At 65.0% G+C, this 87,123-nt stretch carries 74 protein-coding genes, 1 tRNA gene and 1 riboswitch; of the genes, 29 read left to right on the forward strand and 46 right to left on the reverse strand.

Annotated elements, in window-relative coordinates; genetic code table 11:
• Positions 1 to 190: 190 nt before the first annotated feature.
• The 3 genes from glcE to E2583_RS15485 all read left to right on the forward strand — a co-directional run bounded on the left by glcE (position 191) and on the right by E2583_RS15485 (position 3,440).
• The gene (gene glcE / locus E2583_RS15475) at positions 191 to 1,339 is read left to right on the forward strand and encodes a glycolate oxidase subunit GlcE (protein WP_291597132.1); all 1,149 of its coding nucleotides are present in this window, start codon (positions 191 to 193) and stop codon (positions 1,337 to 1,339) included.
• Between the two features lie 18 nt (positions 1,340 to 1,357).
• The gene (gene glcF, locus E2583_RS15480) at positions 1,358 to 2,611 is read left to right on the forward strand and encodes a glycolate oxidase subunit GlcF (protein WP_291597133.1); all 1,254 of its coding nucleotides are present in this window, start codon (positions 1,358 to 1,360) and stop codon (positions 2,609 to 2,611) included.
• A gap of 76 nt (positions 2,612 to 2,687) precedes the next feature.
• Positions 2,688 to 3,440 carry a ProQ/FinO family protein gene (locus tag E2583_RS15485; protein WP_291597134.1) on the forward strand — a complete coding sequence of 251 codons (753 nt, stop codon included), beginning with the start codon at positions 2,688 to 2,690 and terminating at the stop codon, positions 3,438 to 3,440.
• 54 nt (positions 3,441 to 3,494) lie between these two features.
• On the opposite strand, the gene E2583_RS15490 is transcribed toward E2583_RS15485, so the two are convergent.
• On the reverse strand, positions 3,495 to 4,925 hold the full coding sequence (locus E2583_RS15490) for an aldehyde dehydrogenase family protein (protein ID WP_291597135.1): 1,431 nt from the start codon (positions 4,923 to 4,925) through the stop codon (positions 3,495 to 3,497).
• 74 nt (positions 4,926 to 4,999) lie between these two features.
• On the reverse strand, positions 5,000 to 7,126 hold the full coding sequence (locus tag E2583_RS15495; RefSeq protein WP_291597136.1) for a PQQ-dependent dehydrogenase, methanol/ethanol family: 2,127 nt from the start codon (positions 7,124 to 7,126) through the stop codon (positions 5,000 to 5,002).
• A 161-nt stretch (positions 7,127 to 7,287) separates the two neighbouring features.
• On the opposite strand from E2583_RS15495, the gene E2583_RS15500 reads away from it, so the two are divergent.
• Both E2583_RS15500 and E2583_RS15505 read left to right on the forward strand, forming a co-directional pair.
• A complete protein-coding gene (locus tag E2583_RS15500; RefSeq protein WP_291597197.1) occupies positions 7,288 to 8,439 on the forward strand; it encodes a helix-turn-helix domain-containing protein in 1,152 nt (383 codons plus the stop codon).
• Between the two features lie 114 nt (positions 8,440 to 8,553).
• Complete coding sequence (locus tag E2583_RS15505) at positions 8,554 to 9,069, forward strand: AmiS/UreI family transporter (RefSeq protein ID WP_291597137.1); 516 nt, start codon at positions 8,554 to 8,556, stop codon at positions 9,067 to 9,069.
• Positions 9,070 to 9,127: 58 nt separating this feature from the next.
• Here E2583_RS15505 and E2583_RS15510 read toward each other — a convergent pair whose 3' ends face one another.
• Together E2583_RS15510 and lplT are read right to left on the reverse strand one after the other, a co-directional pair.
• Entirely contained in the window at positions 9,128 to 10,012 is an 885-nt protein-coding gene (locus E2583_RS15510; RefSeq protein ID WP_291597138.1) for a DMT family transporter, read from the reverse strand.
• Between the two features lie 82 nt (positions 10,013 to 10,094).
• Positions 10,095 to 11,396, reverse strand: a complete 1,302-nt coding sequence (gene lplT / locus E2583_RS15515; protein ID WP_291597139.1) for a lysophospholipid transporter LplT — start codon at positions 11,394 to 11,396, stop codon at positions 10,095 to 10,097.
• A 132-nt stretch (positions 11,397 to 11,528) separates the two neighbouring features.
• On the opposite strand from lplT, the gene alr reads away from it, so the two are divergent.
• The gene (gene alr, locus E2583_RS15520) at positions 11,529 to 12,668 is read left to right on the forward strand and encodes an alanine racemase (protein WP_291597140.1); all 1,140 of its coding nucleotides are present in this window, start codon (positions 11,529 to 11,531) and stop codon (positions 12,666 to 12,668) included.
• A gap of 5 nt (positions 12,669 to 12,673) precedes the next feature.
• Here the strand turns inward: alr and E2583_RS15525 are convergent, their stop codons facing one another.
• The 17 genes from E2583_RS15525 to E2583_RS15605 form a co-directional block, all read right to left on the reverse strand.
• Positions 12,674 to 13,651 carry a porin gene (locus E2583_RS15525; RefSeq protein ID WP_291597141.1) on the reverse strand — a complete coding sequence of 326 codons (978 nt, stop codon included), beginning with the start codon at positions 13,649 to 13,651 and terminating at the stop codon, positions 12,674 to 12,676.
• A gap of 184 nt (positions 13,652 to 13,835) precedes the next feature.
• A complete protein-coding gene (bioF, locus tag E2583_RS15530) occupies positions 13,836 to 15,032 on the reverse strand; it encodes an 8-amino-7-oxononanoate synthase (RefSeq protein WP_291597142.1) in 1,197 nt (398 codons plus the stop codon).
• Entirely contained in the window at positions 15,029 to 15,712 is a 684-nt protein-coding gene (gene bioD / locus E2583_RS15535) for a dethiobiotin synthase (RefSeq protein ID WP_291597143.1), read from the reverse strand. Before bioD ends, bioF begins: the two co-directional genes overlap by 4 nt.
• Positions 15,709 to 17,052 carry an adenosylmethionine--8-amino-7-oxononanoate transaminase gene (gene bioA, locus E2583_RS15540; RefSeq protein WP_291597144.1) on the reverse strand — a complete coding sequence of 448 codons (1,344 nt, stop codon included), beginning with the start codon at positions 17,050 to 17,052 and terminating at the stop codon, positions 15,709 to 15,711. The genes bioD and bioA overlap by 4 nt, the downstream gene beginning before the upstream one ends.
• 131 nt (positions 17,053 to 17,183) lie before the next feature.
• Entirely contained in the window at positions 17,184 to 18,176 is a 993-nt protein-coding gene (gene bioB / locus E2583_RS15545) for a biotin synthase BioB (RefSeq protein ID WP_254913495.1), read from the reverse strand.
• A 544-nt stretch (positions 18,177 to 18,720) separates the two neighbouring features.
• Positions 18,721 to 19,716, reverse strand: a complete 996-nt coding sequence (locus E2583_RS15550) for a porin (RefSeq protein ID WP_291597145.1) — start codon at positions 19,714 to 19,716, stop codon at positions 18,721 to 18,723.
• Between the two features lie 256 nt (positions 19,717 to 19,972).
• On the reverse strand, positions 19,973 to 21,112 hold the full coding sequence (locus E2583_RS15555; RefSeq protein WP_291597146.1) for a Fe-S oxidoreductase: 1,140 nt from the start codon (positions 21,110 to 21,112) through the stop codon (positions 19,973 to 19,975).
• Between the two features lie 188 nt (positions 21,113 to 21,300).
• Positions 21,301 to 22,377 (reverse strand): homocysteine S-methyltransferase family protein, encoded by a 1,077-nt coding sequence (locus tag E2583_RS15560; RefSeq protein ID WP_291597147.1) that lies wholly within the window; start codon positions 22,375 to 22,377, stop codon positions 21,301 to 21,303.
• A 66-nt stretch (positions 22,378 to 22,443) separates the two neighbouring features.
• Positions 22,444 to 23,118: a DNA oxidative demethylase AlkB gene (gene alkB / locus E2583_RS15565; RefSeq protein WP_291597148.1), complete on the reverse strand. Its 675-nt coding sequence runs from the start codon at positions 23,116 to 23,118 to the stop codon at positions 22,444 to 22,446.
• Positions 23,119 to 23,165: 47 nt separating this feature from the next.
• Positions 23,166 to 23,984: an N-formylglutamate deformylase gene (gene hutG / locus E2583_RS15570; RefSeq protein WP_291597149.1), complete on the reverse strand. Its 819-nt coding sequence runs from the start codon at positions 23,982 to 23,984 to the stop codon at positions 23,166 to 23,168.
• 41 nt (positions 23,985 to 24,025) lie between these two features.
• On the reverse strand, positions 24,026 to 25,450 hold the full coding sequence (locus E2583_RS15575) for a formimidoylglutamate deiminase (RefSeq protein ID WP_291597150.1): 1,425 nt from the start codon (positions 25,448 to 25,450) through the stop codon (positions 24,026 to 24,028).
• 42 nt (positions 25,451 to 25,492) lie between these two features.
• Positions 25,493 to 26,653: a histidinol-phosphate transaminase gene (locus E2583_RS15580; RefSeq protein WP_291597151.1), complete on the reverse strand. Its 1,161-nt coding sequence runs from the start codon at positions 26,651 to 26,653 to the stop codon at positions 25,493 to 25,495.
• Positions 26,650 to 28,038, reverse strand: a complete 1,389-nt coding sequence (locus E2583_RS15585) for an FAD-binding oxidoreductase (RefSeq protein ID WP_291597152.1) — start codon at positions 28,036 to 28,038, stop codon at positions 26,650 to 26,652. Before E2583_RS15585 ends, E2583_RS15580 begins: the two co-directional genes overlap by 4 nt.
• 25 nt (positions 28,039 to 28,063) lie before the next feature.
• Positions 28,064 to 29,326: an imidazolonepropionase gene (hutI, locus tag E2583_RS15590; RefSeq protein ID WP_291597153.1), complete on the reverse strand. Its 1,263-nt coding sequence runs from the start codon at positions 29,324 to 29,326 to the stop codon at positions 28,064 to 28,066.
• A gap of 139 nt (positions 29,327 to 29,465) precedes the next feature.
• Positions 29,466 to 30,032, reverse strand: coding sequence for a HutD family protein (locus E2583_RS15595; RefSeq protein ID WP_003059689.1), 567 nt, complete (start codon positions 30,030 to 30,032; stop codon positions 29,466 to 29,468).
• Positions 30,033 to 30,187: 155 nt separating this feature from the next.
• Positions 30,188 to 31,909 carry a urocanate hydratase gene (gene hutU / locus E2583_RS15600; RefSeq protein ID WP_291597154.1) on the reverse strand — a complete coding sequence of 574 codons (1,722 nt, stop codon included), beginning with the start codon at positions 31,907 to 31,909 and terminating at the stop codon, positions 30,188 to 30,190.
• 31 nt (positions 31,910 to 31,940) lie between these two features.
• Positions 31,941 to 33,413 carry a cytosine permease gene (locus tag E2583_RS15605; RefSeq protein ID WP_291597155.1) on the reverse strand — a complete coding sequence of 491 codons (1,473 nt, stop codon included), beginning with the start codon at positions 33,411 to 33,413 and terminating at the stop codon, positions 31,941 to 31,943.
• Between the two features lie 145 nt (positions 33,414 to 33,558).
• On the opposite strand from E2583_RS15605, the gene hutC (E2583_RS15610) reads away from it, so the two are divergent.
• Positions 33,559 to 34,275, forward strand: a complete 717-nt coding sequence (gene hutC / locus E2583_RS15610) for a histidine utilization repressor (RefSeq protein WP_291597156.1) — start codon at positions 33,559 to 33,561, stop codon at positions 34,273 to 34,275.
• 105 nt (positions 34,276 to 34,380) lie between these two features.
• On the opposite strand, the gene hutH is transcribed toward hutC (E2583_RS15610), so the two are convergent.
• The 6 genes from hutH to E2583_RS15640 all read right to left on the reverse strand — a co-directional run bounded on the left by hutH (position 34,381) and on the right by E2583_RS15640 (position 40,577).
• Positions 34,381 to 35,937, reverse strand: a complete 1,557-nt coding sequence (gene hutH / locus E2583_RS15615; RefSeq protein ID WP_291597157.1) for a histidine ammonia-lyase — start codon at positions 35,935 to 35,937, stop codon at positions 34,381 to 34,383.
• Between the two features lie 66 nt (positions 35,938 to 36,003).
• Complete coding sequence (gene hutC / locus E2583_RS15620) at positions 36,004 to 36,759, reverse strand: histidine utilization repressor (RefSeq protein ID WP_291597158.1); 756 nt, start codon at positions 36,757 to 36,759, stop codon at positions 36,004 to 36,006.
• A gap of 10 nt (positions 36,760 to 36,769) precedes the next feature.
• Entirely contained in the window at positions 36,770 to 37,549 is a 780-nt protein-coding gene (locus E2583_RS15625; RefSeq protein WP_291597159.1) for an ABC transporter ATP-binding protein, read from the reverse strand.
• A complete protein-coding gene (locus E2583_RS15630; protein WP_291597160.1) occupies positions 37,549 to 38,412 on the reverse strand; it encodes an ABC transporter permease in 864 nt (287 codons plus the stop codon). Before E2583_RS15630 ends, E2583_RS15625 begins: the two co-directional genes overlap by 1 nt.
• 17 nt (positions 38,413 to 38,429) lie before the next feature.
• The gene (locus tag E2583_RS15635) at positions 38,430 to 39,398 is read right to left on the reverse strand and encodes an ABC transporter substrate-binding protein (RefSeq protein ID WP_291597161.1); all 969 of its coding nucleotides are present in this window, start codon (positions 39,396 to 39,398) and stop codon (positions 38,430 to 38,432) included.
• 285 nt (positions 39,399 to 39,683) lie between these two features.
• Positions 39,684 to 40,577: a LysR substrate-binding domain-containing protein gene (locus tag E2583_RS15640; protein WP_291597162.1), complete on the reverse strand. Its 894-nt coding sequence runs from the start codon at positions 40,575 to 40,577 to the stop codon at positions 39,684 to 39,686.
• A 95-nt stretch (positions 40,578 to 40,672) separates the two neighbouring features.
• Here E2583_RS15640 and E2583_RS15645 point away from each other — a divergent pair, with 95 nt between their 5' ends.
• From E2583_RS15645 to E2583_RS15680, 8 genes are all read left to right on the forward strand, one after another.
• Positions 40,673 to 41,884 (forward strand): CoA transferase, encoded by a 1,212-nt coding sequence (locus E2583_RS15645; RefSeq protein WP_291597163.1) that lies wholly within the window; start codon positions 40,673 to 40,675, stop codon positions 41,882 to 41,884.
• Positions 41,885 to 41,916: 32 nt separating this feature from the next.
• Complete coding sequence (locus tag E2583_RS15650; protein WP_291597164.1) at positions 41,917 to 43,065, forward strand: acyl-CoA dehydrogenase family protein; 1,149 nt, start codon at positions 41,917 to 41,919, stop codon at positions 43,063 to 43,065.
• A gap of 45 nt (positions 43,066 to 43,110) precedes the next feature.
• Positions 43,111 to 43,845, forward strand: a complete 735-nt coding sequence (gene hutC / locus E2583_RS15655) for a histidine utilization repressor (protein ID WP_291597165.1) — start codon at positions 43,111 to 43,113, stop codon at positions 43,843 to 43,845.
• A gap of 137 nt (positions 43,846 to 43,982) precedes the next feature.
• The gene (gene recQ / locus E2583_RS15660) at positions 43,983 to 45,893 is read left to right on the forward strand and encodes a DNA helicase RecQ (RefSeq protein WP_291597198.1); all 1,911 of its coding nucleotides are present in this window, start codon (positions 43,983 to 43,985) and stop codon (positions 45,891 to 45,893) included.
• 232 nt (positions 45,894 to 46,125) lie between these two features.
• Positions 46,126 to 47,499: an aminotransferase class III-fold pyridoxal phosphate-dependent enzyme gene (locus E2583_RS15665; RefSeq protein WP_291597166.1), complete on the forward strand. Its 1,374-nt coding sequence runs from the start codon at positions 46,126 to 46,128 to the stop codon at positions 47,497 to 47,499.
• A 193-nt stretch (positions 47,500 to 47,692) separates the two neighbouring features.
• On the forward strand, positions 47,693 to 48,754 hold the full coding sequence (locus E2583_RS15670) for a GNAT family N-acetyltransferase (RefSeq protein WP_291597167.1): 1,062 nt from the start codon (positions 47,693 to 47,695) through the stop codon (positions 48,752 to 48,754).
• On the forward strand, positions 48,751 to 49,650 hold the full coding sequence (locus E2583_RS15675; RefSeq protein WP_291597168.1) for a hypothetical protein: 900 nt from the start codon (positions 48,751 to 48,753) through the stop codon (positions 49,648 to 49,650). Before E2583_RS15670 ends, E2583_RS15675 begins: the two co-directional genes overlap by 4 nt.
• Positions 49,651 to 49,696: 46 nt before the next feature.
• Positions 49,697 to 51,010, forward strand: coding sequence for a cyclopropane-fatty-acyl-phospholipid synthase family protein (locus tag E2583_RS15680; protein ID WP_291597169.1), 1,314 nt, complete (start codon positions 49,697 to 49,699; stop codon positions 51,008 to 51,010).
• A gap of 77 nt (positions 51,011 to 51,087) precedes the next feature.
• Here E2583_RS15680 and E2583_RS15685 read toward each other — a convergent pair whose 3' ends face one another.
• The 9 genes from E2583_RS15685 to E2583_RS15725 are packed head-to-tail and all read right to left on the reverse strand — an operon-like array spanning position 51,088 to position 58,903.
• Positions 51,088 to 52,305, reverse strand: coding sequence for a DegT/DnrJ/EryC1/StrS family aminotransferase (locus E2583_RS15685; RefSeq protein ID WP_291597170.1), 1,218 nt, complete (start codon positions 52,303 to 52,305; stop codon positions 51,088 to 51,090).
• 1 nt (position 52,306) lies between these two features.
• Positions 52,307 to 52,693: an EamA family transporter gene (locus E2583_RS15690; RefSeq protein WP_291597171.1), complete on the reverse strand. Its 387-nt coding sequence runs from the start codon at positions 52,691 to 52,693 to the stop codon at positions 52,307 to 52,309.
• Positions 52,694 to 52,705: 12 nt separating this feature from the next.
• The gene (locus E2583_RS15695) at positions 52,706 to 53,074 is read right to left on the reverse strand and encodes an EamA family transporter (RefSeq protein ID WP_003071857.1); all 369 of its coding nucleotides are present in this window, start codon (positions 53,072 to 53,074) and stop codon (positions 52,706 to 52,708) included.
• A complete protein-coding gene (locus E2583_RS15700; RefSeq protein WP_291597172.1) occupies positions 53,064 to 53,975 on the reverse strand; it encodes an alpha/beta fold hydrolase in 912 nt (303 codons plus the stop codon). The genes E2583_RS15695 and E2583_RS15700 overlap by 11 nt, the downstream gene beginning before the upstream one ends.
• Positions 53,972 to 54,685, reverse strand: a complete 714-nt coding sequence (locus E2583_RS15705) for an MtnX-like HAD-IB family phosphatase (RefSeq protein ID WP_291597173.1) — start codon at positions 54,683 to 54,685, stop codon at positions 53,972 to 53,974. The genes E2583_RS15700 and E2583_RS15705 overlap by 4 nt, the downstream gene beginning before the upstream one ends.
• Positions 54,678 to 55,613 (reverse strand): HlyD family efflux transporter periplasmic adaptor subunit, encoded by a 936-nt coding sequence (locus E2583_RS15710; RefSeq protein ID WP_291597174.1) that lies wholly within the window; start codon positions 55,611 to 55,613, stop codon positions 54,678 to 54,680. Before E2583_RS15710 ends, E2583_RS15705 begins: the two co-directional genes overlap by 8 nt.
• A gap of 2 nt (positions 55,614 to 55,615) precedes the next feature.
• Positions 55,616 to 56,371 (reverse strand): ABC transporter ATP-binding protein, encoded by a 756-nt coding sequence (locus tag E2583_RS15715; RefSeq protein ID WP_291597175.1) that lies wholly within the window; start codon positions 56,369 to 56,371, stop codon positions 55,616 to 55,618.
• Positions 56,372 to 56,381: 10 nt separating this feature from the next.
• The gene (locus tag E2583_RS15720; protein WP_291597176.1) at positions 56,382 to 57,530 is read right to left on the reverse strand and encodes an ABC transporter permease; all 1,149 of its coding nucleotides are present in this window, start codon (positions 57,528 to 57,530) and stop codon (positions 56,382 to 56,384) included.
• Positions 57,527 to 58,903, reverse strand: coding sequence for an efflux transporter outer membrane subunit (locus E2583_RS15725; protein ID WP_291597177.1), 1,377 nt, complete (start codon positions 58,901 to 58,903; stop codon positions 57,527 to 57,529). Before E2583_RS15725 ends, E2583_RS15720 begins: the two co-directional genes overlap by 4 nt.
• A gap of 261 nt (positions 58,904 to 59,164) precedes the next feature.
• On the opposite strand from E2583_RS15725, the gene E2583_RS15730 reads away from it, so the two are divergent.
• Together E2583_RS15730 and E2583_RS15735 are read left to right on the forward strand one after the other, a co-directional pair.
• Entirely contained in the window at positions 59,165 to 59,887 is a 723-nt protein-coding gene (locus tag E2583_RS15730; protein WP_291597178.1) for a response regulator, read from the forward strand.
• On the forward strand, positions 59,872 to 61,044 hold the full coding sequence (locus tag E2583_RS15735) for an ATP-binding protein (RefSeq protein WP_291597179.1): 1,173 nt from the start codon (positions 59,872 to 59,874) through the stop codon (positions 61,042 to 61,044). Before E2583_RS15730 ends, E2583_RS15735 begins: the two co-directional genes overlap by 16 nt.
• Here the strand turns inward: E2583_RS15735 and E2583_RS15740 are convergent.
• Both E2583_RS15740 and E2583_RS15745 read right to left on the reverse strand, forming a co-directional pair.
• Complete coding sequence (locus E2583_RS15740; protein ID WP_291597180.1) at positions 61,019 to 62,575, reverse strand: DUF3482 domain-containing protein; 1,557 nt, start codon at positions 62,573 to 62,575, stop codon at positions 61,019 to 61,021. The two genes, E2583_RS15735 and E2583_RS15740, sit on opposite strands and share 26 nt — an antisense overlap.
• Before the next feature lie 2 nt (positions 62,576 to 62,577).
• The gene (locus E2583_RS15745; protein WP_291597181.1) at positions 62,578 to 64,011 is read right to left on the reverse strand and encodes a DUF2868 domain-containing protein; all 1,434 of its coding nucleotides are present in this window, start codon (positions 64,009 to 64,011) and stop codon (positions 62,578 to 62,580) included.
• A gap of 185 nt (positions 64,012 to 64,196) precedes the next feature.
• On the opposite strand from E2583_RS15745, the gene trpB reads away from it, so the two are divergent.
• Both trpB and E2583_RS15755 read left to right on the forward strand, forming a co-directional pair.
• Positions 64,197 to 65,399, forward strand: coding sequence for a tryptophan synthase subunit beta (gene trpB, locus E2583_RS15750; RefSeq protein WP_291597182.1), 1,203 nt, complete (start codon positions 64,197 to 64,199; stop codon positions 65,397 to 65,399).
• A gap of 117 nt (positions 65,400 to 65,516) precedes the next feature.
• A complete protein-coding gene (locus tag E2583_RS15755) occupies positions 65,517 to 66,890 on the forward strand; it encodes a glycerophosphodiester phosphodiesterase family protein (protein ID WP_291597183.1) in 1,374 nt (457 codons plus the stop codon).
• Positions 66,891 to 66,994: 104 nt separating this feature from the next.
• Here E2583_RS15755 and E2583_RS15760 read toward each other — a convergent pair whose 3' ends face one another.
• On the reverse strand, positions 66,995 to 67,315 hold the full coding sequence (locus tag E2583_RS15760; RefSeq protein ID WP_291597184.1) for a hypothetical protein: 321 nt from the start codon (positions 67,313 to 67,315) through the stop codon (positions 66,995 to 66,997).
• A gap of 26 nt (positions 67,316 to 67,341) precedes the next feature.
• Positions 67,342 to 68,574, reverse strand: a complete 1,233-nt coding sequence (locus tag E2583_RS15765; protein ID WP_291597185.1) for an ammonium transporter — start codon at positions 68,572 to 68,574, stop codon at positions 67,342 to 67,344.
• Between the two features lie 208 nt (positions 68,575 to 68,782).
• Between E2583_RS15765 and cls the strand changes: the two genes are divergently transcribed.
• The 4 genes from cls to E2583_RS15785 all read left to right on the forward strand — a co-directional run bounded on the left by cls (position 68,783) and on the right by E2583_RS15785 (position 73,342).
• Positions 68,783 to 70,222, forward strand: a complete 1,440-nt coding sequence (gene cls / locus E2583_RS15770) for a cardiolipin synthase (protein ID WP_291597186.1) — start codon at positions 68,783 to 68,785, stop codon at positions 70,220 to 70,222.
• Positions 70,223 to 70,468: 246 nt separating this feature from the next.
• The gene (locus E2583_RS15775; protein WP_291597199.1) at positions 70,469 to 71,809 is read left to right on the forward strand and encodes a C4-dicarboxylate transporter DctA; all 1,341 of its coding nucleotides are present in this window, start codon (positions 70,469 to 70,471) and stop codon (positions 71,807 to 71,809) included.
• Between the two features lie 8 nt (positions 71,810 to 71,817).
• Complete coding sequence (locus E2583_RS15780; protein WP_291597187.1) at positions 71,818 to 72,504, forward strand: GntR family transcriptional regulator; 687 nt, start codon at positions 71,818 to 71,820, stop codon at positions 72,502 to 72,504.
• Between the two features lie 367 nt (positions 72,505 to 72,871).
• Positions 72,872 to 73,342 (forward strand): hypothetical protein, encoded by a 471-nt coding sequence (locus E2583_RS15785; RefSeq protein ID WP_043370447.1) that lies wholly within the window; start codon positions 72,872 to 72,874, stop codon positions 73,340 to 73,342.
• Positions 73,343 to 73,493: 151 nt separating this feature from the next.
• Here E2583_RS15785 and metH read toward each other — a convergent pair whose 3' ends face one another.
• Positions 73,494 to 76,253 carry a methionine synthase gene (gene metH, locus E2583_RS15790; protein WP_291597188.1) on the reverse strand — a complete coding sequence of 920 codons (2,760 nt, stop codon included), beginning with the start codon at positions 76,251 to 76,253 and terminating at the stop codon, positions 73,494 to 73,496.
• 36 nt (positions 76,254 to 76,289) lie between these two features.
• Positions 76,290 to 76,399: riboswitch (S-adenosyl-L-homocysteine riboswitch) on the reverse strand.
• A 418-nt stretch (positions 76,400 to 76,817) separates the two neighbouring features.
• Between metH and gltS the strand changes: the two genes are divergently transcribed.
• A complete protein-coding gene (gltS, locus tag E2583_RS15795; RefSeq protein ID WP_291597189.1) occupies positions 76,818 to 78,056 on the forward strand; it encodes a sodium/glutamate symporter in 1,239 nt (412 codons plus the stop codon).
• 108 nt (positions 78,057 to 78,164) lie between these two features.
• Here the strand turns inward: gltS and E2583_RS15800 are convergent, their stop codons facing one another.
• Complete coding sequence (locus E2583_RS15800) at positions 78,165 to 78,668, reverse strand: PACE efflux transporter (RefSeq protein ID WP_291597190.1); 504 nt, start codon at positions 78,666 to 78,668, stop codon at positions 78,165 to 78,167.
• Between the two features lie 93 nt (positions 78,669 to 78,761).
• Here E2583_RS15800 and E2583_RS15805 point away from each other — a divergent pair, with 93 nt between their 5' ends.
• Positions 78,762 to 79,685 carry a LysR family transcriptional regulator gene (locus E2583_RS15805; protein ID WP_291597191.1) on the forward strand — a complete coding sequence of 308 codons (924 nt, stop codon included), beginning with the start codon at positions 78,762 to 78,764 and terminating at the stop codon, positions 79,683 to 79,685.
• 15 nt (positions 79,686 to 79,700) lie between these two features.
• On the opposite strand, the gene cynR is transcribed toward E2583_RS15805, so the two are convergent.
• On the reverse strand, positions 79,701 to 80,597 hold the full coding sequence (cynR, locus tag E2583_RS15810) for a transcriptional regulator CynR (RefSeq protein ID WP_003059779.1): 897 nt from the start codon (positions 80,595 to 80,597) through the stop codon (positions 79,701 to 79,703).
• A gap of 150 nt (positions 80,598 to 80,747) precedes the next feature.
• Here cynR and E2583_RS15815 point away from each other — a divergent pair, with 150 nt between their 5' ends.
• From E2583_RS15815 to E2583_RS15825, 3 genes are all read left to right on the forward strand, one after another.
• Complete coding sequence (locus E2583_RS15815) at positions 80,748 to 81,962, forward strand: muconate cycloisomerase family protein (protein WP_291597192.1); 1,215 nt, start codon at positions 80,748 to 80,750, stop codon at positions 81,960 to 81,962.
• A gap of 42 nt (positions 81,963 to 82,004) precedes the next feature.
• Positions 82,005 to 83,000 (forward strand): tripartite tricarboxylate transporter substrate binding protein, encoded by a 996-nt coding sequence (locus E2583_RS15820; RefSeq protein ID WP_291597193.1) that lies wholly within the window; start codon positions 82,005 to 82,007, stop codon positions 82,998 to 83,000.
• Positions 83,001 to 83,093: 93 nt separating this feature from the next.
• Complete coding sequence (locus E2583_RS15825) at positions 83,094 to 83,957, forward strand: PPK2 family polyphosphate kinase (RefSeq protein ID WP_291597194.1); 864 nt, start codon at positions 83,094 to 83,096, stop codon at positions 83,955 to 83,957.
• Between the two features lie 159 nt (positions 83,958 to 84,116).
• Here the strand turns inward: E2583_RS15825 and E2583_RS15830 are convergent, their stop codons facing one another.
• On the reverse strand, positions 84,117 to 85,040 hold the full coding sequence (locus E2583_RS15830; protein ID WP_291597195.1) for a fumarylacetoacetate hydrolase family protein: 924 nt from the start codon (positions 85,038 to 85,040) through the stop codon (positions 84,117 to 84,119).
• Positions 85,041 to 85,249: 209 nt separating this feature from the next.
• Between E2583_RS15830 and E2583_RS15835 the strand changes: the two genes are divergently transcribed.
• Complete coding sequence (locus E2583_RS15835; protein WP_043003323.1) at positions 85,250 to 86,557, forward strand: Glu/Leu/Phe/Val dehydrogenase; 1,308 nt, start codon at positions 85,250 to 85,252, stop codon at positions 86,555 to 86,557.
• Positions 86,558 to 86,795: 238 nt separating this feature from the next.
• Here E2583_RS15835 and E2583_RS15840 read toward each other — a convergent pair.
• A tRNA-Met gene (locus E2583_RS15840) sits at positions 86,796 to 86,872 on the reverse strand.
• A 62-nt stretch (positions 86,873 to 86,934) separates the two neighbouring features.
• On the reverse strand, positions 86,935 to 87,123 hold a 189-nt coding region (locus E2583_RS15845), incomplete at its 5' end, for a hypothetical protein (protein ID WP_291597196.1).

The raw sequence follows: 87,123 nt of genomic DNA on the forward strand, positions 1-87,123 counted from the left end.
GTCCGAGCGCCAGGGCCTGGACATCACTTCCCATGGCGAGGTGGCCTACACCCGCTAAGCGGCAGGCTCTTCGCAAGTTCAGTTTCATTACGTTGCCCCGCAGTGCAAGCTGCGGGGCTTTTTTATTCACGCCTGCTTTTCAAAAAAATCACAGGCCAGGCCTTCCTGCCCGGGCGATGCCCCGGCTACCATGCAGGCCATGGATTCAGCCACCCGCCAAATCAACCAGCTCAGCGAGCGCATTCGCGCTGCTGCCAGTGACAGGACCCCGCTGCGCATCTGCGGCGCAGGCAGCAAGGACTTCTACGGCCTGCGCCTGCTGGGCGAGCCGCTGTCCACACGTGCGCTCAGCGGCATCGTCAGCTACGAGCCCAGCGAGCTGGTGGTGACCGTGCGCGCAGGCACGCCGCTGGCCGAGCTGGAAGCGGACCTGGCGGCCCAGGGCCAGTGCCTGGCCTTCGAGCCGCCGCACCTCGGTGCCGACAGCACCGTGGGCGGCATGGTCGCCGCAGGCCTGTCGGGCCCGTCGCGCGCCAGCGTGGGCGCGGTACGTGACTTCGTGCTGGGGCTGGAGATGATCAACGGCCAGGGCGAGTTGCTGCGCTATGGCGGCCAGGTCATGAAGAATGTGGCGGGCTATGACGTCTCGCGCCTGATGGCGGGCAGTTGGGGCACGCTGGGCCTGATCACCGAGGTCAGCCTCAAGGTGCTGCCCATGGCCCCGGCCGAGGCCACGCTGCGCTTCGACGACTGCAGCCAGGCGCAGGCGCTGGAGTGGCTCAATCGCTGGGGCGGCCAGCCTCTGCCGCTCAATGCCAGCAACTGGCTGCAGGAGGATGGCAAGGGCACGCTCTATCTGCGCCTGCGCGGCGCCCGCGCTGCCGTGCAGGCCGCCACGCTGCGGCTGGGCGGCAAGCGACTGGACAACGACGCTGTCGCCGCAGACTGGAGCGCCAGCCGCAATCTGAACCTGCCCTGGTTCCAGCAGCGCGCTGCCGGTCATTGTCTGTGGCGTCTGTCCGTTCCCGCAACCACGGCACCGCTGCAACTGCCCGGCGATGCCATCGGTCCCTTGATCGACTGGCATGGCGCACAGCGCTGGGTGCAGGCCCCACGGTCGGTCGCCGCAGCCTTGCAGCAGCTGGCGCAGGCAGCCGGTGGCGCCGCGTCGCTTTTCAGAGCCGAAGACGCCAGCCAGACAAGCGCCCACAGCGATCTTGATGCACATGCGCAGGCCAGCCCGGCCGGCCGCACATCGGCACAGCTGCATGCCCGCCTCAAGCAGGCCTTCGACCCCGCCGGCATTCTCAATGTAGGCCGTCTCTCGGCGCATTGGTAAGAACCAGGACAGCACCCCATGCAAACCAATCTCGCGCCCGAATACCGTGCCACGCCAGAAGGCCAGGAAGCCGAAGCCATTTTGCGCAAATGCGTGCATTGCGGCTTTTGCACCGCCACCTGCCCCACCTATCAGACCCTGGGCGATGAGCTGGATGGCCCGCGCGGCCGCATCTACCTGATCAAGCAGGTGCTCGAAGGCCAGGCGCCCACGCGGGCCACGCAGCTGCACCTGGACCGCTGCCTGACCTGCCGCAACTGCGAGTCCACCTGCCCCAGCGGCGTGCAGTACGGCCACCTGGTCGATATCGGCCGCAAGATCGTCGACGAGCAGGTCGAGCGCCCCTCGGGCGAGAAGCTGCAGCGCTGGCTGCTCAAGGAGGGCATGAACTCCCCGCTGTTCGCCCCCGCGTTGAAGCTGGGCCGCGCCGTCAAAGGCCTGCTGCCCGAGTCCCTGGCCGAAAAGATACCGGCCGCCCAGCATGCCGGGGCCTGGCCTGCGCGCGAGCATGCGCGCAAGGTGCTGCTGCTGGCAGGCTGCGTGCAACCGGCCATGATGCCCCGCATCAACTTCGCCACGGCCCGCGTGCTGGACGCCGTGGGCGTGCAGACCGTGATTGCCGACAAGGCCGGTTGCTGCGGCGCGGTGAAGTTCCACCTCAACGACCAGGACGGCGGCAAGGCCCAGATGCGCGCCAATATCGACGCCTGGTGGCCGCTGGTGGAACGCGGCGAGGTCGAGGCGATCGTGATGAACGCCTCGGGCTGTGGCGTCACCGTCAGGGAGTACGGCCATCTGCTGCGGCTGGAGCCGCAATACGCCGACAAGGCCGCGCGCATCAGCGCCTTGACCCGCGACCTCAGCGAACTGCTGCCCGACATGCTGCCCGAGCTGGTGGTCAGGCTCAAGGACCGCATCACGGTCCCCCGTGCTCCCGTGGCCTACCATCCGCCCTGCACGCTGCAGCATGGGCAGAAACTGCGCGGCAGCGTGGAAGCGGGCCTGCGCGAGCTGGGGTTTGATCTGCGCGTGGCGCGCACCGAATCCCATCTGTGCTGCGGCTCCGCAGGCACCTACTCGGTGCTGCAGCCCGAAATTTCGCACCAGCTGCGCGACCGCAAGATCGCCGCACTGGACGAGCCGTTCGCGCCCGCTAGGCCCGCGGCGATTCTGTCGGCCAACATGGGCTGCATCGTCCATCTGCAAAACGGCACCGAGATCCCGGTGATGCACTGGGTGGAGCTGCTGGACCAGGCACTGGCCGGCGGCTGACACCCCCGCATGCCACTGCAGTTTGCAATGCTGGCATGATTGGGGGTTTTGTTTTCCCAGGCCCACGGGCTTTGCCATGACTGAAATCGTGTCTGAATCACAAGAGCAGAAAGCCACGCAAGCGGCATCGCAGCACAGCGTGCAGGACTCGCAGCCCGGCTCACGCTCGCGCCGAGGCGGCCGTGGCCGCAAGAACCCGGCTCCCGCCGCCAAAACCGCCCCGCAGGCCGCTCGTCCGCAGCACCCCTTGCTGGAGCAGCTGGCACAGTGGCACCCGGCCCTGTTCGGAGAGCAGTTGCTGCCCTTCAAGCGCGGCATCTTCGAAGATCTGCTGGCCGCCCACCCGGAGCTGGACAAGGACGCGCTCAAGAGTGCGCTGCAGCAGCACACCCGTTCCGGCCGCTACCTGGCCGCGATGGCCAGCGGCCAGCAGCGCCATGACCTGAACGGTCAGCCCGTGGAAGCCACCCTGCCCGAGCATGTTCACCACGCGCTGATCGAAGTCTTCCGCCGCCGCCAGCAGCGCACGCAGGAAGACCTGACGCCCAAGCTGCGCAACCGCATCGTCGTCGCCTACGAAGCATCGGGCCTCACACGCGAGGAATATGCCGAGCGCGTGCAGGGCCGTGACGAAAAGACCAATGCCCTGGTGGCCGATGCGCTGGCCGAGGCCGACGCCCGCGCCGCCAAGGACGAGGCTTTGCTGCGCTCCTTCGAGCTCAGCGGCCAGACCTCGGAGCAGGAGTTCGCCGAGATGTACGGCATGAATCCGCGCCAGGTCGTCCAGCAGCTGGAGCGCGCGCGCCGCCGCCAGCAGAAAAATCAATAGGAATAGCCGCCGGCGCCTATCAGCAAAGCGCCTTCAGCTATTGATTTTGAATAATCAGGCCGCGCCGTAGCCCATGATGGCCTTGGTTTCCAGGAAATCGCGGAAACCGTGCTCGCCCCATTCCCGGCCCGTGCCCGACTGCTTGTAGCCGCCGAACGGCGCGCCGAAGTCCGGCCCTGCGCCGTTGAGGTGGACCATGCCGGTGCGCAGGCGCGAGGCCACGCGGCGTGCGCGCTCCAGGCTGCCCGACTGCACATAGCCCGAGAGACCGTACACCGTGTCATTGGCCATACGGATGGCGTCTTCCTCGTCGTCGTAGGGAATCATCGCCAGCACGGGACCGAAGATCTCTTCGCGCGCGATGGTCATGTCATTGCCCACATCGGCAAACACTGTGGGTTTGACAAAGTAGCCCCGGGCCAGCCCCTCGGGACGGCCCGGGCCGCCCGCTACCAGGGTCGCGCCCTCTTCAATGCCCTTGCGGATCAGTGCCTGGATCTTTCCCCATTGCGCCTCGCTGACCACGGGGCCCATGTGCATCCCCTCTGCAAGCGCATCGGCCACGGTCGCTGCTGCGGCGACGCTGCGGGCGATCTCCACGGCCTGCGCATGCAGGGCGCGCGGCACGAACATGCGCGTGGGGGCATTGCAACTCTGGCCCGAGTTCATCAGCACCGCCTGCACACCCTGGGTCACGGCCTTTTGCAGGTTGGCGTCATCCAGCACGATGTTGGCGGACTTGCCGCCCAGCTCCTGGGCCACACGCTTGACACTGTCGGCCGCGGCCTTGGCCACGGCAATGCCCGCGCGCGTGGAGCCGGTGAAGGTCATCATGTCGATGTCGGGGTGGGAGGACATGGCCTCGCCCACGCCAGGGCCGTCGCCGTTGACGAGGTTGAAGACGCCGGGCGGCACGCCCGCCTCGTGCAGCACCTCGGCCACGAGCAGGGCATTGAGCGGGGCGACCTCCGAAGGCTTGAGCACCATGGTGCATCCGGCAGCCAGGGCCGGGGCGACCTTGCACATGATCTGGTTGATGGGCCAGTTCCAGGGCGTGATCATGCCGACCACACCCACGGGTTCATGCACGACAGCCGTGCTGCCCTGCACCTGTTCGAAGGCGAAGTTCTTGAGGACCTCGATGGTGGAGCCCAGATGGGCCACCCCCATGGCGGCCTGCGCCGCCTTGGACAGCCACAGCGGTGCCCCCATCTCCCGCGAGATGGTCTGCACAAAGTCGTCGTAACGGCGCTGGTAGACCTCCAGCACCTTGCCCAGCAGGGCCAGGCGCTCTTCGCGGCTGGTGCGCGAATAGCGCCCGAAAGCGCGGCGCGCAGCCGCCACGGCCTTGTCCACGTCGGCAGCCGAGCCGATGCCGATGCGCGCGATGACTTGCTCGTTGGAGGGATTGATGACCTCCAGGCTGCGCGGCCTGACCGGACTCACCCATTGGCCGTCGATGTAGAACTGCAGATGGTCTTGCATGAAGCTCTTTCCTTGGTATCGAATCAAACGAGATGTGCGCGACCCGGGGCCACCGATGCGTCGGTCCGCTGGCGTCAGGGCTTGGGCCGGATGGCGTCTGCCGTCCCCTGGATGAAGGCCTTGATGGCCTCCACGTCATCGCCCGATAGCTTGCCCGTGAAGTCCGGCATGCCACGCGCCATCGCCGGGCCCTTGAAGACGAAGCTGGCCAGGTTCTCGATATAGCTCGCCTCCATATAGCCCAGGTTGGGAATGTTGCCGCCGCGGTCCACGCCCGGCACGCCGTGGCAGAAGACGCAGTTGGCCACATACAGCATGGTGCCGGCCTCGACCTTGGCGGAGTCGTAGGTCACGCCCTGCAGCAACTGGCCCGTGCGCTGGGCCACGAAGTCCGGCATCCTGGCCTTGCCCCCCAAGGCGAAGGTATAGACCGTGCCCGGCCCCTGGCGCTCTGTGGCGCGCGATGCCAGACCGTAGACACCGCCCCAGCCTACGGCCACCGAAACATACTGCTGGCCGTCCACCATATAGGTGCTGGGCGCGGCCACCACACCGGTGCCCGTGGGGGCTTCCCACAGTTTCTCGCCGCTGGCCGCGTGATACGCCACGAAGCGGCCATCGGCCGTGCCCTGGAACACCACGTTGCCCGCCGTGGTCAGCGTGCCGCCGTTCCAGGGCGAGACATGTTCCACGCTCCATGCGGGCTTTTGCGCAACCGGGTCCCAGGCCAGCAGACGGCCGAAGGGCTTGCTCCTGGGCGGCTCGGCATTGAAGAACTTGGCCGTGTTCCAGCCCGTGCCCGACTGGGGCTTGCCCGGCCCGGCCTGGTTGAACTCCCACTTCTTGTCGTCCATCAGGTTCACGGGCACGTTCTGCGCCGGCAGGTACACCAGGCCCGTCTGGGGGTTGAAGGACATGGGGTGCCAGTTGTGCGCGCCATATGGGCCCGGCACCGCGTCCTGGGGCTTGCTGCCGTCGCGCGCTGCGGCAATGCCGATGGGCTTGCCGTGCTTGTCGTAGCCGCTGGCCCAGTTCACGGGCACGAAGTTCTTGGCCGAGATGAACTTGCCGTTGGTGCGGTCGAGCACGAAGAAGAAGCCGTTCTTGGGCGCATGCAGGATGACCTTGCGCGGCTTGCCGTCAATCCGGAGGTCGGCGAGGATCATCGGCTGGGTGGAGGTGTAGTCCCAGTTGTCGCCCGGTGTTTCCTGATAGTGCCACTTGTATTTGCCGGTGTCGGGATCCAGGGCCACGATGGAAGCCAGGTACAGGTTGTCGCCGCCCTTGGGGCTGCGCACCTTGTGCGACCAGGGCGAGCCATTGCCCGTGCCCACATACATGGTGTTGAGCTCGGCATCGAAGGTCATGCTGTCCCACATGGTGCCGCCGCCGCCGGCCTCCCACCACTTGCCGCCGGGGTCCCAGGTCTTGGCGGCGCGCTTCATGGACTCGTCCTCGAAGGGTTTGGACGGATCGCCGGGCACGCAGAACCAGCGCCATTGCTGCGCACCGGTCTCGGCGTCGTAGGCCGTGATGTAGCCGCGCACGCCATATTCGGCGCCACCGTTGCCGATGATGACCTTGCCCTTGAAGACGCGCGGCGCGCCGGTGATGGTCAGCGAGCCCTTCTGTCCCTCGAAGGTATTCCGGTGCCAGACCTCCTTGCCGGTGGCGGCATCCAGCGCGATCAGGCGGCCATCCCAGGCGCCCACATAGACCTTGCCCTTCCACAGGGCCACACCGCGGTTGACGACGTCGCAACATCCCTTGAAGCCGGTGCTGCGATCGATCTGCGGGTCATAGGTCCAGAGCCTCTGGCCGGTACGGGTGTCGATGGCATGCACCACGCTCCACGAAGCGGTCACGTACATGATGCCATCCACGACGACGGGCGTGGCCTCCACGCCGCGCGTGGATTCAAGGTTGTACGACCAGGCCAGACCCAGGTCCTTGACGTTGGCGGCATTGATCTGATCGAGGCGGCTGTAGCGGGTCTCGGCATAGTCCACGCCGATGGTGGGCCAGTCGGGCGTTCTGGCGGCATTGCTGCGGATGAAGGCACCATCGACGCGCTGCACGGCGGCAGCCGCCTGCGCTGCGGGGTCGGCCTGGGCGAAAGCCGCTGCACTGACCAGGCATGCAGCAAGCCACCAGGCCCTGTTGCCGGGCCGTCCGAGAGAGTGGTCGATCCGCCATTCCATCGATGTCTCCTGTTGTGATTTCTGTGCTGCACAGCATGGTGTATCGCCTGCTTTTCTTCATGATCGGGATTTCCCCAGGCCGAAACTGTTCCATTGCGGAACACATTGACCGCTGCTGCAAACAGCCTGGACATGACATGAGCGTTGACGAGCCACGCGCGATGGACGCGCTACAGCAGTGCTTTTCGAGCACCTCGGCGGAGCGGGCCGTTCAGGCCCGCCGCCAGTTCTTCGAGGCGGGCATACGCCCCTCGGGGCTGGTCAGCGAGGCCGTCATCCAGTCCTGGCTGCGCAGTCATCGCCAGCACTGCCCCGGACGGCGGCTGGCCCTGGCCCCCGTCAGTCCCAGCCGGCTGCATGCCACGCTGGAGCGCTGCCGCGGCCTGCTGCTCGCGCTGCAGCACGAGCTGCCGACCCTGGAGCAGGCTCTGGCGGGCACCGGCACACGCGTGATGCTGACGGACGACAAGGGCATCGTGCTCCATGTCTCCCCGGCATCCATGCGGCCCCGTGACGAGCGGGTCGGCCTGAACATGTCCGAGCAGGCCATGGGCACGACCGCCCCGGGCATCGTCGCCGCCACGGGCCAGGCCTGCACCGTCACCAATGGCGAGCACTATTTCGACGAGCTACATGCCTTCCGCTGCGCAGCAGCACCGATACGCGACGTGCACGGCCGCCTGGCCGGGGTGCTCAATCTGATGGTGGAGGAGCAGCATTTCAGCTTCGACGCCAGTCCCGTGGTCGGCATGTACGCCACGACCATCGAAAACACCTTGCTGCAGGCGCAGTCGCACGAGCATCTGGTGCTGCGCTTTCAGGTGACGCCGGCCCTGCTGCACACGCCGCTTCAGGCGCTGATGGGCGTGGCTGCCGATGGCCGCATCGCCTGGATGAACGGAATCGCCACCCAGCTCGTCGGCCGGCCCCGGCCAGACGCGTGCAGCACCCTGGATCTGCTGGGCCTTGATCTGTCCCGCCTGCTGCCCCTGAGCGCCCAGCCCGCTCCTGCGCCACTGCGCCTGGCCGGCGGCCTGGGCGTCTGGATGCAGGTGCATCTGCAAGCCTCGCGCGGCTTGGGCTCGCACCTGGACACCAGCGCCACCGAGGACGAAACCCGCCCCGGTGTCATCGAAGCACCGGCCATCGCCGAGGCGCAGCCCCTGGCGACGCTGCGCGAGCACAGCGCACAACTGATCCGGGAGACGCTGGAGCAGCATGGCGGCAATGTCTCCCAGTCCGCGCGCGCCCTGGGCATCTCGCGCGGCACGCTGTACCGCCGCCTGCGCGGCGGTCGCGATGAGGGCTTCTGAGCCCATTCCCGACCCACGGCGCAAGACTCTTTTGCGTTCACCCCGGGGTCGCCCCAGCCCGCACGGCCCCACAATCCTCGCCGCGCTGCACCGGCCTGCAGCCAAGGAGCGTGTATGTGGTTGGGTTTGTCGCTGTTCTATGTGGGTGCTGTGCTGTTTCTCAACGGCCTGTGGATGCTGGGCAAGATTGCCGACAAGGAAATCTGGGTCATCAACATCTTCACCGGGGTGGTGTCGCTATGCATCGGGCTGGCCAGCATCTTCGGCCCGGCGGCCGACGCGGCATCGGTCAAGAGCGGTGCGCTGACCCTGCTGTTCGCCTTCACCTATCTCTGGGTGGCCTTCAATCGCTTCAGCGGTGCCGACGGCCGGGGCCTGGGCTGGTTCAGCCTGTTCGTGGCGGTCACCGCCGTTCCCGTGGCCCTGGATACGCTGACCAACGCCCGCTCGGGGCTGGACTGGTGGATGGGCGTCAACTGGGCTGCCTGGGCCGTGCTCTGGGCCTTGTTCTTCGCACTGCTGGCCCTGAGGAAGGGCATTGAGCGCCCCACGGGCTGGCTGTGCATCGCCCAAGGCGTGCTCACGGGCTGGGTGCCCGGATACCTGATCCTGGCCGGCAAGCTCCTGTAACCCGGCCAGCGCTCCGCTGCGGCGCGGCTCCCGCAGGATGCCCTGGTGTCGCTGCGGGCTACTTTCTCGGGATTTTGCCCAAGGTCGCCAGCAAGGCCGCGCCCATGATGAGGGCGCCACCGGCCAGCGTGCGTGCCGAAAGCGCCTCATGGGCGATCAGCACCGAGGAGACGCTGGCAAACACCACTTCGCTGAGCATGACCACCGAGGTCACGCCCGAAGGCAGATGGGCGGCACCGAATTGCAGGGCCCAGTTGCCCAGCATCAGCAGCACGGCCAGGCCCACAGCCACCAGGGCCCAGCTGCCGTCGAAGGCCGGAAAGCCCGGCACCACGCCCAGGCTGCTGGCGGCCAGGGCGCTCAACAGGCCCATGCCCATGCAGCCGGCAAACATGGCCAGCATGCGGGCCTGGGCCGGAATGCCTTGAAAACGGCGCAGCAGCACATTGGTCAGCGCAAACATGAAGCCGCCAAACACGGCCAGCGCATCGGCCAGGGTCAGACCGGCAAACAGCCCGGAGAGCGACGCATCGGCAGGCATCAACACCAGCACCACGCCACCAAAGGCCAGCAGCAGGCGCAGCAGCGCCACAGGCGTGGGCTTTTCGCCCAGCAACCTCCAGGCCAGCAGCACGGCCCAGGCTGGCATGAGGTAGAACAGCAGGATGACGCGGACCACGTCGCCCACCGTCACGGCCCAGTTGAAGGCCACGTTGTTCAGGCCCGAGCTGGCGGCCAGCAGCAGAAGCACCGGGTATTGCCAGGCCAGCCTGAGGCTGACGGGACGCAGCGTCAGCAGACCGACCAGCACCAGGGCATACATCAATGCCGTGGCCCACAGCGGATGCAGTCCTGCCTCATGCATGAGGCGAAACGGCCACCATGACACCCCCCAGATCAGGGCATTGAGCAACAGCGCGAATACAGGCAGTGGACTATGCATAAAAAAGGCTTCTAGCGCTTTATCTGCAAGCGCTAGAAGCTATCGATTGTGTAGTGAATGCGGCGCGATGTGCCGCAGGGCTTCAATGACAGTCGCGGCGGGCGATGTCCAGCAGTTTCTCGACCTCTTGCGGGTGTCTCCTGCAATTATTCCAGTGCCAGAGGCCGATCAGCACCATGGTCGCGGCGACCAGCAGACCGAATACCGTGATCGCGCCAAAAGCCGTCAATCCCATTTTGGTGGACAGGCTGTAGAAACCGCCCATGGCGAGGATGGCCAGCTGCTCGTTGAAGTTCTGCACCGCAATCGAGCGGCCCGCACCCATGAGGTTGTGGCCACGGTGCTGCAGCAGCGCATTCATGGGCACGACCAGGAAGCCGCCGAGACCGCCCAGAAGGATCAGAAAGGGCACGGCCACCCAGAGACTGTCGATGAAGATCATGCAGACCACGAGCAGGCCCATGAGCACGCCCAGGGGAATCACCCGGGTGGCATTGTCCAGGCGCATGCGCATGGACGCCAGCACCGCGCCGACGGCCGTGCCGATGGCCACCACACCCACCAGCGCCGATGCCTGGGTGGTGCTGTAACCCAGGGCCGCGGCCCCCCAGGCCAGCACGATGTAGCGCAGGTTGCCCGAAGCCCCCCAGAACAACGTGGTGGTGGACAGCGAGATCTGCCCCAGCTTGTCGGCCCACAGGCGTTTGCTGCAGCGCCAGAAATCGGGCAGCAGGCCCCGCAGATTGGCACACAGACTCTTGCTCGGGTCTTCACGCAGCGTCCGCATGGCCACGCCCGTCAGCGGAATATGCAGATTGAACCAGGCCGCCACGATGTAGATCAGGATCAGCACGGCAATCGCCGCCTCGGCCGGAGTATCCACCCCGGTGTTGACGTACGGGAAGTCGAAGCCCAGCAGGTGCTGGGAGATGGTCGGCCCCACCAACTGGCCACCCACCAGCACCCCCAGGATGATGGAGGTGATGGTCAGGCCCTCGATCCAGCCGTTGGCCTTGACCAGCTGGGACGCCGGCAGCAGCTCGGTCAGGATGCCGTACTTGGCCGGCGAATAGGCTGCCGCGCCCAGGCCGATGACGGCGTAGGCAATCAGGGGGTGATGGCCGAAAAGCATCATCAGGCAGCCCACCACCTTGATGGCGTTGCTGATGAACATGACCCGCCCCTTGGGCAAGGCATCCGCAAAGGCTCCGACAAAAGGCGCCAGAACCACGTAGAACAGGGCGAACATGGGCACCAGGGCGGCACGTTGCCACTCGGGGGCGCCATTGGCACGCAACAGCTCTACAGCGGTCACAAACAAGGCGTTGTCTGCCAGCGAGCTGAAAAACTGCGCTGACATGATGGTGTAGAAACCGCGCTTCATGAATTAGCTGTAACCGGCACCGGGTGGACCGATGCCAAGAAATAAGAGACCCCGTGGCAAGTGACTGGCGGTTATATCACGCAGGCTCCGGCTGACAGTGCCAGAATCCCACTGGTCTGATTGAGAAAAACCATGCCTCGTCCCATTACTGTCACCATCCATCCTGAAGCCGTTCGCCACAATCTGGAGCGGGTACGGCAAGCCGTCCCGGATGCCAAATTGTGGTCCGTGATCAAAGCCAACGCTTATGGACACGGTATCGAAAACGTGTTCGAGGGGCTGCGAGCGACGGACGGCTTTGCCATGCTCGACCTGGATGAGGCCCAGCGCGTTCGCGATCTGGGCTGGCGCGGCCCCATCCTGCTGCTTGAAGGCGTGTTCGAGCTGCGCGACCTGGAAATCTGCTCGCGCCTCGGCATCTGGCATGCCGTGCACTGCGACGAACAGATCGACTGGCTGGCCGCCCACAAGACCCAGGTCGGCCACCGCGTCTTTCTCAAGATGAACAGCGGCATGAACCGGCTGGGCTTCACGCCCGAGCGTTTTCGTGCGGCTTATGCCCGGCTGAACGCTCTGCCCCAGGTCGACGAGATCTCGTTCATGACCCACTTCAGCGATGCCGACGTGGCGCACGGCATCGACCACCAGCTCACAGTCTTTCACGAAGCCACGCTGGACCTGCCCGGCGAGCGCAGCATCAGCAACAGCGCAGCCACCCTGCTGCATGGCGATGAGGGCAATGTGCGTTGCGACTGGGTGCGCCCCGGCATCGTGCTCTACGGCAGCTCGCCCGACTTTCCCGCTCACGACGCGGCTCACTGGGGGCTGGAGCCGACCATGACGCTGTCGTCCAAAATCATAGGCATTCAGGCACTGCAGCCGGGCGATACCGTGGGCTATGGTTCGCGCTTTCGGTGCGACACCGCGCTGCGCATGGGCGTGGTGGCCTGCGGCTATGCAGACGGCTATCCGCGCGTCTGCCCCACCGGGACGCCGGTGCTCGTGGATGGCGTGCGCACCCGCACGCTCGGCCGCGTCAGCATGGACATGCTGGCCGTGGACCTGAGCCCAGTGCCCAAGGCCAGCCTGGGCAGCGAGGTCACGCTCTGGGGCCGCGCCGCAAATGGTGCCGTGCTGCCCATCGACGAAGTGGCTGCGGCCGCCGGTACGCTGGGCTATGAGCTGATGTGCGCCGTGGCCCCCCGCGTGCCCAAGGTGGTGGAGGGTGCAGGCCGGCCCGCCGGCCCTGCGCCAAGGACAGCGGGTTCTTGATGGGCTCAGAAGGCGTGCGACATGCCTGCGCCCAGGGAGGTGCTGCCGCCTTTGTGGTCCGGCCGCCGGTGACCCACGCTCAGGTACAGCGTGGTGCGCCCGGACAGCGCATGGTCTGCGCCCAGCGAACAGAACAGATGGGTATCGCCATCGAGCTTCTGCCGCCCCACGCCGGCCCTGAGCGTGGTCTGAGCGGACAACTTGTGCGTAGCACCGACCGAGAGCACGCGCGAGCGCCCCTGGCCCTGGGCCCTGCGGCTGTCGTCGGTCGAAGCCATCAGCGTCGTGACGCCCAGCCGGTACTTGACGGCCCCGAACAAGGCCCGGTCGCCGCTGCCGTTGCGGTCGGCCGCCAGCAGGCCTGACAGCGGGCCTTGGGCGTACTCCAGCGATGCCGCATAGGGCTTGCCTCCGCCCGCCCCCAGGGTGGGCTCGGGCGATCCGCTCAGGTGCAGGGTATAGCCGCCCAGCGTGGGCGAGTCATAGAAAATGCCGTTCGGAGTGCGTCCGAATTCGGGGTAGCCATTGTTGCTGACTCGATCCGTGGGCGCGTAATAGAACCACTGGTACCAGGCCGAGGAAGCCACGCGATTGACATGGCCCCAGGGATCGAACTTCCAGTCATGGGCCCAGAGCGCCGACAACGCCCGCCCCATGCGCACATGACCCCAGTCGCCACGCAGGCCGACAGTGGACTCTCCATGCCAGAACGGCTTTTGCCCGAACCCCTCGTTCAGGCCCGTGTCCAGATCCAGCCGGTGACTGAGGCGAAACGTGGCCTGGAGTCCGCCCCCCAGATCCTCGCTGCCCGAAAAAGTGAGGTGGCTGCGTTGAATCGTTCCCAGCTGCGCCGTGCCCTTGAAGTCGCGGTAAATGCCCAGATCAAGCAGACCGCTGATCTGGACCTGGGAAGACTGGCCCCATGCCGCACCCAGCGCACACAGGCCCAGCGACGCGACCAGACCTCGAGAAAAACCTATCAAAATCGCTCCTGACTGCGAGGTTGAGAATCAAGAATCCGCACGCGCCCAAGCGCGATCGCACCACGGGCCCGTGATTGGACCAGGGGTCGGAGAGTTCGGTTTGACAACGGTCAAATCGACGAAGACCGGAGCCGGGCCTGGTGCGACCCTGGCCTGACAGTGCAGATCCCGCCGCCCGACAGGGTCAGCCTGCCAGCTCCTGCAGCGCCGCCAGCAGCTGGTTCACGTCTGCCTCGGTGTGCAGCGCCGACAGGGCGATGCGCAGCCGTGCCGTGCCCACAGGCACGGTGGGGGGACGGATCGCCGGCACCCATAGGCCATGACGGCGCAACCCCTCCATAAGGCTGAGCGCCGCGTCGTTGCTGCCCACCACCAGGGCCTGCACGGCCGTGTCCGATGGCAAAAGCCGCCAGCCCTTGCCCTGCAACAGGGGCTGCAGACCTGCGCGCAACTGGGCGATGCGGGCCTGCAGCTGCTCGCGCAAAGCGCTCTCCTGCTCTATCCGCTGCAAGCTGGTCTGCAGGGCACGCGCCAGCATCGCCGGCGCAGCGGTCGCGAAGGTGTAGCTGCGCGTTTTCTGCAGCAGCCACTCGATCAGCAGTTCGTGCCCTGCCACAAAGGCGCCCGAGACGCCGGCCGCCTTGCTCAGCGTGGCCATGTACAGCACGCGTGGCGAAGCCTTGGCCCCTGTCAGCCCTGCGGCCGCCAGGCTGCCGCGGCCTTGCGGGCCGAGCACGCCAAAGCCGTGGGCATCGTCCAGCAGCAGCAGGGCGTCGTAGCGCTCGCACAGCGCCAGCAGACCCTCGATATCCGCCACATTGCCGTCCATGCTGAAGACGGCGTCGCTCACCACCAGCTTGCGCTGCACCGGGCAAGCAGCCAGCAACTGCTCCAATGCGGCCAGGTCGCCATGCCCGAAACGGTGGATCTGCGCGCGCGACAGGCGGCAGCCATCGATCAGGCTGGCGTGGTTCAGCGCATCCGAAAAAATCGCATCGTCCGCGCCCACCAGCGCCGGGATGATGCTGGCGTTGGTGGCAAACCCGGCATAGAAGTAAAGCGCGCGGGGCAATTGCACAAAGCGGGCCAGATCTTCCTCCAGCGCGGCATTGGCCGTGCTATGTCCGTTGACCATGGGAGAGCCGCCCGAGCCCACGCCAAAGTCCTGCGCGCCGGCGCAGGCCGCCTCGACGAGGGCCGGATGCTGGGCCAGCCCCAGATAGTCGTTGCTGCAGAACTGCAGCATGGGCTGCCCGTCAACCAGAATGCGCGCACCTTGCAAGGGCGCCACGGTACGACGGGTGCGGCGCAGCGCGGCGGCGTCCAGGGCAGCCAACTGCCGTGGAATATCCTGCAGCCAGAAATTGGAAGATGCGGTCATTGCCATTCCTTGGGCAAAGAGAAACTGGTCAGGCGAGGATCAGGAGTGGCCTGCCAGGGAATATCGGCCAGCAGCGGTGCCCCCAGCCGTGCCATTTGTTGGCGCAGCCAGTCCATGTTTTCCTCCGGCACCAGCATCTGTGGCTCCACACGGCTGGCCACCCAACCCGCCAGCGGCAAGCCGGCGGCGCGAATCGCCTCGGCGGTCAGCACCGCATGGTTCAGGCAACCGAGCTTGAGGCCCACCACCAGCACCACCGGCAGCTGCAGCGCCACGGCCAGATCGGCAATACACAGAGTCTCGGACAGCGGCACGCGCCAGCCACCCGCCCCCTCGACCACCACGGCATCGGCCTGGGCGGCCAATTGCCGGTAGGCGTCGAGAATCGGCGCCAGCGTCACCTCCACGCCCGCGCGCCGGGCAGCGATGTGCGGCGACATGGGGTCGGGCAGCAGCACAGGATTGTCCAGCGCTGACGGCACGGCCAGCGTGGATGCCGCGCGCAAGGCCACCGTGTCCTCGTTGACCCAGCCGCCCTGCCCGTCGGGATCGGCACCTGCGGCCACCGCCTTCATGCCCACCACGCGCGGATGATGGCCTGCCAGTGCATGCAGCAGCGCGCAGCTGGCCAGGGTCTTGCCCACACCGGTATCGGTGCCCGTGACGAAACAGCCGATCATGCTTTTCCCTTCTTCGCGGCGAGCTCCGCTTCTTGCTGCAAAGTGGTGTTCAGCGCGGCCAGCGTGGCCTGACCCAGGTGGGCGATATCGGCATCGTCCAGCACATAGGGCGGCATGCAGTACAGCGTGCGCCCAATGGGGCGCAGCAGCAGACCGAGATCCAGCGCCGCCTGGTGGTAGCGCTGTCCAAAGTCCGGCAAGGCGGTATCGATGTCCCAGGCCCAGATCATTCCCTGCTGGCGCGCGTTGCTGACGCGGGGGTGAGCATTCAGCCCGGCGAATGCAGCACTGATTTTTTCAGCCAGTTGCCGGTTGGCAGCCAGCGGGTCCAGCTGCTCGAACAGCTCCAGCGTGGCCACGGCAGCGCGGCAGGCCAGCGGGTTGCCGGTATAGGAGTGCGAGTGCAGAAAGCCGCGCGCAGCATCGTCGTCATAAAAGGCGGCATAGATCTCATCGGTCGTCAGCACGGCAGACAAGGGCAGCGTGCCGCCCGTCAAGCCTTTGGACAGGCAGATGAAGTCCGGCCTGATACCTGCCTGCTGATGGGCAAACAGGCTGCCGGTACGGCCAAAGCCCACGGCGATCTCATCCACCACCAGATGCACCGAATAGCGATCGCACAGCGCCCGGGCCAGACGCAGGTATTCGGCGTCATGCATGGCCATGCCTGCGGCGCACTGCACCAGCGGCTCCAGAATCAGGGCAGCCGTTTCCTGGTGATGCGCCTTGAGCCAGGCCTCCAGGCCCTCTGCGGCGCGGCGTGCCACATCGGCAGCGGTCTCGCCAGGCCGGGCCTGACGCGCATCGGGGCTGGGCACGGTGGCCGACAGACGCACCAGAGGGCCGTAGGCGTCGCGGAACAGCGCAATATCGGTGACCGACAACGCGCCTACGGTCTCGCCGTGGTAGCCGCCGGCCAGACCCACGAAACGGTGCTTGGCAGGCTGCCCCCGGTTGCGCCAGTAATGCGCACTCATCTTCAGCGCGATCTCGGTGGCCGAAGCGCCGTCGCTGCCGTAGAACGCATGACCGAGGCCGGTCAGGCCGGCCAGGCGCTCGGACAACTCGACCACGGGGGCGTGGGTGAAACCGGCCAGCATCACATGGTCGAGCTTCTGCAACTGCTCGGTCAGCGCCGCCCGGATATGCGGATGCGAGTGACCGAACAGATTGACCCACCAGGAACTGATGCCGTCCAAATAACGGCGGCCCTCGGTATCGACCAGCCAGGGCCCGCTGGCATGGTCGATGGCAATCGGCAGCGCGGCTTCGTGGCGCTTCATCTGGGTGCAGGGGTGCCAGACATGGCGCACGCTGCGGCGGGCAAGACTGTGGTCCATCAAAAACTCCTGAGGCGAATCACCCGCCTTGTCAAAACGCAGGCGCAGCGCGGCCTGGCCTGCACCGGAGGCAGGGCCATGCAATTTGCAATGAGAAAGCCCCGGTGCGATGGCCGGGGAAGAATCAGGGATCAGCTCGCGGCCGATGCCCCCAGGCCCTTGAGGCCCAGCTTGCGCATCAAGGTGATATCGGCCTCCACATCGGGATTGCCGGTCACCAGCAGCTTGTCGCCGTAGAAGATGGAATTGGCTCCCGCCATGAAGCACAGGGTCTGCACGGCCTCGCCCAGTTGCTGGCGGCCCGCCGACAGGCGCACGCGGGCCTTGGGCATGGTGATGCGCGCCACGGCGATCACACGAACGAAGTCCAACGGATCCACCGGCTCGCTGTCGGCCAGCGGCGTGCCGGGCACGGGCACCAGGCTGTTGATGGGTACGGACTCGGGATAGGGCTCCATGTTCGCGAGCTGGGCAATCAGGCCGGCACGGTGGACCTCGGTCTCGCCCATGCCGATGATGCCGCCGCAGCACACGCTGATGCCTGCATCGCGCACGGCCGCCAGCGTGTCCAGCCTATCCTGGTACTGGCGCGTGCTGACCACATCCTTGTAGTACTCGGGCGCGGTGTCGAGGTTGTGGTTGTAGTAGTCGAGACCCGCATCGCGCAGCGATGCCGCCTGATGCGGCTGCAACATGCCCAGCGTGGCACAGGTCTGCATGCCCAGTCCCTTCACGGCACCGATCAGCTCGTTCATCTTCTCGATGTCGCGGTCCTTGGGCGCGCGCCAGGCAGCCCCCATGCAAAAGCGGGTGGCTCCGGCATCCTGGGCCGCCTTGGCGGCGCGGGTGACTTCCTCCACGCTCATCAGCTTCTCGGCCTTAACGCCCGTATCGAACTCGGCTGACTGCGGGCAGTAGCCGCAGTTCTCGGGGCAGCCGCCGGTCTTGACGGACAGCAGGGTCGCCAGTTCGATCTCGCCCGCAGGCCAGTTCTCGCGATGCACGCTCTGGGCACGGTGCAACAAGTCAAGAAAAGGCAGGTCCAGCAAGGACTGCACTGCCTCCACAGGCCAGCGCTGGGCTTGAGCGGCCGCGACGGGCTTGGCCGGCGCATGCCAGTGCATGGTCTGGCTGCCGCAGGCGGCTTGCTGTGCGTCGGCGGCGCGCACTGGGTTGTCTTGCTCGGGCACGGAATAGGACATCGCGGTCTCTCCTCAATCGGGGGAATGCCGCGCATTTTGGGCAAAAAAATCAAGGATTTACAGAGCCCGCATGCAAATAGTTACCCACCAAAGAGTTGCCGCAAGAAGCGCTATCTTTGGACGCAACTTCAGTGCATTTGACAGATTTTCAGCGCACATTCGAAACAGCCAGCCATAACTTCCGTCAACTGCCACCCTTGTGCATTCAATTCAGCGCAACGCATCGAATTCATGCGTTGAATTTCAACGAGGAAGAGCGTAGATATCGGCAAAAAAACACAGTATTTGGCGGTTTTTGCCAGGACAAGGCCTGGATCAGGGCCAGAAACGGTGCTGGGCCGTCCGCGCAAAGGCGGACAAACACCCCAAACTGGCGGATTTAATTCCCTCAACTCTTGTTGGACATTCGCGCCGGGCGCAAAAAAGCCGCAGCAAGGCTGCGGCTGGAGGGCGGTAGGCTGGGGGTTCAGAAAGCGTGAGCCATGCCCACGCCGAACGAAGTTCCCGAGTCCGCACCGTACTCGTAGCTCTTGCGCCCCAGGCTGGCATAGAGCGTGGTGCGCTTGGACAGCGCGTAGTCGGCCCCCAGGGAATAGAAATGATTGGTCTGCTCCTGCATGCGCTGGCGGCCATAGCCGGCCTTGAGCGTGGTCTGCCCCATCTGGTAGGTGGCACCCAGCGTCAGGGCCTTGGCCGAGAGTGCCGTCTGGGCCACGCGCGAATAGTCCCAGGCGGCCATCACGGCGGCTGCGCCAAAGCGGTATTTGCCAGCCACGAAAGTGTCCTTGTCGCCACTGCCGTTGCGCTCGAAGGCCAGCATGCCGCTCAGGCTGTCCGAGTCGTAGTTGAGGGAGGCCGAATAGCCACGCCCCTCACGACGCAAGGTCAGCGGCACCTCGGTTCGCTCCGGCGAGGCGCTCAGATGCAGGGTGAAACCGCCCACCGTAGGCGAGTCGTAGAAGATGCCGTTGGCCATGCGCCCATACTCGGCCGCACCGTTGTTGCTGTAGCGGTCGGTAGGCGTGAGGTAGTGCCACTGGTACCAGGCGGGCGAGGAAATGCGGTTGAAATTGGCCCATGGGTCGAACTTCCAGTCCTGTGACCACATGGCCGACAGGGCGCGACCCAGTCGCAGATGGCCAAAGCCGCCTTGCAGGCCCACCGTGGACTCGTCGTGCCAGAACGGCTTGCTGCCCTGATCCTCCAGACGCCCGGTGTCGATATCGAAACGTGCGCTCAGACGAAACGTGGCCTTGAGACCGCCGCCCAGATCTTCCCAGCCCGCAATCGCGAGATTGCTGCGCTGGATCGTGCCGGCCTGGGCCGTGCCATCAAAGCCGCGATAGATGCCGCCGTCGATCAGACCGCCAATGCTGACGTTGGTGGACTGGGCCGCCGCAGGGAGCACGGCCGACAGAAGAGTGAAACATGTGGAACAAGCAATGCCAGTGCGCAAACGCATGCCGGTGGTTCTCCTTGAATTGTGAAGTCACTGCCTCCGGCGAGCCCTTGGCACACCAGCAGACAGAGAAGGTCGCAGACCTGTGAGATGAGGCGATGACAGGCAGTCAGGCGCTGCCTGATGCACTGAAGACAGCCGGAACATGGCTGGCAGCGGGGCTGCCAATTCCGACCCGAGAAGCCTGCTCAAAAAGCAGGCAACGGAGTCCATTATGAAAGTCCGGCCTGCGCAGAGTCCAGTCCGTCGTCAGCTTGGTTCAGCCGCTGCGCGCCACGCCGGAAGCTGCCCAGATGCGATTCATCTCGCTGCAAAAAGGCTGGGCACAGGGTGCCAGACCCTGGTACTGGCAGCCTTCGGTCGTGCACAGATGCGAGCGGTGCTCGCTGCTGCGGCGCGGCACAGGCAGGGCATTGGCAGCCTGGGCCGCCGCCATCATCAGCCACGGATCGGGCTTGTTCTGCAGCAATTGCTGCACTTCCTGTGCCAGCGCCGGCGCTGGCATGGCCAGAGGCAGACCGGCCATCTGTGCCGACATCGCCTGGGCGGGGCTTGCGGGGGCCGGCTGCAGCTCCAGCCACAGCAATGCACTGGTGGCCAGCGTGCTGGTCGCCGCCGACGACTGCGGCTGCACCACCAGAGCCAGAGGACCGCTACTCAAGACACCCGGATCCGCCATGGGCAGGCGCAGGGTCGTCCCCGTTCCTTGGGCTGTCGGGATGCTTGCCGCACCCACAGCCTGCGCCCAGGCGGCAGGCACCTGCAATGTCAGGGAAAAGCTGCGCTCGCCTTGCGGCGTGACCAGCGTTCCTTGCTGCACCAGCCAGTTCTGCAGCTGGGGCAGACGCGGTGCGGCATCGCCGCCAGCAGCGGCTGCTGTCATCCCCTGCTGCGCCTGCCCCAATGCGGCTGCCGCCGTGGGCGACAGGGCTGCTGCCGTCTGCAAAGCCGATCCAGGAGGCTGCGCGCCGGACGCTGCGGCATGTACCAGGGCCTGCATCAGCGCAACCGATCCCTGCTGGCCCGCCAGCAGTTGCAAGGGCTGGGTCTGTCCCTGCAGGCTGACCTGAACCTGCGCGAGCAGGCTCTGCACAAACTGCTGCACGGCCGCTGGCAGACCCTGACTGGGCCAGCTAGGCGCACCGGGTTGGGCCTGCACCTGCAGCGCCAGTTGCGCAATCAGATATTCAAAGGCCTGGAGCTTGAGGTTCTGCAAGGTTTGCGGCGACCACTGCACGATGCTGGTCGCCGGGGGCGTCGCCTGAGAGGCGGGCAGCTGCTGCGCTGCGGGAAGATCCTGGACAGCGGCTGCAGCCACATTGCCGGCCTGCGCAGCCGCTTGACCCGTGGGCACGGACACGGGCAGTACGGAGGCAACGGGTTGCAGGGGTGCAGTCATGCGTTCGTCGGTGGCGGGGCATCAAAGCCGGAATCAGGCCATTGTGCCCGCCCCTGCAGATAAGCATCGGAAAAAGAGCTGCCAGTGCTTGTGGCTCAAGCACCAGGGCTGCCCAGGTCGTGCCGGGGCCGCACGGTTCACGCCCGCGATCCGAAGCGCGGGTCAGGGGCGAACCATTCCGGGCGGAATCAGGCTTCGGCCGGGTAGAACAGCTTGCGCGTGGCCGTGGCCTGCACGGCCTTGGCAATGGCACCGATATGGTCGGGCGTGGTGCCGCAGCAGCCGCCCACGATATTGACCAGCCCCTCGGCCGCGAACTCGTGCACCAGACGGCTGGTGATCTCGGGCGTTTCGTCAAAACCGGTGTCGCTCATGGGGTTGGGCAGACCGGCATTGGGGTAGCAGCTGATGAAGGTGTCGGGAGCCGCCTTGGCCAGCTCCTGCACATAGGGACGCATCAGCGTGGCACCAAGGGCGCAGTTCAGGCCCACGGACAGCGGGTTGCTATGGCGCACGCTGTGCCAGAACGCGGTCACGGTCTGTCCGCTCAGAATCCGGCCCGAGGCATCGGTGACCGTGCCGCTGATCATGATGGGCAGGCGCTCGCCGGTCTGCTCGAAGGCCTCGTCCACGGCGAACAGCGCGGCCTTGGCGTTGAGGGTGTCGAAGATGGTCTCGACCAGGATCACGTCGGCACCGCCTTCCATCAGCGCCAGCGTCTGCTCCAGATAGGCCTGGCGCAGCTGCTCGAAGGTGATGTTGCGCGCAGCCGGGTCGTTCACGTCGGGGCTGATGGAGGCCGTCTTGGGCGTGGGGCCCAGGGCGCCGGCCACATAGCGCTTGTGATCGGGCGTGCTGTACTTGTCGCAGGCCGCACGCGCCAGCCGGGCACTCTTGAGGTTCATCTCATAGGCCAGTTCGGCCATGTGATAGTCCTCCTGCGCAATCGTGGTCGCACCAAAGGTGTTGGTCTCGATCAGATCGGCGCCGGCAGCCAGGTATTTCTCGTGGATGTCGCGGATCACGTCGGGTCGGGTCAGCGACAGCAGTTCGTTGTTGCCCTTGACGTCATGGGCGAAATCCTTGAAACGCTCGCCCGCACCATCGGCACCGGCATAGCCTTCGCCGCGGTACTGCGCCTCGCCCAGCTTGAAGCGCTGAATCATGGTGCCCATCGCACCGTCAAGAATGACAAGGCGCTTGGCAAGCGTTGCGGGCAGTTCCTGGGCTCGGGTGTAGGCGGGGGTGGGGTGCGACTGGCTCATAGACCACCATTGTAGGAAAGCTGGCCGGCTTTGCCGGGCAGCCGGGCATTGCCCTGGTGCCAGCGCCTATTCCGATTGCTGGCCTGCCGGGTAACGAGCCTTGGCCATGCGGAACGTCAGATTCCAGCGCTCATTGCCAAGCAGCGCGTGCTGCCCGTCCTTGAGCGGGGCGACGCCATGAAACACCAGACGCGAAGGCCCGCCCCAGACCAGCACGTCGCCATGGGTGAGCGCAAGGCTGCGGGTGGGGCTCTGGCGCGCCAGTCCGCCCCAGAGGAAACGACAGGGTAAGCCCAGCGAGACCGAGACTATGGGCGCCGCAAAGTCGTTCTCGTCCTGATCGCGGTGCAAGCCCATGCGCGCGCCCGGCCGATAGCGGTTGACCAGGCAGGCATCGGGGACAAACCCCGGATAGCCGGCCAGCGCCGCGGCCCTGGCGGCCTGCTCGCCCAGAAAGGCGGGAATGGCAGGCCAGGGCTTGCCGGTCTGCGGATCGGCAGCGCTGTAGCGATAGCCCTGCAGATCCGAAATCCAGCCCCAGCCGCCGGCGTTGGTGATCGCCACCGACATGAACTTGCCGCCGGGCACCTGCATGGTGCGAAACGCTGCCCGTGTCTGCAAGGCCCTCACCTCGGCCACCCAGCGCTGCTCCTCGGCTGTCGCAAAGCCGCGCAGCAGCACGGCACCGTCATCAATGGGTTCAGGGGGCGGGGTTTCGGTTTCGAATAGCGACAGGCTCATGGCTCCATCATCGCCCACGCAAGAGAGGCAACAGTGCGCACGCAGGTTCAGGCACGCCCCGAACCCTGTGCAAAGGCCAGCACGGCCTGCAGCAGACGCTGCATGGTGGGCTGGATGCGCGCCGCGACCTCGGGCAGGTAGTCGAACGGCATCTGCTCCTGCATATAGCTGGACTGCGTCATCTCCAGCTGCACGGCGTGAAAGCCCTGCTCCGGCTGACCATAGTTGCGCGTGATGAAACCGCCCTTGAAGCGGCCATTGAGCACGCTGGTGTGGTCCGGTGCCTGCCGTGCAATGTCCAGCAGCTGCTGGGCCAGCGCCGGCGCGCAGCTCTTGCCGTCGGCGGTGCCCAGGTTCAGGTCGGGCAGCTTGCCCTCGAAAAAGCGCGGCAGCACCGAGCGGATGCTGTGCGCATCCCACAGCATGGCCACGCCATGCTGGCTCTTGATGCGATCGAGCTCGGCGCGCAGCTGCGCATGATAGGGCTGCCAGTAGAGTTCGCGACGGCGCGCGACTTCCGCCTCGTCGGGCTCCAGGTCCTTGCTGGCATAGAGAGGCTTGCTGTCAAAGCCGTCAACCGGGCACAGCCCGGTCACACTCTGGCCCGGATAGAGGCTGGCACCATCGGGCGGACGGTTCAGATCGATGACATAGCGCGAATGCGTGGCAGCCAGAATGGATGCGCCCAGTGCCTTGGCGAAGTCGTAGAGCTGCGGCATGTGCCAGTCGGTGTCATGGACTTCGCGCCCTTCGGGCGTGAGCTTGGCCGCAATGTCGGCCGGCACATGGGTGCCGGTATGCGGCATGGAAATCAGCAGCGGTGCCGTACCCTGGTGAAAGACAAAGGGGGCGATGGCTTGGCTCATGGAGCGTCTCTCTTCTGTCAAAAATCTGAATGCAGCCGCCCTCAGGCGTTCTGCAGCAATGCCTTGCGGGTCTGCACAAAGCCTTGCTGAGCGACTTCGTGCAGCGCATGACGGCCTGCCTGCACGCGCTGCTGGCCGCGAACCCAGACTTCGGCAATGGCCGAAGTGCGATGGCTGGCAAACACATGGGCCGCATGACCGCTGTCGGCAGGCAGCCCGTTGAGGGCCACATGGCGGGCATCGAGCACCACGAAATCGGCCTGCTGGCCCACGGCCAGACCGGCAATGGCGCGGCCCGATGCCTGGGCACCGCCGGCCACCGCCTTCAAGGTCATGGAGGTCGCCACCTGGGGCTGGGCGCCGCCGCCAAGCACATTGCGCTGGCGCAGGCTCAGGCGCTGGCTGTATTCGAGCATCAGCAGCTCTTCGGCGGCATTCACCGAGGCATGGCTGTCCGAGCCAATGCCCCAGCGGCCCCCATGCCTGAGCCACAGCGGCATGTCGAAGATGCCGTCGCCGAGATTGGCCTCGGTGGTGGGACAGATGCCGGCCACGGCCGCGCTGCGTGCCGCGCCTGCATATTCCTCGGGCGTCATGTGCGTGGCATGGATCAGGCACCAGCGCGCATCGACGGGGGCATGGTCGAGCAGCCATTGCACGGGGCGCTGACCGCTCCAGGCCAGGCAGTCATCCACCTCCTGGGTCTGCTCGGCGATATGGATGTGCACCGGAGCCTTGGGCAGCATGGCGTGCAGGCCTGCGAGCGCGGCCTTGAGGCTGTCCGGCGGCACGGCACGCAGCGAGTGCGGAGCCAGGCCCAGAGCTGCCTGCTGCGCCCTGGTCACGGGCTCCAGCTGCTGCAGCAGGGAAAGCATGCTGTCCGTGCTGCGAATGAAGCGGGCCTGATCCTCGCGAGGCGGCAGCCCCCCGAAGCCGCTGGTCTGATAGAGCACGGGCAGCAAGGTCATGCCTATGCCCGTCTTCTGCGCCGCACGCAGCAGTGCCAGGGACAGGCTGGCATCGTTGGCATAGGGCTTGCCACCGGCATCATGGTGCACATAGTGGAACTCGCACACCGAGGTGTAGCCCGCCTCCAGCATCTCCAGGTACAGCCAGGTCGCAATCGCCTCCAGCGCCTCGGGCGTCATGCGATTGGCAAATCCGTACATCAGTTTGCGCCAGCTCCAGAAGCTGTCCTGCGCCTGACCGCGGAATTCGGTCAGCCCGCCGAACGCGCGCTGGAAGGCGTGCGAGTGCAGATTGGGCATGCCCGGGATCAGCGGGCCGGCCGCCTTGGCGGCGTCCTCCGCCTCCCCGGCCTCGCCGCTTTGCGGGTCCACATCGGTCAGCACTTCGGTCAGCTGGCCGCTCTCGTTCCAGCTCAGCAGGACATTGCGCGCCCAACCCGTGGGCAGCAAGGCGTCTGCGGCAAACAAGGTACGCGAAATGGATGAGGATGCAGTCATGGTGATGGTCTCTGTGAGGCGAAAAAGATCAAACCGCGCAGCTCATGCAGTCACGCGCTCAGTCTGCTCCATCGCAGCGAGCAAAGCCAGAACAAAACGCGCGTTGTCTTTCTCGGTACCTATGGATACGCGCAGAAAATTTTCGAAACCGGGCTCCTTCCAGGGCTTGACGATCACGCCCTGCCTGAGCAGGGCCTCCGTCACCGGTGCATTGGGACGGCCCAGGTCGAGAAACAGGAAGTTGGCAACCGAAGGCGCAATGCGCAGGCCTTGCAGCGGCTGGCCCGGCCCTGCCAGCGCCAGCAGCTGCCTGCGCAGATCCTCGCGCAGCGCCACCGTGGTCGCCACGCCGCTGCGCATGTGCGCAGGATCGTTCCAGGCGGCCAGCGCCGCGCGCTGCGCCGCCATGTTCACGTTGAAGGGCGAGCGCACCTTGTCCATCAGGCTCACCAGCTCGGCGCTGTCGGCCATGCCGTAGCCCACGCGCAGGCCGGCCAGGCCCCAGGCCTTGGAGAAGGTGCGCAGCACGATCCAGGGCCCGACCCGCGCATCCAGCATGGCCAGCACATCGGGGTAGTCATCGTCATGCAGCGCGTATTCGTAATAGGCCTCATCCACCACCAGCACGGTGTTGGCGGGCGTGGCCTCCAGCACCTGCGCAAACTGCGCCGCATCCATCATGCAGCCCACGGGGTTGGACGGGTTGGGCAGGAAGGCGATCTTGGGGGCCTTGGCCACGGCAGCGCACCAGGCGCTCACATCGAAGCCCAGTCCATCGTTCAGCTCGAGGAGCTCGACCTCCGCGCCCATCATCTTTGGATAGATTTCGTGCAGGCCGAACACGGGACGCTGGGTCACCACCAGATCGCCGGGGGCGAGAAAGACCTCGCAGAGAATCTTGATCAGGTCTTCCGAGCCGTCGCCGAACACCAGACGCCCGGCGGGCAGCCCGGTGCGCTCGGCAATGGCTTCGCGCAAGGCCGTGCAGTTGGCATCCGGATAGTTGCCCACATCGTTGGCCACCTCGGCAATCGCCCGGCGCACCGAGGCGCTGGCACCGAAGGGATTTTCATTGCTGGCCAGTCGCGCGATATCGGTCACGCCATAGCGCGCCCGCACCGCTTCATTGGACAGGCCGGCGTTGTACGCGGGCAGCGGGCGCACCTGGGCACGGGCCAGCGAAGCCACCAGAGAATTCGTCATAGATCAAACACCTTTCCGGGGTTCATCAGGCCCAGGGGATCGAGGGCCCGCTTGATGGCCCGCATCGCCGCCAGCTCTGCGGGCGTGCGGCTGTTGCTCAGATAAGGCTTTTTGTGCAGGCCGATGCCGTGCTCCGCGGAGACGCTGCCCTGCATCTCGCCCACGATGCGGTAGAGAAGCTCCTCCACCTGCTCGCATTCGCCGTTGACGGTCTTGCCATCCACCGAGACATGGAGATTGCCGTCGCCCACATGGCCGAAGTACAGCGCCTGGTGACCGGGCCAGCGCGCGGCAAAGGCCTGCATGCAGGCTTCGGCAAAGCGCCCGATGTCGGCCTGGGGCAGGCTTACATCGAAGTTGATTGCGGGATGCATATTGTTGTTGAGCTCGGCCGGTGCCTCGCGCAGCTTCCACAGCTGCTGCACCTGAGCGCCCGACTGGGCCACGATGGCATCGAGCACCTCGCCGGCTTCCATGGCTTCCTCTAGCACCTGCTGCACATCGCCTTGCAGCTGCGCCTCGTCCTTGCCGTCCACATTGATCAGGGCCAACAAGGGGTAGCGCTGCTCAAAAGGCGCAGCGAGCTTGAGCCAGGCCATGGAGGCCTGCACAAAGCTGTCCCACATCAGCTCATAGGCCGCGACGCTGTTGCCGAAGTGCGATTGCATGCGCTTGAGCACGGCCAGCGCGGAGTCGAAATCGGGCATGGCCACCAGCGTCGTGGCCGTGGCCTGCGGCGCCGGACGCAGACGCAGCAACACGCGCGTGATGATGCCCAGCGTGCCTTCGGCACCGATGAAGAACTGCTTGAGGTCGTAACCCGTGTTGTTCTTGATCATGGGACGCAACATGGGCAGCACCGTGCCGTCGGCCAGCACCACCTCCAGGCCCAGCACCTGCTCGCGCATCATGCCGTGCTGCAGCACGCCGTTGCCGCCCGCGTTGGTGGAGACATTGCCGCCGATCTGGCAGCTGCCGCGCGCGCCGAGATCCACGCCGAACACCATGCCGACATCGACGGCAGCCTCCTGCACGGCCTGCAGGGTGACGCCGGCCTGCACCTGCATCAGCCCGGTCTGGGCATCGATGTCCTCGATGCGGTTCATGCGATCCAGCGACAGCGCGACAGCGCCCTCCGTAGGAACCGCGGCACCGGCCAGCCCGGTCAGCCCACCCTGCGGAACCACCGCAATCCTGTGGGCGCTGCACAGACGCATGACGGCGCTGACTTCCTCCGTGGTGCGTGGGCGCACCAGCGCCAGCGGCTGCTGGGGCGGCGTGCCGCTCCAGTCGGTGCGGCTACGCTGCGGCGTGTCCGTGCCGCGCAGCGCCACATCGGCGCCCAGGGTGGAAATCAGTTCATTGAGAAATTGTTCGTGAGACATCAGCAACCTTTCGCGCTCCCCGCTTTCAGGCTTTGGCTTGCTGCGCAATCCGGCCCTGACGCACCACCGTACAGTCCGGCTTGCTGCCGAACCAATAGGCCAGCTCTGCAGCCCGCTGCACGGGCCAGAGCACGAAATTGGCGGGACGGCCCACGGCAATCAGGCCTTGCTCGTCCTGCAGGCCCAGCGCCTGCGCGGCGTGCCGGGTGATGCCGGCCAGGGCCTCGGGAACCGTCAGACGGAACAGCGTGCAGGCCATATTGGCCATGAGCAGCAAGCTCAAGCACGGGGAGGTACCCGGATTGTGATCGGTAGAAACGGCCATTGGGACCTTGGCAGCCCTTAATTCCTCAATCGGAGGCACTTGGGTGTCGCGCAGCGTGTAGAAGGCACCTGGCAGCAGCACGGCCACGGTACCGGCCTTCTTCATCTCGGTGATGCCATGTTCGGACAGGTGCTCGATATGGTCGCAGGACAGCGCGCCATAGCGGGCCGCGAGGGCAGCACCCTCCATATTCGACAGCTGCTCGGCATGCAGCTTGACGGGCAGGCCCAATGCCTTGGCCGCCTCGAAGACCTGCTCGGTCTCGGCCAGCGAGAAGGCGATGCGTTCGCAGAACACATCAACGGCATCGATCAGGCCTTCAGCGGCCAGCGCCGGCAGCATGACCTGACAGACCAGATCCGTGTATTCCTGGCTGCGGCCCGCATACTCTGGCGGCAGCGCATGAGCCCCCAGAAAGGTGGTGCGCACGGTCACGGCACACCGCTCGCCCAGGCGCCTTGCGGCACGCAGCTGCTTGCGCTCGTGCTCCAGGGCCAGTCCGTAGCCCGACTTGATCTCTATGGCCGTCACGCCTTCGGCCAGCAACTGCTCCAGACGCGGCAGCGCCAGCGCCACCAGCTCGTCCTCCGACGCTTCGCGCGTGGCCCTGACGCTAGAGACGATGCCGCCGCCGGCCCGGGCCACTTCTTCGTAGCTGGCACCGGCCAGGCGCATCGCGAACTCGTTGGCGCGCTCGCTGCCATAGACCAGATGGGTGTGGCAGTCGATCAGGCCCGGCGTGGCCAGGCGCCCTGCGCCGTCGTGCCTGGGCAGCGCCTGGTATTCGGCAGGCATGGCATGCTGCGGTCCCACCCAGACCATGCGGCCTTGCTGCACCACGATGCAGGCCAGCGTGCCTTCGGGAATATCCGCCACCTCGGAGACATACAGCTCCGGCGCCAGACGCAGGTTGTGCCAGCAGCCGTCGGCGGAGACTGCGGGATGGGGATTAGCTTGCGCCATGGCGATGCTCCTCGTGTTCGATGACGACAATCCAGGCCATGAAACTCCTGATTTCATAGCTACCAGCGCCTGCCCCTTTTAACTTTTCAGATCAATCTTCATTGAAGTGTCCGGTACATAGGCGCAAGCTGCTCCTGTTTCAGGTGTGCGCTGTCAGGCTGACCAGGATCAGTCTGGCATCCTCGCCTTGCGCCACCAGCGACTCGGCCCCGGTACTGCTCCACCACAGGCCCTGACCGGTCTCCAGCACCCGGCCGTCGGCAGCTTTCCAGCTGCCCTGCAGCACCATGCAAAGTCCTGCAGCGCTCAGCCCCACCTCGGCCTGGCCGGCGAGCAGCTCCAGCCGTGCCGACCATTGTCCACGCCGGGTCATGACATTGAAATCGCTGGACGGCCCGCCCTGCAGATCGCAATCGAGAGCCGTATCGCCCGAAAAGGCGAAGGGCTGCCAGCGATCGGTCAATGCGTGCTCGACCTGGCCCTGGACGCTGTGCAGCCGCACCCCGTCGCCATCGAGCAGCATGATCTGGCGGTCTATGCCCGGGAATGCCGAAAACGGGCCGGCCTGGGCAATCGTGGCCACGCTCACGCGCCAGCCAAAGCTGTCCATGCCCGCGCCCTGCGGCCAGCAGGCAATCTCGCGCGTGCTGCCGCCCCCGTTCTTCCACGGGCTGGGCGCAATCTGGTTCAGGTCAAAGCGTTGCATCGATCAAAAGCACAAAAACTACAACAAAACGCAGCTTAAAACTGGCGCGCCCCAGGCGAGAGACAGCGAGGAAGGGCCGCCCCGCACCGAGGCTGTCGTCCCCTCCCGCGCAGCGAGAGAGGGGTAAGGCGCTTAAGCGCCTCAGGGAGTGACAGTTACTTGACCATCGGCAAGTTGAGCCCATGGCGCTTGGACGCTTCCACGGCGATCTCGTAGCCGGCATCGGCATGGCGCATCACGCCGGTGGCGGGATCGTTCCAGAGCACGCGGTTCAGGCGGGCCGCAGCTTCGTTCGTACCATCGGCCACGATCACAACGCCGGCGTGTTGCGAGTAGCCCATGCCCACGCCACCGCCGTGGTGCAGGCTGACCCAGGTGGCGCCGCCCGCCGTGTTGAGCAGGGCGTTGAGCAGCGGCCAGTCGGAGACGGCGTCGGTGCCGTCCTTCATGGCTTCGGTCTCGCGGTTGGGGCTTGCCACCGAGCCGCAGTCCAGGTGGTCGCGGCCGATCACGATGGGCGCCTTGAGTTCGCCGTTCCTGACCATTTCATTGAAGGCCAGGGCCGCCTTGTGGCGCTCGCCCAGACCCAGCCAGCAGATGCGCGATGGCAGGCCCTGGAAGGCGATGCGCTCCCTGGCCATGTCCAGCCAGCGGTGGGTGTGCTTGTTCTCGGGGAACAGCTCCTTGATCTTGGCATCGGTCTTGTAGATGTCTTCAGGGTCGCCGGACAGCGCCACCCAGCGGAACGGACCCTTGCCCTCGCAGAACAGGGGACGGATGTAGGCGGGCACGAAACCGGGGAAGTCGAAGGCGTTCTTCACGCCTTCGTCCAGGGCCACCTGGCGGATGTTGTTGCCATAGTCCACCGTCGGGATGCCCATGGCCTGGAAGTCCAGCATGGCCTGCACATGCTGGGCGCAGCCCTGGGCGGCGGCCTTCTTGAGCGTGGGGTGCTGGCCGGGGTCGGCCGCAGCGGCGTTCCATTGCTCCACGGTCCAGCCCACGGGCAGATAGCCGTTGATCAGATCATGGGCGGAGGTCTGGTCGGTCACGATGTCGGGTCGGATGCCGCCGGCCTTGGCGCGCCTGACCAGCTCGGGCAGGATTTCGGCCGCATTGCCCAGCAGCGCGATGGAGACGGCCTCGCCCTTTTCGGTGTGATGCTTGATCAGGGCCAGCGCGTCGTCGATATCCTTGGCCTGCTTGTCCACGTAGCGGGTGCGCAGGCGGAAGTCGATGCTGCTTTGCTTGCATTCGATGGCCAGCACGCAGGCACCGGCCAGCACGCCGGCCAGCGGCTGCGCGCCACCCATGCCGCCCAGGCCGGCCGTGAGAATCCACTTGCCGGTCAGGTCGTTGTTGTAGTGCTGGCGACCGGCTTCGACAAAAGTCTCGAACGTGCCCTGAACGATGCCCTGGGCACCGATGTAGATCCAGCTGCCGGCCGTCATCTGGCCGTACATGAACAGGCCCTTCTGGTCCAGCTCGTTGAACTTCTCCCAGTTGGCCCACTTGGGCACCAGATTGGAGTTGGCCAGCAGCACGCGTGGCGCATCGGGGTGGGTCTTGAACACCCCCACCGGCTTGCCCGACTGGATCAGCAGCGATTCGTCGGCTTCGAGCTTCTTGAGCTGGGCCAGGATCTCGTCATAGCACTCCCAGTTGCGGGCCGCGCGGCCGATGCCGCCGTAGACGACGAGCGCCTTGGGGTTCTCGGCCACGTCCGGGTCCAGATTGTTCTGGATCATGCGGTAGGCCGCTTCGGCGAGCCAGTTCTTGCAGTGCAGCTCGCTGCCGCGCGGGGCGCGGATTTCTCGGCTGGCGTCGTAACGGGGGTCTTGCTTGGCTGCGCTGATGATGGCGTCGTTGGCGTTCATGGTCGTATCCTTCAAGAAGGGATGGGAGGATTCAGCCGGCTTGCACGGCGTAGGTGGAACCGGCAAAGCTCTTGCCTGCGTCTGTCGGCGCAGTTTGAACCTGGCTGGGGTAAATCATCTGGCCGGGCACGTTCATGGTTTTCCTGGCCAGCGGGTAGTAGATGAGCGAGGTGACGATCAGGCTGACGATCCACGAGATATCGGCGCCGTTCATGGCCTTGGCCAGCGGGCCCACGTACATGGCCTGGTTGATGAAGGGAATCTGCACCACGACGCCCATCACATAGCAGGACAGGGCCGTCCAGTTGTAGGCCCCATAACGACCCTGGCTGTCGTAGAGCGCCGGGATGTCCACTTTTTCCTTGGAAACCAGGTAGTAGTCCACCAGGTTGACGGCGCTCCAGGGAACGAACACGGTGAGCAGCAGCAGCACGAAATTCTTGAACGTGGCCAGGAAGTTGGAGCTGGCCAGCAGGGCCACCAGGACCGTCACCAGCACAAAGCCCAGGATATAGAGCAGACGCGATGTCGCAGTGAACTGCTTTTTCCGGTTGAAGGCGCTGACCGTGGTCAGCACGGTCATGAATCCGCCATAGGCATTGAGGCAGTTCACGGTGAGCTTGCCGGTGACGATGACCAGGTAGATCACCACCGCCAGCGGGCCGGCGAGCTGGCCCATGAAGCCGACCTGGTTCTTGATGAAGTTGGCGCCCAGCGCGGCGACCAGCACGCCGAAGCTCATGGCCAGTTGCGAGCTGATGACGCTGCCGCTGAACGTGGTCCAGAAGGTGGCGGCGGTCGAGGTCCTGGTGGGCAGATAGCGCGAATAGTCGGCCACATAGGGGGCGAACGTCATCTGCCAGCCGGCCGACAGGGCCATGGCGGTCAGAAAGCTGGCCCAGGTGAAAGGCTTCTGGCCGAACGCCGAGACCACATCGAACTGATGGCACAGCTGCCAGGCCAGATAGCCAAAGCCCAGTATGCCGACCACGGTGGAGATCCGCCCCACCACATGGATGAGCCGGTAGCCCACCACGGCGACCAGGGCCGTGAGCGCGCCGAAGATGAGGATGCCGGCCGCGGGGCTATGAAAACCGAACATCAGATTGATGGCCTGGCCCGAGAGCACGGTGCCCGTGGCGGCGAAGCCCACATACATCAGGATCACCAGGACCAATGGCAGGGCCGCGCCCTTGACGCCGAACTGCACGCGGCTGGAGATCATCTGGGGCAGACCCAGGCGCGGCCCCTGGGCCGAGTGCAGCGCCATGACGATGCCGCCGAGGATGTTGCCGATCAGCAGACCGAGGATGGCCGTCATGGCCTCGGCACCGAACACCACGGCCAGGGCGCCGTCCACCACCGCCGTGATCTGCATGTTGGCACCGAACCAGAGGGTGAACTGGCTGGAGGGCGTGCCGTGGCGCTCGCTCTCCGGAACCATGTCGATGGTTCGGGTCTCGATGGCGCCAGAGGAACCCAGCGTTGCTGTATCAATACTCATGAAATTGCTCCGTCAATCCCTCTGGAAGTCTCTTATATGTATGAACAACTCTCAGGAATTTCCATTAAGTTGTATATACGAATTTTGTGATTTACTCCCACCCACGTCAATCATCTAGACAGCTTTTCTAATCCACACAAACCCTATGTCGCGAACCGATACCACCGCTGCCGTACCTGCGTTCCAGCGCATCAAAGACCATGTGCTGCAGCAGATCCACAGTGGCGTATGGCAGGAAGGCCAGGCCATTCCCAGCGAAGCCGCCCTGGTCAAACAGTTCAATGTGGCGCGCATGACCGTCAACCGTGCGTTGCGCGAGCTCAGCGACGAAAAGACCCTGACGCGAATCCAGGGCTCGGGCACGTTCGTGGCCCAGCAGAAGTACCAGGCCACCCTGGTCGAGTTGCGCAATATCGCGGACGAAATTGCGGCACGCGGCCACCGCCATCGAGGGGAGCTGCAGCGGCTCGAGCGCTGCAAGGCCGACGCCGCGCTGCTGCGCCAGTTCGAGCTGAACACCGCCACCCATCTGTTCCACTCCGTGGTCGTGCACTTCGAAAACGATGTCCCCATTCAGGTCGAGGACCGTTATGTGAACCCGGCGGTGGCTCCCGACTACCTGAGCCAGGACTTTGCGAGCCAGACACCCAATGCCTATCTGGTGCGCGTGGCTCCGCTGCAGGGCGTGAGTTTCTCCATCGAGGCGAGCATGCCCACGCCAGAGGTGGCGGAGCTTTTGCGCATGGAGGTCACCGAACCCTGTCTGGTGCTGCGCCGCAGAACCCGCTCCCAGGGGCAGGTGGCCTCGGTGTCGGCCCTGTGGCACCCGGCATCGCGCTATCAGTTCGCCGGCAGTTTCTGACCCGCGCTTCGGGGCTGCGCCCCGGCAGGCACTGCCGGAACACCGCCCCGCCACGACGAGAGCCGCTCTGGTCTGAGGCTTGCGGCGTGACGTCATGGTGCGCATTCAGGCCGCGTGGCTGGGGAGAATGCTCTGCAACACCTCGGGCCAGGCGGTTTCCAGCGCCCAACGGCGCATGATTTCGATATCGGGCGCCAGGTAGCGGTCCTTGTCCAGATAGGGCACCTGGCTGCGGATCAGCGCGTACTGCGCCTCCATCAGCGGCGAACTCTTGAGCCGGCGGTCGAAGTCCATGCCCTGGACGGCGGCCATGGCCTCCACGCCCACGATCACCGCCGTGTTCCTGGCCATGTCGGCCAGACGGCGCGCGCCATAGGTGGCCATGGAGACATGGTCTTCCTGGTTGGCCGAAGTAGGCAGGCTGGTCACGCTGCTGGGGTGCGCCAGGCACTGGTTTTCGGCCGCCAGTGCCGCCGCCGTGACCTGCGCGATCATGAAGCCCGAGTTGACGCCGCTGTCCTCGATCAGAAAGGCCGGCAGACGCGACAGTCCGGTGTCCAGCAGCAAGGCCATGCGCCGCTCGGAGATGGCGCCGATTTCGGCGATCGCCAAGGCCAGTATGTCGGCGGCGAAAGCCACGGGTTCCGCGTGGAAGTTGCCGCCCGAGATCACGTCGCCGTTGTCGAACACCAGCGGATTGTCCGAGGCGGCATTGGCTTCGATGACCAGCACGCGTGCAGCATGGCTGAGGTTGTCCAGGCAGGCGCCCATGACCTGCGGCACGCAGCGGATGGAGTAGGGGTCCTGCACGCGCCCGCAGTTGGGGTGCGAGGGATCGATGGCGCTGCCGTCCAGCAGGGAGCGCACGGCGGCCGCCACGGCAATCTGGCCGTGCTGGCCTCTGGCCTCGTGAATGCGCGCGTCGAAGGGCTTGATGGAGCCCTGGATGGCTTCCAGCGTCAGGCAGCCGGCCACCAGGCCTGCGGCCAGCACGCTTTCGCCCTGGAACAGACCCGCCAGCGCCAGCGAGGTGGAGACCTGGGTGCCATTGAGCAGTGCCAGCCCTTCCTTGGGGCCGAGCACAAAGGGTTCCAGGCCGATATGTTTCATGGCGTCACGGCCGGAGACCAGCTTGCCGTCTATCTTGGCCTGCCCTTCACCGATGAGCACGCAGGCCAGGTGCGACAGCGGCGCCAGATCGCCCGACGCGCCCACAGAGCCCTTGGAAGGGATCACGGGCAGGACATCGGCATTGGCCAGCGCCAGCAGCGCGTCCACCAGTGCCGTGCGGGCCCCCGAATGACCACGCGCCAGGCTCACGGCCTTGGTGGCCAGCACCAGGCGCACCACATGATCCGGCAGCGGATCGCCAGTGCCCACGCTGTGGGAAAGCACCAGATTGCGCTGCAGCTCGGCCAGACGCTCCTGGGCGATCTTGGTCGAGGCCAGCTTGCCGAAGCCGGTATTGATGCCATAGACCACCTGGTCCTCGTCGACGATGTGCTGCACATGTGCCTGGGCCGCTCGCATGGCGTCATAGGCGGACTGGGCCATGCTGAGCTGCACGCCGCCGTCCTGGATGCGACGCAGCTGCGCCAGTGTGACCTCGCCCGGATGCAGTTCCAGTGGGGACGTCGAGAGCGCTTGGGTGGTGGTGTTCATGGCTATACCTGTCTATACAGTCAAGAGAAACAAAAACATGCGGAGAGATTCAGGGCCCGGCCGGGGTCAGCCGCCGTGCACCGAATCGGTTCGGAAACGGCTACCGAGTCGGTAGCGCATGCCCGGATGCACGCAGTGCACCCAGGTGATGGGGACGCCACGCAGCCAGGTCCGGCGCGTCAGCATCAGGCAAGGCTGGTCGATGGCCATCCGCAGCAGCCGGGCCTGCTCGGCCGTCGGCAGAATCGCATCGACCACATGTTCGATCTGGTCGTACTGCACATTGCGCACCAGATAGACCGAGGGTTGTACGGCGGAGAAATCCTGGTCCATGAATTCGGGGACCAGACGCGGGTTCACATAACGGTCTTCGAGCTGAACCGGAACTTCGTTCTCGAAGTGCACGCCATGCAGATGAAACACCGAGGCTCCGACCGCGAGGTCCAGCGCTGCGGCGACCTCGGGCGAGGCGGACTCGCGGCGCATATCGAGCAGCTCGAAGCGATGGTCGTGCCCGCGCTGGGTGATCTCTTCGCCGATATTGGCGATACGCAGCAGTGTGGAACGCGGCTTCTCCTCGGCCACGAAGGAGCCGACCCCCGCCACACGAACGATCACGCCCTGCTCGGCCAGCTCGCGCAGCGCACGGTTCACCGTCATGCGCGCCACGCCGAACTCGTTGACCAGCTCCTGCTCGGAAGGCACGCGTGCACCGGCCGCCAGCGAACCGTCGCCGATCTTGCGCAGCACATGGTCCTTGACCTGCTGATACAGCGCGACCGGCATCTGGGCTGCAACAGTGGTTCTGCGCCGGGCATTCATGGGGCGAACCTCAGTGCGCCGCCGCAGCCAGGGACTCGGCGCGAATCTCTTCCGTCAACCGGGCCTTGAGCTCCATGAACTCGGGCGAGGTCTTGACGGTGTAGTGGCGCGGGTGCGGAAGGTTGACCGGAATGTCGGCCTTGATGCGGCCCGGACGCGCACTGAAAACGGCTACGCGATTGGCCATGAAGATGGCTTCGTCGATATCGTGGGTCACGAACATCACCGTCTTGCGCTCGGCTTCCCAGATGCCCAGCAGCAATTCCTGCATCAGCACCCGCGTCTGGTTGTCCAGAGCACCAAAGGGTTCATCCATGAGCAGGATCTTGGGGTCGTTGGCCAGTGCACGCGCAATCGCCGTGCGTTGCTGCATGCCGCCGGACAGCTGCTTGGGATAGTGATTCTCGAACCCACGCAAACCCACCTTGGCAATGAAGTATTCGCTGCGCTCTTTCTGCACGGCTTCGCTCACGCCTTTCTCGCGCAGCCCGAAGCGGATGTTCTGCGCCACGGTCAGCCAGGGAAACAGGGTGTAGCTCTGAAACACCATGCCGCGGTCGGCACCGGGCTCCTGCACCAGCTTGCCGTCCAGCAGAACCTGTCCGGTGGTCGGGAAGTCCAGACCCGCGACGATGCGCAGCATCGTCGATTTGCCACAGCCCGAGGGCCCGAGAATGGTCACGAAATCGTTCTCGCGGACCTCGAAATCCACGGGCAGCAGGGCCTGGGTGCTGACGCCTTTGTGGCTGGTGAAGGTGCGCGAAACACCTTGAATGGACAGCTGATTCATCACAGGGCACTCCACTCGAACATGCGACGGTTGATGGTTTTGAAAATGAAGTCCGACACCAGACCGATGAGCCCGATGACGATGATGCCGAAGATGATCTGACCGGTGTTGAGCAGTGCCTGACTGTCGGTGATCATGTGGCCGATGCCCGAGGACGAGCCGATCAGCTCGGCGACGATCACATAGGTCCAGGCCCATCCCAGCACCAGACGCAGGGTTTCCGCGATACCCGGGGCAGCCCCGGGAATCAGCACGCGCTTGACGATGCCGGTATTGCTGGCGCCCAGGGTGTAGGCGGCCTCCACCAGATCCTTGCGCGCGCCCCCCACGGTCACGGCCACCATGAGCGTGATCTGGAACACCGAGCCGATGAAGATGACCAGCAGCTTCTGGGCCTCGCCCACGCCGGCCCAGAGAATCAGCAGTGGAATGAAGGCCGATGCGGGCAGGTAGCGGCAGAACGAGACAAAGGGCTCGAAGAACGCTTCCACGGGCTTCCAGGCCCCCATGGCGATGCCCAGCGGCACGGCCACGATGCTGGCCAGGATGAAGCCGCCCATGACACGCCATACGGTCATGCCGATGTCATGGTGAAAATCGAACTCCGTGAACAGCAGAATGCCTTCGCGCAGCATCGTCAGCGGGCTGGCGAGAAAGGTCGGCGAGACCAGTCCGCCGAAAGTGACGGCGGACCAGACCAGCACGAACAGCAGAAAGAAGCCCGTGCCGAGCAGCCACTTGGCCTTGGGGCTGACAGGCTCCAGAGGGGCCATGTAGCGCCGGCGTGCCGGCCGTACGGAAGGCGATGCCACCTGGACCGATGCGGGTGATGCAGACTTGATAGAAGGTGATACCGCTTCCATGTGCGACCTCTTTGCGCTTACTTGATGAAGCTGGCGTCGTACATGACGCCGTAGTTCTCGGGAATGCTGCGAATCACGCCGGCTTCCTTGAGGATGGCGGCAGACTCCTTCATGAAAGGCAGCAGGTCGCTGGCAAAGAACTTCTGATTGGCTTCCTTGTCCGACCATTTCAGAAAGGCTGCCGATTTGCCGAACTGCTCACCGCTTTGCTTCACGGCAGCGCCCATGATCTCGTAGCTCTTTTCCTTGTCGGCATTGATCATGGAGATGGCGTCGAAGTAGGACTGGGTCAGTGCCCTGGCGGCTGCCGTGTTGGCCTTGAGCCACTTGGGATCGCAGCCCACGGTATCCATCACCATCGGGTAGTCGATGGTGGTGGCCAGGATCTTTCCGGCCGCCGGGTTGGCGCGCACGGTGGACAGATAGGGCTCGTACGTCATGGCCGCATCGTTCTGCCCGGACACAAAGGCCTGGGCTGCCGGCTGGGGCTCCAGCGATACGGTCTTGATGTCCTTCATCGTCATGCCGTTCTTGTTCAGCATCCAGGCCAGACCGAAGTAAGGAGCCGTACCCGGCGCGCTGACGGCGACGGTCTTGCCCTTCAGGTCGGCAAAGCTCTTGACGTCGTTGCGCACGGCGATGCCGTCCGCGCCATAGGACTTGTCCATCTGGAAGATCTGCACGATCGGCACACCATTGGTGTTCCAGGCCACATGCGTCTCCACGGTGGTGGCCGCGCATTGCACGGCACCCGAGGCCAGGGCCAGATGCCGGTCCTTCTGGGGAATCATCTTGAGTTCGACATTGAGGCCGTTCTTCTTGAAGATTCCTGCCTTGTCCGCAAGCGTCAGCGGTGCAAAGCCCGTCCACCCCGACATGCCCAGGACGATCTTGGTCTCCTGGGCCGCTGCATGCTGTGCAGCAGACACTAGTACGGTTGCGGCCAATGCCAATTGCCAAGTTGGAACGCGGCGTGTCGATTTCATGGGACTCTCCTCGGTCTATGCCAGAGCAGCTCGGTTGTTGATGCGGACTTGCTAGCTTTGCACGATGGTGCAGGCAGCGAAGTTTGTGACTGCTGATCAGGCATGTATATACAGGCTTACCCGAGCGTCATAGGCGAGAGCTGCTGCAGCTGTATAGACATGGACCAGCCAGCGGATTAAGCAAACGGCGTGCCACTCCGCCCGCGCGCCCAGCGGACAGGGGGAAGAAGCCGCCGCCCTGGAATCGGTCTGACGGATGGCGCACCGAAAAGCACCCGGCCTGCGCTAGTCGGGTGCAATCACGCTGCGGGCCACGGTCAGAAATGGTGCAATCAGCGCCGAGGCATTGCTCCTGGGGGCCGACAGCACCACGGCCTGCTTGGCGACGCGCCCCTTGATTCTTTTGCAGACCAGTCGTTTGCCGTCGTGGGCTCTGTCGACCACCGGCCGCGTGGTCAGCACGCTGACGCCATGTCCGTTGGCGACCATGGAGCGAATCAACTCGAACGACGCCAGTTCATGGCTCACCGTGGGAACCACGCCCGCCTCCCGGAACAGCGAGAGAAAGTAATCGCGGCTCTGGGGCAGGTTGATCAGCAGCACGGGAAAGCGGGCCAGTTCCGACAGGCTCACGCTGGTCGCTGCGGCCAGAGGATGTCTGACGGGCAGCAAGGCATAGGGCGGCAGTGCGGCCACCGGATGCAGGGTCAGCAGAGGACGCGCCAGGCCCAGGTCATACTGCAGTGCTGCATGGATCTCGCCACGTTCCACTTGTCGGGTCAGGGACGCGATGTCCCCTTCGATCAGCTCGATGTCGATGGACGGATGGCGCTTTTGCATCTGGGTGAGCAGCTGCGGAATCCACAGCGCACCCAGCGTGCTCAGAAAGCCCAGCCTCAGCGTGCCGGAAACCTCCTGTCTGCGCGGCTCCTGAAGCAGTTGCGCAGCCTCCAGCAGGCTCAGGGCTTCCCGGCTTCTGGCCAGCCCCGCCGCAGTCAGGTCCAGCCCGACGGCGTGCTTTCGCACAAACAGCTTCTCGCCCCACTGGGCTTCGAGGTCGGCGATCGCCTTGGAGATGGAGGGCTGCGAGACATGGATGGCCAGCGCCGCCCTGGCCGTACTCCCGTAGCGGGCAGCGGCTACGAAGTATTCAAGCTGCCGCAGATTTATTTGAATCAATTTTTTGAATCCAATGAATGGGAAATGAATATTTTCCTTTGATTCATGTCCCGGGCAGCATGCAGACATCACATCCGATCAAACGCAGGACTGCCATGCTTGAAACCACCGATAAACCTGCCTCCCGTCCGCTGGACGGCATCCGCATCCTGGATTTCACCCGGGTTCTGGCAGGGCCCATGTCCACGGCCTTGCTGGCCGATCTGGGCGCGCAGGTCGTGAAGGTGGAGCCGCCCCAGGGCGATGACTACCGCGCCATCGGCCCCATGAAGAATGGGCAAAGTGCCTTGTTCACGGTCATGAATCGCAACAAGCAGAGCCTGGTGCTGGACCTCAAGCATGCGCACGCGGTCGCCGTGGTGCACGAGCTGGTCCGTCAGGTCGACGTGGTGGTGGAGAACTTCAGGCCGGGCGTGGCCGAGCGCCTGGGCATCGGCCCCGAAACGCTGCGCGCCCTCAATCCCCGGCTGGTGTATGTCAGCGTTTCCGGCTTCGGCCAGACCGGCCCCCTGGCCCACCGCCCGGCCTACGACATCATTGTCCAGGCGATGAGCGGCTTGATGGAGGCCACCGGCGAACCTCATGGCGCGCCCACGCTGGTCGGCGAGGCGGTCAGCGATGTGGTGGCCGGCCTGTTTGCGTCCTGGGCGACCCTGGCGGCTCTGCTGCAGGCGCAGAGGACCGGCACCGGCCAGCATGTCGATGTCGCCATGTTCGACACCACGCTGAGCTTTCTCGCGACGTCGATGTCGCGCTATCTGTTCACGGGCCAGCCCGCCCGGCGTGTGGGCAACCGGCATCCGCTGTCGGCGCCGTTTGGCGTCTACAGGGCGCGTGACGGCCATTACGCCCTGGCCGTGCTGAACAAGAAGCTGTTCGATGCCACTGCGGCCGCAATGGGCCTGCCCGAGCTGGCCGGCGATCCGCGCTTTTCCTGCGATGAGAGTCGTTCGGCCCATGAGCCCGCCCTGCGGGCAGCGCTGGAGGGCTGGAGCACGCAGCACGATGTGGCCGAGGTGGTGGCGCGACTCGAAGCCGCAGGGGTTCCGGCAGCTCCCATCTGGAACATAGCGCAGGCCTTGGACTCCGAGCAGATCCGCTCGCGTGGTCTGCTCAGCGCGGTCGACGACGAACGCCTGCCGGGGCTTCGGCTGCCGACGCAGCCCGTGCACTTCAGCGGCGCGCTGCCCAACCGCGCGCAACGCGCACCGGCCCTGGGCGAGCACACGGAGCTGTTGCTGCAAAGCTGGCTGGGCCGCAGCAGCGAGGCCATCGCCGCCTTGCGCGAAGCAGGTGCCCTGGGTTGATTTGGATTGGAACAAAACAAGGAGAGATCGACATGTCATTGATTCGACTGGGGGCGACCGAAGAAGACCAGGCCGTTGCCGATGCGGTGGCACGCTTTGCCGAGGAAACCCTGGCCCCCGTGGCCCAGGCCATGGACGAGGAGGCGTTTTCCGCCACGCGCCATGTGCCCGGCCTGTCCGCTCTGGGTGTGATGGGCATGAATCTGCCGGAGCGCTTTGGCGGGCCGGGCGTCACCCCCACCGCCATGCTGATGTCGCTGGTCGCCATCTCGCGCGCCTGTGCCGCGACCTCGTCCATGATCGGAGCCCACTATCTGGGCACGGATGCCGTTCTCATCGGCGGCGACGAGACGCAGCGCCAGCAATGGCTTCCGCGCTGTGCCAGCGGGGAATGGCTGGCCGCCTTTGCGCTGACCGAGCCGCGCGGCGGATCCCACCCGGCAGACATGCGCACCCGGGCCGTGCGTGACGGCGACGACTATCTGATCACGGGAGTCAAGCACTTCATCTCGAATGCGGCAGAGGCCCGCTTCATGGTGGTCTTCGCCAAAACCGATGCCGAGGCTGCGGCACGCGGGGTCAGCGCCTTCATCGTGCCGCGCGACCTGCCCGGCATACAGATATCGTCGCCCGAGAAGCTCATGGGAATCCGCGGCGGCCATGCCTTCGAAGTCTCGCTCGACGGCGTGCGCGTTCCTGCCGCCAACCGCCTCGGCGCCGAGGGCACCGGCTTCAGGACCGCCATGAAGGTGCTGGACAACAGCCGCCTGGACGTGGCAGCGACCTCCCTGGGAATCGCCGAGGCCGCGCTCAAGGCGGCGGCCGACTGGGCCAACCAGCGCCTGGTGGGCGGCGAGCCCATCGCCGGCAAGCAGGCCATCCAGTTCAAGCTCGCCGACATGAAACTGCGCCTGGAAGCCGCCTGGGCGCTGACCATGCAGGCCCTGGCCCTGCGCCAGCAGGGCCAGCCCTTCACCCAGCAGTCGGCCATGGCCAAGCTGTTCGCCTCGGAGATGGTGGGCTTCGTGACCGACGAAGCGCTGCAGATCCATGGCGGCTACGGCTATACCCGTGAAATGCCTCTGGAGCGCTATGTGCGCGACGCCCGCATCCTGCGCATCTACGAAGGCTCTTCCGAGATTCAGCGCACCATCATTGCGCGTGCCGTACTGAACACCTAGGAATCGCAGCGGCGCCCGCGCGGATTTGCTGGTGTAATCCACTCCATGGACAAACACTCTTCCATGTCGCTGCACGGAAAAATTCTCACCGAGATTGAACAGAACATTCTCAGTGGCCGCTGGCCGCCCGGCTATCGCATCCCGTCGGAGATGGAGCTGACCGTCCATTACCAGTGCTCGCGCATGACGGTGAGCAAGGTGCTGAACAAGCTGGCCGAGGCCGGTCTGCTGGTGCGCAAGCGCAAGGCGGGGAGCTTTGTGACGCGCCCGCAAACCAGCTCGGCAGTGCTGGAGATTCCCGATCTGCGCCAGGTGGTGCTGGGCATGGGGCAGGAATATTCGAGCAGGCCGCTCAGCCGCAAGCAGCGGCCCAGCACGAGCGAGGACATGGAGGCCATGCGCATGACCCGTCCGGCCTCCATCGTCCATGTGCGATGTCTACACATGGCCGGCTCCCGGCCTTTCTGCATCGAAGACCGCCTGATCAATCTCGAATCGGTACCGGACGCCGAGCATGAGCCGTTCACCGAACACAGCCCCAGCTCCTGGATGGTCAACCATGTGCCCTGGAGCTCGGCTGAGCACCGCATTCGTGCCGAGGCCGCCAGCGAGGAAACCGCAGGCCTGCTGGAGATTCCCCCCGGCTCTCCCTGCCTGGTGATCGACCGCCGCACCTGGACCGGGCAGTTGCCCATCACCTTTGTACGCCTGACCTATCCCGCCGATCTCTACGAGCTGGACGCGCATTTTTCGCCCTCAACCCTCGGGACGACAGCCTGATTGCGCATAACCCGGCCCGGGCAGCGCGTCGGGTCGCGGCGCACAATAGGGCCAGTTCTGATGCTTGCATTTGAGGATAAATCATCCTCATGTCCTTACACTGCAGGCGCTACCAGCTATCGATTCAAGAGTATCCGGTGTCTTCCGCGCAATCCATTCTGCAAGCCGTTTTTGGCTACGAGCAATTCCGTGGCCCCCAGCAGGCCATCGTCTCGCATGTCATCAACGGCGGCGATGCGCTGGTTCTCATGCCCACGGGCGGCGGCAAATCGCTGTGCTATCAGGTTCCGGCCATCGCGCGCCAGCAGCTCGGCCATGGCGTGACGATCGTGGTCTCGCCGCTGATTGCGCTCATGCACGACCAGGTCGGTGCGCTGCACGAGGCCGGCATCAGCGCGGCCTATCTGAACTCCACCCTCAGCTACGACGAGACGCAGGAGGTGGAGCTGCGCCTGCAAAGCGGCGACATCACCCTGCTCTACGCTGCGCCCGAGCGGCTGAACACACCACGTTTCCTGGGCCTGCTTGACGATCTTCATGCTCAGGGCAAGCTGTCGCTGTTCGCCATCGACGAGGCGCATTGCGTGAGCCAGTGGGGGCACGACTTCCGCCCCGAATATCGCGCGCTGACCGTGCTGCACCAGCGCTATGCCGAGGTGCCGCGCATTGCGCTGACCGCCACTGCCGATGCGCTGACACGCGCCGACATCATCGAGCGCCTGCAGCTGGAAGCAGCCCGGCATTTCATCAGCAGTTTCGACCGCCCGAACATCCACTACAAGATCGTCGAGAAAAAGGACGTCAGCAACCAGCTGCTGCGCTTCATAGAGCGCGAGCACGAGGGCGAGGCCGGCGTGGTCTATTGCCAGTCGCGCAAGCGTGTCGAGGAGCTGGCCCAGACCCTGGTGCAGAACGGCATCAATGCCCTGCCCTATCACGCAGGCCTGCCCCAGGACATGCGCCAGAGCCACCAGGACCGCTTCTTGCGCGAGGACGGCGTGGTCATGGTGGCGACCATCGCCTTCGGCATGGGCATCAACAAGCCCGATGTGCGCTTTGTGGCCCATGTGGACATGCCCAAGAACATCGAGGGCTACTACCAGGAAACCGGTCGTGCCGGCCGCGACGGCCTGCCCGCCGATGCCTGGATGGCCTACGGTCTCAGCGACGTGGTCAACCAGCGCCGCATGATCGACGAAAGCCCGGCCGAGGAACCGTTCAAGCAGGTGATGCGCGGCAAGCTCGATGCCTTGCTCGGTCTGGCCGAGGCCACGGACTGTCGCCGTGTGCGCCTGCTGGCCTATTTTGGCGAAGAGTACGGACTGGGTCCCTCCGGCGAAGGCCGCCCTTTGCAGGCGACAGCCAGGACCCATTGCGGCAACTGCGACAACTGCCTCGAGCCACCGGCGCTGTGGGATGGCACGGATGCGGCGCGCAAGCTGCTGTCCACCATCTTCCGCGTGCATGAGGCCAGCGGCCTGACCTATGGCGCAGGCCACATCATGGACGTTCTGCGCGGCAAGGTGACCGACAAGGTCACGCAGTACGGGCATGACAAGGTCTCCACCTTCGGCATCGGCAAGGAGTATTCGGAGCCGCAGTTGCGCGCCGTGATGCGGCAGCTGCTGGCCACGGGGGCCCTGGGCCTGCACAAGGTGGTGAGCGAGAACAGCGGCCATGTGTTCGACACCCTGTGTCTGGCTGCCGGCTCGCGGGCCGTGCTCAAGGGCGAGGTGCAGGTACAGCTGCGCGAGGCCGTGGCCGCATCGCGCAGCAGGAAGCAGGGCAAGAAATCCGCAGCCAATGCCGCGGCGGTCAATCTGGGACCCGACGCCCAGGTGCGCTTCATCAACCTCAAGGCCTGGCGCGCCGAAGTGGCCAAGTCGCACAATCTGCCGGCCTATGTGATCTTCCACGACGCCACCCTGGCATCGATTGCAGAACTCAACCCCCAGAGCCTGCAGGAGCTGCAAGGCGTCAGCGGCATGGGCACCAAGAAGCTCGATGCCTATGGCGCGGAGGTGCTGCGCGTGGTGGCCCTGGGCTGATCGGGCCGCATCCGCGGCCTCAGCTCCCCAGGAGTGCGCAGGGGAAGTCCGCAACGTGCAGCCTGCCGGGCAGGCCTGTCGCCACGGCAACGCCATTCAAGCGTCGGGAAGCCGGCCGACGATGGCCTCTCCACAATTCCCACACAAATGCTCGACAGCCCGGAAATATTGCAAACGCACACTGCTGCCGCATACCGTTGACCGAATCCATTTTTGCGGAGCACTTTCTGCTGTGATCAATACTGCCCAATTGCTGGCTGACGAAGCCAAATACTGCTCGTTTGGCGACACCGTCCACTACGTCAATCCTCCGAAGATTTTCACGGGCTGCGAAGGCAGCTACATGTACGACGACGCAGGCACTTCCTACCTCGACCTGCAGATGTGGTATTCGGCCGTCAACTTCGGCTACAAGAACAAGCGTCTTGAAGCCAAGATGATCGAGCAGCTGCAGGAGCTGCCCCAGGTGGCCAGCCAGTACCTGCACCCCACCAAGATCGAGCTGGCCAAGTTCATCGCCGAAGACGCCAAGCGCAAGTGGGGCCACGACGGCCGCGTGCACTTCAACGTGGGCGGCGCGCAAGCCATCGAGGACTCGCTGAAGGTCGTGCGCAATGCCAGCGGCGGCAAGAGCCTGATGTTCGCGTTCGAAGGCGGCTACCACGGCCGTACGCTGGGTGCCTCCTCGATCACCTCCAGCTACCGCTACCGCCGCCGCTTCGGCCACTTCAGCGACCGCGCGCAGTTCATCCCCTTCCCCTACCCTTTCCGCCGCCCCAAGGGCATGACGGCCGAGGAATACTCGGATCAGATCGTGCGCGAGTTCGCACGCAAGTTCGAAAACGAATACCACGCGGTCTGGGACCCCAAGACCAACCAGTGCGAATACGCAGCCTTCTATGTGGAACCCATCCAGGGCACCGGGGGCTACGTGGTTCCCCCTCCCAACTTCTTCAAGGGCCTCAAGAAGGTGCTGGACGATCACGGCGTGCTGATGGTGGTCGATGAAATCCAGATGGGCTTCTGGCGAACCGGCACGCTGTGGTCGGTGGAAAACTTCGGCATCAAGCCCGACGTGCTGGTGTTCGCCAAGGCGCTGACCAATGGTCTGAACGCGCTTTCCGGCCTGTGGGCCCGCGAAGAGCTGATCAACCCCACGGTGTTCCCGCCCGGCTCCACCCACTCCACGTTTGCCTCCAACCCGCTGGGCACGGCCCTGGGTCTGGAAGTGATGAAGATGACCCACGAGATGGACTTCGGCCGTCAGGTGCGTGAATCGGGTGCCTACTTCCTCGAAGGCCTCAAGGAGCTGCAGAAGCGCCACAAGGAAATCGGCGATGTGGACGGCCTGGGCCTGGCGCTGCGTGCCGAGATCTGCACCGAGGACGGCTTCACGCCCAACAAGGCGCTGCTGGACAAGATGGTGGACATCGGCCTCGAAGGCGGCCTGGAATACCAGGGCCAGAAACGCGGCCTGGTGCTCGACGTGGGCGGCTACTACAAGAATGTGATCACCTTCGCGCCTTCGCTGATGATTTCGCGCAGCGAGATCGACGAAGCCATGGTGCTGCTGGACCAGCTGCTGACCAAGGCGAAGAAGGCCTGATCCCCCGAAGCGGCTTTGCCGCTTCGCCCTCCCGGGCAGCGCGGGAGGGGGACGTCGCCCTTGCGCGGAGGCGCTCCCATCCCTGCGGCTCCACCTGGGCGGCCCCACCTGGGCGGCTCCTGCCTGGCGTCTGTCACGCGGGTCACGCCCGCTGCGTTGGCATGATGGAATTTTCAATACAACAATGTGCGCAATGGCATCGCTAAGTCTGCGTAACCAGCTTGAGCCCGATGGACTGCTGCTGCAATTCCAGCAGCACCCGCCCCAAGGGTTCACGCTGCTGAACCAAGGCCCGGTGCCTGCATTCACGGCAAGCTTCGATCTGCTGACCACGGCCGACGACGCGCTCAAGACGCGCCTTCTGTCGTTGCCGGGCGGGCGCTGGCTCAGTTCCAGACTCCGGCTGAAAACGGACTTCATCGGCAGCACCGTCAGCGAGTATGCGCCTCTGCCCAGGGGCGTGGATGCCGCCGTGCTGGCACGGCAGCTGCGTGGCGTGGCGGGCCGGACCATGCTCACCATCGTCAAGGATATTCCGCAGGCATCGCCCCTGCTGAGCGCCAGCGACAACGACTTTGCCCGGGATTTGTCCCAGGCGCTGACGGAGCAGGGCTTTGTGGCACTGGAGGGCCAGGCCCTGGCCTACGTACCTCTTGGCTTTGCCAGCACGGACGAGTATCTGGCCGGCCTGTCCAGAAACCGCCGCAGCAGCCTGCGGCGCAAGCTCAAAAGCCGCGCCGGACTGGACATCCGCCGCATTCCGACCGGTACAGCCTTTGCCGACGAGAGCCGGATCGACGCCTATTACGCCTTGTTCGAAGCGGTGTACGCACAAAGCGAGATTCATTTCGACAAGCTCTCGCGCGGCTTCCTGGCCGGCCTGCTGCGCGATGCGGGCAACGGCGGCATCGTGTTCGAGTATCGGGAGCGGGTCGGCGGTGCGCTGCTGGGCTGGAACCTGTGCTTCGAGCACGACGGCAAGCTGATCGACAAATACATCGGCCTGTCCTACCCGTCAGCGCGCGAGGCCAACCTCTATTTCGTGAGCTGGATGGTCAATCTCGAGTACGCACTGGAGCGGGGCCTGTCCCACTATGTGGCGGGCTGGACCGATCCGGAAGTCAAGGCCCAGCTCGGCGCCAGCTTCACCATGACGCAACACCTGGTCTTCATCCGCAACCCCTTGCTGCGCGCGTTGGGGCGCCGCTTCTCCGGCCTGTTCGAAAGCGACCGTCAGTGGAGTGACAAGCCATGATGCAACAAAGCCCTGTGGTCCTGGATGTCGATGGATCGGTAGGACCGCTGGCTCAGGAAACACGCCTGCCGCTGGCCCAGTGGCAGGAGCTGGTGCGCTTTGGCTGCAGCCTTCGCAGCTTCCGGCGCTTCAGCCATGCGCTAAACGCGCAGCTGCCTCCATTGCACGGCACCGTGCTCATGGGCAGCGGCGATTTTCACCATCTGAGCTGGCCGCTGATCGAGCGATGCATTGCCCGGAACGGCTTCACCCCGAAACATCCGCTGCGCGTGGTGGTGCTGGACAATCACCCGGACAATATGCGCTTTCCCTGGGGCGTGCATTGCGGCTCCTGGGTGCGGCGCGTGGCCATGCACCCGGCCGTCTCGCAGGTCCATGTGGCAGGCATCACCTCGCAGGACATCGGTCCGGGCCACGCCTGGGAAAACTACTTGCGGCCGCTGCGCGCCGGCAAGCTTACTTACTGGAGCTGCGGCGTGGACACCAGCTGGGCCAGGCGTCTGGGGGCGGGCAAGGCATTTCGCAGCTTTGCCGATATCTCGGAGCTGGTACAGGCACTGTCCAGCCATCTGCAGGACTGGCCCCAGGACACGTATCTGAGCATAGACAAGGATGTGTTCGCCGCCGAAGTCGTTCGCACCAACTGGGACCAGGGCCGGATGCGGGAAGAGCAGGCCGTGCAGCTGATCGATGCGCTGCACGGACAGATCGCGGGCAGTGACATCACGGGCGACGTGTCATCATGGCACTATGGCACCTGGTGGAAACGACTGATGAGCGCGGGCGACGGTCAGGACACGCAGATCGACGCCGCAACGCTGGCCGGCTGGCAGGCCGGGCAACATGCATTGAACCAGCGGCTGATACAGCACATAGCGCTCAGCAGCACGAGTTAGGCGATTCCACCGATCCCTTTTCAACACTTCGCTTCAAGGAGCTGACATGCTGGACCGGTTGACCGAAAAATTGCTGCAACAGGCATTTGCACCCCTGGTCACAACGGGACGGCTCGAAGTCACCACCCCCTCCGGCAGGAAGCTGATCTTCGGCGACGGCGGCCAGCCCCAGGCGTGCCTGCGCTTTACCGACAGACGCGCCGTCCTGGCGCTGCTGCGCGACCCCGACCTCAACTTTGGCGAGCTGTTCATGCAGCAGCGCCTGCGGGTCGAGCAAGGCACGGTCTACGACGTGCTGGAGCTGGTGCTGCGCGGGGCCCGGCATGTGCCCGTCAGCACCACGGTGCGCATTCTCGATGCCTGGCGCATGAAGCTGAGGCCTTTGCTGCAGAACAATCTGCGCGGCAAATCGCGTGCCAACGTGGCGCATCACTACGATCTGGACGACCGGCTCTATCAGCTGTTTCTCGACAGCGAGCGCCAGTACTCCTGTGCCTATTTCGAGCAGGGCGACGAAGACCTGGAAACGGCGCAGCTGGCCAAGAAGCGACATATCGCCGCCAAGCTGCTGATCGAGCCGGGCCAGCGCGTGCTCGACATCGGCTGCGGCTGGGGTGGCCTCTCGCGCTATCTGGCCGAAGTGGCCGGAGCCGGGCATGTCACCGGCATCACGCTGTCCACCGAGCAACTCGCCGGCGCGCAGTCCAGGGCTGCCCAGTCCATCCACGGCGAGCGGCTGGAGTACCGGCTGGAGGACTACCGCGACATCAATCGCGAAGCACATGGGCCGTTCGAGCGCATCGTCTCCGTCGGCATGTTCGAGCATGTGGGCACGCGATTTCATGACGCTTTCTTCCGCAAATGCCATGAGCTGCTCAGCGAGGATGGCGTGATGCTGCTGCACTTCATCGGCAACAGCGATGTGCCCGACTTCAACAACCCCTGGATAGAGCGCTACATCTTTCCCGGTGGCCATATTCCTTCGATGTCGGAATTCACGCCGGCCATCGAACGCTCGGGACTGGTCATCTGCGATATCGAGGTGCTGCGGCTGCACTATGCCCAGACCCTGCGCCTGTGGCGCGAGCGCTTCATGGCACGCCGTGACGAAGCCGCAGCCCTGTATGACGAACGCTTCTGCCGCATGTGGGAGTTCTATCTGTCCATGTCGGAAGCCGCATTCCGCTATCAGGACATCGCCATCTTCCAGGTGCAGCTGGCCCGCAGGCAGGATGCCGTGCCACTGACGCGCGACTATGTGCATCAGCGCGAAGGGGCACTCAAGACCCGGGAGGCGGCGCTGGGCCTGACGGCTCCGGCCATGGCGGGGGCCGCAAAAATCAAAGCACCTACGGCATGAGCTGTCTTGATTTCAGCCGAAGAAAGATCAGATACCCTTTGAAATCAAGCGCAAGCCGCTATCACTTTGTGCAGGAATCATTCCAGGCCAGCCGCCGCCCGGATCTGAGCCGAGAGCTGGGCAAAGCGTGCTTCGTCCAGCCAGGGGCTGTTGCTGATGGCCAGCAGGCGCTGCGCCCAGTTGCGTGCCTGCCCGACCGCGTCGTCGCGTGCAGCGCCCAGGACATGGTCGTAGCGCCCGTAGTCGGGCAGCACATGGACAAACGGCAGAGACAGACCGCAGCCATCGCCCCAGTGCGCGCGCAGCACGGCATCTCGGGCCTGCGGATTCGGCATGCGCAGCAGAATCACCGGCCACACCCCCTGCGCCTGGGGCACGGCATCCTGCACCACTTCCAGCCCGCTGGCCTGCAACTGCGCAATGCGCAGGGCGGCCTGCACGGACGTCTGTCGCTGAAAAGCCGCCAGCCGCCGCAATGCCCTGGCGCCCACGCGCTGGCGCCAGCGTCCCAGACGATGCTGGGGAATGAGATCGCCGAAGTCATCGCCTGCGGCCTCGACCCAGTCACCGCGAGCCAGTGAGTCCTGCAGCGGCCTGCCATAGGCCATGCGCAGGCCCGAAGGCCGATAGAGCAGGGCATAGCCCAGCAGCTCGATGCTGCGGCGCAGCTCCCACCAGGGGCTGAACCGCGTGGACGCGCCGGCCGCAGCCAGCGCGGCGCGCATGGAGGGTTCGCGCGCCACCAGCACGCCGCCTTCGAAAGTGCTCAGCCCCTTGCCGACGGCCAGACTGAAAAAGCCGATATCGCCCTTGAGTCCCACGGACGCTGCGCCGCTGCGCGCCCCCAGCGCCTGCGCGGCATCCTCGATCACATAGGCACCCACGGCACGCGCGCAAGACAGGGCCGCATCCACATCGGCTACACGCCCGCACAGGTGGGTTGGCAGCACGGCCAGCGTCCGCTCCGAGCACAGGTGCTGCAGGCAGACGGGGTCCATGTCCAGCACGTCAGCGCGCAGATCGCACAGGCGCAGTTGCAGCCCGCACTGGGAAATCGCCAATGCCACCAGCGGACAGGTATAGGCCGGTGCAATGACCTCGCTGCGTCCCGGCCGAAGGGCCTGCAGGCTGCGCAGCGCCACCATCAGGGCCGAGGTGCCCGAGCATTCGAGCTGCACCGCGTCCACGCCGAGCCATTCGGCCAGCCGCCCTGCGAGGCTGCCCGCACCCGAAGGCCAGAGATCGCCGAGCTGCAGCGGCAGGCCGGCCGTTGGCGGCACGGTGGGCTGGCGCATGTCAGGCTGCCTGCTCGGTCTCTGGCCTCTCGCTCACGGCCAGGCACATGATGCCAGCCACGATGAAAAGGCAGCCAATGATCTGCGGCCAGCCAATCGGCTCGTTGAACAGCCAGTATGAGATCGCCAGCACCGAGATGATCTCCAGATGCGAGGCGGCGAATGCCGGGCCGATGGGAGCGTGCTTGAGCAGGCTCATCCAGGTGAAAAAGGCCCCGATGTAGCCCACGAAGGCACCGTAGATCCAGGGCTGGCTGAATACGCGCAGCAGCCAGCCGGTGGAGAACTCCAGCGGCAAAGCAGAATCACCGGCCTGCTTGAAGCTGAGCTGCGCCAGCGTATCGAAGGCCATGAGAACCAGAAAGCCGATCAGGTAAAAACGCTTCATAACCGACGGCCCTCAGTGCAAGCCCACAATGGCCACGCCGATGGACACCAGCACGATGCCGGCCACGCGCATCGGTGCGAGCTTTTCGCGAAACAGCACCCGACCCAGAATCATGATGGCGACGATGTTAATGGAGCCCAGCAGCACGCCGTCCGACAGTGGCACCAGCGAGAGAAAAGCCAGCCAGACCAGAAACTCCGCGACATAGCAGGCAATGCCCACCCACAGCCAGGGCCTGGCCAGCATGAAACGCCATCGCTCCGTGCCATTGCGATGCCCGGGCTCGCTGGCCGCTGCCTTGAAGGCCAGTTGCCCTCCGCTGTCCACCAGCACATTGAGTATCCAAAGCGTCACCACCAGGGGCGAGAGATCACTGCCCATTCGCACCCCTGACAGGCGCCGCCGAGCTGGCGATGCGCGCGATGAATTCATTGAGCTTGGCAATCACGGTGCGGCGCTCGCGGTCGATGGTGATCATGTGATAGCAATTGTCCAGCAGCACCAGGTCGACATGGGCATTGACCGCGCCGCGCTGGATATCGTGGGCATTGCTGACCGAGGAAATATCGTCTTCCCGGGCATGAATGACCAGACAGGGCGAGCGCAGCTGGGCCAGTCCGGCCTGCACGTTCGCAGACAGGGCACGCAACTCGATGACACTCCACCAGGGATTGCCGGGCAGTCCTGCGGCTGAGCTGTCGCCACTGTTCATCTGCTCGACCACGCGCGCGCGCAAGGCCTCGTCCTTGATGCCGTAGGGCGGTGCCTCCATGAAGACGCTGTTGCGGCCAATGCCCAGCAGCCGGAAAAGCGGCAACAGGAACGCCAGCTTGGTATAGGCCGGAATGCTCCAGCCGTCATAGCGGAAGGTGGTGGACAGGGCGCAGACGCCGGCCACCTTGTCGGGATGGCGCTCGGCCACGGCCAGCGACAGCAGCGCCCCCATAGAGAGCCCCCCGACCACCACATGGTCCACATGCAGCGAAAAGCGCTGCAGACCCGACTCCACGCTCGCCAGCCAGTCCGTCCAGCGCGCAGCCACCAGGTCTTCCATGCTGCCGCAATGGCCTGCCAGCTGCACCCCGTACACCGTGAAGCCCTGCTTGTTCAGACCTTTTGCGAGTAGGCGCATCTCTGCCGGCGTGCCGGTCAGGCCATGGATCAGCAGAACCCCTGTGCGGGCATTGCGGCCTTCGCCGGGCATGACGAACTCATGTGGCGTCACGCACAGCTGCTGCAAGTCCGGCTGCTGCAGCAGCCCCAATCCATCCGCGGCATTCATGCGGTCTGCTCCATGCCGAGCACGACTTGCTCCAGCAACTGGGTGGCCTGCGCAAAATTCTCGAAGCGCGCATGGGCAATGCCCTGGCTCTCGCAATAGTCGATGAGCTTGTACTTGGCGAGCACGAAGTCCGCCTTGCCGGAAACGCAGAAATCCGACGTGCTGTCGCCGATATAGAGCACCCGGCCGTGCACGGCCTGCTGTTCGGCAAGACGTTCGCACTTGCAGTTGCCGCTGGCCCTAGAGCAGCGATTGCTGGCCCATGGCGAATCCAGTCGCCAGCTGCGCTCGCCGGTCTTCACCAGGTGATTGGCGATGACTTCCAGGTCTCCGAGGCCATGGCGTGCGAGCACATGGCGAATCGCATGGTCGATGCCGTCGCTGACGACCTGCACCTTGATGCCATGCAGCCTGGCCTCGGCCACGAAGCCGACAAAATGCTCGTCGATCGCTATGCCTTCCAGATGGCTGTGCAGCTCGTCCTCGCTCATGTCCAGCAAGGCCACCTGCCCCTTCATGCATTCGCGCGAGCCGATCTCGCCACGCTCCCAGGCGTCTTCCAGTGCCTGCCAGCCCGGCTTGCCAAAGCGGTTGAGCAAGGTATCGGTCACGTCCAGCAGGCTGATGGTGCCGTCGAAATCGCTTTGCACCATCCAGCCAGTCGAAGCTGCACCTGCAGGCGACGGGAAAATCTGAATGCGCTTATTCATGGAAACTGACCCTCACGTTCTGACCCACCTTGACATTGGCGGGCGGCTGGTCGAACGCCAGCACGCATTCCACAATTCTTACCGGGCCGCGCTGCGCGTCGTCCTGCAGCCGGGCCGTTCCGTAGACGGGACTGATGCGCAGCACGGTCGCCGCAGGAAACTCCTGCCGGGCAGCATTTGTGTCTGCGTCAACGGCCACCTGGGCCTTCATGCCTTCGCGAATGGCCCCCACGTAGCTTTCGTTGACTTCGGCCCGCACGATCAAGGGGCGCTTGGGCAGCAGCACGGCCACCGGACTGCCGCTTTGCAGCATGCTGCCGCCCTGGGCCAGCAGCCGCACCACGACGGCTGCCTCGGGTGCACGCAGCTCATGGCGCTGCAGCAGGGCTCGCAGCTGCTCGGCCTTGCGCTTGGCGACCGAGACTTCAGCAGCCGCAATGTCCACTTCGGACTGTGCGTCGCGCAGGGCCTGCACGGCTTCGTCCACGCTCTGCAGATCCGCCGCTCCCTGTTTGGCTGCAGCCTGCCAGCGCGTCAGCGTGGCCTTGAGCGCGGGCAGGCGATCCTGGCGCGTCTTGAGCTTGGTCTGTGCCAGCTGCAGCTCGGACTCCGCCACGGCCACATCGGCGCGCGCGGCATCGTCTGCAAGACGCAGCACGAGCTGACCTTTCTGCAGGCTCTGGCCTTCCTTGACCAGCAACTGCTGCACCACGCCCGCTGCGGCCGAGGAAAGGTCGAGCAGACCGCCTTCGACGTCGATCTTGCCCCGGGCGACAGCCACCTGACTTTGGGGCTTGACCTGGGCCGCAGCGCGGCTGACCACGGAGGCAGAGTCCTGGGACGGAGAGCACCCGCCCAGCATCAGCACGGCCGCCGCCAGCAGCGGCGCGCCCGACACAATGCTGAGACGAAATGGGCTTGGGTTCATGTTTATTCCTTGATGGGGCTGTTCTGGCGCCAGTCGCTGCGAATGGCACCGTCTTCCATGCCCAGCACACGATCGGCATGGCGCACCAGACGCGGGTCGTGGCTGACGCAGAGCACCGTGGTGCCGTGCGTGCGCGCTGCGCGGTGCAGCAAATCAATGACGCGCTGGCCGCTCTCGGCGTCCAGCGCACTGGTGGGCTCGTCGGCGAACAGCAGGCGCGGCTGCTTGGCCATGGCACGTGCGATGGCCACACGCTGCTTCTCGCCGCCCGACAGCTGGGCCGGGCGCATGTGGCTGCGGTGCGAGAGCCCCACTTCATCGAGCGCCTCCTTGGCTCGGCGCAATGTCTCGGCGCTTCTGAGACCCATATAGCCCAGCGGAAGCTGCACCTGCTCCAGTGCCGTCAAGGCCGGAAACAGGTTGAAGCCCTGAAAGACGAAGCCCGTATGACGCAGACGAAATTTCTCCAGCGCCGCCGAGCCGAGCTTGGCCAGGTCCTCGCCCAGCGCCAGCGCATGGCCGGCATCGGGCTTCTGCAGTCCCGACATCAGGGACAGCAAGGTACTTTTGCCGCAGCCCGATGGGCCAGAGATCAGACTCAGCTCCCCCGCATACAGGCTGACGGACAGCCCTTGCAGCACATGCACCTGCACAAGACCCGACACAAAGGATTTTTCGAGGCGCACGGCCTCGAGGCTGGGCACTGCATCCTTGGCTGCAGCAGAAGTTCTGACACGATCCATGGTCTCGGCTTGCATGTTTCGGGCCTTAACGCAGCAGGGTTGCAGGGTCGGCACGCAGCAGGCTGCGCATGGCCCCCAGGCCCGAGAGCAGCGACAGCACGGCCACCAGGAAGCCGCAAGCGAGCACGGCTGACAGGTTCAGGGCCACGGGGACGCGGTAGCTCGATGCAATGCTGAGCAGCACCGCACTGGCCAGAGCCGCCAGGACAAAGCCCAGACCGCCAATCCAGCAAGCCTGCTCGACCACCACACGGCCCAGTGCGGCTCGGCTCACACCCAGCGCATTGAGCACCGCATACTCGCGGGCGGACCCGGCCACCACCGCCTTGAGCGACTGGCTGGTCACGATGGCGCCCACCAGGCAGACGATGACGGCCATGAAGAGCACGCCGGCACCGGCGCCGGTATCGAGCATCCAGTAACGCTGCGAGCGGCGCGCAAAGGCATCGGCAGTCCAGACCTCATAGGGGCCGAAACTGCTGCTGGACCGGCTCAATCTCGCCTGGGCCTCGGCGGCCTTGGCACCTTGCTTCAGGCGCGCCACGAAATAGGTGCTGCCATGCTCGGCACTGGTTTCCGCAATTTCGCGGGCCGTGCTGAGCGAAGCGATCACGTTGACGCCACCCAGCCCGCGCAAGCCGTCGACGGCCGCCACGACCTTGACCGCATGGTTGTTGATCCAGGCCGTGCTGCCTTCCTGCGCCCCCAGAGTCCCCAGGTCCGCCCTGTCCACGATCACGGCGCCGGGCTCGCGCAGCAACTGACGCTGCCACGAGGTGAGCACCTTGGTGAACATCATGGAGGTGTCCGCTGTGCCGACCCCCGACAGATAGACCGAGACTCCGCCGCCGGTCGCGCCCTGGGCACCCGCGCGTGCGCGCCAGTCGCCATCGACCCAGACATAGGATTCCACGGCCGCCACATCGGGGTCCATGCGCAGACGCATCTCCACATCGCTGCCGATGTTGCGCCCGAAGTTCACGCTTTGCGTACCCGGATAGCCCACCCAGAGGTCAGCCGAAGAAGCCGTCACGTAAATCGCGGCAGAGCCGAAGATGCCCAGCACCAGGGCAGCCTGCATGGCCAGCAGAACGCCCGAAAAGCCCACGGCGAACACCGAGGGGACAAAGCGCCTCCACTCATAGATCAGCGTCTTGCGCGCCAGGGCAATCATGGCTGGACCTCGGAGACTGCGGCATCGATGGGCGCAGCGCCCACAGCCTTGTAGAGCGCCACATAGGCCAGCGCCTCGGCAGCCCTGGCAGTGGCCAGCTCGCTCTGGTTGTGCAGGCTGGCGCGGGCGTTGTCGATAGCGGCAAATTCGCTGGACAGACCCAGTTGCTGGCGCACGGCCTGGGCCTTCTCGCGCCCGGCATGGATCTGCCTCTCGGACTGCAGCTGCTGCTGCCTCTGCTGCTGGGCGGTGACCGCTGCCAGCGCCGATTCCGCCTCGGCAATACCGTTGAGCACCGCCTGGCGATAAGCCTTGATGCTGGCCTGCAGCGCCAGCTCCTTGCCGTCGGCCACGGCACGGCGACGGCCCCAGTCAAAGAGCGGAATATCGATCTGCGGACCGACCATGGGGATGGAGTCCGAAGTCGTGCGGTGATTGCGCGTCAGGTTGTAGGCGTACAGCAAGGACCCCGTGAGGGTCAGCCGCGGGTACAGCGCTGCGCGCGACACGCCGACCTCGGCCGCGGCCTGCTCCACCGCAGCCTCGGCACTTTGAATATCGGGGCGGTTGCGCAGCAGGTCGGCCGGCAGAACGGCCAGTGCCTGGACGGTGGGCAATGCGGCATCGGCACTGGGTTGCAGCCATTGCGGCTCGGCACGCTCGCGTCCCAGCAGGGCCGCCAGCGCATGGGCAGCACGCGCCTGGGCTTCGTTCAGGGTGGACAGCTGGGACTCTGCGGTGCGCAACTGCAGCTGCTGCTGCTCCAGAGACTGGGCATCGGCCAGCCTCTGCGCATGCCGAATCTGCAAGAGCTGCAGCTGCCGCTGCGCCTGCTGCAACTGCCTTTCGGCGAACGTGCGCTGCACCTGGGCCAACCGGATATCGAGATAGCGATGCACCACATCGGCCACCAGAGCCACCCGCGCCGCATGCAGCTGTGCTTGCGCGTCCAGCACGCCAGCCGCGCCGGCACGGCGTGCCGCCGCGGAATCGCCGAACAGGCCCAGGTCCCAGCTCACATCGATGCTGGCATGAAAGTAGGTGTCAACTGCCGCAATGTCCTGCAGGGTCCGCGCCCCGGTGCTGACCGCAGGGCGAAAAGCCGCATCGGCCGTCCCTGCCAGCAAGCGCTGCTGACGCAGGCGCAGCACGGATTGAGCCACATCAAGATTCTGGGACAGCGCCTCGTCCACCAGCGCATTCAGCGCGGGGTCATTCCAGGCACGCCACCAGAGGGCCAGTTCCGCAGGATCGGACTTTCGAGCCGTCTCCGGCTGCTGCCACCGGGGGGGCGTGCTCCGGTCCAGCCTGACTGCCTCGGGCGCAGCACAGCCTGCCAGCAACGACAAGGCACACAGACACAGACTGCCCATGCGAAGACGCGAGACGTGGGAGGGAAATATCACAGCGCAGTTGGCTCAAGCTATAGGTGTCACCCAGAAAACCGGCGGAAGGCGGAAACAGCTTTCCATCCTCGCGATTGGACGGCAGCAAGCTTTCGCCAGATTGCAGGGTTTATGTAGGAATTATGGAGAGCCATCGCCATTCGTGGATTACAGCGGCAACGCACATAATGTGCAAACAACAAGTTTCAGGGAGTCCCGCAGATGCATGACTTTGCTGCACAAAAAACCATGACGACCTTTGCTCAACCTGCCTCCACTCCCATGGTGCTGGTAGTCGAAGACGAACCCGCCATTGCCGGCGTGCTCAGTGCCTACCTGGAGCGCGACGGCCTGCGCATCCGCATGGCGCAGGACGGCGAGGAGGCCTTGCAGAGCTTTCGGCAGCTGCGCCCGGATCTGGTGCTGCTCGATATTCATCTGCCCAAGGTCGACGGCGTGGACGTGCTGCGCATGATTCGCAACGACAGCGATGTCCCCGTCATCATGGTAACGGCTCTCGCCGACGATGTGGACAAGCTCCTGGCCCTGCGCCTGGGGGCGGACGACTATGTGGTCAAGCCTTTCAACCCTCCCGAGGTGGTGGCCCGGGTGCGCGCCGTGCTGCGCCGCACCCAGGCCAAGCCCGCGCCGGTGGCTGCGCCCATCCGCGTCGGGCCGATAGAGATCGATGTGGAAGCCCATAGCGCCGCTGTCTATGATGATGCGGGTCAGGCCGTTCCCCTGGCCCTCACACTCACGGAATTTCGCCTGCTGGCCTGTCTGGCGGCCCAGCCGCGCCGCTGCTTTTCAAGGGCCTACCTGATTGAGCACTGCCTGCCGGAAAGCGACGCACTGGAGCGGGTGATCGACTCCCACCTCTCCAAGCTTCGCCGCAAGCTCCAGCTGGCCGGACAGGACGGACTGATCGAGACCGTGCGCGGTATTGGCTATCGTCTATGGCCCTGGGACTGAACCGCATCTGGGTCCGCTTCGGTCTCTGGATCACGGCGGCCGTGCTGCTGGCCATTGCCTCCCTGGCCCTTGGCGTGCTGGCGTTTTCCGAACTGCAATACCGCGAGTTCTATCGCCACCTGCCGAGCCCGGTCAGGACCGAGCTGGAAGTGCTGAAGTCGCAGGACCTGGAAGACAGCCCCAGGGCCTTGCAGATCTACTCCGAGTACTGGGAAGGCGACCGCCTGTTCGGCGAGAAATGGTCGCTCGTCATCGGTCTGGCCGTCAGCCTGCCTTTCGGCATGGCTGTCGGCTTCTGGATTTCACGCCGCATCACCAGTCCGCTGGCCTCCATGGTGGAAGTGGCGGCGCGCGTGGAGCGCGGCGACCTGGCCGCCAGGGCCGTCAAGGGCAATGCCCATGGCGAGATGGCCGAGATGATCGATGCCTTCAACGGCATGGTCGATTCGCTGGAAACCCTGGAAGCGGAGCGACTGGCCACGGCCGCCTCCATCTCGCACGAGCTGCGCACCCCCTTGACGGTGCTGCAGGCCCGTCTGCATGCGATCTGCGACGGCGTCATCGACTCCAGCCAGGCCGAGATGAAGACGCTGCTGGCCCAGGTCGAGCACCTGGGCCGGCTGGTCGGCGATCTTCACACTCTTTCGATGGCCGATGCCGGGCAGCTGTCGCTGCGCAAGGAGCGCATTGACCTCGCCGCACTGGTCGGCGATGTCGTCGAGGAATTGCACCCACAGCTGCAAAAGCAGGACATGGCCCTTTCGCTCGATCTGCCCATGCAGGACGGCGATGGCAGCACCGACATCAAGGCCGACGCGGATCGACTGCGCCAGATTACGACCAACCTCATCAGCAATGTGCTGCGCCATGCCAGCAGCGGGCACTGGCTGAGCATCCGGGTGCATGCAAGCACCGATCACCTGAACCAGTCATGGGTGGTCCTGGAAGTGGGCGATGCGGGCCCCGGCCTTGCCGCCGAGGTACAGGCCCATCCGTTCCAGCGCTTTGTCCAGGCTCCCGGCAAGCGTCGCAGGGAAGGATCGGGTCTGGGCCTTTCCATCGTCAAGGCGCTGGTGACCTCCCAGGGCGGCACCGTCAGCGCAGGCGTATCAGAGCGCGGCGGGGCGCTGTTCACGGTGCGCTTTCCCCGTCTCTGACACCGGAGTCCGCGTTCAGCCCCGGATAGAGAGCCGCCATGATCTGCTGCAGGCTTTGCGAGAGCAGCTCCATCATGGCGCTTTTCTGCGCAGCACCGGCTTGCGCAGCGTTCTCCACCCCGCGCAGCTGCGCCCAGAGCGCCTCCCATTGCGCGGCATGGGCCTTCACCGCCTCCTGGGCCAGCTCGCTCCACTGCCGGGGAGCGGCCGGGCTGGTGTAGCGCCCCCGGCCACGGCCAAAGTGCGAGATCAGCAGGTATTTCAGCAGTACCTGACTGACGGACGCGTTCAGATAATCGCCGGAGAGACGAAAGCTCTGCTGCTCCTGGTCGAACAACTTGTTCGCACCCCAGGCCGCACCGCCCAGGGTGAGGGCTCCCAGCAGCGCGCCCACCAGGGCTCCGGCCCCCAGCGTCAGGCCGCCAGCCATCAGATCGGCCCCCAGCCCTGTGGCCGCACCGGCGGTCAGAGCGCCCCACAAGCCGGCCGCCTGCGCGTCCACGGGCGTGGTGATCTGCAGCTGGCTGCGCAATTGCTCCTGAATCTGGCTGCCCGCCTGACCGTCGAGCCCATGAATCTCGAGCAAGCGCTGCGTGGCCTGCACGTCGGCCTGGCGCAAAGCCTGCAACAGCCGCTGCACGGCCTCCTGGGCCTGGGCTCCGAGCCGCTCGTCCCCCCCTTCCGCTCGCCCCAGCTTGGCGGCGAGCTGGCCGAGGCTCTGCCAGGCACGCGCCAGCAGGGGGCCTTGCTCGGGATCGAGTTTTTCATGCAGCCCCGCCGCCGCCAGCAACTGCTCGGCCATGACCGCCAGGCTTTGCTGCTCGCGCTGTTGCTGCTGCCAGGCGCGCTGCGCCAGCAGGCGCTGGTACGCAGGCTGCTTGGGCTGGGGCAACAAGGGTGCAATGCGCTGCATCATCCTGCGCTCGTGCCACCAGCTGCGCGTGAAGGCATCGAGCACGAGCACATCGCGCACCACACTGTGAAAGCTCTGGGTGGCCTGCTGCCAGCGCCTCAGATCCTGCTGCGTCTGCGCTGCCGTGGTGTCACTGCCAATCTGGTTGAGCAGCACGATGACCGGCTTGTCGAGCCAGGCCAGTATGTTCATCTCGGCGTTCCAGTAGCCGGCATCGGCCGGGTCTTCCGCGGCGTTGACCAGGTAGAGCATCACATCCGCGTGGTCGCGCGCAGCGAGCAAGGCACGCTGGCTCAGGTAAAAAGGTTTGTCGCGCCAGCGATCCCAGACGTTGCTGAGAAACCAGCCCAGTGGATTGCCATGCTGCCGCAGGCGCTCAAAAAGCCGCACGGAGTCGCCGAAACCCGGCGTGTCCCAGAGCCACAGCTCGTCGCCCTGCGGCGATCTCTGGAGCAGATAGCGCTGTGACCGGGTGGTCACATGGGCGGCGTCATCAATCTCGCCGACGTCGTCGGCCAGCAGCGTACGGGTCAACGTGGTCTTGCCGATATTGGTGTGCGACAGCAGGCACCACTGAATGCTGCTGTCAACCGGAACCAGCTCCTTGCTCTCGCGCATCGTCACACTCCTGCGTCGGGCACCAGGGTCGCGTTCAGGCCCGCGCTGTGCACAAACTCCCGCCACAGCTGTTCGCGCTCCTGCACACGCGCCGGGGCACCGCTGTTGCGCGTCCGAAAATCCGCCGCCCACAGCCACACATCGGTCTGTGCGCCCCAGCGGCTCAATACCTGTGCCAGCAGCACGCCATGAATTTCCGCCTCCGGCGTGGCAGCCAGATTGAGCAGCAGCAACTGCAGAGCGTCAACAGACGAAGCATCCGGCAAGGGCGCTCCATAGGCCAGCACCGGCCGCAGCTCAAGCTGCGCTCCAGCACCGTAGCTCTGCGCCACATGGCTGCGCAGGGCGGCTTCCCGCTCGGGCGTGATATCCAGGCTGTAGGGCTGCACCCGCAGCACCGTGGCGCGTCCCGCCCAGTCGCGCTGCAGCTTCCGGAAATAGGGTTGCTGCAGCGGCAAGGCCAGATGCCGGCTCAACCACCAGCTTCTGGCACCCTGCCAGAGCGCCAGCAGCAGTCGCGGCACGACCACCATCAAGCCCAGCAACCAGCTGTAGAGCTGCACCCAGCGTGGTCCCGCATCAGCGGCATCACCGGCCGACCAGCCCTGCAACGCCTGGATCTGCGCTGGACTCCACGGCGCCAGCCCCAGCAGATGCTGCACCGGCGCAAACAGCAGGTTCAGACAGGTCTGCACAGCGGAGGGCGAAAGAAAAGTGCTCTCCCAGCCCACCTGGTACGCCTTGGTCAGGCCGGTCAGCCATAGCGATGCCAGCGCGCCCAGCGCCAGCATGGCAGCCCCCAGATGCAGGCACGCAAGCCATTGCGCATGGCGCGGCCGCTGGTTGACCTGCCACCAGTTGCGCTCGAAGTTCAGCGCCATCTTGCGCAGTCCCGTGCCGCGTGAAACACGCCACTGTCTTGCCTGCAGCTTCTGCAGCCAGCCGCCAGGCGCTGCCGCGGCGCCCTGTCCCTGTTCGGGCTCCAGCGGAGCAATCACCGTCGTCTTGCGCCGCACCCGACTGCGCAGCCAGGTCAGCAGCAACAGCGCATAGACCAGCAGATTCCACAGCACGATACCGACCAGCGAAGCCGAGAGCAGGTCCACACGATGCGGGTCGGTGACCGCATGGCCCGCAAAACCCAGCGCAAACGCCGCAGCCATTACGGCCAGCACCATCCAGCGCGAAATGCCGGCGCGCTGCCGGGTCATCGCGCGTATGTCGGCAGGCAGCTGCGCTGCAGCGATCACACGTCGTGCCCGCTCCAGCAGAAAGCCTTCGAACGCTGCGCGGCCCCCCACTGCGGTCCTGCCCTGGGCGTGGAGGCACTCCTGCGTGATGGCCGTGCAGCGCTCGGCCGTTGGCAGCGCCTCGTGCGCAGCGGCGGTTTCCAGAGCGTGGGCAAAGACGATATCGCGGACTGAGCTGGCTTTCATGTCGCTATTGTGTTTCAGGGCTGGAGGGGACGCTGCAAATATCAAAACAATAGCTGTCAGCACTTTCCTCTTGCGGTTCGCAGGCATTTTTCACAACTCTTCCATCGGGACTTGCCTGCAAACGTCCCCAACCCGCCATGTGCTATGAATGCGGCTTTGCTGCCCGACACCCGAGGAGACAAGCCATGACCCAGAACCCCCAAGCCATGCCCGATGCCCAGGGCTTCTTCGGCCCTTATGGCGGCCAGCTCGTGCCACCCGAGCTCAAGCAGTGCATGGACGAGATCGCCGCAGCCTATGAAGAGATCGTCCAGCGCCAGGATTTCCAGGACGAGCTGGCCGCACTGTTTGCAGACTATGTGGGCCGACCCAGCCCCATCTTTCACGCCAGACGCCTGTCCGATCAGCTGGGCGGCGCGCAGATCCATCTCAAGCGCGAGGATCTGAATCACACGGGGGCGCACAAGATCAACCACTGCCTGGGCGAGGCACTGCTGGCCAAGTTCATGGGCAAGAAAAAAGTCATTGCCGAGACCGGCGCCGGCCAGCATGGCGTAGCCCTGACCACGGCCTGTGCGCTGGTGGGCATTCCCTGCGAGATTCACATGGGCCAGGTGGATATCGAGAAGGAACACCCCAACGTCACCAAGATGCGCATTCTGGGCTGCAATCTGGTGCCCGTCACGCGCGGCGCAGCCACGCTGAAGGAGGCCGTGGACAGCGCCTTCGAGGTCTATCTGCAGGACCCCGTCAACACCATTTACGCGATTGGCTCGGTGGTCGGCCCACACCCCTTTCCCATGATGGTGCGGGACTTCCAGTCCATCGTGGGTCGTGAGGCTCGCGAACAGTTCCAGACCCGGCACGGCAAGCTGCCCGACCATGTGGCAGCCTGCGTAGGCGGGGGCAGCAATGCCATGGGCATCTTCACGGCCTTCCTGGGTGACGCGTCCGTGCATCTGGTGGGCGTGGAGCCTGCCGGTGAAGGCGTGGACAAGCCCGGCCGCCATGCTGCCACGCTGTCGGTTGGCAAGCCCGGCGAGATTCACGGCATGAAGTGCTATGTGCTGGAGAACGCCGACGGCACGCCGGCCGCCGTGCACAGCATCGCCTCGGGCCTGGACTACCCCGGCGTGGGCCCGCAGCACAGCTATCTCAAGGACATAGGGCGCGTGGACTACCAGTCCGTGGACGACAAGGAATGCCTGAATGCCTTCATGACGCTGTCGCGTGTGGAGGGCATCATCCCGGCACTGGAAAGTGCGCACGCCGTGGCCTGGGCCATGCGCGAAGCGCCGGGGCTCGGCAAGGACCAGCATATTCTGGTCAATCTCTCGGGACGCGGCGACAAGGATGCCGATTACGTCGCCAGGAAGCTGGGGCTGTAACAGCCGCACCCCGCACAGGGCTGCTCCCGCAGCCCTGTGCTTCGGAGCGTGAAATGCTCTGAGGGCACGGTCACACAACCGTCATCAACAACCGCAAGCATGAGGCGATCTCCATCCATGCCTGAAACCATGTCCCCTACCCACCCCGTCTTTGCCCTGACCTTGCTTGCCGCCCTTGCCCTGAGCGCCTGTGGCGGTGGAGACGGCCCGACGCCGGCACCTGCACCGCAGTTTCTGACGCTGGACGGCAAGCAGCCCCAGGTCATCGCCCACCGCGGCTATTCGGGCCTGTACCCCGAGCAGACACAGATGGCGTATGAGAAAGCCATCGATGCCGGTGCCGACATGATCGAGCTGGACATGCACCTGAGCCGCGACTGCCAGCTGGTGGCACGCCACAACGCCTGGCTCAGCGACAGCACCAATATCGCCGAGGTCGCCAAGATCAATGCCTATGTGGCTGGCCGCAAGCGCACCACGCCTGGCGTGCTGGTCAACGTGAAGTACCCGCCCATTGCCGCCAACGGCCCCGCACAGTACCTGAGCGACCGCATCGATCCGAACAATCAGAAGTCGGTGCTGCAGGCTCTGGTGGTCGATGGCGAGGACCATACCGGCGACTGGTCCATCTCGGACTTCACCCTGCATGAGCTGCGCACGCTGCTTGGCGGCACCACGCTGGACAACCGCGCCGATCGTCCCAGCGAATGGAATGGCAAGCTGCCGCTGATCAGCGCACAGGATGTGATCGACATCGCACTCGCCAAGGGCAAGGCGGCAGGCCGCACGATTGCCGTCTACGCCGAGACCAAGAACCCATACTGGAACAACCAGCAAGCCATTGCCAACAGCTGCGGAACGGGTGAGCACCCCTTCGAAGACGCCGTGATGGCGCTGCTGGACAGGAACAATCTCAACCGCAAGGAAGCGCCCATCTACATCCAGAGCTTCGACCCCGACAGCCTGAAGTATCTGCGCAAGGCAGGCATGCGGGCCAAAGGAGTGCAGCTGATCGATGGCAACGACTACAACTTCAGGGACGGTTCCGTCGGCTATATCACTGCCGACGAATGGACCTTCATCAGCGGCCGCCCCTATAGCTGGACTCTGGCCGGCGATGCGCGCACCTTCGCGGTCATGCAGACGCCGGCAGGCCTGGCCGAGATCAAGACCTATGCCGACGGCATCGGTCCCTGGAAACCCCAGGTGCTGGCCCATTCCGTCGTTCCCTACAAGGACGGCGCAGGCCTCAAGGACGTCAACACGCTCAAGGACACCGGCCTGATCGCCAATGCGCACAAGGCCGGCCTGGTGGTGCACAGCTTCACCTTCCGCAGCGAGGCCAGCCGGCTCGCGGGCATCTTCAAGGGCGACCCGCTGCAGGAATATCTGGCTTACTACCGTCTGGGCATTGACGGCGTGTTCACCGACTTCACGGCCGATGGCGTGAAGGCTCGCGATGCCTATATCGCCGAGCTGAAAAAGCAATAGGCCCTGCTCGTTGCCGCCGCAGCCTGCGGCGGCGGACTGTCACGGCTCACAGGCATTGTGATCCGTGACGCCAAGCCGTCCCGGCCCCAGATCCGGCTTGTGCCTCAGCGCAGCCCGCCGATATAGCGTGCCGAGGTGCGCAATATCTCGGCGGCCTTGGTGGTGACCGAGCTATCGCTGTGCGTGGTCGCGACAGGCGCTGCATGTCGCGGCTTGTCCACGCTCCAGCTATCCTGCAGACGCCGGGCCAGGCGCGCCAGCTCCTCATCCTGTTGCTCTCGCGCATGCTCCAGCGCAAAGGCCACCATGGCCTGTGCATAGACCTGGTTGCAGGCCATCCATTCGGTATCGGTCACCCGGCCCGTCTTGCGCCGCAACACCACATGCAGATGTGCGGCCACCGCCACTCGCTCGCTGTCCTCCATACACGGCTCCTGTCTCTGATGGACCACTAGTGCTGACGCTCCAGATGCAGGCTGATATCCAGACCCTCCATCTCCTGCACGGCATCCACCCGCAACGGCATCAGCAGACGGATCAGCACCAGCACCCCGGCCGTGGCTGCGGCACTGTAGGCAGCCACTGCGGCCACCGCGATCAGCTGATTGAGCACTGTGGCGCCCGTACCCGCAATCAAGGGATCGGCGAATATTGCCGTGAGGATGGAGCCGGCAATGCCGCCCACCCCGTGCACGCCGAACACATCGAGCGAGTCGTCAGCCCCCAGCCGGCGCTTGAGCCAGGTTGCGCCCCAGAAACAGACGGCACCCGCAATCAGGCCTATCCAGACCGCACTGCCCACCTGCACAAACCCGGCGGCAGGAGTGATGGCGACCAACCCACCCACCATGCCGGAGAGCAGGCCCAGCAAGGTGGGAGCACCGCGAACCAGCCACTCCACCACCATCCATGCCAGTCCGGCGGCCGCTGCCGCCACCAGCGTGACCACAAAGGCCAGCGCTGCGCGCCCGTCGGCGGACAGGGCCGACCCGGCGTTGAACCCGAACCAGCCGATCAGCAGCATCGCCGTACCCATGGCCGTCCAGCCCAGGCTGTGCGGCTCGAAGGGCTCGGTTCCGTAGCCACGCCTGCGCCCCATCATGAAGGCGCATACCAGTGCTGCCACTCCTGCGTTCACATGCACCACGGCACCGCCGGCAAAGTCCAGTGCACCCAGCTGATTCAGCCAGCCGCCGCTCTCCCACACCCAGTGCGCCACCGGGGCATAGACCAGAACGCTCCACAGCGCGGCAAACATCAGCAGCGCCGCGAAACGCATGCGCTCGACCACGGCCCCCACGATCAGCGAGGTGGTGATGATGGCGAATGCGGCCTGGAACAGGGCATAGGCCGCTTCGGGCAGATGCGGCGCCAGATGGCTGACCGAAATCACGCTGCGCCGTCCGTCAAAGTGCAATGCGGCAAACCAGGCGCGCCCCAGGTTGCCAAGCCAGGGAGACTCTGCTGTAAATGCGAGCGAGTAGCCCAGGCCGAACCAGGTCAGGGTCACCACACAGGCCACCGCAAACACGGCCACCATGGTGTTGACCACATTCTTGCGACGCACCAGCCCTGCATAGAACAGGGCGATGCCCGGCAAGGTCATCAGCAAGACCAGCGCCGACGCAACCATGACCCACCCGGTATCTGCCTTGTCGATGGCAGTCAATGGCACCATTTCCATGCACTCCCCCCTGCTTGTTTGCCTTGACAAGGAAGGAAGCAGGTTCCATGCCAGTGCCATGTCTATCTTCTTTCGCTGCATTACTGATAGCAGGCTGCGCTTTCTCATCAAAGAGTTCAAGCTCATTGCATATGAATCAGGGCTTGCAGCTTGTGCTTGGTGCAGAGCCCGCTATGCTCGACAAGGTCCATCGTTGCTGCACTGATTCATGACCTGGCTGCTGCTGACTCTTCATGTATTGCTGATCGCCGGTTTCGGCCTGCGTATCCTGCTGCGCCGGGACATGCGGCCCGACGTGCGACTGGCCTGGCTCATGGTCATCGTGCTGCTGCCCTATGTGAGCTGCCTGCTGTACTACCTTTTTGGCGAGGTGGCCCTGGGCCGCGTTCCCGGCCGCAGAAGACTCAATGTGCGCGAGTTCTGCCAGTCCCGGAGCAGCGCCGCTGCCGATGCCGACCGCAGCCCGCAGGCACTGCCGACCATTCCCGGTCAATGGCTGCCGGCCTTTCGCTATGCCTCTTCCATCAACGGCTTTGTGCCGCTGCCCGGCCACAGGGCCGAACTCATGCGCGATGGTGCACACGCCCGTGCGCAAATGCTGGCCGACATGGATGCCGCACGCCACGAGATCAATGTGCTGTACTACATCTGGCTGGACGACGGCACCGGCACCGATATGGCCCATGCCCTGATACGTGCCGCACAGCGCGGCGTGACCTGCCGTGCCATGGTCGACGGGCTGGGCTCGCGCGCATTGACGCGCTCGCCACTGTGGCAGCAGATGCGGCAGGCCGGCGTGCACCTGGCCATTGCCTTGCCCATCAGCAATCTGCTCAAGGTCATGCTCACCAGCCGCATCGACCTGCGCAATCACCGCAAGATCACGCTCATAGACGGCAGGATCTTCTATTGCGGCAGCCAGAACTGCGCCGATGAGGGCTTTCACATCAAGGCGCGCTACGCTCCCTGGGTGGACATCATGCTGCGCCTGCAGGGCCCGGTGGTCACGCAGATGCAGCAAGCCTTTGCCAGTGACTGGGCACAGTCCGATACGCGTCTGGCCCCCCCCGCAATCGAAGCAGCCGTTGCCGCTGAGGGCGGCTTCCATGCTCTTGCGATCGCCGAAGGGCCGACGGAAAGAGCACGCTCCACCCCCCAGCTGGTTGCCTGCCTGCTGGCCTGCGCGCGGCGCGAGGTCGTGATCTCCACACCCTATTTCGTGCCCGACAGCACGGTGCTCGATGCCTTGTGCGCCGCCGCGCTGCGTCAGGTGCAGGTCACGCTGATCCTGCCGGCCCGCAATGACTCATGGATCGTCGGCGCCGTCAGCCGCAGCCATTACTGGCGACTGCTGAGGGCCGGCGTCCATATCCACGAATTCCGCCCCGGCCTGCTGCATGCCAAGACCCTGTGCCTGGACGGCTCGGTCAGCCTGATCGGCTCCACGAATCTGGATCTGCGCAGCTTCGACCTGAACTTCGAGAACAACGTGTTGCTCCACGACGAAGCCACCACCGCTGCCATCCGTCAGCGCCAGCAAAGCTATCTCCGCGACTCCGACAGGGTGACACTGGAGCAGGTGCGCGCCACGCGCTGGTGGAAACGCATCTGGGACAACCTGCTGGGTGCCCTGAGCCCTCTGCTGTAGGCCCCTATGCCCAAGCTTTGGGCATGCGCCACGACCGCGCACCAGGCGCGTGCACACAGACTGCCGGTCTCGCACCAGGACGGACAGTCCCTTGATTTCATGCATGAAAGTCAAGGCTGACCTTCTTCGAAATGACGGAAATCTGCAGGAATACCCTCTGCTGGCACGCCTTTCGCTTGCCTACATTCTTGTATGCAAGTTGTAGTCAACTTGCATACAAGATTCCACAACTTGCGAAAGACGACTATGCGCCGCTTTGTCAGATCACTGTTCGGACAGGTGGTGATCGCACTCATACTGGGTGTGCTCGCCGGACTGCTGGCCCCTGAATGGGCCGTGAAACTCAAACCCCTGGGCGATGGCTTCATCAAGCTCATCAAGATGATCATTCCCATACTGGTGTTCTGCGTGGTCGTGCACGGCATTGCCGGCGCGGGCGACCTCAAGCGCGTCGGTCGCGTGGGCGTCAAGGCCCTGATCTATTTCGAGGTGCTGACCACCATCGCCCTGGGCATGGGCCTGGTGCTGGCCTTTGTCTTCGAGCCCGGCGTGGGCATGAACGTAGACACCAGCAAGCTCGACGCCTCGGCCATGGCGGCCTATGCCAGCAATGCCGACAAGCTGACCAGCGGCGGCACGGTGGATTTCCTGATGAAGCTCATTCCCACCACCGTGGTGGAGGCCTTCGCCAAGGGCGACGTCCTGCAGGTGCTGCTGTTCGCCGTGCTGTTCGGCTGCGCGCTGACCATGCTGGGAGAGCGCGGCAAGCCCGTCTCCGAGCTGGTGGACACCTTGTCCATGGCCCTGTTCAAGGTCATGGGCATCATCATCAAGCTGGCACCGCTGGGCGTGCTGGGTGCCATCGCCTTCACCGTGGGCCAGTACGGCATAGGCTCGCTCAAGCAGCTCGGCATGCTGGTGGCGCTGTTCTACGCCTCGGTGCTGATCTTCGTGTTCGTGGTGCTGGGCCTGGTGATGCGCCTGTCCGGATTCAGTCTGATCAAGCTGCTGCGCTACCTGCGCGAGGAACTGACCATCGTCTTCGCAACCACCTCCTCCGACAGCGTGCTGCCCCAGATCATGGCCAAGCTGCGCAATATGGGGGTGCGCGACTCCACCGTGGGCCTGGTGATTCCCACCGGCTACTCGTTCAACCTGGACGCGTTCTCCATCTACATCACGCTGGCTGCGGTCTTCATCGCCCAGGCCACCAACACCCCGATCAGCATGTCCGACCTGCTGACCATCCTGGCCATCGCGCTGGTGACCTCCAAGGGTGCGCACGGCGTACCGGGCTCGGCCATCGTCGTGCTGGCCGCCACCCTGCATGCGATTCCCGCCATCCCGGCGATCGGCCTGGTGCTGGTGCTTTCGGTGGACTGGTTCATGGGCATTGCACGCGCTCTGGGCAATCTGATCGGCAACTGCGTGGCCACCGTGGCCATCGCTGCCTGGGAAGGAGACATCGACCGCGAGCGAGCCCATGCGGTACTTGACGGCAGGGCCGAGCCACGGACCGAGGAGGACGACCCCGCATCTGCTATGGTGCCGCCTGTCGTCGTCCCCATTCCTCATTCCAGCCACTGAACCACGCAATGACACCTGCCTCTCCCCAGCACATCGCGGAACGCGTCGTCGAAGCCATCCTGGCCCAGAAACTCGCACCCGGCGAGCGACTGGGAGAGCAGGAGCTGGCCAACAACTTCGACGTCAGCCGCACCGTGGTGCGCGAAGCGCTGATGCAGCTGCAGGCCCGGGGCTTTGTCCAGGTCCAGGCCCGCAGGGGCTGGTACGTGGTCCAGCCCTCGGCGGCCGAGGCCATGGACGCGTTCTCTGCCCGGCGGATCATCGAGACCGGCATACTGCAGGAGGCCGGCAAGCCGCTGCAGCGGGTCATCACCCGGCTGCGCCGCCATATCGCCCAGGAACAGAAAGCCATCGCCGGGGCGGACAGCGCCACGCGCGCCTTCCTGCTTGCGGATTTCCATGTCTGCCTGGCAGAACAGATGGGCCACCGGCTGCTGGCCGACACGCTGCGCGACCTGACGGCACGCACCACCCTGGCTGCCACGCTCTATCAGTCCACGCACAGCGCCAGCCAGTCCTGCGCCGAGCACGAACGCATCGTGGCCGCCCTGGAGCGCGGCGACACCGAGAGTGCCAAGGCGCTGCTGCTGGAACATATCGGCATGGTGGAGCGCTCGCTGGAAATCCGCGCACCCGAAACCGAAGAGCCCGGCGACCGACTGCGTGCCACGCTGGCGCCTGTGCTCAAGAAGTAGCCTGGCTCCACTAATGCAAAGCAGGCTGCCATCATTCAAGTTGCAGTGCTTTGCAGGTCAATGTCATGACTGGCTGAGCATTCAGCCGGACTGATCCGTTCAGCGACTCAGCTGAACTTCGGATACGCCGCTCTGTCTTGTGTCCTTGTCGCATGGGCTCTTCCTACGCCCCTGTGCGCACGATAGACCTCCAGCAACGGCTCGCCATACCTTGAACCGGCCGCCCCCACTCAAATGATCGCGAATCACAGCGGGACAGCAAGTAAGCCGAGTAGCACTCGCTCACCCCTTGGGCCATGAGCTGAGGCGGTTGAAACAAAAATGTTCATTTTGTTACACTTGTGGATTCACTTTCTTTCTCATTTCCATGTTCCAAAGAATTGCCATTGTCCTGGCCTGCACCGGCGTAGTCGGCTGCGCTTCTGTCGTCAACGACAGCACCCATCCGATGAAGGTCGAAACGAAGGGTGAAAACAATACGTTGATCACCAATGCCGAGTGCAAGCTCACCAATGACTATGGAACCGTCTCGGTGAAGTCTGGCGATACTGTTCAGGTGCGCCGCTCCAGCAAAGATCTCGATATCGTCTGCAAGCAAGCCGACAATCCAGACGCCACAGCGAGGGCCATCTCCCGCGCCAACGGCGGCATGTTCGGGAACATCATTCTTGGCGGCGGTATTGGTGCCATCATCGACCACAACAAGGGGACGGCGTACACCTACCCGACCTGGGTTCAACTGGTGTTCGGCAAAAGCCTGGTATTCGATCGCACGACCGAAAAGGAAGGCCAGCCCACGCCTCCTTCCGAACTGCCCGTGACATCGGCAGGAAAGTAATTGTTTGAGCCGGGTCATTGCAATGACCCGGCTGCAAGACACCGACTGCTACCGACTGTGGTGATGCACGCCTTTCTCTACATGGAAGATTTGCAGTGCAGCTTTAAGTCGCGGCCTTGCCCCAAATGGCAAGCACAGGGGCAGCCAGCGTTCAGCCCAGGTTTGGCGCCAGATAGCGGCGCAGCTCCTCGATATCCATCGCACGTCGCCGGGCCATATCGGCGAGCTGGTCTTCGCCGATCTGGCCCACGTTGAAGTAGGCCGCTTCGGGGTTGCCAATGTAATAGCCGCTCACGCTGGATGCCGGGTTCATGGCCAGGCTCTCGGTCAGCGTCATGCCGATCTCATCGGCCTGCAGCGCCTTGAACAGGTCGATCTTGGCCGTGTGATCGGGGCAGGCAGGGTAGCCGGGCGCGGGGCGAATGCCCTTGTAGGCTTCCTTGATGAGTTCCTCGTTGCTCAGGTCCTCGTCTTCGGCATAGCCCCAGAGATCCTTGCGCACGCGCTGGTGCAGGCATTCGGCAAAGGCTTCGGCCAGGCGGTCGGCCAGGGCCTTGAACATGATGCCGCTGTAGTCGTCCAGCGCAGCTTCGAATTCCTTGTCCTTCTTTTCGGCGCCGATGCCGGCGGTCACGGCAAACAGGCCGGCATAGTCGGCAATGCCCGACTCCCTGCTGGCCACGAAATCGGCCAGGCAGCGGCTGGGGCGCATCACGGGCCGTCCATCCGGGCCGTCCACGGCCTGTTTTTCGGTCTGCTGGCGCATGCCGTACCAGGTGGTCAGCACCTGGCTGCGCGATTCGTCGGTGTAGAACACGATGTCGTCGCCGACGCGATTGGCCGGGAACAGGCCCATCACGCCATTGGCCTGCAGCCAGCGGCCGTCGATGATCTTCTGCAGCATGAGCTTGGCATCGGCCAGCACCTTGCGTGCTTCCACGCCCACGACTTCATCGTCGAGGATGGCCGGGTACGGTCCCGCCAGGTCCCAGGTCTGGAAGAACGGTCCCCAGTCGATGTACTGGGCAATTTCGGCCAGGTCGAAGTTCTTGAACACGCGCCGGCCCAGGGTGCGCGGCACCACAGGGGCATGGTTCACCACGGCTGCATTGGCACGGGCCTGCGCCAGCGTCCACAGCGGCGTCTTCTTCTTGTTGGCATGCTGGGTGCGCACCTTGTCGTAGTCGGCGCTCAGCTCGTCCAGATAGGCCTGCTTGCCTTCGCCCAGCAGGCTCTGCGCCACGCTGACCGAGCGCGAGGCGTCGGGCACATAGACCACGGGGCCTTCGTACCTGGGCGCGATCTTCACGGCCGTGTGCACGCGCGAGCAGGTCGCGCCGCCGATCAGCAGCGGAATCTTCTTGATGCGGAAGTAGTCGTCCTTGTCCATCTCGCCGGCCACATACTGCATCTCTTCGAGGCTGGGAGTGATCAGGCCCGACAGGCCGATGATGTCAGCGCCTTCGGCCTTGGCACGCGCCAGGATCTCGTGGCAGGGCACCATCACGCCCATGTTGATGACCTCGAAGTTGTTGCACTGCAGCACCACGGTGACGATGTTCTTGCCGATGTCGTGCACGTCCCCCTTGACGGTGGCGATGACGATCTTTCCCTTGCTGGTCACGTCCATGCCTGCCGCTTCCTGCTGGCGTTTCTCCTCCTCGATATAGGGCACCAGGTGGGCCACGGCCTGCTTCATCACGCGCGCGGACTTGACCACCTGGGGCAGGAACATCTTGCCGGCACCGAACAGGTCGCCGACGATATTCATGCCGTCCATCAGCGGACCCTCGATCACGTGCAGCGGGCGGCCACCGCCCTTCACCACGATCTGCTGGTAGGCCTCTTCGGTGTCCTCGGTGATGAAGTCGGTGATGCCGTGCACCAGCGCATGCGACAGACGCTCGCTCACGGTCTTGGGGTTTTCGGCCGTGCCGCGCCATTCGAGCTTCTTGCTGTCGTCCTTGGCCGCGCCCTTTGCGCTGTCGGCGATCTCGAGCAGGCGCTCGGCTGCATCGGGGCGGCGGTTGAGCACCACATCCTCCACGCGTTCGCGCAGCTGTGGCTCCAGGTCGTCATAGACACCGATCATGCCGGCGTTGACGATGCCCATGTCCATGCCTGCCGCAATCGCGTGATAAAGGAACACGGTGTGGATGGCCTCGCGCACAGGGTCGTTGCCGCGGAAGGAGAAGCTCACGTTGGAGACGCCGCCTGAAACCTTGGCGCCGGGCAGGTTCTGCTTGATCCAGCGCACGGCCTCGATGAAATCGACACCGTAGTTGTTGTGCTCTTCGATGCCGGTGGCCACGGCAAAGATGTTGGGGTCGAAGATGATGTCCTCGGGCGGGAAGCCCACTTCGTCGACCAGTATGCGGTAGGCGCGTTCACAGATCTCGATCTTGCGCGCAAAGGTGTCGGCCTGGCCTTTTTCGTCAAACGCCATCACCACGGCGGCTGCTCCATAGCGCTTGACCAGCCTGGCGTGCTTCTTGAATTCTTCGACGCCCTCCTTCATGGAGATGGAATTGACGATGCCCTTGCCCTGCAGGCAGCGCAGCCCGGCCTCGATCACGTCCCACTTGGAGCTGTCCACCATCACCGGCACCTTGGCGATATCGGGCTCGGAGGCAATCAGGTTCAGAAAGCGCACCATGGCGGCCTTGCTGTCCAGCATGGCCTCGTCCATGTTCACATCGATCACCTGGGCACCGTTTTCCACCTGCTGGCGCGCCACGGCCAGCGCTTCCTCGTACTGCTCGTTCAGGATCAGGCGCGCAAAGGCCTTGGAGCCGGTGACGTTGGTGCGCTCGCCCACGTTGACGAACAACGTCTCATCACCGATGAAGACGGGCTCCAGGCCGGACAGGCGCATCGGAGGAATGGCAGTGGAAGGGGTAGCAACGGACATCAGCTCACCTGTGTGAAAACCAGAAACAGAATCGAAAACAGGTGAGCGCCGTTGTGAGTACGGGCAGATGGTCAACCGGATCTGCCACCCCGAGCCTGACGGGTCAAACATCTCTGGGATGACCGGCTGCAGCGCTCCTCGGGGGTGAAGCACGACATTCTACGGTGAGGGCGGGCGATCGGGGCTTCAAGGCGCTTTGCCCCCGTGGCGGTGGGGACGCGCTCGTTGCGGACGGCTATAGCAGATCCGACCTTCCACACCCCAAAAAGAGGAGCATGGCAAAAGGTAATTTCGCAAAATGCGAATGCAGCCATCTCGCTTCAAGCATATTCAGGGTATGGTGCGCGTCCGCAAGGCGTGGCGCACACCGCTTGCTGCTCTCAGGCAACCTGGCTCCGACGGGTCTGCCAGCCATGAGTGGACAAGCACCTACAGCCCCTATCTTTGAGTCTTTGGCACCATCGACAGCGAATGTCCGGTCCGAATGCTCAGCCATGCGCAGCCGACGGTCTGCCAGCACCGGACAGGCCGTTCGGCCACCGCATGGAACCCCTGGAGATCCTCATGAACGTGACCTTCGGCGCGTATTACACCCTCATCATGGCCGTGCTTGTGCTTATGCTGGGCAAGCTGATGACAAGACATATCCGCTTTCTGCGCGACTTCAATATTCCCGAGCCGGTCTCCGGCGGCCTGGTCGTGGCAGCCATCATTTTCATGCTGCATCAGACTACGGGTCTGGCGCTGAGTTTCGAAGGCGGTCTGCAGTCGGCGTTCATGCTGGTGTTCTTTTCGTCCATCGGCCTGAGCGCAAACTTCGCCAAGCTGCGCGAGGGCGGCTCGGCGCTGTTCATCTTCCTGGGCGTGATTGCCGTTTTCATCATGATGCAGAACATTGTGGGCGTGAGCCTGGCCAGCGTGCTGGGGCTGGACCCGCTGATCGGCCTCGTCGCGGGCTCCATCACGCTGGTGGGCGGCCACGGTACGGCCGGAGCCTGGGGCTCGGTGCTGGAAAACCAATACGGCCTCGCGGGAGCCACCACCCTGGGCATTGCCTGCGCCACGTTCGGCCTGGTCATCGGCGGCCTGCTGGGCGGCCCGCTGGCCAAGCGGCTGATCACGCGCCATCGGCTGGCCCAGCCGCTGACCGAGTCCGAGCAGCTGCGCGCCGACGCACCCGCGGTGAGCGAAGGCAGCGAGGTGGCCAACTTCGAGTCACCCAACAAGGCCCCGCGTCTGATCACCGCCGATGCGGCGGTGGAGACACTGGCGCTCTTCGCGGGCTGCCTGGCCTTTGCCGAATTCATGACCGGCCTGACCCGGGGGACGGCCATCCAGCTGCCAACCTTTGTCTGGGCGCTGGGCGGCGGCGTGATCATCCGCAACGTGCTGGACTACATGTTCGGCTTCAAAGTCTTCGACCGCGCCATCGACGTGTTCGGCAATGCCGCGCTGTCCATCTATCTGGCCATCGCGCTGCTGTCGCTCAAGCTGTGGGAGCTGACCGACCTGGCCGGCCCGCTGATGGTCATTCTGGCCGCGCAGGCCATCGTCATGACGCTGTATGCGGCCTTCGTGACCTTCCGCATCATGGGCCGCAACTACGATGCCGCCGTGCTGGCCGCCGGCCACTGCGGCTTCGGCATGGGCGCCACACCCACGGCCGTTGCCAATATGCAGGCCATCACCAACCAGTACGGCCCGTCGCACAAGGCCTTTCTGATCGTGCCCCTGGTCGGAGCCTTCTTCATCGACATCATCAACGCCTTTGTGCTGCAGGCCATGCTCAGCATTCTTCGCTGATCGCTGCATCAGCCCCAAAAAAAGCGTGTCCCTGTCTGGCAGGAACACGCTTTTTTTCATGGTTGCTTGCGCTTTCAGGGCAAGCGTCAGAGGCTAGTGCGCCTCAAATCATGCCGCCAGCGCCTGGGCCGAAGCCGGCAGGCCGAAGAGGCGGTCGAACGCCCAGTTGAAGGCAAAGGTGTAGACCATGAAGAACACCAGCAGGCCGGCTTCCATGACGGCGGCTTCCCACAGCGAGATGCCGAACCACCAGGCCATCAGCGGGATCAGCATGGCGGCGATGCCGCCTTCGAAACCGATGGCATGCACCACGCGGCGCATCAGGGAACGGCCCTTGACGCTCTGGCGCGATTCCCATTGCTCGAACAGGTAGTTGAAGCTCAGGTTCCAGCAGATCGCGATCACCGAGGCGGCCACGGCCATGACGCCGGAATCGCTGGCCTTCTGGCCGATGGCCATGAAGATCAGGCTGGAGACGATGATGGCAATGGTTTCGTACAAGCCCACGTAGAGGATGCGGCGCTTGGGGCCTTGGAGGCCCGTGGCTTTGATGGAGGCTGCAAAGGCAGCGGTATTTTTGAGAGACGCGGCAGAGGAGGAAGCGGATGCCATCGCTGAGGCTTGTTGAGACATGGGCCGCAGTGTATGTTCCGGAAATTGAAGATAAAAGTCAGTTCCTATCAATTTTTCTGACAGATCGACACCATGCCCTTTAGCGCCGACCAGGTCCCGCTGTTTCTCGCCGTGCTGGATGCCGGCTCCTTTTCGGCGGCTGCACGCAAACTGGGGCGTGTGCCGTCGGCCGTCAGCATGGCCATTGCCCAGCTGGAAGCCGAGCTGGACCTGCAGCTGTTCGACCGCAGCGGACGCGAGCCCGTGCCCAGCGCCGCCGCCCGGGCGCTAGAACCGCAGGCACGCCTGCTGGCCGAACAGCTGCAGCTGCTGAACTGGCAGGCCCAGAGCCTGCACGCGGGGCTGGAAGAACGGCTGACGCTGGCCATCGCCCCCGAGCTGCTGGCCACGCACTGGAGCGAGCCGCTGCACCAGCTGGTGCGCGAGTTTCCGGCCCTGCCCATCGAGGTGCTCGCCGCACCCCAGGTCGATGCGCTGGAGCTTTTGCATGCGGGCCGCGCCCATCTGGCCCTGGTGTTCGAGCGTCCCGCCATGGACGGGCGCGAGGGTTTCCAGGAGATGGGCCGCGAGACCCTGGTGGCCGTGATGTCGCCACAGTTCGGGCCCTGGCGGCAGGTGCTGGCCGAGCAGCAGCCGGGCCACCCTGCACCGCCGCAGCTCACGGTGGAGCAGCTGGCCGCCACGCGCCAGGTGCTGGTGGCCAGCCGCGACCCGCAGCAGACCGATCCGCGCTTTGTGTTTGCGCGCCAGCTCTGGCGCACGGACAGTCACCAGGCAGCACTGTCGCTGATCGGCGCAGGACTGGCCTGGGGCTGGCTGCCCAAAGGCCTGGTGGAGTCCCATATCGCCAGCGGCGCACTGATGGAGATTCCCGTGCTCAACCTCAGCAACGGCACGACCTTGTTCGTGGACTGGGTCTGGTCCAAGGAACGCCCCCAGGGCCTGGCCACGCGGCGCTTTGTGGAACTCATGGGCAGGCAGCCCACGGGCCGCTGAGCCCGGCGCGCGGCACTAGGCTTCTCGCCCCAGGCTGGCGCGCGCCGCGGGCGCCAGCAGCGCCGCGAACTCGCGCGCCGCGGCGCTGTAATGGCTGCCGCGACGCCACAGCAGTCCGGCCGTGCGCACCAGTTGCGGGCCCACCAGGTGTATCGCCACCATATCGCTGGCCTGCTGGGCCGCGCGCTCGGGCACGATGGTGGCCATGTCGCCCCAGCGGCACAGCGCGATCAGCGATTCCACCGAGCCCATTTCCACACGCAGGCTGGGCGTGACGCCCGCGTCGCGCAGGCCATTGTCGATCAGACCGCGCGTGTAGAAGCTGCGCGGCAGCAGCGCCAGCGGCACGTCGGCCAGCGACTTGACCGCCAGCGTGCGCCGCCCGGCCAGCGCATGCGAGGGATTGACCAGCAGCATCATGCGTTCGTCGAACAGCGGCAGGGCCTCGAGTTCGGTGCGCTGCGGCGGATGAAAGCTCACGCCCAGGTCCAGGCTACCATCGAGCAGGCCGGCCTCCACGGGCGGCGCCAGCAGCTCGCGCACCACCACGTTGACCTTGGGATAGGCTCGCGTGAAGGCCGCCACGGCCGGTGCGACCAGGGTGTTGAGAAAGGTGGGGATCACGCCCAGCGTAAGGGCGCCGGTCTGCAGCTCGCTGAGATCGGCCAGCGCCATGCGCCCGGCCTCGATCTCGTGCAGTGCGCGCTCGGCATAGTTGCGGAACACCACGCCGGCCTGCGAGAGCTTGAGCCCACGGCCTATGCGCTCGAACAGCACCATGCCCAGTTCCTCCTCCAGCTGGCGCAGGCCGTGCGACAGCGTGGACTGGGTCACGAACAGATTGCGCGCCGAGGTCGTCAGGTGCTCGGTCTTGGCAATGTCGACAAAGTAGCGCAGCTGGCGCAGTTCCATGGGCGGCTTCCAGGTAGATACATCGATGCCATCGAACAATACCTCAAAAATAATTCAGTAGATCAACAGCATTCATGGATTTACGCTGGCGACCATCGCAGCCATGCAGCTGCCCGCCCCAACGCCCTCCGCCCTCACGGCCTCTTGCCCATGACCATCAGCTTCCCCATCGAACGCATTACCGCGCGCATCCTGGACATTCCCACCATACGCCCGCACAAGCTGTCGTTCGGCGCCATCCACCGCCAAAGCCCGGTCATCGTCCAGCTGTGGCTGCGCAACGGCGCCACGGGCTTCGGCGAGGCCGCCACCATCGGCGGCCCGTCGTGGAACGAGGAGTCGCCCGAGAGCATCCACCACGCCATCACCAACCATCTGGCCCCGGCCCTCGCGGGCCAGGACGGCGCGCGCATCGAGGCTTGCCTGGCCCGCATGGACCTGGCCTGCCGCGGCAATGCCTTTGCCAAGAGCGCCGTGGAGATGGCCTTGCTCGACGCCGTGGCGCGCAGCCTGCAGGTTCCCGTGTGGCAGCTGCTGGGCGGCAAGCAGCACGACAGCCTGCCCCTGGCCTGGACGCTGGCCAGCGGCGATGTGGAACGCGACCTGGCCGAGGCCCAGCTTCGCCTGGACCAGGGCCGCCACCGCATCTTCAAGCTCAAGATCGGTGCCCGGACACCCGAGGCCGATCTGGCCCATGTGAGCCAGATCGCGCGCGGCCTGCAGGGCCGCGCGACGCTGACCGTGGACGTGAACCAGGCCTGGGACGGTGCCACCGCACGGCGCTTTCTGCCGCCCATGATCGAGGCCGGCGTCAGCCTCATCGAGCAGCCCGTGGCCCAGTGGAACGTGTCCGCGCTGCGCGAGCTTACGGCCACGCTGCCGTCCACGGCCCTGGTCATGGCCGATGAGAGCGTGTGCACGCCGCACGACGCCATGCGCCTGGCGCGCGAGCAGGCCTGCCACGTGTTCTCGCTCAAGGTCGCCAAGCACGGCGGTCTGCTGCGCACGCGCCAGGTCGCCGCCATCGCCCAGGCCGCCGACATCGGCTGGTACGGCGGCACCATGCTCGAAACCTCGATAGGCTCGGCCGCCTCGGCCCATGTGTTCGCCACGCTGGGCGGGCGCCACCACAACTGCGAACTGTTCGGGCCCCAGCTGCTGGTGGACGACATCGTGACCGAGCGCATGCCGATTGCCGACTTCGCCCTGCAATTGCCCGACGGCCCCGGCCTGGGCGTGGAAGTGGATCCGGCCCAGCTCGACCGCTTCGACCGCGCGCGCCAGGGCCTGCAACCCACGCACATCGACCTCGCCGCCGCAGCTTCATCCGCCCCCGTGTCTGCGCCTGCCCCCTCAGCCCGCTGACACCGCTCCAACTACAACATTCATCTTCAGGAGACATCCACCATGCAACGCCGCCTTCTCTGCACCCTCGCCGCACTGCCCGCCGTCCTCGGCCTGAGCGCCCTGGCCCCCGCCGCCCAGGCCCAGACGCCCGATGCCAACTGGCCCAGCAAGCCTATTCGCTGGATCGTGCCCTTCCCGCCGGGCGGCGCCATGGATGCCATCGCCCGCACGCTGGGCGAGAAGGCCGCGCGCACGCTGGGCCAGCCCTTCGTCATCGAGAACCGCCCTGGCGCGGGCGGCAACATCGGCGCCGACTTCGTGGCCAAGTCCCCGGCCGACGGCTACACGCTGATGATCACCTCCATCGGCATGGCCACCAACAAGCCGCTGTACCGCAAGCTCAGCTATGACCCGATCAAGGACTTCGCGCCCGTGGGCGTGCTGGCCGTGGTGCCCAACATCCTGGTCACCAACTCCACCCAGCCCCAGATCAAGAGCGTGGCCGACGTGGTGGCCGCGGCCAAGGCCGCGCCGGGCAAGCTGACCTATGCCTCGGCCGGCAACGGCACCTCCATCCACCTGGCCGGCGAAGTCTTCACCTCGCTGGCGGGCGTGGACATGCTGCACATCCCCTACAAGGGATCGGGCCCCGCCGTCTCCGACCTGCTGGGCGGCCAGGTCAACTACATGTTCGACTCCATCACCTCGGCGCGACCCCACATCCAGTCGGGCAAGCTGCGGGCGCTGGCCGTGACGACGGCCAAGCGCTCGACCAGCATGCCCGACGTCCCCACCATGGAGGAAGCGGGCATCAAGGGCTATGAAGTCTCGCCCTGGTTCGCCGCCTTCATGCCCGCCGGCACGCCGCCGGCCATCGTGAAGAAGCTCAACCAGACCTTTGTGGCCGCCATGAAGCAGCCCGACGTCATCGAGCGCTTCCAGGCCATCGGCGCCGAGGTCGTCGGCTCCACGCCCGAGGAAGCGGCGCGTCACCTGCAGGCCGAAAGCCAGCGCTGGACGCGGCTGATCAACGAGCGCGGCATCCAGATGGACTGAGTGCGCCACAACCGTGCGGGTCGGCCGCCGCTTGAGCTGCCGCCGGCCATGCGCTAGGCTGGGTGCCTCGTCACACCAGGGAGGCCGCCGCCCATGCCGCAATCGATCTTCACCAGCAGCGATGCTGCGCTGCGCGAACGCTGGGAGGCACTGCAACCGGGTGCCGCCGCCGTCAAGGCCGGACGCTGCGAGCTGGCCGGGTTCGACCCCGGCGCCAAGCCCTTCTCGGGCGGCAGCAAGGCCCAGGACAAGGCCGGCGTCGAAGCCCTGGCCGAGGAGCTGGACGTGCTGCAGAACCTGTTCTATGCCGACCGGCGCTTCAAGCTGCTGGTCATACTGCAGGGCATGGACGCTGCCGGCAAGGACGGAACGCTGCGCGCGGTCTTCGGTCGCATGTCGCCGCTGGGCGTGCGCTCCGTGGGCTGGAAGGCGCCGACCGACGTGGAAAAGTCCCACGACTACCTGTGGCGCATTCATCAGCAAACGCCGGGGGCGGGCGAGATCGTGCTCTTCAACCGCAGCCAGTACGAAGATGTGCTGGTGCCCGTGGTCAACGGCTGGCTCACGCCCGAGCAGCAGACCCAGCGCTATGCGCAGATCAACGACTTCGAGCGCATGCTCAGCGAAACCGGCACGGTGATCGTCAAGTTCATGCTCCACATCAGCAAGGACGAGCAGCGCGAGCGACTGCAGCAGCGGCTGGACGACCCCTGCAAGCACTGGAAGTTCGACGAGAACGATCTCAAGGTGCGCGCCCAGTGGGACGACTATCAGCAGGCCTACGGCCGGCTGCTGGCTGCCACGCACACGCCATGGGCGCCCTGGACCATTGTCCCTGCCGACTCCAAGACGCACCGCAACCTGATGGTGGCCACGGTGCTGCGCGAGGTGCTGGGCAACCTGGAACTGAAATATCCGCCCGGCGCACCGGGGCTGGATCACATCCAGGTCCGGTGATACGGACAGCGCCCGCAGCCAGCGGACATCGGCGCCTGCGCTTCGCTCTCATAAAAAGAGCTTATATCGCTTGTAATCAATGAATTTCAGAATGAAAAGCATCTGAAATCATTTATCAACAAGCGATAGAAGCTCCTTTTTTTATGCCGCCAGGATGGATCAGAACTGCCAGCCCAGTCCGCCCAGACCGTCAAACGCCATCTCGAAGCGATCGCCGGCCTGCAGCGGCATACAGCCGCACCAGGTTCCCGTCGTCACCACGGTGCCGGCAGGCACGCTGCCGTATTCGCGCGCCACATGCTGCAGCCAGTCCACCAGCAGCCAGGCCGGATCGCCCAGGCTGTGCGTTCCGGTGAAGCGCTGCGGCGAGCCGCCATTCACGGTCACCGTGCACCGCTGCTGCGCCCAGTCGCGCCCGGCGATGACGGAAGCGCTCTGCCACTCGCCCAGCGCCAGTCCGCCATGGCACTGGCCGTCGGCCAGCAGGGCCAGGGCCGGGGCCTTGGTGCCGTCACGCCAGCGCACATCCACCCATTCCACGGCCACGCAGACGGCGTCCACCAGCGCCAGCGCGCTGTCGTAATCCAGTGCAGCGGTCTCGGCGGCGCTCACGTCGCGGCCTATGCGCAGGGCGATCTCGGCCTCGGCACCGCGCAGATTGAAGACGGTCTCGGGCGCGGGCACCAGACTATCTTCCTGGCGAATGCCGCCCTCGGGCAATGGCACATGCAGCAGCGCGGCTTGGCGATCCGGCCCGCCGGACTTCCAGTAACGCGGCGCACGATCGGCAGGCCACCAGTTCCAGGTGCGCGCCAGTGCGCTTTGCACGGCACGGGCATCGGCACCATCTCTCATCAGCGCAGCCACATCGGCGCCCCGGGCCTGGGGCGTGCCCAGCCGGCGCGACCACCACAGCGCATCGGCCGTGGCATAGCTGTCTTCGGGCAAATCGGGCCACAGCGTCTTCCAGTCGGGCAGCACCTCATCCTGCGTCTGCAGTTCGGGGGCCAGACCGATGGGAGGGGTATTGGCAAACGGAGCCGGGCCGCACCAGCCGCCTTTGCAATCTTGGTTTTCAGACATGGCGGCAATGATGGCAAATTTCCTGCCCCCATGCCATCCATGGGGCGCTTGGCCCGCATCCAGAGCGGCTTTCAGATGGTTATGCATAAAACGCATAGCATCGCAAACAAGAAGCCTTGGACAGGAAAATTCGGCGCGCGCACACTGTGAATCCCGGACAGCAAGGGCTTGCAAAGTCCTTGCTCCACTCAGTCAACCAGGCCTTCATCATGCAAGCCAAAGACTCTTCAGCGCTGTCCACAGCGCATGCTCTGCCCTCCTACCTCAACCCCGATCATCTCGGTCCCTGGGGCATTTATCTGCAACAGGTCGACCGTGTCACCCCCTATCTGGGCTCGCTGGCCCGCTGGGTGGAAACACTCAAGCGCCCCAAGCGCATCCTGGTCGTCGACGTGCCCATCGAGATGGACGACGGCCGCATCGCCCACTTCGAGGGCTACCGCGTGCAGCACAACCTGAGCCGCGGCCCCGGCAAGGGCGGCGTGCGCTTCCACCAGGATGTGACGCTGTCCGAAGTGATGGCCCTCTCGGCCTGGATGAGCATCAAGAATGCGGCCGTGAACGTGCCCTACGGCGGCGCCAAGGGCGGCATCCGTGTCGATCCCCGTCAGCTGTCCAAGGCGGAACTGGAGCGCCTGACACGCCGTTACACCAGCGAGATCGGTCTGCTGATCGGCCCCACCAAGGACATTCCGGCTCCTGACGTGAACACCAACGGCCAGGTCATGGCCTGGATGATGGACACCTACTCCATGAACACGGGCGCCACGGCCACCGGCGTGGTCACGGGCAAGCCTGTGGACCTGGGCGGTTCGCTGGGCCGCGTCGAGGCCACGGGCCGCGGCGTGTTCACGGTGGGCGTGGAAGCGGCCAAGCTGACCGGCCTGAATGTGCAGGGCGCACGCGTGGCCGTGCAGGGCTTCGGCAATGTGGGCGGCACGGCAGGCAAGCTGTTTGCCGACGCCGGCGCCAAGGTCGTGGCCGTGCAGGACCATACGGGCACCATCCGCAACGCCAACGGTCTGGATGTGGCGGCCTTGCTGGAGCATGTGGGCAACACCGGCGGCGTGGGCGGCTTTGCCGGCGCCGAGGCCATGGATGCAGCCGACTTCTGGGGCGTGGATTGCGACATCCTGATCCCCGCGGCGCTGGAAGGCCAGATCACCAAGGACAACGCAGGCCAGATCAAGGCCAAGCTGGTGATCGAAGGTGCCAACGGCCCCACCACCCCCGAGGCCGACGACATCCTCAATGAAAAAGGCGTGCTGGTTCTGCCCGACGTGATCGCCAATGCCGGCGGCGTGACCGTGAGCTATTTCGAGTGGGTACAGGACTTCTCCAGCTTCTTCTGGACCGAAGACGAGATCAACGCACGCCTGGTGCGCATCATGCAGGAAGCCTTTGCCGGCGTCTGGGCCGTGGCCCAGGAGCACAAGGTGACGCTGCGCACTGCCACCTTCATCGTGGCCTGCAAGCGCATTCTCCACGCCCGCGAGGCACGCGGCCTGTATCCATAATCCCCCGGAGGCGTACGCGCCTTCCCCTGGGCGGGCGTCCCTGGGCGGGCGTCCCTGGCCGGGCGCCCCTAGCCGGGCGCCCTCTCCCCACACGCTTCGCGCCAACGGAGGGAGCGACGCCTTCGCCGGGGCGGCCGGGCCGCACGGCGGCACTTGCTCGGCATCTCTTTGTTGGGATGTACCTGTTGTAGTGCGAGCACAACGAAAAAAGCCTTCTGTCTCCAGAAGGCTTTTTTATTGGTTGCGCGAGAAGGATTTGAACCTCCGACCTTTGGGTTATGAGCCCAACGAGCTACCAGACTGCTCCATCGCGCGGTAATTTGTGCTCGACAACAGCTGCTGTGTCGATAGGCGCAATTGTAGCCCAAATCGGCCTGTCATGCGGAGCAGTTATATAGACACGCGCTTTTTATGGTTACTGGCTCTGAAATTTGTCGCCCGATACCGATGGGTGCCAGCATTTGCGGCGCGGGCCAGTCGGTATAGTTGCCGCCCATGGCCAAAGAGAAAACCACTTTCACCTGCAACGCCTGTGGCGGCACCAGCCCGCGCTGGCTGGGCAAATG

Source organism: Comamonas sp. (genome assembly GCF_009360615.1).
Classification (GTDB): Bacteria; Pseudomonadota; Gammaproteobacteria; order Burkholderiales; family Burkholderiaceae_C; genus Comamonas.

Coding starts and splice junctions, on each gene's coding strand:
- bioB (WP_254913495.1), bottom strand. CDS start 18,176: ATGCACTGGCATGCGCCGGCCAAGCCCGTCGCGGCCGCTCAAGCCCAG.
- lplT (WP_291597139.1), bottom strand. CDS start 11,396: ATGAAGCGCGGTTTCTACACCATCATGTCAGCGCAGTTTTTCAGCTCG.
- hutG (WP_291597149.1), bottom strand. CDS start 23,984: ATGAGCCAAGCCATCGCCCCCTTTGTCTTTCACCAGGGTACGGCACCG.
- E2583_RS15695 (WP_003071857.1), bottom strand. CDS start 53,074: ATGGGCAGTGATCTCTCGCCCCTGGTGGTGACGCTTTGGATACTCAAT.
- E2583_RS15730 (WP_291597178.1), top strand. CDS start 59,165: ATGACGACCTTTGCTCAACCTGCCTCCACTCCCATGGTGCTGGTAGTC.
- E2583_RS15830 (WP_291597195.1), bottom strand. CDS start 85,040: ATGTCTGAAAACCAAGATTGCAAAGGCGGCTGGTGCGGCCCGGCTCCG.
- E2583_RS15675 (WP_291597168.1), top strand. CDS start 48,751: ATGATGCAACAAAGCCCTGTGGTCCTGGATGTCGATGGATCGGTAGGA.
- E2583_RS15700 (WP_291597172.1), bottom strand. CDS start 53,975: ATGAATGCCGCGGATGGATTGGGGCTGCTGCAGCAGCCGGACTTGCAG.
- E2583_RS15820 (WP_291597193.1), top strand. CDS start 82,005: ATGCAACGCCGCCTTCTCTGCACCCTCGCCGCACTGCCCGCCGTCCTC.
- E2583_RS15560 (WP_291597147.1), bottom strand. CDS start 22,377: ATGAGCCAGTCGCACCCCACCCCCGCCTACACCCGAGCCCAGGAACTG.
- metH (WP_291597188.1), bottom strand. CDS start 76,253: ATGTCCGTTGCTACCCCTTCCACTGCCATTCCTCCGATGCGCCTGTCC.
- E2583_RS15650 (WP_291597164.1), top strand. CDS start 41,917: ATGTCATTGATTCGACTGGGGGCGACCGAAGAAGACCAGGCCGTTGCC.
- cls (WP_291597186.1), top strand. CDS start 68,783: ATGACCTGGCTGCTGCTGACTCTTCATGTATTGCTGATCGCCGGTTTC.
- E2583_RS15670 (WP_291597167.1), top strand. CDS start 47,693: ATGGCATCGCTAAGTCTGCGTAACCAGCTTGAGCCCGATGGACTGCTG.
- cynR (WP_003059779.1), bottom strand. CDS start 80,597: ATGGAACTGCGCCAGCTGCGCTACTTTGTCGACATTGCCAAGACCGAG.
- E2583_RS15780 (WP_291597187.1), top strand. CDS start 71,818: ATGACACCTGCCTCTCCCCAGCACATCGCGGAACGCGTCGTCGAAGCC.
- E2583_RS15490 (WP_291597135.1), bottom strand. CDS start 4,925: ATGCAAGACCATCTGCAGTTCTACATCGACGGCCAATGGGTGAGTCCG.
- E2583_RS15630 (WP_291597160.1), bottom strand. CDS start 38,412: ATGGAAGCGGTATCACCTTCTATCAAGTCTGCATCACCCGCATCGGTC.
- E2583_RS15755 (WP_291597183.1), top strand. CDS start 65,517: ATGCCTGAAACCATGTCCCCTACCCACCCCGTCTTTGCCCTGACCTTG.
- E2583_RS15815 (WP_291597192.1), top strand. CDS start 80,748: ATGACCATCAGCTTCCCCATCGAACGCATTACCGCGCGCATCCTGGAC.
- E2583_RS15740 (WP_291597180.1), bottom strand. CDS start 62,575: ATGCGCGAGAGCAAGGAGCTGGTTCCGGTTGACAGCAGCATTCAGTGG.
- E2583_RS15760 (WP_291597184.1), bottom strand. CDS start 67,315: ATGGAGGACAGCGAGCGAGTGGCGGTGGCCGCACATCTGCATGTGGTG.
- hutC (WP_291597165.1), top strand. CDS start 43,111: ATGGACAAACACTCTTCCATGTCGCTGCACGGAAAAATTCTCACCGAG.
- E2583_RS15765 (WP_291597185.1), bottom strand. CDS start 68,574: ATGGAAATGGTGCCATTGACTGCCATCGACAAGGCAGATACCGGGTGG.
- E2583_RS15580 (WP_291597151.1), bottom strand. CDS start 26,653: ATGACGAATTCTCTGGTGGCTTCGCTGGCCCGTGCCCAGGTGCGCCCG.
- E2583_RS15785 (WP_043370447.1), top strand. CDS start 72,872: ATGTTCCAAAGAATTGCCATTGTCCTGGCCTGCACCGGCGTAGTCGGC.
- glcF (WP_291597133.1), top strand. CDS start 1,358: ATGCAAACCAATCTCGCGCCCGAATACCGTGCCACGCCAGAAGGCCAG.
- E2583_RS15555 (WP_291597146.1), bottom strand. CDS start 21,112: ATGACTGCACCCCTGCAACCCGTTGCCTCCGTACTGCCCGTGTCCGTG.
- E2583_RS15715 (WP_291597175.1), bottom strand. CDS start 56,371: ATGCAAGCCGAGACCATGGATCGTGTCAGAACTTCTGCTGCAGCCAAG.
- E2583_RS15500 (WP_291597197.1), top strand. CDS start 7,288: ATGGACGCGCTACAGCAGTGCTTTTCGAGCACCTCGGCGGAGCGGGCC.
- E2583_RS15605 (WP_291597155.1), bottom strand. CDS start 33,413: ATGAGTATTGATACAGCAACGCTGGGTTCCTCTGGCGCCATCGAGACC.
- E2583_RS15505 (WP_291597137.1), top strand. CDS start 8,554: ATGTGGTTGGGTTTGTCGCTGTTCTATGTGGGTGCTGTGCTGTTTCTC.
- bioF (WP_291597142.1), bottom strand. CDS start 15,032: ATGACCGCATCTTCCAATTTCTGGCTGCAGGATATTCCACGGCAGTTG.
- E2583_RS15595 (WP_003059689.1), bottom strand. CDS start 30,032: ATGCAACGCTTTGACCTGAACCAGATTGCGCCCAGCCCGTGGAAGAAC.
- hutC (WP_291597156.1), top strand. CDS start 33,559: ATGTCGCGAACCGATACCACCGCTGCCGTACCTGCGTTCCAGCGCATC.
- E2583_RS15635 (WP_291597161.1), bottom strand. CDS start 39,398: ATGAAATCGACACGCCGCGTTCCAACTTGGCAATTGGCATTGGCCGCA.
- E2583_RS15585 (WP_291597152.1), bottom strand. CDS start 28,038: ATGTCTCACGAACAATTTCTCAATGAACTGATTTCCACCCTGGGCGCC.
- E2583_RS15495 (WP_291597136.1), bottom strand. CDS start 7,126: ATGGAATGGCGGATCGACCACTCTCTCGGACGGCCCGGCAACAGGGCC.
- E2583_RS15625 (WP_291597159.1), bottom strand. CDS start 37,549: ATGAATCAGCTGTCCATTCAAGGTGTTTCGCGCACCTTCACCAGCCAC.
- E2583_RS15775 (WP_291597199.1), top strand. CDS start 70,469: ATGCGCCGCTTTGTCAGATCACTGTTCGGACAGGTGGTGATCGCACTC.
- E2583_RS15510 (WP_291597138.1), bottom strand. CDS start 10,012: ATGCATAGTCCACTGCCTGTATTCGCGCTGTTGCTCAATGCCCTGATC.
- hutC (WP_291597158.1), bottom strand. CDS start 36,759: ATGAATGCCCGGCGCAGAACCACTGTTGCAGCCCAGATGCCGGTCGCG.
- E2583_RS15550 (WP_291597145.1), bottom strand. CDS start 19,716: ATGCGTTTGCGCACTGGCATTGCTTGTTCCACATGTTTCACTCTTCTG.
- hutI (WP_291597153.1), bottom strand. CDS start 29,326: ATGGCGCAAGCTAATCCCCATCCCGCAGTCTCCGCCGACGGCTGCTGG.
- E2583_RS15825 (WP_291597194.1), top strand. CDS start 83,094: ATGCCGCAATCGATCTTCACCAGCAGCGATGCTGCGCTGCGCGAACGC.
- E2583_RS15720 (WP_291597176.1), bottom strand. CDS start 57,530: ATGATTGCCCTGGCGCGCAAGACGCTGATCTATGAGTGGAGGCGCTTT.
- E2583_RS15645 (WP_291597163.1), top strand. CDS start 40,673: ATGCTTGAAACCACCGATAAACCTGCCTCCCGTCCGCTGGACGGCATC.
- glcE (WP_291597132.1), top strand. CDS start 191: ATGCAGGCCATGGATTCAGCCACCCGCCAAATCAACCAGCTCAGCGAG.
- trpB (WP_291597182.1), top strand. CDS start 64,197: ATGACCCAGAACCCCCAAGCCATGCCCGATGCCCAGGGCTTCTTCGGC.
- hutU (WP_291597154.1), bottom strand. CDS start 31,909: ATGAACGCCAACGACGCCATCATCAGCGCAGCCAAGCAAGACCCCCGT.
- E2583_RS15575 (WP_291597150.1), bottom strand. CDS start 25,450: ATGACTGCATCCTCATCCATTTCGCGTACCTTGTTTGCCGCAGACGCC.
- E2583_RS15710 (WP_291597174.1), bottom strand. CDS start 55,613: ATGAACCCAAGCCCATTTCGTCTCAGCATTGTGTCGGGCGCGCCGCTG.
- E2583_RS15745 (WP_291597181.1), bottom strand. CDS start 64,011: ATGAAAGCCAGCTCAGTCCGCGATATCGTCTTTGCCCACGCTCTGGAA.
- hutH (WP_291597157.1), bottom strand. CDS start 35,937: ATGAACACCACCACCCAAGCGCTCTCGACGTCCCCACTGGAACTGCAT.
- alr (WP_291597140.1), top strand. CDS start 11,529: ATGCCTCGTCCCATTACTGTCACCATCCATCCTGAAGCCGTTCGCCAC.
- E2583_RS15690 (WP_291597171.1), bottom strand. CDS start 52,693: ATGAAGCGTTTTTACCTGATCGGCTTTCTGGTTCTCATGGCCTTCGAT.
- bioA (WP_291597144.1), bottom strand. CDS start 17,052: ATGGACCACAGTCTTGCCCGCCGCAGCGTGCGCCATGTCTGGCACCCC.
- E2583_RS15485 (WP_291597134.1), top strand. CDS start 2,688: ATGACTGAAATCGTGTCTGAATCACAAGAGCAGAAAGCCACGCAAGCG.
- E2583_RS15680 (WP_291597169.1), top strand. CDS start 49,697: ATGCTGGACCGGTTGACCGAAAAATTGCTGCAACAGGCATTTGCACCC.
- E2583_RS15805 (WP_291597191.1), top strand. CDS start 78,762: ATGCCCTTTAGCGCCGACCAGGTCCCGCTGTTTCTCGCCGTGCTGGAT.
- gltS (WP_291597189.1), top strand. CDS start 76,818: ATGAACGTGACCTTCGGCGCGTATTACACCCTCATCATGGCCGTGCTT.
- E2583_RS15705 (WP_291597173.1), bottom strand. CDS start 54,685: ATGAATAAGCGCATTCAGATTTTCCCGTCGCCTGCAGGTGCAGCTTCG.
- bioD (WP_291597143.1), bottom strand. CDS start 15,712: ATGATCGGCTGTTTCGTCACGGGCACCGATACCGGTGTGGGCAAGACC.
- E2583_RS15735 (WP_291597179.1), top strand. CDS start 59,872: ATGGCCCTGGGACTGAACCGCATCTGGGTCCGCTTCGGTCTCTGGATC.
- alkB (WP_291597148.1), bottom strand. CDS start 23,118: ATGAGCCTGTCGCTATTCGAAACCGAAACCCCGCCCCCTGAACCCATT.
- E2583_RS15835 (WP_043003323.1), top strand. CDS start 85,250: ATGCAAGCCAAAGACTCTTCAGCGCTGTCCACAGCGCATGCTCTGCCC.
- E2583_RS15800 (WP_291597190.1), bottom strand. CDS start 78,668: ATGGCATCCGCTTCCTCCTCTGCCGCGTCTCTCAAAAATACCGCTGCC.
- E2583_RS15685 (WP_291597170.1), bottom strand. CDS start 52,305: ATGCGCCAGCCCACCGTGCCGCCAACGGCCGGCCTGCCGCTGCAGCTC.
- E2583_RS15725 (WP_291597177.1), bottom strand. CDS start 58,903: ATGGGCAGTCTGTGTCTGTGTGCCTTGTCGTTGCTGGCAGGCTGTGCT.